Annotated in this window: 90 protein-coding genes (1 of these 90 running past the window's edge); 35 read left to right on the plus strand and 55 right to left on the minus strand. The window is 50.6% G+C overall.

Annotation, left to right across the window (positions count from 1 at the left end; all coding sequences use genetic code 11):
- The 3 genes from ACO0LC_RS09025 to ACO0LC_RS09035 all read left to right on the plus strand — a co-directional run.
- On the plus strand, positions 1 to 1,084 hold the end of the coding sequence (locus ACO0LC_RS09025) for a DUF6603 domain-containing protein (RefSeq protein WP_423002323.1). 3,476 nt of this gene lie to the left of the window's left edge; the window shows 1,084 of its 4,560 coding nt (coding positions 3,477-4,560); the start codon falls outside the window, past its left edge; its stop codon occupies positions 1,082 to 1,084.
- Positions 1,081 to 2,949 (plus strand): hypothetical protein, encoded by a 1,869-nt coding sequence (locus ACO0LC_RS09030; RefSeq protein ID WP_423002324.1) that lies wholly within the window; start codon positions 1,081 to 1,083, stop codon positions 2,947 to 2,949. The genes ACO0LC_RS09025 and ACO0LC_RS09030 overlap by 4 nt, the downstream gene beginning before the upstream one ends.
- Before the next feature lie 244 nt (positions 2,950 to 3,193).
- A complete protein-coding gene (locus ACO0LC_RS09035) occupies positions 3,194 to 3,721 on the plus strand; it encodes a GNAT family N-acetyltransferase (RefSeq protein WP_423002325.1) in 528 nt (175 codons plus the stop codon).
- Positions 3,722 to 3,736: 15 nt separating this feature from the next.
- Here the strand turns inward: ACO0LC_RS09035 and ACO0LC_RS09040 are convergent, their stop codons facing one another.
- The 4 genes from ACO0LC_RS09040 to ACO0LC_RS09055 all read right to left on the minus strand — a co-directional run bounded on the left by ACO0LC_RS09040 (position 3,737) and on the right by ACO0LC_RS09055 (position 8,377).
- Positions 3,737 to 5,509 carry a sensor domain-containing diguanylate cyclase gene (locus ACO0LC_RS09040; RefSeq protein ID WP_423002326.1) on the minus strand — a complete coding sequence of 591 codons (1,773 nt, stop codon included), beginning with the start codon at positions 5,507 to 5,509 and terminating at the stop codon, positions 3,737 to 3,739.
- 221 nt (positions 5,510 to 5,730) lie between these two features.
- Positions 5,731 to 6,744, minus strand: a complete 1,014-nt coding sequence (locus ACO0LC_RS09045; protein WP_423002327.1) for a hypothetical protein — start codon at positions 6,742 to 6,744, stop codon at positions 5,731 to 5,733.
- Positions 6,745 to 6,769: 25 nt separating this feature from the next.
- Positions 6,770 to 7,621 (minus strand): polysaccharide deacetylase family protein, encoded by an 852-nt coding sequence (locus ACO0LC_RS09050; RefSeq protein ID WP_423002328.1) that lies wholly within the window; start codon positions 7,619 to 7,621, stop codon positions 6,770 to 6,772.
- 114 nt (positions 7,622 to 7,735) lie between these two features.
- Positions 7,736 to 8,377: a hypothetical protein gene (locus tag ACO0LC_RS09055; RefSeq protein ID WP_423002329.1), complete on the minus strand. Its 642-nt coding sequence runs from the start codon at positions 8,375 to 8,377 to the stop codon at positions 7,736 to 7,738.
- A gap of 256 nt (positions 8,378 to 8,633) precedes the next feature.
- Between ACO0LC_RS09055 and ACO0LC_RS09060 the strand changes: the two genes are divergently transcribed.
- Positions 8,634 to 9,407, plus strand: coding sequence for a VOC family protein (locus tag ACO0LC_RS09060; RefSeq protein WP_423002330.1), 774 nt, complete (start codon positions 8,634 to 8,636; stop codon positions 9,405 to 9,407).
- Between the two features lie 45 nt (positions 9,408 to 9,452).
- Here the strand turns inward: ACO0LC_RS09060 and ACO0LC_RS09065 are convergent, their stop codons facing one another.
- The 6 genes from ACO0LC_RS09065 to ACO0LC_RS09090 all read right to left on the minus strand — a co-directional run bounded on the left by ACO0LC_RS09065 (position 9,453) and on the right by ACO0LC_RS09090 (position 13,793).
- Positions 9,453 to 10,124 carry an aspartate/glutamate racemase family protein gene (locus ACO0LC_RS09065; protein ID WP_423002331.1) on the minus strand — a complete coding sequence of 224 codons (672 nt, stop codon included), beginning with the start codon at positions 10,122 to 10,124 and terminating at the stop codon, positions 9,453 to 9,455.
- Between the two features lie 19 nt (positions 10,125 to 10,143).
- A complete protein-coding gene (locus ACO0LC_RS09070; RefSeq protein WP_423002332.1) occupies positions 10,144 to 10,623 on the minus strand; it encodes an SRPBCC family protein in 480 nt (159 codons plus the stop codon).
- The gene (locus tag ACO0LC_RS09075) at positions 10,616 to 10,927 is read right to left on the minus strand and encodes an ArsR/SmtB family transcription factor (protein WP_423002333.1); all 312 of its coding nucleotides are present in this window, start codon (positions 10,925 to 10,927) and stop codon (positions 10,616 to 10,618) included. The genes ACO0LC_RS09070 and ACO0LC_RS09075 overlap by 8 nt, the downstream gene beginning before the upstream one ends.
- Before the next feature lie 83 nt (positions 10,928 to 11,010).
- Positions 11,011 to 11,697, minus strand: a complete 687-nt coding sequence (locus ACO0LC_RS09080) for a hypothetical protein (protein WP_423002334.1) — start codon at positions 11,695 to 11,697, stop codon at positions 11,011 to 11,013.
- A 267-nt stretch (positions 11,698 to 11,964) separates the two neighbouring features.
- Positions 11,965 to 12,393 carry a hypothetical protein gene (locus ACO0LC_RS09085; protein WP_423002335.1) on the minus strand — a complete coding sequence of 143 codons (429 nt, stop codon included), beginning with the start codon at positions 12,391 to 12,393 and terminating at the stop codon, positions 11,965 to 11,967.
- A gap of 14 nt (positions 12,394 to 12,407) precedes the next feature.
- Positions 12,408 to 13,793 carry a dicarboxylate/amino acid:cation symporter gene (locus ACO0LC_RS09090; RefSeq protein WP_423002336.1) on the minus strand — a complete coding sequence of 462 codons (1,386 nt, stop codon included), beginning with the start codon at positions 13,791 to 13,793 and terminating at the stop codon, positions 12,408 to 12,410.
- A gap of 565 nt (positions 13,794 to 14,358) precedes the next feature.
- Between ACO0LC_RS09090 and ACO0LC_RS09095 the strand changes: the two genes are divergently transcribed.
- From ACO0LC_RS09095 to ACO0LC_RS09110, 4 genes are all read left to right on the plus strand, one after another.
- Positions 14,359 to 15,291: an SEL1-like repeat protein gene (locus ACO0LC_RS09095; RefSeq protein ID WP_423002337.1), complete on the plus strand. Its 933-nt coding sequence runs from the start codon at positions 14,359 to 14,361 to the stop codon at positions 15,289 to 15,291.
- Between the two features lie 6 nt (positions 15,292 to 15,297).
- A complete protein-coding gene (locus ACO0LC_RS09100) occupies positions 15,298 to 15,420 on the plus strand; it encodes a hypothetical protein (RefSeq protein ID WP_423002338.1) in 123 nt (40 codons plus the stop codon).
- Positions 15,421 to 15,501: 81 nt separating this feature from the next.
- Entirely contained in the window at positions 15,502 to 17,358 is a 1,857-nt protein-coding gene (locus ACO0LC_RS09105) for a tetratricopeptide repeat protein (RefSeq protein WP_423002339.1), read from the plus strand.
- A gap of 596 nt (positions 17,359 to 17,954) precedes the next feature.
- Positions 17,955 to 18,719, plus strand: coding sequence for a hypothetical protein (locus tag ACO0LC_RS09110; RefSeq protein ID WP_423002340.1), 765 nt, complete (start codon positions 17,955 to 17,957; stop codon positions 18,717 to 18,719).
- Positions 18,720 to 18,853: 134 nt separating this feature from the next.
- Here ACO0LC_RS09110 and ACO0LC_RS09115 read toward each other — a convergent pair whose 3' ends face one another.
- The 4 genes from ACO0LC_RS09115 to ACO0LC_RS09130 all read right to left on the minus strand — a co-directional run bounded on the left by ACO0LC_RS09115 (position 18,854) and on the right by ACO0LC_RS09130 (position 24,554).
- A complete protein-coding gene (locus ACO0LC_RS09115) occupies positions 18,854 to 21,895 on the minus strand; it encodes a prolyl oligopeptidase family serine peptidase (protein WP_423002341.1) in 3,042 nt (1,013 codons plus the stop codon).
- Positions 21,896 to 22,095: 200 nt separating this feature from the next.
- Complete coding sequence (locus ACO0LC_RS09120) at positions 22,096 to 22,869, minus strand: hypothetical protein (protein ID WP_423002342.1); 774 nt, start codon at positions 22,867 to 22,869, stop codon at positions 22,096 to 22,098.
- A 57-nt stretch (positions 22,870 to 22,926) separates the two neighbouring features.
- Entirely contained in the window at positions 22,927 to 23,508 is a 582-nt protein-coding gene (locus tag ACO0LC_RS09125; protein WP_423002343.1) for a 3'-5' exonuclease, read from the minus strand.
- 134 nt (positions 23,509 to 23,642) lie between these two features.
- Positions 23,643 to 24,554 carry a LysR family transcriptional regulator gene (locus tag ACO0LC_RS09130; RefSeq protein ID WP_423002344.1) on the minus strand — a complete coding sequence of 304 codons (912 nt, stop codon included), beginning with the start codon at positions 24,552 to 24,554 and terminating at the stop codon, positions 23,643 to 23,645.
- Positions 24,555 to 24,691: 137 nt separating this feature from the next.
- Here ACO0LC_RS09130 and ACO0LC_RS09135 point away from each other — a divergent pair, with 137 nt between their 5' ends.
- Positions 24,692 to 25,714 (plus strand): aldo/keto reductase, encoded by a 1,023-nt coding sequence (locus ACO0LC_RS09135; RefSeq protein WP_423002345.1) that lies wholly within the window; start codon positions 24,692 to 24,694, stop codon positions 25,712 to 25,714.
- Between the two features lie 5 nt (positions 25,715 to 25,719).
- Here ACO0LC_RS09135 and ACO0LC_RS09140 read toward each other — a convergent pair whose 3' ends face one another.
- Positions 25,720 to 25,986 (minus strand): hypothetical protein, encoded by a 267-nt coding sequence (locus ACO0LC_RS09140; RefSeq protein WP_423002346.1) that lies wholly within the window; start codon positions 25,984 to 25,986, stop codon positions 25,720 to 25,722.
- A 16-nt stretch (positions 25,987 to 26,002) separates the two neighbouring features.
- Complete coding sequence (locus ACO0LC_RS09145) at positions 26,003 to 28,486, minus strand: EAL domain-containing protein (protein ID WP_423002347.1); 2,484 nt, start codon at positions 28,484 to 28,486, stop codon at positions 26,003 to 26,005.
- A gap of 363 nt (positions 28,487 to 28,849) precedes the next feature.
- Here ACO0LC_RS09145 and glyQ point away from each other — a divergent pair, with 363 nt between their 5' ends.
- From glyQ to ACO0LC_RS09165, 4 genes are all read left to right on the plus strand, one after another.
- A complete protein-coding gene (glyQ, locus tag ACO0LC_RS09150; RefSeq protein ID WP_423002348.1) occupies positions 28,850 to 29,797 on the plus strand; it encodes a glycine--tRNA ligase subunit alpha in 948 nt (315 codons plus the stop codon).
- Between the two features lie 82 nt (positions 29,798 to 29,879).
- Complete coding sequence (glyS, locus tag ACO0LC_RS09155) at positions 29,880 to 31,964, plus strand: glycine--tRNA ligase subunit beta (protein ID WP_423002349.1); 2,085 nt, start codon at positions 29,880 to 29,882, stop codon at positions 31,962 to 31,964.
- 41 nt (positions 31,965 to 32,005) lie between these two features.
- Entirely contained in the window at positions 32,006 to 32,569 is a 564-nt protein-coding gene (gene gmhB, locus ACO0LC_RS09160; protein WP_162040216.1) for a D-glycero-beta-D-manno-heptose 1,7-bisphosphate 7-phosphatase, read from the plus strand.
- Between the two features lie 53 nt (positions 32,570 to 32,622).
- Entirely contained in the window at positions 32,623 to 33,369 is a 747-nt protein-coding gene (locus ACO0LC_RS09165) for a lysophospholipid acyltransferase family protein (protein WP_423002350.1), read from the plus strand.
- Between the two features lie 6 nt (positions 33,370 to 33,375).
- Here the strand turns inward: ACO0LC_RS09165 and ACO0LC_RS09170 are convergent, their stop codons facing one another.
- Positions 33,376 to 34,965: a MutS-related protein gene (locus ACO0LC_RS09170; RefSeq protein ID WP_423002351.1), complete on the minus strand. Its 1,590-nt coding sequence runs from the start codon at positions 34,963 to 34,965 to the stop codon at positions 33,376 to 33,378.
- Positions 34,966 to 35,281: 316 nt separating this feature from the next.
- Here ACO0LC_RS09170 and ACO0LC_RS09175 point away from each other — a divergent pair, with 316 nt between their 5' ends.
- Complete coding sequence (locus ACO0LC_RS09175; protein ID WP_423002352.1) at positions 35,282 to 36,202, plus strand: M48 family metallopeptidase; 921 nt, start codon at positions 35,282 to 35,284, stop codon at positions 36,200 to 36,202.
- Positions 36,203 to 36,269: 67 nt separating this feature from the next.
- On the opposite strand, the gene ACO0LC_RS09180 is transcribed toward ACO0LC_RS09175, so the two are convergent.
- The 4 genes from ACO0LC_RS09180 to ACO0LC_RS09195 form a co-directional block, all read right to left on the minus strand.
- On the minus strand, positions 36,270 to 37,136 hold the full coding sequence (locus ACO0LC_RS09180; RefSeq protein WP_423002353.1) for a FecR family protein: 867 nt from the start codon (positions 37,134 to 37,136) through the stop codon (positions 36,270 to 36,272).
- Entirely contained in the window at positions 37,105 to 43,290 is a 6,186-nt protein-coding gene (locus ACO0LC_RS09185; protein WP_423002354.1) for a filamentous hemagglutinin N-terminal domain-containing protein, read from the minus strand. The genes ACO0LC_RS09180 and ACO0LC_RS09185 overlap by 32 nt, the downstream gene beginning before the upstream one ends.
- Before the next feature lie 18 nt (positions 43,291 to 43,308).
- Positions 43,309 to 44,922, minus strand: a complete 1,614-nt coding sequence (locus ACO0LC_RS09190) for a ShlB/FhaC/HecB family hemolysin secretion/activation protein (protein ID WP_423002355.1) — start codon at positions 44,920 to 44,922, stop codon at positions 43,309 to 43,311.
- A gap of 310 nt (positions 44,923 to 45,232) precedes the next feature.
- The gene (locus ACO0LC_RS09195; protein ID WP_423002356.1) at positions 45,233 to 45,820 is read right to left on the minus strand and encodes a hypothetical protein; all 588 of its coding nucleotides are present in this window, start codon (positions 45,818 to 45,820) and stop codon (positions 45,233 to 45,235) included.
- 380 nt (positions 45,821 to 46,200) lie between these two features.
- Here ACO0LC_RS09195 and ACO0LC_RS09200 point away from each other — a divergent pair, with 380 nt between their 5' ends.
- The gene (locus ACO0LC_RS09200) at positions 46,201 to 47,829 is read left to right on the plus strand and encodes a glycoside hydrolase family 10 protein (protein WP_423002357.1); all 1,629 of its coding nucleotides are present in this window, start codon (positions 46,201 to 46,203) and stop codon (positions 47,827 to 47,829) included.
- A 252-nt stretch (positions 47,830 to 48,081) separates the two neighbouring features.
- Positions 48,082 to 50,922 carry a TonB-dependent receptor domain-containing protein gene (locus tag ACO0LC_RS09205; RefSeq protein ID WP_423002358.1) on the plus strand — a complete coding sequence of 947 codons (2,841 nt, stop codon included), beginning with the start codon at positions 48,082 to 48,084 and terminating at the stop codon, positions 50,920 to 50,922.
- Between the two features lie 78 nt (positions 50,923 to 51,000).
- Here the strand turns inward: ACO0LC_RS09205 and ACO0LC_RS09210 are convergent, their stop codons facing one another.
- A complete protein-coding gene (locus tag ACO0LC_RS09210; RefSeq protein WP_423002359.1) occupies positions 51,001 to 52,323 on the minus strand; it encodes a serpin family protein in 1,323 nt (440 codons plus the stop codon).
- A 357-nt stretch (positions 52,324 to 52,680) separates the two neighbouring features.
- Between ACO0LC_RS09210 and ACO0LC_RS09215 the strand changes: the two genes are divergently transcribed.
- Both ACO0LC_RS09215 and ACO0LC_RS09220 read left to right on the plus strand, forming a co-directional pair.
- The gene (locus tag ACO0LC_RS09215; protein WP_423002360.1) at positions 52,681 to 53,568 is read left to right on the plus strand and encodes an N-acetylmuramic acid 6-phosphate etherase; all 888 of its coding nucleotides are present in this window, start codon (positions 52,681 to 52,683) and stop codon (positions 53,566 to 53,568) included.
- A gap of 98 nt (positions 53,569 to 53,666) precedes the next feature.
- Complete coding sequence (locus ACO0LC_RS09220) at positions 53,667 to 54,569, plus strand: LysR family transcriptional regulator (RefSeq protein WP_423002361.1); 903 nt, start codon at positions 53,667 to 53,669, stop codon at positions 54,567 to 54,569.
- A 4-nt stretch (positions 54,570 to 54,573) separates the two neighbouring features.
- Here ACO0LC_RS09220 and ACO0LC_RS09225 read toward each other — a convergent pair whose 3' ends face one another.
- The 4 genes from ACO0LC_RS09225 to ACO0LC_RS09240 form a co-directional block, all read right to left on the minus strand.
- Positions 54,574 to 55,173 carry a M15 family metallopeptidase gene (locus ACO0LC_RS09225; RefSeq protein ID WP_423002362.1) on the minus strand — a complete coding sequence of 200 codons (600 nt, stop codon included), beginning with the start codon at positions 55,171 to 55,173 and terminating at the stop codon, positions 54,574 to 54,576.
- A 136-nt stretch (positions 55,174 to 55,309) separates the two neighbouring features.
- Positions 55,310 to 57,118 (minus strand): ABC transporter substrate-binding protein, encoded by a 1,809-nt coding sequence (locus ACO0LC_RS09230; RefSeq protein WP_423002363.1) that lies wholly within the window; start codon positions 57,116 to 57,118, stop codon positions 55,310 to 55,312.
- On the minus strand, positions 57,115 to 58,116 hold the full coding sequence (locus ACO0LC_RS09235; RefSeq protein ID WP_423002364.1) for a succinylglutamate desuccinylase: 1,002 nt from the start codon (positions 58,114 to 58,116) through the stop codon (positions 57,115 to 57,117). Before ACO0LC_RS09235 ends, ACO0LC_RS09230 begins: the two co-directional genes overlap by 4 nt.
- Before the next feature lie 3 nt (positions 58,117 to 58,119).
- A complete protein-coding gene (locus tag ACO0LC_RS09240) occupies positions 58,120 to 59,421 on the minus strand; it encodes an MFS transporter (protein WP_423002365.1) in 1,302 nt (433 codons plus the stop codon).
- Positions 59,422 to 59,654: 233 nt separating this feature from the next.
- Between ACO0LC_RS09240 and ACO0LC_RS09245 the strand changes: the two genes are divergently transcribed.
- Genes ACO0LC_RS09245 through ACO0LC_RS09255 form a run of 3 tightly spaced genes read left to right on the plus strand, consistent with a single transcriptional unit; the run spans position 59,655 to position 61,914 of the window.
- Positions 59,655 to 60,599 (plus strand): N-acetylglucosamine kinase, encoded by a 945-nt coding sequence (locus ACO0LC_RS09245; RefSeq protein WP_423002366.1) that lies wholly within the window; start codon positions 59,655 to 59,657, stop codon positions 60,597 to 60,599.
- Entirely contained in the window at positions 60,596 to 61,405 is an 810-nt protein-coding gene (locus ACO0LC_RS09250) for an N-acetylmuramoyl-L-alanine amidase (RefSeq protein ID WP_423002367.1), read from the plus strand. The genes ACO0LC_RS09245 and ACO0LC_RS09250 overlap by 4 nt, the downstream gene beginning before the upstream one ends.
- A gap of 2 nt (positions 61,406 to 61,407) precedes the next feature.
- Positions 61,408 to 61,914, plus strand: coding sequence for a M15 family metallopeptidase (locus tag ACO0LC_RS09255; RefSeq protein ID WP_423002368.1), 507 nt, complete (start codon positions 61,408 to 61,410; stop codon positions 61,912 to 61,914).
- On the opposite strand, the gene ACO0LC_RS09260 is transcribed toward ACO0LC_RS09255, so the two are convergent.
- From ACO0LC_RS09260 to ACO0LC_RS09275, 4 genes are read right to left on the minus strand one after another with little or no spacing between them, the layout of a single operon-like run.
- Positions 61,911 to 63,044, minus strand: coding sequence for an ABC transporter permease (locus ACO0LC_RS09260; protein ID WP_423002369.1), 1,134 nt, complete (start codon positions 63,042 to 63,044; stop codon positions 61,911 to 61,913). The two genes, ACO0LC_RS09255 and ACO0LC_RS09260, sit on opposite strands and share 4 nt — an antisense overlap.
- Positions 63,041 to 64,003 carry an ABC transporter ATP-binding protein gene (locus ACO0LC_RS09265; protein WP_423002446.1) on the minus strand — a complete coding sequence of 321 codons (963 nt, stop codon included), beginning with the start codon at positions 64,001 to 64,003 and terminating at the stop codon, positions 63,041 to 63,043. Before ACO0LC_RS09265 ends, ACO0LC_RS09260 begins: the two co-directional genes overlap by 4 nt.
- A gap of 26 nt (positions 64,004 to 64,029) precedes the next feature.
- A complete protein-coding gene (locus tag ACO0LC_RS09270) occupies positions 64,030 to 65,025 on the minus strand; it encodes an HlyD family secretion protein (protein ID WP_423002370.1) in 996 nt (331 codons plus the stop codon).
- Complete coding sequence (locus ACO0LC_RS09275; RefSeq protein ID WP_423002371.1) at positions 65,018 to 65,662, minus strand: TetR/AcrR family transcriptional regulator; 645 nt, start codon at positions 65,660 to 65,662, stop codon at positions 65,018 to 65,020. The genes ACO0LC_RS09270 and ACO0LC_RS09275 overlap by 8 nt, the downstream gene beginning before the upstream one ends.
- Before the next feature lie 384 nt (positions 65,663 to 66,046).
- On the opposite strand from ACO0LC_RS09275, the gene ACO0LC_RS09280 reads away from it, so the two are divergent.
- Positions 66,047 to 66,241, plus strand: a complete 195-nt coding sequence (locus tag ACO0LC_RS09280) for a hypothetical protein (RefSeq protein WP_423002372.1) — start codon at positions 66,047 to 66,049, stop codon at positions 66,239 to 66,241.
- 45 nt (positions 66,242 to 66,286) lie between these two features.
- Here the strand turns inward: ACO0LC_RS09280 and ACO0LC_RS09285 are convergent, their stop codons facing one another.
- From ACO0LC_RS09285 to ACO0LC_RS09295, 3 genes are all read right to left on the minus strand, one after another.
- Positions 66,287 to 67,153: an HDOD domain-containing protein gene (locus ACO0LC_RS09285; RefSeq protein ID WP_423002373.1), complete on the minus strand. Its 867-nt coding sequence runs from the start codon at positions 67,151 to 67,153 to the stop codon at positions 66,287 to 66,289.
- A gap of 101 nt (positions 67,154 to 67,254) precedes the next feature.
- On the minus strand, positions 67,255 to 67,737 hold the full coding sequence (locus ACO0LC_RS09290; RefSeq protein WP_423002374.1) for a CreA family protein: 483 nt from the start codon (positions 67,735 to 67,737) through the stop codon (positions 67,255 to 67,257).
- 55 nt (positions 67,738 to 67,792) lie between these two features.
- Positions 67,793 to 69,262 (minus strand): APC family permease, encoded by a 1,470-nt coding sequence (locus ACO0LC_RS09295; protein ID WP_423002375.1) that lies wholly within the window; start codon positions 69,260 to 69,262, stop codon positions 67,793 to 67,795.
- A 235-nt stretch (positions 69,263 to 69,497) separates the two neighbouring features.
- Between ACO0LC_RS09295 and ACO0LC_RS09300 the strand changes: the two genes are divergently transcribed.
- Complete coding sequence (locus ACO0LC_RS09300; protein WP_423002376.1) at positions 69,498 to 69,878, plus strand: DUF2946 family protein; 381 nt, start codon at positions 69,498 to 69,500, stop codon at positions 69,876 to 69,878.
- A gap of 99 nt (positions 69,879 to 69,977) precedes the next feature.
- The gene (locus tag ACO0LC_RS09305) at positions 69,978 to 72,281 is read left to right on the plus strand and encodes a TonB-dependent receptor (RefSeq protein WP_423002377.1); all 2,304 of its coding nucleotides are present in this window, start codon (positions 69,978 to 69,980) and stop codon (positions 72,279 to 72,281) included.
- A 45-nt stretch (positions 72,282 to 72,326) separates the two neighbouring features.
- On the opposite strand, the gene ACO0LC_RS09310 is transcribed toward ACO0LC_RS09305, so the two are convergent.
- The 4 genes from ACO0LC_RS09310 to ACO0LC_RS09325 all read right to left on the minus strand — a co-directional run bounded on the left by ACO0LC_RS09310 (position 72,327) and on the right by ACO0LC_RS09325 (position 74,234).
- Entirely contained in the window at positions 72,327 to 72,686 is a 360-nt protein-coding gene (locus tag ACO0LC_RS09310; protein ID WP_423002378.1) for a 5-carboxymethyl-2-hydroxymuconate Delta-isomerase, read from the minus strand.
- Between the two features lie 140 nt (positions 72,687 to 72,826).
- Entirely contained in the window at positions 72,827 to 72,991 is a 165-nt protein-coding gene (locus ACO0LC_RS09315; RefSeq protein ID WP_423002379.1) for a hypothetical protein, read from the minus strand.
- A 237-nt stretch (positions 72,992 to 73,228) separates the two neighbouring features.
- The gene (locus tag ACO0LC_RS09320) at positions 73,229 to 73,786 is read right to left on the minus strand and encodes a hypothetical protein (protein ID WP_423002380.1); all 558 of its coding nucleotides are present in this window, start codon (positions 73,784 to 73,786) and stop codon (positions 73,229 to 73,231) included.
- Between the two features lie 31 nt (positions 73,787 to 73,817).
- Entirely contained in the window at positions 73,818 to 74,234 is a 417-nt protein-coding gene (locus ACO0LC_RS09325; RefSeq protein WP_423002381.1) for a hypothetical protein, read from the minus strand.
- A gap of 185 nt (positions 74,235 to 74,419) precedes the next feature.
- Between ACO0LC_RS09325 and ACO0LC_RS09330 the strand changes: the two genes are divergently transcribed.
- On the plus strand, positions 74,420 to 75,103 hold the full coding sequence (locus tag ACO0LC_RS09330) for a MarC family protein (protein ID WP_423002382.1): 684 nt from the start codon (positions 74,420 to 74,422) through the stop codon (positions 75,101 to 75,103).
- A 10-nt stretch (positions 75,104 to 75,113) separates the two neighbouring features.
- Here ACO0LC_RS09330 and cadR read toward each other — a convergent pair whose 3' ends face one another.
- The gene (gene cadR, locus ACO0LC_RS09335; RefSeq protein WP_423002383.1) at positions 75,114 to 75,545 is read right to left on the minus strand and encodes a Cd(II)/Pb(II)-responsive transcriptional regulator; all 432 of its coding nucleotides are present in this window, start codon (positions 75,543 to 75,545) and stop codon (positions 75,114 to 75,116) included.
- A gap of 136 nt (positions 75,546 to 75,681) precedes the next feature.
- Here cadR and ACO0LC_RS09340 point away from each other — a divergent pair, with 136 nt between their 5' ends.
- Complete coding sequence (locus tag ACO0LC_RS09340) at positions 75,682 to 77,913, plus strand: heavy metal translocating P-type ATPase (RefSeq protein ID WP_423002384.1); 2,232 nt, start codon at positions 75,682 to 75,684, stop codon at positions 77,911 to 77,913.
- An 88-nt stretch (positions 77,914 to 78,001) separates the two neighbouring features.
- Here the strand turns inward: ACO0LC_RS09340 and ACO0LC_RS09345 are convergent, their stop codons facing one another.
- The 9 genes from ACO0LC_RS09345 to ACO0LC_RS09385 all read right to left on the minus strand — a co-directional run bounded on the left by ACO0LC_RS09345 (position 78,002) and on the right by ACO0LC_RS09385 (position 90,234).
- Positions 78,002 to 78,307 (minus strand): hypothetical protein, encoded by a 306-nt coding sequence (locus ACO0LC_RS09345; RefSeq protein ID WP_423002385.1) that lies wholly within the window; start codon positions 78,305 to 78,307, stop codon positions 78,002 to 78,004.
- A 99-nt stretch (positions 78,308 to 78,406) separates the two neighbouring features.
- Positions 78,407 to 79,948, minus strand: a complete 1,542-nt coding sequence (locus ACO0LC_RS09350) for a SpoVR family protein (protein WP_423002386.1) — start codon at positions 79,946 to 79,948, stop codon at positions 78,407 to 78,409.
- 8 nt (positions 79,949 to 79,956) lie between these two features.
- Complete coding sequence (locus ACO0LC_RS09355) at positions 79,957 to 81,228, minus strand: YeaH/YhbH family protein (RefSeq protein ID WP_423002387.1); 1,272 nt, start codon at positions 81,226 to 81,228, stop codon at positions 79,957 to 79,959.
- Positions 81,229 to 81,284: 56 nt separating this feature from the next.
- On the minus strand, positions 81,285 to 83,207 hold the full coding sequence (locus tag ACO0LC_RS09360; protein ID WP_423002388.1) for a PrkA family serine protein kinase: 1,923 nt from the start codon (positions 83,205 to 83,207) through the stop codon (positions 81,285 to 81,287).
- A 349-nt stretch (positions 83,208 to 83,556) separates the two neighbouring features.
- A complete protein-coding gene (locus ACO0LC_RS09365) occupies positions 83,557 to 85,857 on the minus strand; it encodes a putative bifunctional diguanylate cyclase/phosphodiesterase (RefSeq protein WP_423002389.1) in 2,301 nt (766 codons plus the stop codon).
- A gap of 410 nt (positions 85,858 to 86,267) precedes the next feature.
- Entirely contained in the window at positions 86,268 to 87,080 is an 813-nt protein-coding gene (locus ACO0LC_RS09370) for an ABC transporter ATP-binding protein (protein WP_423002390.1), read from the minus strand.
- Positions 87,081 to 87,082: 2 nt separating this feature from the next.
- Entirely contained in the window at positions 87,083 to 87,982 is a 900-nt protein-coding gene (gene ntrB, locus ACO0LC_RS09375) for a nitrate ABC transporter permease (protein WP_423002391.1), read from the minus strand.
- A 9-nt stretch (positions 87,983 to 87,991) separates the two neighbouring features.
- Positions 87,992 to 89,161: a CmpA/NrtA family ABC transporter substrate-binding protein gene (locus tag ACO0LC_RS09380; RefSeq protein WP_423002447.1), complete on the minus strand. Its 1,170-nt coding sequence runs from the start codon at positions 89,159 to 89,161 to the stop codon at positions 87,992 to 87,994.
- A 404-nt stretch (positions 89,162 to 89,565) separates the two neighbouring features.
- A complete protein-coding gene (locus ACO0LC_RS09385) occupies positions 89,566 to 90,234 on the minus strand; it encodes an ANTAR domain-containing response regulator (RefSeq protein ID WP_423002392.1) in 669 nt (222 codons plus the stop codon).
- Between the two features lie 144 nt (positions 90,235 to 90,378).
- Here ACO0LC_RS09385 and tsaD point away from each other — a divergent pair, with 144 nt between their 5' ends.
- Positions 90,379 to 91,407, plus strand: a complete 1,029-nt coding sequence (gene tsaD, locus ACO0LC_RS09390) for a tRNA (adenosine(37)-N6)-threonylcarbamoyltransferase complex transferase subunit TsaD (RefSeq protein ID WP_423002393.1) — start codon at positions 90,379 to 90,381, stop codon at positions 91,405 to 91,407.
- A 20-nt stretch (positions 91,408 to 91,427) separates the two neighbouring features.
- On the opposite strand, the gene ACO0LC_RS09395 is transcribed toward tsaD, so the two are convergent.
- The 3 genes from ACO0LC_RS09395 to ybaK form a co-directional block, all read right to left on the minus strand.
- Positions 91,428 to 91,889: a cache domain-containing protein gene (locus tag ACO0LC_RS09395; RefSeq protein ID WP_423002394.1), complete on the minus strand. Its 462-nt coding sequence runs from the start codon at positions 91,887 to 91,889 to the stop codon at positions 91,428 to 91,430.
- Positions 91,890 to 91,978: 89 nt separating this feature from the next.
- Positions 91,979 to 92,614, minus strand: coding sequence for a glycerol-3-phosphate 1-O-acyltransferase PlsY (gene plsY, locus ACO0LC_RS09400; RefSeq protein ID WP_423002395.1), 636 nt, complete (start codon positions 92,612 to 92,614; stop codon positions 91,979 to 91,981).
- Positions 92,615 to 92,703: 89 nt separating this feature from the next.
- Positions 92,704 to 93,195 (minus strand): Cys-tRNA(Pro) deacylase, encoded by a 492-nt coding sequence (ybaK, locus tag ACO0LC_RS09405; protein WP_423002396.1) that lies wholly within the window; start codon positions 93,193 to 93,195, stop codon positions 92,704 to 92,706.
- A 799-nt stretch (positions 93,196 to 93,994) separates the two neighbouring features.
- Here ybaK and ACO0LC_RS09410 point away from each other — a divergent pair.
- Both ACO0LC_RS09410 and ACO0LC_RS09415 read left to right on the plus strand, forming a co-directional pair.
- A complete protein-coding gene (locus tag ACO0LC_RS09410; RefSeq protein WP_423002397.1) occupies positions 93,995 to 96,529 on the plus strand; it encodes a TonB-dependent receptor plug domain-containing protein in 2,535 nt (844 codons plus the stop codon).
- A gap of 98 nt (positions 96,530 to 96,627) precedes the next feature.
- Positions 96,628 to 98,685, plus strand: a complete 2,058-nt coding sequence (locus ACO0LC_RS09415) for a prolyl oligopeptidase family serine peptidase (protein ID WP_423002398.1) — start codon at positions 96,628 to 96,630, stop codon at positions 98,683 to 98,685.
- Between the two features lie 164 nt (positions 98,686 to 98,849).
- Here the strand turns inward: ACO0LC_RS09415 and ACO0LC_RS09420 are convergent, their stop codons facing one another.
- Together ACO0LC_RS09420 and ACO0LC_RS09425 are read right to left on the minus strand one after the other, a co-directional pair.
- Entirely contained in the window at positions 98,850 to 99,041 is a 192-nt protein-coding gene (locus ACO0LC_RS09420) for a hypothetical protein (protein ID WP_423002399.1), read from the minus strand.
- Positions 99,042 to 99,557: 516 nt separating this feature from the next.
- On the minus strand, positions 99,558 to 102,221 hold the full coding sequence (locus ACO0LC_RS09425) for a zinc-dependent metalloprotease (RefSeq protein WP_423002400.1): 2,664 nt from the start codon (positions 102,219 to 102,221) through the stop codon (positions 99,558 to 99,560).
- 603 nt (positions 102,222 to 102,824) lie between these two features.
- Between ACO0LC_RS09425 and ACO0LC_RS09430 the strand changes: the two genes are divergently transcribed.
- Positions 102,825 to 105,713 (plus strand): TonB-dependent receptor domain-containing protein, encoded by a 2,889-nt coding sequence (locus ACO0LC_RS09430; protein WP_423002401.1) that lies wholly within the window; start codon positions 102,825 to 102,827, stop codon positions 105,711 to 105,713.
- A 77-nt stretch (positions 105,714 to 105,790) separates the two neighbouring features.
- Here the strand turns inward: ACO0LC_RS09430 and xerD are convergent, their stop codons facing one another.
- From xerD to ACO0LC_RS09445, 3 genes are all read right to left on the minus strand, one after another.
- Positions 105,791 to 106,717, minus strand: coding sequence for a site-specific tyrosine recombinase XerD (xerD, locus tag ACO0LC_RS09435; protein ID WP_423002402.1), 927 nt, complete (start codon positions 106,715 to 106,717; stop codon positions 105,791 to 105,793).
- A complete protein-coding gene (locus ACO0LC_RS09440) occupies positions 106,708 to 107,232 on the minus strand; it encodes a methylated-DNA--[protein]-cysteine S-methyltransferase (protein ID WP_423002403.1) in 525 nt (174 codons plus the stop codon). Before ACO0LC_RS09440 ends, xerD begins: the two co-directional genes overlap by 10 nt.
- Before the next feature lie 702 nt (positions 107,233 to 107,934).
- Complete coding sequence (locus ACO0LC_RS09445; RefSeq protein WP_423002404.1) at positions 107,935 to 108,939, minus strand: TRAP transporter substrate-binding protein; 1,005 nt, start codon at positions 108,937 to 108,939, stop codon at positions 107,935 to 107,937.
- Positions 108,940 to 109,467: 528 nt separating this feature from the next.
- On the opposite strand from ACO0LC_RS09445, the gene ACO0LC_RS09450 reads away from it, so the two are divergent.
- The 5 genes from ACO0LC_RS09450 (at position 109,468) to ACO0LC_RS09470 (ending at position 115,165) form a co-directional block, all read left to right on the plus strand.
- On the plus strand, positions 109,468 to 110,106 hold the full coding sequence (locus ACO0LC_RS09450) for a TRAP transporter small permease (protein WP_423002405.1): 639 nt from the start codon (positions 109,468 to 109,470) through the stop codon (positions 110,104 to 110,106).
- 98 nt (positions 110,107 to 110,204) lie between these two features.
- Positions 110,205 to 111,494: a TRAP transporter large permease gene (locus tag ACO0LC_RS09455; protein ID WP_423002448.1), complete on the plus strand. Its 1,290-nt coding sequence runs from the start codon at positions 110,205 to 110,207 to the stop codon at positions 111,492 to 111,494.
- Between the two features lie 172 nt (positions 111,495 to 111,666).
- Positions 111,667 to 113,637, plus strand: a complete 1,971-nt coding sequence (locus tag ACO0LC_RS09460; RefSeq protein ID WP_423002406.1) for a sensor histidine kinase — start codon at positions 111,667 to 111,669, stop codon at positions 113,635 to 113,637.
- 40 nt (positions 113,638 to 113,677) lie between these two features.
- The gene (locus ACO0LC_RS09465; protein WP_423002407.1) at positions 113,678 to 114,268 is read left to right on the plus strand and encodes a response regulator transcription factor; all 591 of its coding nucleotides are present in this window, start codon (positions 113,678 to 113,680) and stop codon (positions 114,266 to 114,268) included.
- A 6-nt stretch (positions 114,269 to 114,274) separates the two neighbouring features.
- Positions 114,275 to 115,165 carry an AEC family transporter gene (locus ACO0LC_RS09470; protein ID WP_423002408.1) on the plus strand — a complete coding sequence of 297 codons (891 nt, stop codon included), beginning with the start codon at positions 114,275 to 114,277 and terminating at the stop codon, positions 115,163 to 115,165.
- The last annotated feature ends 178 nt before the right edge of the window (positions 115,166 to 115,343 follow it).

Here is a 115,343-nt window from a genome sequence, read left to right on the forward strand (position 1 = left end):
CTCTTGGCAGCTCCAGGAATTTGGCCTGTCACTGCAAGGCGACGCCTATTTTGCACTTACGCCATCGGCCATCATGGCTGGTGGACATTTGCAGGTCATTTGGAAAAGCGGTGCTGTCATGGCCTGGCTCAAAGCCGGGATAGACTTTTTGATTGCCTGGATGCCCTACCATTATGATGCGCAAGCCTATGTTGATATTGGTATCCAGCTCACCTTCGAATTCTTTGGCACACAAAGGCTGTCGCTCGAAGTCGGTGCGGACCTGCATATCTGGGGCCCCGAATTCGCGGGTGACGCCAAGGTACATTTGTGGATCATTTCATTTACCATCCATTTTGGCAAAACAGCTGCCAGCCAGGCCAAGGCGATAGGGTGGGACGAATTTAAAAAAGTATTCCTGCCAGAGCAAGTGTGCAGCATTGTGGTAGCCGATGGCCTGGTACGCAAAGGCGATGGCAAGGATGAGCTTGGCATCATCAACGGCAAACATTTCCGGCTGGTGAGCGATTCGCTGATTCCATCAACCTCCTACGATGTTCCCAAGCTCGATTCCAGGGAGGGGGCCGCAATAGCGCAGCATTTTGGCGTGGCGCCGATGGGGCTGTCGTTAGTCACGTCTTCCAGGCATAGCATTAAGCTCACCCCGAAGTCTAAGACCAATGAGACTAGCTCAAAGGAACCGGTATCCCAGTTTTCCTGCAAGGCGATAACGAAAAATGTTCCCTTCTCGCTTTGGGGCTCATCGCTCACGCCACAGCTGCATGGTCCCCAATTTGTCGACAATGCGCTCTGTGGTTTTGAGATCAAGGCGAATGAGCCAAAGCCTGCCTATAAGACCGCGGCCATAAAACGCCAGGATTTGCTGGTCAGCGACAACAACGGAAAAAATACCCGTTCATGCACCTGGGGGCCGATGGGGAAAGCTTTTACCCGCAGCACCCAGGGTATCGAAGTCACAACAGCAGTGGACACGAGCAAACGTAACGAGTTGCTTAAAAAGTTAGGCGTCAGTATCTCCCAACTCGATAATGACTTTACTTTCGATTATCTCGTAGAACTACCACAAGTCGAGGCAACGCCATGAGCCAGCCAGGAAATAATTCCCTGCAAAACCAGGATGACGTGATTTGCTTCATCGATTCACACGACCCTGGCGTCGACGCAGGCGATTATGAAATTGAAGTCACGCAAGTAATCGCCGGGACAGGTATCCCGGAAACCACGTTTACAAAGAAGGCGAGCTTTTCGATTCAGGGCGAGCGTTTTACTTTGCCGCCAAGCGAAATTCTTGCCGTGTTCCCGCCCAACGGCAGCATGGGTGACCACGCAAATGTGCTACCGCATGTAGTTTTACAGCGCAGTACATTGCCCTGGGAGCGCAGGGCAGAAGCCAGTTCCGATGCACCATGGCTGGCGCTGCTGGTCTTTCACGAAGGAGAAATAGGCGAGCCGCAGACCATGGCCCTGAAAGAGACAAAACTCAACTATCAACCGGAAAGGGGACAATCCCTTGAAGATCAAGTCACCATCATTGAAGTTGACAAGTCACTCCTGGATTCCCTGCTTCCGAGTATAAACGAACTCAAATTACTGGCGCATGTTCGTCAACGCTCATCCGCCACTGCCACCCCGCTTGCCGAAGTCGCCGCCATCATTGCAAAGCGACTACCCAAGGCCAAGGGCTTGAGCACAGCGCACCTGGTATCGCTTGAGCATCGGTATACAGATGAGAATAATGCATTTGATTTCAAGAACAAAGAAGGTAAGGAAGAACAAAAGATTCAACTCATCAGCTTGGCCAGCTTCAGGTTTGGCTGCACCCAGCCAGAACAGCAATTTACCGAGTTGCTGTTGAATCTCAAAGGAAGCACACCGGCTACTGGCCCCATCAGCTTGCGTTTGCCGGAGAGCGATTTTCCCGGGGAAAGCGATGACATAGCCAAAGCGCAATTGGCATCAGGTGCGGTGCCTATGCTGCATGCCTTGCGCAATGGTAAAAAAACCGTGTCCTGGTATCACGGGCCGCTTGCGTCCACAAAGAATCCCATGGATCCCCAAAGCACGGCACTTCTTTCCTGGCCTGTCAAGGTCGCAGACCAGCTCTTGCGCTATAACCAGGCGTCAGGGATGTTCGACGCGTCCTACGCGGCAGCATGGGAAATTGGGCGACTGATCGCTTTGCAAAACAAGAAATTTTCACTCGAGCTGCTGCACTGGAAGCAGGAACAAGCCAAATTGCAGCTGACCCGGACTTTCCATCCGCTGGCCATTCCATCGTCGAACCCGGTGACAGACATTGATGCGGCATTACCCCCAGCCCTGCAAGACTGGATTGTTGGTCTGAGACTGCTCGAAGGCCTGCCGTTTTCTTACCTCGTGCCGGACGAACGTATGCTGCCGGTGGAATCCATACGTTTTTTTGCGCTGGACTGGTTTTGGATCGCCTGCCTGCTCGACGGTGCATTCAGCGTCGGGAGTGTGACACCAGCCGACAAAGAACGGGACCGCGCTTACTTGCAACACAGGACGAATCCTCAGGGATTGGTGACGGGCGTGATTCTTCGCTCTGAAGTCATATCGGGCTGGCCCGGCTTGCAGGTAGATGGATATATGGCAGGCGAAAAAGAACCCAGGCCGCCCCTGCGTACAGACAAGCTGGCGCCTGGCATGCTTTTTTGCCTATTCGATGGTGAGCTCAGTGAAATCAAGATTCACAAAAAAATAGAAACCTTGCACTTCGGCTTGAGCGGCGAAAACGATGCAATCACAAAAAAACCACGATCTCAGGAAAATGAGATCAGTGTTATTTGGAAGGACAAGAGCAAACGTATCATAGACATCCAGGCATTCAGCACTGCCATGTCTGCCGAGGCACCGGCCGATTTCGCATCTGCAATGATTGAAGGCGTCGAGGAAGTGACCTTCGCTATGAGCAACCTGTCACAGTAAAGAGCAAATTATTTCGGACACAGAGATAGCTGATTTACTGTCGCTCTCAAGTTAAAGTCTGCCCCCATGCAAGCTGTCATCACCGTTTTGTCAGCAACATGATGTAACAGGTCAGGTCATGTAGCAAACAATGGCCTGACCGTGTTCATCATGGATGTCTGCTGGCTGGAGCTGTTCTATCGCTTGAAACTCTCAGGCTTCAAGCTTACACTCACATGCTTACTTATCAACATCTTGCCTGATCATGAGCATATTGACTACTGCACGCCTGCGCCTGGAGCCAATGAACGATAGTCATTTTGATGGCCTGTTTCACATGAACAGCCAGGCTGAAGTCATGCGATACATTAGCGGCAAGCCAGATACACCTGAGGATACTTTGGCTGCAATAGAGCGCATCAAGGCACGCTGGATAGAGTATGGATTTTCCTGGTGGAGTTTCATAGAACTCGAGAGTAATGAAATCATCGGTGCGGGTTGCATACAATACCTGGGGCACGACCCGGCAAATCCCCTGGAAACCGGCTGGCGACTGCGCAAGGAAAGCTGGAACCGGGGTTATGCCTCAGAAGCCGCACGTGCCATGGCGGCATTTGCTTTTGATAATCTCAAGGCAGTATCCTTGTGCGCAATCTGTCATCAGGATAATCAGGCCTCAGCCCATGTCATGAAAAAACTGGGCATGCGATATCGCGGCATAGAACGCTGGAATGACATGGATAACGCTGTTTATTCCATGGATAAGACAGAGTGGCTGGCAAACAAGACATAGCGAAGAAATAGCGTTTTAATCTGCCGCAACGACAATACGATTCCGACCACTCTCTTTTGCGCGATACAAGGCCATGTCACTGGATGATAGCGAGACATCGGCATCAATATCGCTGGCCTGCATTATCGCTATCCCTATACTGACCGTGACAGGAATGATATAGGTATGCGCATTGACCGGTGTATCCAGCAATTGCTTTTGCACGCGTTCAGCAAAGATCGTGGCGTCAGCTATGCTTGTGCCCGCCAATACTACGGCAAACTCTTCACCGCCCACCCGGCCCGCATAATCACTTTTGCGTAATTCATCATGCAGGATATGGGCAAAATGCCTGAGCACCAGGTCACCTACGGCATGTCCATGGGTGTCATTGATGAGCTTGAAATTGTCCAGGTCACACATCAGCACTGCCGCGGCTTTGCTGGCACCGCGCTGTATGCGGGCCAACTCCTCTTCCATGCGGCCCATGAAGCTGCGGCGGTTGGGGATTTGCGTTAAAAAATCTATGGTCGCCAACTCTTGCAATTCCTGCTCTATGCGTTTATGTTCGGTGACATCAGTAATAAAGCCATGCCACAGGGTAGAGCCATCAGGCAAGCGACGTGGTTTGGCATCCTTTTGACGCCAGCGCATGCCTTGCTGTGGCAAGTTGACGCGGTACTCCAGATGCAAATGCTCCAGTCTGCTGGCTGACTTGAGGACAGCGTTGCGATAGGCAGGAAAATCATCAGGGTGTATACGCGCATGTACCAGTGTCACGGCGTCCGGCATTTGTGCCGGGCTTAATTCATAAATATCCCGTATGCCCTCACTAAGATAAGTAAAGCGCTCCTCACCATTGGCATGCATGCAGTATTGATATGCCAGGCCTGGCACCTCATTGGTCAGGCAGGTCACCAGGTCGGCACTTTCTTGCAAACGCTGCGACAAGGTACGCATGGCAGTGATATCGGTGGTGGTACCTATCATGCGCAAGGGGCTGCCATCTTCTGCCCGGCTGACCACCTTGCCCCGGCTGGATATCCATTTATAACTGCCATCCTTGCAACGTACCCTGTGCTCTACCACATATTGCTCAGTCCGGCCTTCGAAATGCGCCTTGATGGTGGCTTGCACATAGGCCAAATCCTCAGGATGCAACCTGGTATAACTGTCCTCTATGCGATTTGAAATTTCTGCATCTGCATAACCTAAGATGGCTTTCCAGCCAGGCGAGTAATGAATTTGACCAGACTGTATATCCCTGTCCCAAATGCCAGTAGCGCTACCCTCTATCGCCAGTGCCATGCGCAACATGCTGGCCTGGCTTTGCTCGGCCAAGGCATTAGCACGCTGGTTTTGCTGCTGATGATGCGCATGTTGCAGCAGATTGGCAATCAGGCTGGCAAGCTCTTCAAATACTTGCGCATTGGGCTGGCTGGATGGAAGTTGTGGTTTATTCAACAGGAAGAGAGCGCCAAGCAAAGTCCGCCTGGCATCGAAGAACGGTATGCTTTCTATCAAGGTCAAACCATGTTTTTGCACGACTCCTCGCCAGGCAGCACGCAAGTCCGCCTCTGTCTCTGGTAGGAGAAAGTCTTCTGCTACCAAAGAAAGATCGCGCATGTTTTTCAGACAAGAATCAGCAGAAGCTGCAGACAAGTCTGAAGTGATCAACAAACTACCCTCACCCGTGGCTTCACTACTCACCACTACTATGGTCTGTAAAGCAGGATAGTGGGCCTCCAGGCTAGCCATAATTTGTCGCAGGCTGACATCGAGTGATGTATTGCCTGCGATAGCGCTCATGCATAGTTTATACAAGCTCAATAGATATTGAGTCTCATCATTACTTTTATGCAAAGTATCCGAACTCATATCAGCCCAATCACCCTTTTGGGAACTTGCTTGCACATGCCAGAACTCATTTCCTCGCTATAGATCATCATATACTAAAGCGACTATGCCTGAGTATGAGCGAGATTTTTTCATGTCAGCGCGTTTTACAACAAGCAGCATGAGTTGGCTGATTACAAGCCCTCCAGATAAAAAGCTTCAGGCTGCCCTTTCCGGTGCATGAATGCAGAAACTTCGTCTTGCCAAATTTGTGGCTGCAAACTGGCAGTGCTGCGCGTGATAAAACGACGCATGGGCCTGCGATCAAAAGCCTGGGCCAGCAATTTTTGCATGCTGACAAAACTGTCCGGGTTGATATGCGTGCCTTGAGAAATGCGTTCAGCAACCAGATTCACTTGATGCAAGATAGCCTGTTCACGCCTGGGGTCACTCTGCACTGCCACCTCATAAAAAGAAGTGAGTACCGCAAATGCAGGGCGCACACCTTCCAGCAAGCAGGCTTGCAATCTGTCATGTCCATCCAGTATCAAATAGGCATTCAGGCCATGTATATACCAGGCCAGTATCGGTGGCAATTGTCCGGCGCGAACCAGCTTGCGCCACCATTTGACGCGTCCACTATCCTTACGTTGTGGAGCAAATACATTCAACACCTGTCCATTACCGGACATACACCAGTCCAGATAGACTACAGGTGCATGTAATAACCGAAAGTCTTCGTCGCCACCGCCAAGATTCCAGTCACGCAAGCGGTATTTGCCACGCCAATGGGGATGGCATATCTGGCTACCATCACAGTATTCAAGCGACCACAGGCCATCGGACAAACAACTGATATCCACATTACGCAATGCCTGCACAAAATGTTTCAGCCACAATCTCTTTTGCTGCTCAACAGAAGCAGACGCTGAAGCAATTTGCTGGACGTCAGCCGAGCTAATAGTTGGCAACCAGTCCTGATGCTGCGGCAAATGTCGATATATGCTTACACCATAATAAGCTTCATCAATTTCTGCCCACAACAAAGGCAGATCGCCCACATCCAGCCGCATGCGCTTGCCTGCTGCCGTACGCAAACGCAGGGCTGGCTTTGGTGCATTGCTGACGGTCAGAAGCAGTCCCCGCCATTGCTCATAGTCACGCTCGTGGTCGCCAGTATCGTCCTGATAATGGATATGAATAGCCATCTTGCTGTTATTTATTTCATAGACTTTACAGCCCTTGCTTTTTCAAGGCCTCAATCTCAAAATCACCATCATCTACCAGACGCTCGCCACCGGCAAACTTGCCCAGGCCCAGTATCCTGCCCATGGACAGCAGCAGACTTTGTCCTGCCGCCAGACGCTCTGGCACCAATTGATAAACCGGGTCATTAAAGGCTGCTGCTGGCGTAGTGAACTTCCAGCCCATGTCCTTGAACTGAGTGATCACATCGTCGAGCCACAAGGCATTGATCAGATTATGATGCATGAGCAAGACTTGCGGTATATCGCGCCCCTGCAATTGCCAGGACAAGGCACGATAAGCTTCGGCACGCTGACGCACGTGGGCAAGGTAAGCCAATTTGATAGGCGTCACATCTGCCTCAGGATTTTTTGTGAGTACCTCGACCAGTTTTTCATTCAAGCGCCAGTCGCTGGTATCGAGGCTAACATAGGCATTGCGGTAGTTATGCTGTTTCAAAAAGAGACGCATGCCATCCCGCTTTTCTGGGGTATTACCTTCACGCAAATAAGTATAGCGATACCATTTCTGGTAACCGGGCAAAGTGCTGATGATGGCGTCGCAATCGAGGATCTCTTGCTGGTATTGCGCCAGGCTGACTTTGTCGCTATGCAAATCAGGATGACTCATGCTGTGGTTGCCTATGGCGTGACCAGCATCGCCCCAGGCTTTGGCAAGTGCATAACCAGCAGGCTGTTTGGCAGCATAGTTTGCTGTAACAAACAAGGCCGCAGACACACCATGTTTAGCCAACGCCTTCAGCATGGCTTGATTGCGCTGCTCTGGGCTTAGCTTTGGTGTTTGCTCCAGGTTAGGTGCATCATCAATTGTCAACGCCACAGTTTGAGCAAAAACATTCGCAGACAAGAGCGCACATGCAAGTAAACATGCCGAGGCAGTAGCATTAGTTAAGTGTGTAAAAATTCTCAATTTCTTATCACCTTCAAAATAAATTTAATCGACCGCATAATCATTATTTTTTGTAAGCTGATCAACAGCGTCAATCAGCATGAACTGTTGACCATTCCATTGATAGCGGCTGGCTGTTACACTGGCGTTTGACCCGGAGTCTACACTCAGGGCAAGTAAATATTTTTTATTTCCATCTGCTTCATAAGTCCACTCAAATGCCGCAGCCACGATAGTTTGTACTAGCTTGTACTCGCCTCCCACCATGCCGTAGACCAGCATTTGTTCATAGGCCGCCCCTTGCTGCATCTTGAGTACGACGACAGGCTTGTCTGCCAGGGTAAATTCAGTATGGACTTGCAGGCGTGGATTGTAACTATCGACAAACTGCTGTTGCAACACCAGCCGCCAGGCCTGCTTATCTTTTTTGTATACGCTAAATGTACTGGCAATGCCGGCCATATTTTTCTTGTTGACCGAGATACCTGGCTTACTTGACCAGGCTAGTAGTTTCCAGTCATCCGTTGCGCTGAGCACACTGTAATTTTCGACCTCGGCCAGATTCGCTTTGCTGAATGCTGGGAAAGCGTCTTGCAGGGCTTGGGTTTCCGCAGATTTTTGACCAGGCTGGCATGCTGCGAGTGTGAACAGGATGAAGAGAGTGAACAGCGATTTTTGATATGGCATGAAGATTGATTTCAGAAGAGTATTTCTTGGAGCGCTCAAAAAATGCCTTATAGCAAGTAAATCCAGCGATAGCATAACACTAAGTTTTATTGAGCGTGCAAACCTCAAATATTTGTCACTATCGGCATGTCAATTACCGGGCAAGCACCTATAATTCTGATGGCAATATCGTCACAGCTTGATGGCATTGTTTGCCAAAATTGTTCTATGCGCTCCCCTTGCTTCCAACAACTATCAACATGAAGGAGATATCTGCATGAGTATCGTAACCTCGCACGAACCTGGCGCATTTTGCTGGGTGGAACTTGGCACCAATGATCAAAAAGCGGCCAAAGCATTTTATGGTGAACTGTTTGGCTGGAACGCCCAGGACAATGAGATGGGGCCAGGAAGTTACTACACCATTTTCCAACTCAAGGGACAGGATGCTGCGGCAGCCTATACACTGGACCCTGAGCAGCAAGCTGGCATACCGCCACACTGGGCTATTTATGTATCAACAGCAAATGCAGAAGCCACAGCCAAGCGTAGTGCAGAATTAGGTGGGGAAGTCGTGGTCCCGGCATTTGATGTCTACGATCTGGGCCGCATGGCTGTCTTGAAAGACCCCACCGGGGCTTTCCACAATATCTGGCAGCCAGGTAAAAATATTGGGATAGGCATACACAATGAGCCTGGTGCCTTTTGCTGGGGGCAGCTCAATACCAGTGACACCGCAAAAGCAGAAGCCTATTACACGGCATTGTTTGGATGGTCTGCCAACACAGGCAGTGACGGTGGCATGACTTATACAGAATGGCAGCAACATGGTACGGCCATAGGTGGCATGATGACTTTGCCAGATGGTGTCATGGCACCGTCACACTGGCTGGCCTATTTCAGCGTGGAAGATTGCAATGCCAGCGCGGCCAAAGCCCAAGCCTTGGGGGCGGCTACCTATGTACCACCGACCGACATACCGCATACTGGTCGCTTCGCCGTCTTGGCAGACCCACAGGGTGCTGTCTTTGCGATTTTTCAGCAAAGTTAATTAAGCCCGCAAATGCCCGGCCCAGGCCGGGCATTTGCGCAGTGTTTAATTTACCTGCAACAAGCTGAGTACATGTGCTACGCCTAGCCTGGGGCTGGACAAGACTTCCTTGCCCAGCTCAGCCAGATCAGGCGCAGCAGCAGCCATGGATGCCTGGGCCAGGACTATGACGTCAATTTCAGCTGCCTCATCCTGCACTCTCTGCCTGACTGCATGCACGATCGCCAGTCGATACGCATCGCTATTCCCCTGCAGGAAATGTGCCCAGGCATCTGCAACCAGCAAATTACTGATTACCAAAGGCTGATTCAAGGCAGTAGCAGATTCCTGCAATAATTCTGCCGTGGGTAACAAGGTAGTTTCCAGCGCTGCTACCAACAAGACGCGCGGCCCCTGTGTGACAGCCCGGTCTGCCATGGCACGATCTATCCTGGCCGTCTGCAAGCCTGATGCACCGCACATGCGTTCGGCCACACCACCTATACTGGAACAGGTGCATACCACCATGTCAGCGCCGCTTGCTGCGGCCTCTTGCATGGCTGACTGTATACGCTGGATGACATGCGGATCTGCGACGCCAGACTGCTGGGCGGCAATGAGTAAGCCAGCATCCACATGATGATGCAAATTGAGCCCGGGAGCCATATCCCGCACCAGTGCATCGAAAGTAGCTATGTGCACTGGTGAGGTATGTAAAAAAGCGAGTGTCTTTTGCATGTAGTTCCGGTCTTTCAGCTCAATTGAGTTTTTTCATATGATCCACCAATTGCTCCAGCGCGGCCCCCCATCCTTGATGGAATCCCATTTCCATATGTTTTTGCATGTCTTCTGCATTTTTATGTAAAACCACTGCCTTGTATTTGGTACCAGTCTCATGGGCTTCAAAGGTGACGATGGCCGTCATGAAGGAGTTGCCGGTAGGACGAAAGCCTGGCCCCAGAGCATCTGTGAAAACCAGCCTTTGACCAGGTATCACTTCCAGATAGCAACCAACATTATTATGATCGACACCTTCTGGTGAACGCATCACGGTGCGAAAAATGCCACCTGGTCGCAAATCGATTTCACAGTCTACGGTTTTCCAGGGGGCGGGTGTAAACCACTCGAGCAAATGCGCAGGCGTAGTCCAGGCCGCCCACACCAGTGCTGGCGGGATGTCGACGATGCGTTCCAGCACCAGATCAAACTTACCCACTTCTTGCGCTACCTCAGTCATCATGAGTCTCCTTCATTTTTTTTAAGTGTAAATCGAGCTGATTAAAACGGCTTTCCCAATCGCTACGCTGTTTGCTCAACCAAAGTTCAACTTCCTTTAATGCCTCTGGTGCCAGGCGATAAGTCCTTATTCTGCCTTTTTTTTCTGACATGACCAGACCGGAATGCTCAAGTACCTTTAGATGCTGGGTAAATGAAGGCAGGGCCATGTCAACATCCTGCGCCAATTGGCTGACCGCCGCAGGTCCCTGTGACAGGCGTGCCAATACTGCACGCCTGGTGGTATCACCGAGGGCTGAAAACATGAGGTCGAGTTGGGTTTGATGAACAGGCATACAGGACAATATAGCGCAATTAAATACTTAGGTAAACACCTTTATATAGAACTTTATTGCGCGATTCTTTCATCTGGTCGCCAATGTTTCAGGCTTTGATCAAAGATATCTTGCAGGTACTTGTAGCGGGGTGATAGGTAAAGATAAACAGGCTTGAAAAATAAATCCTGCAAAAGATAAGTGTCTGGAGCATGTTCACTGCCTGCCAGTATTTTCATGGCCAGGCTCTTGGTCATGATGCAGGCGTCGCCGTGATTTCTCAATACCATGTAAGCACAATCATGTTCAGAGTTGACAGCGATCAATTGCTCTAGTTCTTTGTGTGCTGCAATGGCAGCATTGCCACGCACATAAAATACTTTTTTCTTGCTCAGATCGGCCAGGGATTTGATGATGAGATTTTTGTCGTGCGTGAGCACACTGAAGCTGAGCTGCCCTATTGCGGTGGGCACGCGTGTCGCCGTTGGCGCCATTTGCAGGAACTCTTCAAAGCGCGGCAACTCACCAGCGGTTTCACTCTCCTGCAACATCTTCAAGGCACGTCCAGGAGGATAAGCCGTCAGCTTGCAGATCAGGCCATTTTGTTGGCACAGTTTTTCCAGCAAGTTTTTGCTTTCCGCAAAAGCTTCGCCCGCATCCGTCAGGGAAGAAGAAAAATACAATACTTCGCGCTGCACTACTTGTTCACCTAAGCATGTAGTGCAAACAGCAAAACAAACCAGCGATAAAAGTAAGCGCACGTGTGCTCGCTTTCAAAATCGGAGCTGGCACTTTGTCAGACTTTATGTTGTTAACATAAAATTAAAACACAAAGATTGCGGGACCAGTACTGTGAAAGTATTTAACAAGACCGAGCTACTGACAAGCAAGACTTGGGATAGTGTTGCAGAGAAGGTGCAGCTTGCCGCTTTTTGCCGACAAACTTATTGATCTGACATATCAAACCCATCATTCTTTCTGGAAGAATAGGAAGTACCGGCTTTGAGCATCCCTATTGCAACAGCTTCTTAACAATCATAACCCTCATCAATCAGTGTCAAATTCAGACCAAAAAAATCTTCAAAAAACGCTGTCCTGGCTTGCAGCCATGCCAGGGATTTTTCATCATAGTCACGCGCTTCCAGCAAAGTGATTGCCCTGTCCTGCTGTTTGATATTTGCTTCCAGCACGATCCAGCCAGTACCTTTCGCGCGCCGCATAAAAGCCAGATACACAGCACTGATCTGGGCCTTATCCAGCACTATCACTTTATGGTCCTGATAAAAACCTAATTTGCCTGAGACTTCATCCTGCCAGGCGTATAGATGCCCGGCATACTCTGTCCGGGAAAAGCATGCAGCAAGTGCTGGCAATGCAGACGCCTCCAGCGCACTTGCCCCCAGTTGTATGGGCAAGTTTGAAACGGCGTAAGGCAAGGACAAATCTATCGTCTTCATGGCTCTTGCAATACTCAATGTGCTGCTGGTTCAGTCTCAAGCGCCGCGGCAGTACGCGGGGCATTGTAAAGATCAAGATTCAACAAGCCCAGGCGCTTGGCAACGATAGTTGGCACCAGCGCCTGGCCCGCTACATTGACCGCAGTACGCCCCATGTCGATAATGGGTTCCACTGCCAGCAACAAGCCCACACCTTCGAGTGGTAAGCCCACGGTAGACAAGGTAAGGGTCAGCATGACGGTGGCACCAGTCGTGCCTGCCGTTGCGGTGGAGCCCAGTACAGAAACCAGGGCAATCAAAGCCAGTTGAGTGGCGTCGAGATGCAAACCATAAAACTGCGCAATAAAAATCGCCGAGATGGCCGGATAAATAGAGGCACAGCCATCCATCTTGGTAGTAGCACCCAGAGGTACGGCAAAGGCAGCATATTCGCGCGGCACACCGAGATAGCGCTCAGTGACACGCTCAGTCAATGGCATGGTACCCATGGAGGAGCGTGATACGAAACCCAGTTGCACAGCAGGCCAGACGCCACTGAAATACTGACGCACCGACAAGCCATGCAATTTCACCAGCAAGGGATAAACCACGAACAATACCAGCAGCAAACCTACATACACTGAAGCGCTGAAACTGGCGAGTGAACCCAGGGCATCCCAGCCATAACTGGCAACAGCATCACCCAGCAAGGCCAGCGTACCTAGCGGTGCCAGGCGTATGATCCACCACAATATTTTTTGCACTACTGCACCAACAGCATCAGTAAAGCGCAGCAACGGCTCAGCACGATCACCAACCTTGAGCGCAGCCACACCAACAGCAATCGAAATCACCAGCAATTGAAGGACATTAAAACCAAGCTGGGTAGTAGCCACTGCTTTTTCACCTAGCAGCTTGACTGAGCTGCTGGCCGTCATGCCCAGGATATTTCCCGGCAATAGTTGATTCAAGAAAGCCCACCATGAACCCGTCCTGGACGGCGCACTTGCCTTGGCAGCATCGACTACCGCCCCAGCACTGGGATTGGCCAGCAAACCTATACCCAAGCCTATGGCGACTGCGATGAAAGCAGTAATGGCAAACCAGATCAGAGTCTGGGTCGCCAGTTGCGCCGCATTTTGTAATCGGCGAAGATTGGCGATACTGCTCACCACGGCTGTCAGGATCAAGGGCGGTATCATCAGTTTTAACAAACCCACATAGGCATTGCCGATCGCCCCCAGACTCACTTGAAGCCAGTTCGCGTCTGTGCCTTGTGTCCCCATATTGCGCGCCACCAGCCCAACCAGCACACCGGCCACCAGCCCAATGACGATCTGCGGCCCAAAAGACTTCCACCAGCGTGCGCCGTGGCTGCCTGGCAAAGCTGCTGCACTTGCCTTGTTTGCTGAAGTTTGCATACCAGTTCTCACCCTGCTCTAATGATTGATCACGCCCGCAATCCTGCACCAAGCCAGTGCTCAAGGCAAGTAATTAGAATGCATTAGGTAATTTGCTGGAGTAGGATCTGATGCCTGCTTCATATCTTCAGCTAAACAGAGCTACCAGCACCTCTGTCATCAAGCCCTGGAATTTCCCCCAAAAATTTTCTTGTTTATTTTTCCATCGCCAGTTTTATTCATTTTCAGCGACATTTCAATGGCAGAAAATAGTGCGTACAGAATGTTCGAGCTGCTCTTTTTTTGTTCATAAAAATAGGGTAAGGTATCCGGAAAATTAGCCCAAATCAGCGCGAATCAGCACGAATAGCACAATCAACCTGGATTAAGCCGCCTGCATAATTATTCGATCTTCATCTGTTACTCGCTGTGAGGTTGCAGGTGATGGACAAATCCGCATGTCATTTCAAACCGGCATAGTTAATTTGCCAACCATCAGGCGAATGCAATTATTTTACTCATTCAAATATTCAAACTGACGGCAAGATAGTGCCGGTTTGATCATTCGTTAAAGAAAGCATCACCCATGAACAATCTGATCAAGACATCTTTGTCTGCCATGGCATATGCCATATTGGCTGCGTTTTGCGTTTGCCCTGGTGACGAGGCACTGGCACAGGCACCTGCAAATCCCGCCCACAGTAAACAGGATGATAGTCTGGACCACGTAAGGATACTGGCCGATGAGATGAGAGTGCCGGCGCTGATGGCGGCGGCTAAAGGCGGCATTGCCGATGCCCAGTATAAACTGGGCTGGATATACCAGACTGGAGATGGCGTCCCCAAGGATATGCAGCAAGCCGCCCACTGGTACCGCAAAGCGGCGGAACAGGGTAATGCGCAGGCCCAGATTAATCTGGGTATGTTTTACGAAAATGGCCTGGGAGTAGGCAAGGATGGGCAGCAGGCAGCCATGTGGTATCGCAAGGCGGCGGAGCAAGGGAATGCGCTCGGCCAGGATAAAATTGGATGGGCCTTTGCGAATGGTATAGGCGTAGCCGTGGATGTGAAACAAGCAGCAAGCTGGTACCGCAAAGCGGCGGAGCAAGGCAACACCAGTGGCCAAACTCACCTGGGATCGGCCTATGCTGATGGTGCAGGTGTTGCCAGGGATATGTCACAAGCCGTAGCCTGGTTCCACAAAGCTGCAGAGCAAGGCTTGCCTGCTGCCCAGTACAATCTGGGGGCGGCCTATTTCCAGGGACTAGGTGTTGTCAAGGATATGCAACAAGCCGCCAACTGGTTCCGTAAAGCGGCCGAGCAAGGCCATGTCCTTGCCCAGTACAACATGGGATCGATTTACGCTGATGGAACAGGTGTGGCCAGGGATGTGCAGCAATCGGCAAGCTGGCTACTCAGGGCCGCGCAGCATGGCGTCGCCGAAGCTCAATTTCAACTGGGCCGTGCATTTCTTGATAATACAGATGGAGCGAAGAGTGAGCAGGCCACCTATTTTTAGCTAAGCTTGTCCGCCGCACAGGGCTTTCAGGCGGCACGGGATGCCCTGCCTGCGCTGGAGGCGCGCCTGACAACTGAGCAAAAAAACAAAGTCAAGGCTGACGTGGCGGCCTGGAAGCCAGTTCAATAACACCATTTCACACTACTTCACACTACTACTCATGCAAACCGGCCGTGCGGGTTTGCTTTCTCATTACAGGAACCATCAGCGATGACCCATCTGATCAAAACATCATTCTCTGCCGCTGCATTGATGGCCTTGGCTGTGTTATGTGCATGGCCTGGTGGCGATGTGCAGGCGCAAACGCCCGCCACAGCAGGGGCAAACCCCGCTTATGGTAAGCGGGGTGAAGGGGCAGACTTGGCAAAAATCATGGCGCTCGCCAAAGAAGGTAATGCCGATGCCCAATACAGGCTGGGCATGTTGTATGAAAATGGTGATGGGGTGGCGAAGGATGCGCAGCAAGCCGTAAGCTGGTTTCGCAAGGCAGCAGAGCAATACCATGCACTAGCCCAATTTGAATTGGGTCTGGCCTATACCATGGGTTCAGGTGTTTCCATGGATGCGCAACAAGCGGAAGACTGGTTCATTAGAGCGGGTGGGCAAGGAGATTTATTAACCCATTTCCGTCAAGCGGCTGAGCAAGGAAATGCGTCTGCCCAGTTCCGCATGGGATTTGCCTATTTTGAAGGAGTCGGTGTGGACAGGGATGGGCAGCAGAGCCTGGCCTGGCTCCACAAGGCGGCTACGCAAGAGCATGTGCTAGCCCAGTACTTCCTTGGTTTGATATATGACAAAGGAGCAATGGCAACCAGGGATGAGCAGCAAGCGATAGCCTGGTACCGCAAAGCGGCCACGCAAGGCAGTGCGCGTGCACAGAACAGTTTAGGGATGGCATATGTTTATGGAACCGGCGTAGCCAAGGATGATCAGCAAGCCTTTGGCTGGTACCGCAAGGCTGCGGAACAGGGGAATGTCCGTGCACAATTCAATCTGGGCTTGTTATACGCCAGGGGAAGCGGCGTTGCCAAAGATACCCAGCAAGCCTATTTTTGGATGAAGCTGGCTGCGGAGCAGGGTTTCCAGCGTGCACGCGATACTCTCACTGACCTGGAAGAACGCCTGGCAATAGAGCAAAAAAACAAAATCAAGCCCGGTGCGCAGTCTGGTGGTGATGCGCAGGCTTACCTGTCGGTCAGCCCTGTCTACGGCAAACCAGGCGATGCAAGCGATCTGCCGGAAGTCATGGCGCTCGCTAAAACAGGTAATGCCCAAGCGCAATACAAGCTTGGCGTGCTGTATGACAATGGCGTAGGTGTGGCCAGGGATGCGCGGCAAGCAGTAAGCTGGTTCCGCAAAGCGGCGGAGCAGTCGCATGGGCTTGCGCAGGTGGAATTGGGGCTGGCCTACATCGCAGGATCAGGTGTGACCCCGGATCCAAAACAGAGTGAAAACTGGTTCCGTAAAGCCAGTGAGCAAGGGTATATCTCTGCGCAATTCCGTCCAGCGGCAGAGCAAGGAGAGGCATCTGCCCAGTTCCGTCTGGGCATTGCCTACATTGCAGAATTAGACTTGGTCATTGACAATCAGCAGGGCTTGAGCTGGCTCTATAAAGCGGCCGGACAGGGGCATACGTTTGCTCAGGCCTTCCTCGGCATGATGACTGTCATGGGAGTTACAGATGTGGCGCACGATAAGCAGCAAGTGATTGCCATGCTACGGCAGGCAGCAGAGAATGACAATGCGATGGGACAGGTGACGCTGGGTATGGCTTACTCCATGGGGGCAGGCGTTGAGTACGATACTCAACAAGCCGTCAGTTGGTACCGTAAAGCAGCGGAGCAAGGGCATGCAGATGGTCAGGCCAAACTGGCCTGGAGCTATGCCAATGGGGTAGGTGTCACCAAGGATGAGCAACTAGCTTATTTTTGGCTGAGCCTGTCTGCAGCACAAGGTATGCCGACTACACAGGAGCCTCTTGCTGATCTGGAAACACGTCTGACAGTCGAACAAAAAAACAAAATCAAGGCCGATGTTGATGCCTGGAAGCCGCTACACTTGCCTTGATAGCTGAAGTTTGCATATCAGTTTCCCTCTGCTCTAATGATTGATCACGCCCGCAATCCTGCACCAAGCCAGTGCTCAAGGCAAGTAATTAGAATGCATTAGGTAATTTGCTGGAGTAGGATCTTATGTGCCATCCTGCCTGAAGGGAACCCTGGAACAGCATCTCAAATCGACTTGTCCACACTTTCCCTTATTGATGAAGTGAGTTCGTTTTGCATGGCATAAAGCGACAGCATTGTGGCATATTCAGATAGACTCACCAAAAATTTGTATAATAGTCAAGTACACCTAAACAAAGATAGTGCTCTATCTCCATTCCTTAGCAAACATCTATGCGCACGATTTTAAAGTTAATATTTTCTCTCACTCTCAGCTTTTCATACTTTGCTACTGCACATGCTATGGAAGACAACAACAAATCCAAGCTTTCAACACCAGCAAAACAAGGAGTAACGCCAGGAGTAACCCAAAGGGTCAGTTTCGACTATCACAGCGCGTTCTTAATGAACTTGCACCATTTTCTGCTGGACGTTTCAATACGAAAGAAAGCATTAAATGACTTACCCTGGGATCAGATTCCCAGCGACTCCGAATTGATGGAATTAAAAGAAGCCGTCAACTTTTATCAAGCCGATTATGCCAAACGTGATGTCATGTTTGATGAAACCATGCAAAGCATTAAGCGTGGCTTGAGTGTAGACGATCAGCGCCGCGATGCCAGGGGCCTGGCAATTCCCGCCGCGCTCATTGCGGTACTGAACCGGGTTGCTCCTGTGTATGCCCGGTGCATATGGCCTTCCCAGGATAAAAGCAACCAGAACTGGATTAGTGAGCTTAAACAGCTGGATGCAAAATATGGAAAGGAAATACAGGCAGGTATAGAGAAGTACATGGCCCACGCTTTTCCATCCAAGCCCATACGTAATGATATAGTTGTGTTGACGGGCATACGGCAGGGTGCCTATACCGACGAGCAAATCGTCATGCCCAGTGGCCGGTCAGACTATCAGGGTTTGGCTGCGCTCGAAATGTTGTATCACGAAGCATCACACACAACAGTCACGGATACTATCGTCGCTGCCATCAATGACAGGATGAAAGCGACACATCGTGCAGGCGAATCTGATTTATGGCATGTACTGCAATTTTATACAGTTGGTAAAGTTACCCAGGATGTGCTCAAACAAAGTGGCAAGCTTGAATACCAGCCTTATGCATTGAAGAATGGTTTGTATCAACAAGCATGGCCAGAATTTCTCGACTTGATTGACCAGGTCTGGATACCCTATCTGGACGGCGAGTCAAGCTTCCAAAAAGCGATTGAGCAAGCCGTCAATCAAATGCCCGGCGAGAAAAAATAAGCCACCGCCCCCATCCAGTGTTATAGGAAACCTGATCACGCTGGACTTATTACCTGGCGCCGCATCCATCAGTTGAAGACATCAGATGGATGCGGACCAGATCAGGCTGCCGGGAAAACAGCGCAGCACACAAGTTATTCGGCAGCTTGCTTTTCTTTTACGGGGACAAACTGTCCCATCACATCCCGCTTGCCCCGCTCCAGGTAAGGCACAGGCTTGTCCATCCATTCGGGACGCGGGCTACCCAGCAGGTAATGATCAAAGAACTCGGCCATGTGCACAGTGAAATACTTCATGTTGTCGCGTTCTTTGAGGCCATGTTTTTCACCATTGAAATTGAACCAGTAAGCTTCCTTGCCCAGTTGGCGCAAGGCGGTGAAAAATTCTATAGCCTGGTACCATGGCACGGCATCATCATCATCGTTATGGATGGTCAGGTAAGGCGTCTGCACTTTGTCGATATGGAATATCGGTGAATTCTCTATATATTCAGCCGTCTTATTCCAGGGTGCACCGCCTATGCGGCTTTGCTGTTTTTCATACTGGAAAGCGCGGCTCATACCTGTACCCCAACGTATGCCACCGTAACCGCTGATCATGTTTGCCATGGAAGCACCGGCTTCCACTGCACGGAACATATTGGTTTGCGTGATCAGGTAATTGACCTGGTAAGCACCCCAGCTATGACCTTGTATGCCTACGCGCTTGGGATCGACATACCCTTGTGCCAGTACTTTTTGTACAGCTGGCACAACAGCGTTGTAGGCACTCTTGCCCGGGTGCCCGGTTTTGTACGCAATGTCCGGACGCAGCACGATATAGCCATTGCTAAGGTAGCGTGTTACATTGATATTATGGGTGGGCGCAGGCGGGACATAGCGATGCAGGTTGTCTGACATGTTTTCATAGATGTAGACCATCATCGGATATTTTTTTGCTGGATCAAAATTCTCGGGCTTGGCCAGCAAGGCTTTGAGCTTCTTGCCGTCGAGGCTGGTGTATTCAATCATCTCTTGCTTGCCCCAGTTGTATTGGGCTTGCTGAGGATTGGCATTGCTGATTTTTTGCGGGTTTTGCAAAGCCAGGTTACTGCTCCACAAGTCAGGGAATTCTGTAAAGCTTTGTTGGGTGAACAAGACCGTATCTGCCTTCTTGGCCTTGACCAGGCCGGCAAACATTTTATCGCCATGAATGAGTTTAACCGGCTCGCCAGATTTTGGATTTTGCTGGTAATAGCCGGTAGAGCGATTGCCTTCATTGGTGGCTGCCAGTATCCATAAATCAGCTGGTAAAGCCTTGGCTTCGGCCACTGGCGAAGGTTCTTCCGCTGGCGGCTTTTTCTCCATATCAACAGCAACATAACGTAATTCCAGATTATGCTTGCGGCCATAGCCAGCTGTAAGATTGCGACTAAGCTGAGTCTGCGGATTGACTTCCCACAGATCAAATTGATCGTACAAGATTACACTGGCATCGTCTTCAGTCCAGCCAGCGAAACCATAGGCATCTTTGACTTCTGGCGTATCGCGCTTGGCATCTTCAAAGTGCGCCTTGATTTTCCCTGTCAGATTGATCTTGCTGCCGTCAGCAGTGGACCAGCAATACCAGGTACTGCTATTGGCATCAAAGGCCAGCACATATTTACCACCCGCCGACAGGCTGGGCACATAGCGCAGTTTTTGCGCCAGCAGGCGTGCCTGGCCGGTTTGCAAATCTACCGCATAAGCATCGTGATACAGCGCATCCCATGACTGCTGCATTTTGTAGGGGACATCACTGGCGCCCATAGCAAAACGCGGATTATCATTGATCAACACGTTCGGTATATTTTTGTTGGCGAGCTGGACAAAGCGTTGTTCAGCAATATGGAAAACCGCTTTATAGCTGCGCTGTTTTTCTTTTTCTGCCTTGACCTTTTGCATGGATTGCAGCTCCGGGTCTTTCCAGTGCCAGAGATCCACCTTGAAAGGTTCCGGTGCATCCTTGGGATCAGCCTTGGCCAGCTCTGCCGTGCCAAAGAACAGGCGCTGGCCATCTTTGCTAAAACTCAGGCTACCGTATTCACTGGGCAACCAGCCTGCTGGCATGCCTTTAGTGTCGGCAGTGACAAGCGCTTTGGCTTCGCTGTCACCAGCGCGCCAGTAATACAGATTGAATGCGGTAATTTCTTTTTCAGCTTTGTCGGCTTTGTCTGCTTTTTCAGCCTTATCAGATTTGTCAGCTTTATCGGCATCAGCATTTTTCTTGCCGGACTTTTCTGCTTCGGCGCGTTTCTTCGCCAGGTCATCACGGTTACTGAAGAAAGCCAACTGACGGCCTGCTTCATCAAAATTCATGTGCTTGTAGCTGCCTGCGCCTGCCATGATGGTGCGGGGTGCCTGGTCTTGCGGACTGATAAGGTAAACACCTTCGCGCGCAGTATCTTTTTGTGCGTCTTTTTTTGCTTCTTTGGCGATGACATTGAAGGCCAGCAATTCACCATTTTTTGCCCAGGTAAAATCAGCGACCTCCTTGAAGCTGCTGCGTTTGGCGTTGGTCACATCGATCAACAGAAATTCTGTGCCCACGTCTTTTTTCCTGGCTGCAGCCGAGGCCGCAGCAGTTGCCTGATCTTCTTCATCCTTGGCGGCAGGTTCAGCTTCTTTCCTGACGTCTTTCTTTGCGTCCTCTGGTGCATCGAACAAGACTGCCAGGAAATTACCGCCCTCTTCCGGCCAGGCAAAACGTTTTACCCTGTCCAGGTTTTCAACTTTACCAGTAGCCAGATTCATGATGCCCATGCCTGACTTGGGCATGTCATCCCCCTTCTTCTTTTCTTTCTTTGCCTTGTCCAGCTCCAGCCTGGTTGGCGCGATCGCAAAAGCCAGGTAATGGCCATCCGCACTGAAGGCTGGCATAGTGCCACGGGGTGCGCGTAATTCGCGGCCATCTTTCAAATTCCTGATAACGACTTCACCATCCGACTCTTGCCCTACCAGAGCATAAGCTGCCCAGTTACCGTCGCGGCTCAGGACACTACCCTGTATGCTACGCCAGTTTGCATAGACATCATGGCTGATGACTTTTTTTGCATGCACTGCGACAGTTGCCGGGCTTTCTGCCAGCACCGGGGCGGCATGAATAGCAGGGGCAAATGCACCATAAGCCAGACATACCAGCAGAGCAGTAGCAGCCAAGTTATGCAGTTTATGCAACTTAGGCAGCTTGTAGTGACTGGGGGATGAAACAGAGGAAGGAGAGGAATAATACGTGCTCAACACTGGAATTACCTTTCTGGAAGACTTGCTTTACATCACCACATTGTAATGTCAAATCATTTTTAATCGACAAAACAATCATGTATTATCGGTGTTGCATTGCAGCAATACCAAAGATATCAAGATTGCACTTGCAGTGTTTTGACGATGCGCATCTCTCCTTTTTCGCCAGCACCTGAACCACTGTTCTTGCTTTCTTTTTTTGTGATGACGAGACGGTCACCACTCAATCCATAGACCAGCTCTTCCTCGTATTTGCTTTCAAAGCTGATGACTACAAAAGCACGTCCTGAAATAGTCTGATGAAAACGACTGGCCATGGGAGTGCCATCAGCAGAGATCCAGATTTCCAGGCTTCCTTCGAATTTCTTGACGTATTTGCGTTCTTTTTCCGATAGTTTTTCGACTGGAATCTCGAAACTGAGCAAGCGTGCAGGTTTACTGTTGTAGCTGGCATCGGTTTTCTCGCTTTTGAAGATGGCTTTTTCCAGGGCACGCGACAGATTGCCAACAGCAGAAACCATGGGGCGCAATTCGGAAGAATTAACTTCCTTAATGGCGGCGATGGTGGGGGTTTTGGCTTTGGGATCTTTCTCTTTGGCACGCTCTTCTGTTTCCAGGCGCATCAATAAATCTTTGCTGTACAAAAGCTGCAAGCCACGGGGACTGTCTTCCAGACTAATGCTGGCCTGACCATTTTGCTCTTCAAGCTCTTTGCCTTCGCCCTGCCGACTCCAGGTTTTTGCATCCACCAGGGCTTTCACCGGTGTCTGTCCAGGTAAGCGCGCCAGAGCGGCTTTCAAATCTGCCAGGCCATCGGCTTGCACAGCCTGGTTAAACAGGCTGAAGCAAACCCCTGCAAAGAGTAACAGCGCGTTCTTTTTGGCCAGCATACATCGCCTATCAGCTTAGCTATCGTGAGCGATCTGACCCTGGAAGCAGCGTAAAGTTCAGCCCTGTTTCAGTGATAGCCACTTCCTGTAGACCAGCAATGCCACTTGCGCATCATTGGCGGCATACATGATTTGCCTGTCATTCAATGCTGGCACGGCCCAGTTGGAGGTAGAGGTTTTCTTGGATTTTTGCAGCTGCATGCCAAAATACTTGGCGACCGCCGCTTTTGCTCCCATGTCACGCTGCTTGCTTTCACGCATGGCGCGGGCCAAATCAAGTACATGCTGTGGCGAGATGCTTAGTTTGATTTTCAGGCGCTTCATGTCATCACTAAGTCCAAAACCAACCTTGAGTATGTCTTTCGATTCCAGCAAGGCTTTCACGGCATCGGTATTTTGCACCTTGACTGTAGGAAACAGATAAGCCTTGTTGTCGGTTGCGAGCTGGATAAGATGCGGGCCATCGGATTGCTGGCCTTTGAAGAATACTGGCTTGGATTCTGTATCAAAACCCAAAATATCGGCTGCCTGCATCTCTGCATAGGCTTGCTCTGCGTCTGCTGGCGTCTGTACCAGCAGTATGTCTTTTTCCTGGATACCAGGATAAGGGGGGAGGAGAACTTCCTGATCTTCTGTCATGACAGCATGATAAGGGAAACAGGGTGGATATGTCAGGTGTTGACTTGCTAGCTTAGCTTGTGTGAGGTCAAAAACAGTGAAAATAAGCCACAAACTGCAAGCCAGCCTGATAAACGATATATTTTTAATATTATTTAGGCCTTGAATTTGTCTGCATGCGTTTCCATGAGCTCAGTCAGCCATTCTACAAATACCCTGACCCTGGGCGATAACTGCCGATGATGGGGGTAGAGTATTGATACCGGCATAGGCGGCGGCCGCATCTCCGATAAAACCTCCTGCATGCTACCTGCCGCCAGTTGGGCAGCGACATGGAAGCGCGGCAGTTGTATCAGGCCATAACCCGCTTCAGCGCCTGCGACGTAGGCATCAACGTCATTGACCGCCAGTTGCCCCTTTAATGGCAATGTCTGGGTTTTTCCATCCATGACAAATTCAAAGTCCATATTCCGCCCTGTCTGTGATGAGAAATAATTCACGGCCAGATGGGCAGGCAAATCGTCCAGCGTACTGGGCACGCCATGTTTTTGCAGGTAAGCGCTGCTGGCACAGGTAATTTGCGTCATCGATGCTACCCGTCTGGCGATCATGCTGGAATCGCGCAACTCACCACCACGCAAGACGCAATCAACACCTTCCCGCACCAGATCAACCAGGCGGTCACTCATACCAACTTCGAGTTCTATCAAAGGGTATTTGGCACTAAAGCCTGGCAGGGCCGGAACCACGAAAGATTTGCCCAGTGAGCCTTGCAAATTAATCCTGAGCTTGCCACGCGGATTGAGCAAGCTATGGCTGAATGCTGATTCAGTTTCTTCCAGATCAGCCAACAGGCGCACGCAGCGCTGGTAATAGGCATCGCCATCAGCAGTGGTGTTGACCTGGCGTGTAGTTCTTTGCAAGAGACGCGTGCCCAGATGGGTTTCCAGTTGCTTGATACTCAAGGTCACGCTGGCTCTGGGCATTTGCAATTGCTCAGCAGCACGAGTGAAGCTGCTTTGCTCAACCACGGCAATAAAGACTTGCATAGCCTGGAATTTGTCCATAGTCTAAGTCCACCTCATTGTTTAGATTTTTTGCATAGTTAAAGCAATTTTAGCGTATTTATCTATAAATTCTAACTAACTACAATAGCCACATCTTCAGCAAACCCGCTGAGGCAACAATGAAAAGGAGTTTCAGCATGGCACAGAACAAAATCGCAATACGTCAATTGGGCAAGCAAGGCCCGGCAGTTTCAGCACTGGGTTTGGGTTGCATGGGCATGTCGGATTTATATGGTCCGGCTGACCATGGTGAAAGCATCGCCACTATCCACGCGGCACTGGATGCCGGGATAGACTTGCTCGACACGGGTGATTTTTATGGCATGGGCCATAATGAATTACTGATACAGGAAGCCCTGCAAAACCTGCCGCGTGAAAAGGTCAAGATCAGCGTCAAATTCGGCGCTTTGCGCGACCCGGCAGGCAACTGGATAGGCATGGATGGCAGACCGGCAGCCGTCAAGAACGCCCTGGCTTATAGCCTGAAACGCCTGGGTACTGATCACATTGATGTCTATCGCCTGGCGCGCATAGACCCGCAAGTACCGGTAGAAGACACCATAGGTGCGATTGCCGACATGGTGAAAGCCGGTTATGTACGCCACATCGGTATGTCAGAAGCTGGTGCGACCAGCTTGCGCCGTGCGGCGGCAGTGCATGCCATCAGTGATTTGCAGATAGAGTATTCGCTGTTTTCACGCGGCATAGAAGCTGAGATTTTGCCAGTCTGCCGCGAACTGGGCATAGGCATCACAGCCTACGGGGTATTGTCACGTGGTTTGCTTAGCGGCCACTGGAGTACTGAACGCAATGCAGGCACCAAAGACTTCCGCAGCATCAGCCCACGCTTCCAGGATGGCAATCTGGAACGCAACCTGGCTCTGGTAGAAGCCTTGCGCGGCATCGCCAGCAGCAAGGGCATCAGCGTGGCGCAGGCGGCAATAGCCTGGGTACTGGCGCAAGGTGAGGATATCATTCCTTTGGTAGGCGCGCGCCGTCGTGACCGCTTGACAGAAGCCCTGGGTGCACTTGATGTGAAGCTGGATGCCACAGATTTGCAGGCAATAGCTGCTGCGGTGCCCAGCGATGCAGTAGCGGGGAACCGCTACAATGATCACGCCATGGCTTTACTCGATAGCGAACATGCACCAAATCATTAATCCGTTCAGCTCTTATCGGTGACATCTGCAAGCTGACCCGTTTGCTCAGTTTTCAGTGGGTCAACCCGGCGGCGGCGCGGTCTGCCACTGGGCGGCGGCTCTATGATAATGGCTTGACCATCGGGCAGGGAAATCGCCAGCTTTTCCTGTCCATCATGTTTGAAATGATAGACAGTCGCCGCACCAACGGCGGCTGATTTTTCCAGCGTTGCTGCCATCAGCAATTCCGGGATTTCGCTGACCTTGCCGGTGCGCCAGAGCAGCTTGTTCATGGTTTTACTCATCGCCTTATTCATTGATGTGCTCACGATAGCGGGTAGCAAAGCCTGCTGCATCCATGGGACGTCCAAAATAATAACCCTGTACTTGGCTACAACCCATTTTGCGCAAGAGATCAGCCTGCTCTTTCTTTTCCACCCCTTCTGCAACCACACTCAGACTCAGGCTCAAAGCCATGGCGATGATGGCGCTGGCTATTGCTGCATCATCAGGGTTTTCATGGATGTCATTGATGAAGGATTTATCTATCTTGAGTTCATCAATGGGGAAGCGCCGCAAGTAAGAGAGGCTGGAATAACCCGTACCAAAATCATCCAGCGATATCGATACCCCCAATTTTTTCAAGGCCCGCAATGCCACCAGGGTGCTGTTGACGTCCTGCATGACCATGCTCTCAGTCAGCTCCAGGGTGACATGGGATGGGTCAGCACCCGTCTCGGCAAAAATGGCGGCGACACGGTCAGACAAATCCTCTTGCCGGAACTGGCGGGGCGACATATTGATGGCGATTTTCAAATCACCCATGCCAGAATTTTTCCAGCTGACTTGCTGGCGACAGGCCTCAGCCAGCACCCATTCACCCAGAGGCAGGATGAGCCCGGTTTCTTCTGCCAGCGGGATGAACTCTATGGGGTGTATCAAGCCTATCTGTGGATGATGCCAGCGCACCAGTGCTTCTGCGCCGACTATATGGCCAGTAGCGAGTTCTATCTTGGGTTGGTAGTGCAGGGTCAACTCGTGCCGCTCCAGCGCACGGCGCAATGCACCTTCCATATTCAGGCGGCTGATGGCAGTGACGCCCATCTCGGGAATAAACTGGCGCACGCTATTGCGACCATGCTCCTTGACGCGGTACATAGCGATGTCGGCATAGCGCAGCAAAATCTCGCCATGATCACCATCACGCGGGTAAAGCGAAATACCTATACTGGCCGTGACAAACACATCATGACCATTGATTTCAAACGGGCGCGCCAGGGCTGACAGGATTTTTTCAGCGACGATATCAACATCGCCCGTCTCGGGCAAATCAGTCAGGATGATGACGAACTCATCACCACCCAGACGCGCCACCGTATCGGTTTCCCTTACACAATGACTGAGCCGATTGGCTACCTGCTTCAGCATTTCATCGCCAGCACCATGGCCAGAGGCATCATTGATGAGCTTGAAATGATCGAGATCGAGCAACATTAAACCCACCGACAAATCCTGGCGCTTGGCCCAGGCAATGGCCTGGGTGATGCGGTCATTCAGTAAATTGCGATTGGCCAGACCGGTCAGGCTGTCATGGGTGGCCTGGTATTCCAGCTCTTTCTGGTAATTGACACGCTCACTGACATCGTTGATGACGCTGACAAAATGCGTAGTGGCAGCGCCCGTCGCATCCTTGACGGGTGAGATATGCAATTCATTCCAGAATTGCGTGCCATCCTTGCGATAATTGCGGAGTAGCGCGCAGCCTGCTCTTTTTTCCCGCAGGGCCGTGCGTATTTCTTGCAAATCTGGCTGCGCCAGGTCTTCCCTGACCAGGAAACGCCCTTCCCTGCCTATGACTTCCTGTGCAGTGTAACCGGTGATGCGCTCAAATGCCGGGTTCACATAGACGATGGAATGATCGCTGTCATCACTACGGGTAATCATGATGCCATTGCTGCTTGAGACCAAAGCCTGCTCACGCAAGAGCAAGGCTTGTTCGACTTCTTTTAACTGGAATTTGCTGTCGGTAATATCTTGTTTGACCGCCATCAGATGAGTGATGTGCCCATCTGCATTACACAGCGGGCTGACCATCTGTCTTTCCCAGTAGGCCGTGCCGTCTTTGCGATGGCTGAGTACATCACCCTGCCAGTGTTCTCCAAGCTTGAGCGCCTTGATGATGCGCATGACTTTTTCATCAGCGGGATCACCAGAATTCCAGAACACATGCTTGCCCAGCACCTCGTTCAGTGTATAGCCAGAAATACGACAAAAGCTGTCATTGCCATATTCGAGTTCACCATCCGCATTGGTGATGACTACTGCAAACGGGCTTTGCTGTACCGACAGTGCCAGCATTTCCATATTATCTTGCAGATCACGCTGCTCATGGCTGCTGCTCATGGCATGGATGGCTTGCGCCAGTTCATTCGCAAAACGGCTCAGTATGTTGTATGCATCACTACTTTCACTGAGATCAAAGTCAGCACCAACCCGTAATTGCGCCAGCGCATAGCCATAACGTTGCAAGGGAAAAACCAGGTATTTTGTCTCTTTTCCAGCCTGTTTATCGGCACGAAAGCGATAAATTTCTGACTTGTCCCCCAAGTCCAGCTCCACCTCGGCACACAAATAGCCAGCACGCTGCACCAGGACACGACAAAAGCCACGCAACATTTCAGGCAATTCTGGCGTGTAGCACAAACAATGGGAAAGCTCCCCCAGCAAGAGATACCACTCTTCCAGCCGATGTGACTCGGCATCCAAAGTCAGGGTCTGGTCAACTATAGCCATTGCTCCGAGGTCTCCCATTCAGCATGCTGTTTTTATTGGCAGGTGGATTTTTATACCGTGTAGCCAAACGAATTGCAACAAAAACCGCCAGAGGCAAGCTGCCTATTTATGCTGCAATTGCGTCACTCAATACAAAACAAATACTTGCAAAAACAATAAGCAACCTCTTGCTTCCCTTCTGATTTTCTCTGTGTCTCGGTGTCTCTGTGTTGAGAGGTCTTAAGCTTTTCCTCATTTCAAACCTCAAAATTAACAAAACAACATCAAGCAAATTAGCCTATCCAGCGCAAAAGCCGTTAAAATCTAAGGTTTGGCAAACTTTATTCATCGCTTCTTCAAGAAGTGACAAAGGCAGATAGCACGATGCTCACATTTCAACAAATTATCCTGACATTACAAGATTACTGGGACAAGCAAGGCTGCGCCCTGCTGCAACCTTACGATATGGAAGTGGGCGCGGGTACTTCGCATACCGGCACTTTCTTGCGCGCCATCGGGCCAGAACCTTGGCGTGCGGCTTATGTACAACCATCACGCCGCCCCAAGGATGGCCGTTATGGTGAAAACCCTAACCGTCTGCAACACTATTATCAATATCAGGTGGTGTTAAAGCCTGCACCGGAAAATATCCTTGACCTTTACCTGGGCTCCTTGAAAGCCCTGGGCCTGGATTTGCAGCAAAACGACATACGCTTTGTTGAAGATGACTGGGAAAACCCTACCCTGGGCGCCTGGGGCCTGGGCTGGGAAGTCTGGCTGAATGGTATGGAAGTCACACAATTCACTTACTTCCAGCAAGTTGGTGGTCTGGATTGCAAACCTATCCTCGGTGAAATCACCTATGGCCTCGAACGTCTGGCCATGTATCTGCAAGGTGTAGATAATATCTATGACCTGGTCTGGACTGAGCGTGAAGAAAACGGCAAGACCGTGCGTCTGTCCTATGGCGATGTATTCCATCAAAATGAAGTTGAGCAATCGACTTTCAGTTTTGAATATTCAAACACCGATTTCCTGTTCTCTTTGTTCAGCAATTACGAAGCAGAAGCCAAGCGCCTGCTGGAAGTGACAGAAAAATCCCTGGCACTGCCTGCTTATGAAATGATCTTGAAGGCTGCGCATACTTTTAACTTGCTGGATGCGCGTGGCGCGATTTCTGTGACTGAGCGTGCTGCCTACATAGGCCGCATACGCAATCTTTCGCGTGCTGTGGCTGCGGCTTACTATGCATCGCGTGAGGCATTGGGCTTCCCCATGTGCGCTGCGGATGACAAGCATAAGCCTGCTCCCGCTGCTGTTACTGCTGCATAAGCTTTGCACAGGCTTTACGCATAGCCCACAAGAACATCATTAAACAGATTCTGGCACAGCGCCGGAACGTAGGATAAGAAACATGAGCCAAACACTGTTAGTAGAATTATTTACCGAAGAGCTGCCACCCAAGGCCCTGGCCAAACTGGGTGAAGCATTTAGCGCCGGTATCGTCGCTGGTCTGAAGTCACGCGATTTTCTCGAAGCCGAGTCCGTAGCGACCAGCTACGCCTCACCACGCCGCCTGGCTGTCAGCATCACCGGTGTACGCTCCACCTCCCCGGACAAGCTGATGCGTGAAAAAGTATTGCCGGTATCCGTGGCACTGGATGCGGCTGGCAATGCGACAGCACCGCTGGGCAAGAAACTGGCTGCACTAGGCTTCCCTGACTTGCAGGTCAGTGACCTGGAACGTGCGCCGGATGGCAAGGCTGAGAGCTTCTTCTACAGCTATACAGCAGCAGGCACTGCCCTGGCACCGGCAGTACAAACTGCGCTGGAAGAAACCATAGGCAAGCTGCCTATTCCTAAAGTCATGAGCTACCAGCGTCCTGATGGCGAAACCGTGCATTTTGTACGCCCGGTACATAAGATCATTGCCCTGCATGGCGCTGACATAGTGCCACTGTCCTTGCTGGGTTTGAACAGTGATCGCATTACCAAGGGCCATCGTTTCCTGTCCGCTGGTGAAGTCAGCATTGCCAAGGCTGAAGACTATGCCGCCAGCCTGAAAACCGAAGGCAAGGTGATTGCCAGCTTCAATGAGCGTAAAGAACAGATACGTGCCGCCCTGTTAGGCAAAGCGGGTGCAGATCAGGTGTTGATGCCTGAATCCCTGCTGGATGAGGTCACTGCCCTGGTCGAATGGCCAGTAGTATATGAATGCAATTTCGAGCAAGAATTCTTGGCTGTGCCGCAAGAATGCCTGATTTTGACCATGCAAACGAATCAGAAATATTTTGCACTGACCGATACATCTGGCAAATTGCGTTCACGCTTTTTGATCGTCTCTAACCTGGAAACCAGCGACCCGCAATACATCATCCAGGGTAATGAGCGCGTTGTGCGCCCGCGCCTCTCGGATGCAAAATTCTTCTTTGAGCAAGACAAGAAAAAGACACTGGAGTCCCGCCTGCCTTTGCTGGCAAATGTGGTGTATCACAATAAACTGGGTAGCCAGGCAGAACGTACGCAACGCGTTAAAACCCTCGCAGGCCAGATTGCTGCCAGCCTGAAAGGTGACGTTGCCCTGGCCGAACGTGCCGCCCTGCTGGCCAAGACCGACTTGCTGACTGACATGGTCGGTGAATTTCCTGAGCTGCAAGGCATCATGGGTACTTACTATGCCCAGCACGATGGCGAACACGCTGATGTGGCCGCCGCCGCGTCTGAACATTATCAGCCACGTTTCGCTGGCGATGCACTGCCTGCGACACTGACAGGTACTGCAGTAGCACTGGCTGACAAGCTGGAAACCCTGGTCGGCATCTGGGGCATAGGCTTGCAACCTACCGGTGACCGCGACCCGTTTGCGCTGCGCCGCCATGCCCTGGGCATCTTGCGCATGCTGGTAGAAAAACGCTTGCCATTGTCACTGAACACCCTGCTGGCACAAGCAGTAGCACTGTTCGCTGGTAATGCCAATTTCGCAGACCCGACAGCCGATGTATTGAACTTCCTGTTTGACCGTCTGCGCGGCCAGTTGCGTGACAAAGGTTTTTCTCAAAATGAAGTTGAAGCTGTGGTTGCCCAGCAACCAGACACACTCGATAGCATCGTTGAACGCCTGCAAGCTGTACAAGCCTTTGCTGCCCTGCCAGAATCAGAAGCACTGGCTGCTGCCAACAAGCGTATTACCAATATCCTCAAAAAAGCCGAGGGTACGCCAGGTGCAGTCCAGCCAGCGCTATTGCAGGAAGCTGCCGAGCAGGCACTGGCCAAGGCAATGGCCGATGTCAAACCTGAAGTGGATGCAGCATTTGCCAAAGGTGACTTCGCCAGCGCATTGAAAACCCTGGCAGCCCTGCGTGCAGCGGTGGACAGCTTCTTTAATGATGTCATGGTGAATGCAGAAGACCTTGCCCTGCGTAATAACCGCCTGGCCTTGCTGGCCAGCCTGCATGGCATGATGAATCAGGTTGCCGACATTTCCAAGCTGGCAGCTTGAGGCAAATTAAAACGAGAGTGCACCACTAACCAGGATTGCAGATGAAACTCATCATCCTTGACCGCGATGGCGTTATCAACCAGGATTCGGACGACTTTATCAAGTCACCCGAAGAATGGAAGCCTATACCAGGTTCGCTGCAAGCCATAGCCCGGCTTAACCAGGCGGGCTATAGGGTAGTGGTGGCGACCAATCAGTCGGGCATAGGCCGCAAGCTGTTTGATATGGCGACGTTAAATGCCATCCATCAAAAGATGCATACAAGTGCTCAACAAGTCGGTGCCACTATCGATGCGATTTTCTTTTGCCCACACATGGCAGATGATAATTGTGACTGCCGCAAACCCAAGCCTGGCATGCTGCAAGAAATTGCCCGTCGCTATGAAGTAAATCTCAAAGGTGTGCATTGTGTCGGGGATTCTTTGCGTGACTTGCAGTCCGGCTTCGTACTGGGTTGCAAACCCCATCTGGTATTGACGGGTAAAGGTACTAAAACCCAGGAAAAAGGTGGCCTGCCACCTGGCACACAAGTTTATGACGATCTGGCAGCTATGGTCGACAAACTGGTGGAAAACTCGCCATCTGAATTTAATATCGCGATCTGAGTCATTGAGCAACATAAAACAAACTCAACCAGCATCGCTGCAATGGAGACTACATGCTTAGCTTTACCCGTTTTGTTCGTTCGCTGATTTTCATACTGGTGATGGCGGTAGTCACTATCGTCTGGGCACCTATCAGCATGCTGTTTGCTTTCTTGCCGTATAACCAGCGCTATTACATTACTGCCCGCTGGAATGTCACCATCATCTGGGCAGCAAAAGTGATATGTGGCATACGTTACCAGACCAGGGGATTTGAAAACTTCCCTGATGGCCCGGCCATCCTGCTGTGCAAACATCAGTCCGCCTGGGAAACCATCTTCCTGCTGATGGCAACACCGCGCCCACTGGTTTTTGTGTTCAAAAAAGAAATTACTTATATCCCCTTCTTTGGCTGGGCCATCTCCATGCTGCGCATGATCCCTATCGACCGCAGCAAGGGCAAGGATGCTTTTGCCCACGTCGTGACACAAGGCCGCAAGCGTCTGGCTGATGGACAATGGATCATCATGTTCCCTGAAGGTACGCGTATCGCCGTTGGAAAAAAAGGCCAGTACAAAGGCGGCGGTGCCCGTCTGGCAGTAGAAACCAATACCCCGGTCGTGCCTATCGCGTTGAACTCTGGTGAATGCTGGCCAAAAAATTCTTTTACCAAATTGCCTGGCACAGTCACTGTCTCCGTCGGCAAGCCTATCCCACCCAACGGCATGAATGCGGTTGAACTCATGCAGGAAGTGGAAAAGTGGATAGAGGCAGAAATGCGTGTGATTTCACCACAGGTTTATCAATCTGAATCCAAGTAAACTCAGTCAAGACAGGGCGCGATTCTCCAGTATTTGTTCGCACTTGTCGGGATGCTTAAGATAGTCACTAAGGTAGTCACTAAGCCAGTCGAAAACCCGACTGGCTTTGTTTTTTATATCGTCGCCAAAACCGTAAATACCCAGCAGACGTATACCATTCGGGTCAGCCAGGACACCTTCATTCAATTGCAATCTGGATAGCTCACCCTGCTCTGCTGTGACACATAATGGTGTCAGATAGGCTACCAGGATAGCTGCCAACACCAAATTATGGGATGAGACGATCACCATGTTTGCACCGGCCAGGCTTTGTAGCACTGCAGCGGCTGCCGAGATGGATTCCTGATGGTTCGTGCCACGGAAAATTTCATCAATGATGAACACAGCCTGCATATCACTTTTCGCGATATCCAATAATTCTTTGGCACGCCTGAGTTCTGCCTGGTACAGACTTTCATTTGAGATCAGAGAGTCTTCACTTTGCATGCTGGAATACACCGCTGCCATTGGGACGCTGGCAGTAACCGCATAACAAAAACCGAAAGCGCGGGCGACGATGAGGTTCAAACCCAGGGTACGCAACAAGGTGCTCTTGCCTATGCCATTTTGCCCGGAAATAAAAGCACCCTTGCCTTCCAGCCTTATATCCAGGGCAGTAGCCTGCGCCAACAAGGGATGCACAACTTGTTGCATGCGCAGTTGCTTCTTGTCTGCCGCAGAGGACCAGCAATATTGTGTAAGCGATTGCAAGTGCCTGGCCAGCGTCAGATCAGCCTCCAGGTTTGCCACGTGCGTGTACACACTGCGTAGGAAGTCCTGATTTTTACGTACAAGAATGCAAGTCTTGAAAAAATGCCTGACATTATCCAGCAAGAGCCAGTCAGTGTATTCCCGCATGCCTGGCATTAGCACCAATTTATGTCTGCGTAATTCAGCAATCATTTTATTTGCTGTTTGACGATCTGCAGCAGGTGCTTGAGCATCCTTTTGAGAATCAAGCAGCAACTCAAAGCTCGTCAACAAGGCTTGCAGCGCTTGCACTTTCTTTGCCCATTGAGTCACCGCATCATGGTAACGCGTCTGCACGGCCAGCAAGATCATCCATATCAGCAAGACAGCTATCCAGGCAGGTGCCAGCGATGTCAGCGCAAGGACGAGCAAGATGCTCATGCTGGCAGGTAACAGCCACATGAATTTATGCCATGCTGCCGGAACCGGGATTGCGTCGGTGAAAATCTGTTCGCTAACTTCTGTTTCCACTCCACGCAAGGGCAGGCAGTGCTGCTGCAAGGTATCCAGCAAGGCCGGGGCAGCCATCAAGTTCTGCAAGCGCTGTTTGCCTTGCTTGTCCTGAGCACCTTCACGCAGCCGTTTATGCAAGATCTGCTGAGCAAAAATACTGCTCGCTGCTGTCAGTTTATCAGCATAGGCATCAAGCAGCATGTCTTTGGCTGTATGCTCATCAATGTGCTTGGCAGCATCCCCTTTGGCAATGCGATACAACATGGCGATATCGCTGCGAGCAAAAGGAAAATCAAGCGGCTGTTCGTACTCAAGACCAGGAATCTTGAAGAACAAGCCTATCTTTTTAGTCATGCTGTTCCATAGCTTTTGCAGCGATATCAGCTTATTCATCAGAGCCTGTTGAGTAGGTGGCGATATATGTTATTGATGTGGGCGATCTCTTGCTCAGGCAAGTTGAGCTAGTTAAAGAAAATTCAAGTGAGCTGCAGTGAATAAAGAAATGGCAATATCGAAAAAACCAGTTTTTGAAGGTAAAAACACGAATTGGCAAAAATAGGTCAAACTAGTGTCATTGCAGCTTGTAAAACCAGACTTTCATACTTTTAATGTCTGGTACAGACTGTGCACAAATCCCACTTGCTATTGAATCAGGATTCCCCAAGCTTAGATGAAGCCCCGCATTCCCTCGATTGGCAAAGCCATACAAATGGCTTTGCAACTGGATTTATTCAGTGATTTTCTGGTGCCGGACAAACTGCGCCCTGCGCCTGTAAAAACACCACTATCAAGCACGCTTAAAGAGACAGTTCAACAAGATGAATTGCGCCCCGCCGCGCCGCCACCGTCTACCTTTGTCAACACCAGCAACAAGCGCCGCATCCTGATACAGGACTATTTGCTCGAATATGATTTGCAGCGCTCGAAACGCCGCAGCATAGGTTTCTTGATCAATGAAGATGGCTTGCGTATCACAGCACCACGCTGGGTGACGATAGCTGATATAGAAACCGCCATACAGGAAAAACAAGCCTGGATCTTGCGCAAACTGACCGAGAGGCGTGAACGTACCCAGCGCAAGCTGGAACCCAAAATGCACTGGCAGGATGGTGCAAAGCTGCCTTATCTGGGTGGTGAAATTACTTTAAGGATTGCGCCTGCCTCTGTCAGCGGTACGCACTTCCAGCATGAACAGTCAGAATTGATTATCAATCTGCCTGCAGATGCTGGCGAACAGCAGTTGAAAGACCGGGTACAAGCCTGGCTGCAGCAGGAAGCCAAACGAATATTCAATGAAAGATTGCCGGTATTCGCTGAAAAACTCAATGTACGTTATCAGAGTATGGCCTTGTCAGCTGCAGCGACACGCTGGGGATCATGCACTTCACAAGGCAAGATCAGGCTGAATTGGCGGCTGATTCATTTCTCGCCCATGATTATTGATTATGTGATTGCGCATGAACTTGCGCATTTGCGTGAGATGAACCACAGCCCGCGGTTTTGGGCGACGGTGCAATCCGTCTTCCCTGACTTTGAAGTGGCACGCCATAGTTTGCGTCAGCATGCCAGTGCAGATTTGCCTGTATTCTGAATCAGTATCAAGGCCGGATTTTTCAAGCTGATAATCCGGCCTCTGCATGTCAACTATCTCCCCTTAACTATCTCACTTCGCAAATCAGGCTGCCTGACTTGCTTTCGTTATTGGCATTTTCCTGGCTTTGATTGGCAGGGAAACTACCGGGTGGCGAGAATTGCATGCCAGGATTATTTGGCAAAATGATAGGTGGCTTGGTAAAGCTGATGGCAAAGCCAAATTGACCGGCAGTGACATCCAGACTGCCTGTGCTATTTTTCAGGAAGATAGTGCCATCGAGGACTTGCACATACAGCCCTGGTGCGCGTCCGGCACCATTGCCCGGCATTTCGTTTGCAGCAAGTTGCAAGGGCAGGATGGCGGCGACGGGGGCATCAGCGTCGCTAAGTATTGTCCTGCCTTTTGTTCCTGCGCGTGCCTGCAATGCCGCCGTCGTTGCCATATTGTAGGCTGCCAGGCTGCTTTCAGGCGGGACGTATTCGGCGATGAAGGTCGTGCCACGTATGCCTATCGATGCAGTCGGTGTATTCAGGCCAAATCTCTCTTTATTGCGCTTGCCCAATAAGCCGGTAACGGCCCGCAAGCCTCCCTTGATGAGGGTCATGGTGAAACCGTCATTATTGGGCTTGTCTTCTTCAAAAGAAAACTGGTCTATCTTGATCTGGGTATTCGGACGCAAGACGATTTCGCTATTGTCAGCAAACTTGATGCGGGCATAGGTATCTTTCTCAGCAATCAGAGTGTCCCCCTGCTCTATGGCAGATTGCAGGGACAAGACCTTGACGGTGCCATCCGCTTTCTTGGCGATCAAGGGGCCGCTCAAATGGGTCACCGTGCCGGCGATTTGTGCAGCGAAACCCAGCGCACAACTCAGGCACAGTGCCGCAATAAAGAAAAATTTAATTGCAGTAGAGTTTTTTATCTGTAGCATTTTTTAACACTCCATTGTCCCTCGTGCCAACAATACTGCTTCTTTGTTCTAACCTGGTTTCCCTGCCGGAATCACTGCTGCCACTCTCAAAAAAATTGGAAGAATTATTGATGGAATTGGTGATGGCCAGGGTGGAACTGATAAAGCTGTTCAAGGCAAAATTGATTGAATTATTGAGGGTATTACCAGTCCTCAGATCGCCTATAGGCAAGACCAGGGTGCAACCCAGCAAACCAGGATTAGCAGCGCATTGCGCCTGAGTAGGCAATACTGCGGCACAGCCATTCAAGGCAGGGTTGGCAGCGCAACTCGCCAAAGCTGGCAAGACGGCACTGCAACCTGGTGTAGATGGATTGGCGACGCAAGCCGCCAAACTAGGCAGGACCGCACTGCAGCCAGATACAAAAGGCGTGGCAGTGCAAGTGGCCAGAGTGGGCAACACCGCACTACATCCAGGCAAACCAGGATTGGCAATACAGGTACTCAAGCCAGGCAAAACAGCAGCGCAACCAGGGCTGGCAGGATTGGCGGTACAGGCTGCCAGACTAGGCAAGACTGCGCCACAACCCGCCAAGGCTGGGTTGGCTGTACATGCTGCCAGACTGGGCAAGACTGCCGAGCAACCTGGTGTACTTGGTGCAGCAGTACAGGTAGCCAGGCCAGGCAATATCGTGCTGCAACCTGGCAAACCAGGTGTGGCTATGCAAGCGGCGAGGCTGGGCAAGACGGCACTGCATCCTGGTAAACTGGGGCTGGCGCTGCAGGTTGCAAGACTAGGCAAAACTGCCGAGCAACCAGCTAGCGTCGGTGTGGCAGTGCAGGCAGTCAGGCTAGGCAGGACGGCACTGCAACCTGGCAGACCAGGGCTGGTGCTACAGGCTGCCAATGTAGGTAAGACTGCCGAACAACCCGATAAACCAGGATTGGCGACGCAGGCATTCAGGCTAGGTAAGACCGCCGAGCAGCCAGACAGACTGGGGCTGGCGACACAGGCTGCCAGCGTCGGCAAGACAGATGCGCAAGCGGGCAAGGCTGGATTGGCAATGCAGGCACTCAAACTAGGCAAGACTGCGGCACAACCCGGCAAGCTGGGGCTGGCCTGGCAGGCTGCCAGGGTGGGTAATACAGCAGAGCAACCAGAAAGTGCAGGATTGGCAGTACAGGCCGCCAGGCTAGGCAAGACTGCACTACAACCCGGCAGGGAAGGATTGCTCAGACAAGCCGTCAGTGTAGGCAAGACATTATTGCAACCGGACAGGCTGGGGTTCGCTACGCAGGCACTCAGGCTGGGCAGGACTGCGCTACAACCTGGCAGGCTGGGACTGGCAGTACATGCAGCAACAGATGGCAAAACTGCCGAGCAACCAGCGATATTGGGTGACACCAGACAAGCCGCCAAGGCTGGCAAGACCACGCTGCATCCTGCCGTCGATGGGCTGCTAATACATTGTGACAGACTAGGCAAGACCACGCTGCAACCTGTCTGGCTGGCATTGCTGATGCAGGAATTCAAGCTGGGCAAGACTGAGCTGCAACCGGCAGTCGACGGATTGACCAGGCAAGATGCGAGCGTAGGCAAAACCGCGCTGCAACCTGGCAGATTAGGATTGGCCTGGCAGGCGGATGCACTGGGCAAGACATTTGAGCAACCGAACATGGAAGGGTTGGCGAGGCAGGCACTCAAGCTAGGCAAGACCACGCTGCAACCAGCCAATGTGGGACTGGCCTGGCAAGCAGCAACACTGGGCAATACGACACTGCAGCCCGCCAGATTGGGATTACTGATACAGGCAGACAGACTAGGCAAGACTGAACTGCAGCCTGCCGTAGTCGGGCTGGAAAGGCATTGATCCAGGGTCGGCAGGGGCACATTCTGGAAAGCCTGCTGCGTCACCGTACCACCACTGACTATGCCTGAGATCAGGATGGCATCACCCGCTTTGAGTACGATATTACCCGAGGTCGTGACCGAACCGGTGCTACCCACCGTCAGCTTGTCAGCCGTGCTGCCACTGGCACCAGCTTCCAGGGTGATATTGCCGCCATTCGCACTGGCGACCGTACCATTCACAGTCAGAGGGCTATGCGCGACCAGGCTGATACTGCCCGCCTTACTACGCACCGCGTCACCGTTATTGAGCATAATGGCACCGATATTATCGATCAGGATATTGCCAGTACTGCCTGCACTGCTTTGCTGCACATTTTGCAGGTTCAGAGCACCGGTATTATTGATCTTGATATCAGTGTTTGCGCCCGTGTTATTAGCCAGCAGTAAAGGTACCTGGGTTTTCAAGCCACCACTATTGCCTATGCCGCCATTGGCAGTCGCATCCAGTGCTGCGCCAGTAATTGAATTACCTGAGGTCTGGCTGATCGCGCCACTGGGTGCTGACAAAGTGACTGCACCCGTTCCCGCCATTAAATTCGAGGTCAACAGAATATTGCCGGAACTGGCAGTCAGGTACATATTACCTGTTGTATTGATACCGCCCAGGCTATAACTGCTGGAGCCATTGCTGCCACTCAGGCTTGTTACATTGATGCCCTGAGCATTTACCAGGCTAAAGCTGCCAGCACTCTTGCCTGCCAGGTTACTAATCACATTCGAACTGTTGAGCGTTACACTTGTACTTGAGACCACGCCCAAATCCTGCACAGTGATGGGATTGACCTGGGATATAGCCCCACCACTGATCAAGCCTATGCGTGTCGTCGTAAGATGTTTGATATCGGTAATAGCGCTGGTATTGGTGTCAGTAATGCCCACCACTGAGATGACACCTGAAGCATTGCTGACATCATCCGTGCCTATGGCAATATTGGCGGCACTGACCTTGTACAAATTGGTAAGGGCCAGGCAAGGCGATACGGTACATGTTGCAGAACCAATAGTAATGGCACGACCAGCAGTAAAGGGGCGTATGCCAAAGTCACCTGCCGTCACACCGCCAGGGCCGCCAAGTGTCAATTGATTGGCAATGAAACCCACTTTACCTGTACCTGCATTGACATTATCAGAAACAGTCAGTGTCCCCGTGCCTGAGCTCACAGTAACGCCCTGGTTATTCGTGGTGATACCAGTAATGGAAGCGATGTTGCTGATACTTAAATTACCAGAATTAAATATATTCAAACTGCCAGTACCCACCCCCCCGGGATTAAGGTCTGCAGCCAGAGAGCTGAAACTATTGCTGGTATTGCCGAGGTTGACTGATCCCTTGGTTTGCAAGGCCAGCCCGCTACCAGTAATGGCATTGCCTGCTGCCTGGCTGATGCCAGAAGTGGAGTCGGAAATCAGCTTGATGGTGGATGGGCTGCTAATACCGCTATAGCCGTCTACAGTAGAAAGACTGATGGGGTTGCTGGAACGGTACAAGAAGCTGCCTGTGCTGGCTGAGCCAGAAACTACTCCAATAAAATTTGCCTCGGTCAGGTTGACGCTATAGCCACGCGCCTGTACAGAACTGGCGCCATCTATCGTGGCTCCTGCTTGCTGAGAAATCGTATTGCCAGAATTCAAGGTGAGTGATGTATTCACATTTTGCAAAGCACCACCTGCGCCTGAACCCATGGCACCTTTGATGTCTATGCTGGCACCACTCATATTGCCGATTTTAAGGCGGCTGGCGGTGACATTATTCAATTCACTGGTCGACAACTCCAGGGTACTGCTCAGGGCATTAGTCGCGCCCGTTGCCAAGTGAATTGTACCGGCAGCATTGGCATCCAGCGTCACGGCACCACTACCCGCATTGACTGTGCCCTGCAAATCCATCTTGTCGGATTTAATGGAAATGCCAGCACCAGCACTATTGATCTGCGTACCCGCAGCAGTACTGGTAAAGACATCCGGGTCGGTCGCTTGCAGGCTAATCACGCCGCCTGCACTATTGATATTCCCCCCCGCATTCAGGTTGATACCACCCAGACCATTAATATTCAGCAAGCCATTATTGGTGATGACAGGTGAATTGATATTGGTGGTAAAACCAGTGGGAGAGCTAAGGTAAATAGCTGCACCAGAAGTTTGTTGTTTGACGCCGTAGCCAGTTCCACCCACATCATTGATGATCAGGTTGGCTCCTATACTGGCGATACGGATATCACCACTACCCGTATTGAGAGCATTGAGCTTGGCCGCCTGCACACCCATATTGTCAGTGGATATATTCCCATGAAGGCCACTCACGGCACTCAGCTTTAAGTCTTTGGCATAGATAGTAGTGGCATTTTGCTGTGTGATATCCGCGCCTGTTGTAAGCGTGACATTGCCATTCGCCAAAGAATTCCCACGTGCATCCACACCACCTGAACCGACATTGATATAGCCGGTGCTGTTAACCAGTATATCGCCACCCACGCCTACCGCGCCCGGGGTCGTTAAAAGGGATTTGAAGGTGGTGTTGCCACTGGCACTGGTACTGATCTGGCTGCTATTGGTAGTCAGCTTGGCGACTACGATATCTGCAGTTTGGGGCGATGTACCCGTGCCAGTTTGCAGTGTGATAGTGCCGGAACCACTAGCATTGATTTCCAGATTGGGATCTGCCGCAGTCAGATTAATGCCGCGGGTAGCACTGATATCGGTAGAAGCATTGCGGGTTCTCAAAGTAAGACTGGAATTGATGGGCAGAGATATCAGGCTACTGAAAAAAATACCGCTGGTGTTAATAAAATTTGTCGCCTCCAGCACGATATTCGTACCGGGAGTCAGCCCCTGGAGTTCAGACTGATAGACAGTGGTTGGGCTACCATCAGAAAAATTGATGGTACCTATTGCCGAACCTTGAAATGTACCTGTGCCATCAGATGCGCCATCACCAGTTCCCCCGGCAATTGTAATAGAGGCAGGGTCGAGTAATAAAGTACCACCCTTGCCTTTTGCTGAACTGACATCGACTTTCGCATGAAAATCCAGGTTTTGCTTACCCGAGGTTTCTACAAAACCACCATTCCCGCTTTGCAAACCACCCCGCGCTGAAATACTGCCGTTCACCCGCGTGACTTCATCAGACCAGACGATGACCTTACCGCCGTCCCCTGTCTTGACAGCATCGGCACTGATTTTGGCATCGCTGGAGACAAAGGCGCGTTTGGCATTCATGATGGCGGGATTGTCGCCGTGATAATCACCACCCACGAGGACCTGGCCACCACCAATATCGCCACTGGCATCCACCTGGGCATTTCCAGCCAGCGCTACGCGCTGTCCGAGCACTTGTATATCACCGCCCTTGCCTTTTCCTGTCGCCGTGGTGGTGCTGCCGGTATCGAGTATCGTATCCTGGCTGGCCTTGAAATAAATTTTACCGTTTTCACCAACGACTGCACTATTGGCACTGACCAGGCCTCGCTGACTGATCAGGCCGCCATAGATACCTACCTTGCCGCCCTGGGCAACGATTTGTCCCAGATTGAGTGCCTGATTATTGTCAGCACTGACAACCACATGAACGTCAGGGTTGGCAGAATCCACCAATTTCACTGAACGCCCGGCTGCCAGCAAGACCTCGCCCTTGGGTGAAGTAATGATGCCGCTGTTTTCTATATCCGGTGCGATCAGATAAACTTGCCCGCCTGCTGGTGTGGTAATGGCACCCTGATTGCTGACTTTGCCCGCCAGCGCGCCAGCATTGAAGCTCAGCTTGCCTGCCTTGAAATCAGCATCCGTCATACCCAGGCTCGATACTGTCAACCCATTGACATCAACTTGTGCACCTTTGCCAAACAATACCCCATTTGGGTTGATCAAAAACACCCGGCCATTCGATTGCAAGGCACCCAGGATCTGTGTGGGGTTTTGACCTATCACACGATTCAAGATGGTACTGTTGGCACTCTCCTGGATAAAACGGGTAGTCTCGCCACCGTTGATGAAGAAATCCTGCCAATTAATAATTGCACCTGGCGTATTGGTAATCGTGAATACCTTGCCATCCTGGCTGAAGATGACCCGGCCATTGATGACCTGCGGTCCCACCGGATTGGCATGGGCCAGGCTGACAACAAGGCCGCTACTAAAACAGGCCGCCAATAACACAGGCGTGAGCCGGGGTAACAGCTTAGGCAACAAATCAGACCACTGGTTTTTCCTGGTGTTCGACCGCAATACTGATACAGATTGAGCGAACATATCGATTTCTTTTCTCATGCTCTTCCTCATCCATCATTAATAGTTGATGCCCAGCCTGACATGCAAACGCCTGTCATCTTTGCTCAATTCATCCGGGGTATGCAGGGCCTTGCCATAGTCCATCTGCAGCGACATCATGCGTGACATGGCCAGCCTGATACCTATACCTATGCTGGAGATGGAAGCCGAACTTTGTTCGCCCGGCAAAGCCCGGTTACGCGAGACATGGGCCGCATCATAAAAACCAAGTAACTGACATTGTGTCAAACTGGCAGTAAAACCGGTACACAGATTAGGGGTATAAATCTCGGCACTGAAGAGAGTGCCGTAGTCATTGGCCAGCGCCCGTTCTGTAAAGCCGCGCACACTACTGGCACCACCTGCACCGAATTGCTCGCCGGGCACCAAACTGTCCCGGGTGTATTGACCACTGAGCATGAGTTTCAATTGCCAGGCTGCTGGCAGTACCTTGCTATAGCCCAGGCCATAGCGCAATATGCTATAACCTGAAGTGGCACCACTGCGGACTTTTTGAAAATCTTCGGTCTTGCCTTTTTCTCCACCAGGCAAATTATGAACCGCTGACAAATAGGCATTAGCTTCACCGGCTGTCGAACTCAGGTTGGCAGAATAGCTGAGGCTAAGTGGGTGAACGGTGACATCGCTCCCCAGTTGTATGCCCTGCAGGGCGACATTATTCTTGAAAGCCTTATAGTCCCAACCAAGGCTGAGACGCGAATCAAAATCCTCGTTGCGACCAAGATTGTAGTTATAGCGCCCGCCAAATACCGAGCCGCGCCCGCTGACATTCAAATCAAATATGCCAGCTGCGACAGAACCGGAATCGACATTCGAATAACTCGCATACACGTCCACACTGTCGCCCAGGGTGTACAGCGGCAGGTGATAACCCAGACCAAAGACGGCATAATTACTGGGCTTTTGCAGGGTGGTTGTATATTGCAGGCTGAGTACATCATCACGCCCGCTGAGGTTGGCATGCTGGAACAACAGACCAAGATGAGATTTGCCGGTATTACTATCGCCCGCATTGTCGAGATTGGCACCTATGGTCCAGGGCTTGTTGTCGACGACGTTCAGGACAGCATTGACTTCACCCTCTTTGCTGGCAGTTTCAAACTGCAAATTGGTTTTCTTGGCGGGGTTTTCATTGGCTGTCTTCAGGCTTTCGGAGAGTTTCTTGATGTTCGGTGTATCACCCTCGCGCAATTGCGGCAGGCTACCTCTGATATTGTCGTTGTCAAAATGCCGATTACCCTTGACACTGACACTGGCGATGCGTGCCTGTACCACAACGAACTTGACGACGCCCTGATTCAATTCTTGCTCAGGCAAGACCACCTGCACCAGGCTATAGCCTTTTTGGTGATAGGCCTTTTCCAGGGCTTCCAGGGCTTTTTGCACATCGGCAAAACTGCGGCTCTTGCCCGTATAGGGTGCCAGCAAGCTGTCAAGGGCTGCCGCCGTCAATAAATCATTGCCCTTGACCTCATAGCGACTGATGTCAAAACGTCCGATGACGCTATCAGTATCCTGGGCCAGCAAAGGCTGGCTGAGCCCGATTGCCATGGCAAAGATCAGGCTGAGGCTAAAACGAGATTTGACTTGCTTGTTCTTCAACGGTCTCATACTAAGATTTCCCAGTTGCTGAGTCGTGCAATACCAAGTTCTTTTGTGTGCAGAGCCTTGCCAGCCTCCACCGATCGTATCGATAATGCTTATCGACCTGTATTTGTTACGTATTCTTTGCTGAAGAGATGCGTGCGCAATCGTATTGCGACTGAGAAGCTTGAAACCCATTTCCATCACTATCATGGGCTTCAGGTACAAGTATCCTGCAATCCAATTCCGACTACAAGCACTATGTTGTTAATTCTGACATGAGCGTCAAGATTTGTAATTTTGGAAATTTGATAGTGTTGTTTAGTTAGCCTCAACTCTACTTGGCAGCCTTGCTGGGTTTGCCTGCAATGGCCTGTGTTTCTATCATGTGATCAAACTCATCAATGCGCAAGCTGCGGCTGATTGCGACAGAAGGACAGCAATTGGCGTCTTTAGGCCCCATTTGCATGCCATCGAGAATCAACATTCCATTTCGGATACGCGCGCTATCAAAATCAAAAGTTCGCCAGCCACGCTGCGCCAGCTTGCCGACAGCTACCAGGCGATATGGGCGCGCTTTTCTTACGGCAGCATCGTACTGCTGCTGTTCGGCAAAGAAGGCCACAAATTCTGCATGAAGATTGCCACCACCAAAGCCTTCCAGGCTAAATAGCACGACTGCATCATTTTTATGCTCTTCAAATAGCTGCCCATACAGTATCCTGGCTGGCTTTCCACTATAGGTTTCTGCAACGCCATCGCCAAACTGCTCTATCAGCCTGGCAAGTTCTGCCTGTAGCATCGCCTGCTGTTCTGGCCGGGGATGCGTTGCAACTTGAGTGGCTGTATGTGCCTGCTGCGCTTGCGCAGGGCTAAGGGCAAGTAGCGCCAGGCTACAAAGTAAGCTGAGGTATAGCGGTTTCATAGGTAAAAAATAAAAATATATGAAGAACTGAATGTCCTGAACGTCACGAAAGAAATCAATATTTCCATTTGGCAATGCTAGCCCTCAGAAATGAAAGTATTTATCACCATCTGCAGGGATAACCCAGGCTTATATCCCATGAATAAAATTCAATCGCCACAAACTGGTATTACTGCCTATCATAATAGCAATCTCTCGATTGAGGGATGAATCTCATGACTCCCCCAAGACGAAAGAGATTTTCAAGGGCGCGCAAGCGCCCTTTTTTTTGTACTGATAACTAAGCAAAAACCCAGCAAAAATGGAAGAAACGCTGGTGAGTCAAAGTGTAATGCAGTAGCATCTCAGCTCTTTCGCCTTTATTCAGTCCCGGCTTACGCATGTTTTCGCATCAACACTCGTCACGTCCTGCTTTTACTTTGAAAACTTTCCTGCAACATGTCAAATTGCCTGTGCTGGCAGCCACCGTCTGTGCGCTCTTGCTGGCCTGTTCCACACCCCTGGAAAAAAAACCTGTCAGCAAACCCGTCAAAACAGATTTGACTATTATTCCGCAAAATGCTCCAGTCAATTATCCTGTGCAAGTCCATGAGGCACCGCCTTTACCGCGTGAATTCCGGGCAGTCTGGGTTTCTACCGTGGCCAATATAGACTGGCCATCGCGGCGTGACCTGAGCACGGAAAAACAAAAAAATGAAATCATCGCCATCCTCGACAATGCCGTACAGTTAAAACTGAATGCCATCGTCTTGCAGGTGCGCCCAGCTGCCGATGCGATCTACCCTTCAACGATAGAACCCTGGTCAGAGTTTTTGACTGGTGAGCAAGGCCGCCCACCCTCACCGTATTATGATCCCCTGCAATTCTGGATAGACCAGGCCCATGCGCGTGGCCTGGAATTGCATGCCTGGTTCAACCCCTTCCGTGCCCGTACTGCGCAAGCCAAAACAGTCGTTGCCGCAAACCATATCAGCAAGCTGGCACCACAAGTGGTAAAAACCTATGGCGACCTGCAATGGATGGACCCAGGTGAACCCGTCGCCATGCAGCAAACCCTGAATGTCATCGGCGACGTCGTGCGTCGCTATGAGGTGGATGGCATCCACATCGATGACTATTTCTACCCTTATCCGATCAAGTCCGGCAATGGCAGTGAAGTCGATTTCCCGGATGACCCGGCCTGGATCACTTACCTGCAGTCAGGCGGCAAACTGGCGCGCTTTGACTGGCGCAGGGAAAATGTCAACCGCCTGGTGGAAGCCATCAACCAGCGTGTGCATCTGGAAAAACCCTGGGTCAAATTTGGTATCAGCCCCTTTGGCATAGGCCGGCCAGACCGCTTACCACCCGGCATCACCGGTTTCAGTCAATATGACAAGCTGTATGCTGACGTAGAACTGTGGCTGGCCAGAGGCTGGCTGGATTATCTCGCTCCCCAGTTGTACTGGCCCATCAATCAGGGTCCACAAGCCTTCAAGGTCTTGCATGATTACTGGCTGGCGCAAAACACCACGGGCAAGCATGTCTGGCCTGGCCTGTACACCAGTCGCATAGACAATAGCGATAAATCCTGGTCCGCCGATGAAATCCTCAACCAGGTCGATGCCATGCGCGAAAAGGCAGGCAATGGCCATGTGCATTTCAGCATGGTGGCGCTGAACCAGAATCGCAAGGGCATACGTCAGCGTCTGGCGGCAGAGAAATACACTTCACAAGCCCTGATCCCGGCCAGCCCCTGGCTGGACAATACCTTGCCAGCCAGCCCCTTGCTGGAAGCCAGTGCCGACAAGAAGTCGGTGCACCTGCAACTGGCTAGCACCGTCAACACCCGCTTGCTGGCGATCTGGAAACGTACTGAACAGCAATGGCTATTCTCGGTAGTGCCAGCTCAGGATATGCTCATCGATTTATCCGATGATCCGCAATATGGGCCAGTCAGACAACTCACCGTTTCGGCTATCAGTCGTACAGGTATCGAAGGTGTGCGGGCAAGTTACAGCCTGCCTTGAAACTGACATAGCAGGAAGTGTGGTTTTTAAAGGCGTATGGACAACTGTTCATGCGCCTTTTTTATGTGCCTTAGTTTTATTGATGCGCGAAAACCCATGCCGCTCAGGGCGAAGACTGGAGTAACTCATATCTTTTAGTTATCGCTTGTCATAAAATTTTCATTTGTCACAATAGCTGCCCTACCCCTAGTCTTTAGCATACATAAAATTTACAAGATTGACACTCATATAGTCAGACTCCAGGAGAGACCAGTGAAGTTAAAGACCATCGCCAGATGCATTGCCCTGACAGGTATTTCTGCCGTTAGCAGCTCAGCAGTACAGGCACAGGAGCAGACTACCCAAGCACCGCAAAGAGTAGAAATTACCGGCAGCAGTATCAAACGCATCGCCAGCGAAGCGGCCCTGCCTATAGAGATCATCACCCGTAAACAGCTGGAGGCCGCAGGCATAGTCACAGCAGAACAATTCATTGCCAACCTGAATATCAATGGCAATGGCTCAGATAACCTGGCCAGCAATGCCGATGTCACCTCCGGCGCTCAGCGTGGCAACAATGGCGCTTCTTCCGCCAATCTGCGCGGCCAGGGTGCAGACAATACCCTGGTGCTATTGAATGGCCGCCGTATTGCCACCCATGGCATGAAGGGTTCAGCCGTCGATTTGAATTCCATCCCCATGGCAGCGGTGGAAAGGATAGAAGTATTGAAGGATGGCGCATCAGCCATCTATGGCACGGATGCCATAGGTGGTGTCATCAACTTCATCTTGCGCAAGAATTATAAAGGCCTGGAAGCCCAGGCCTTTACTGACATCACCCAGCAAGGTGGCGGCAATATCAAGCGTTTTTCAGTAGTCGGGGGCTTTGGTGATCTGGAGCAGGACAATTACAATGTGCTCATCACCGCGACGCATAGTGAAAATGATGCATTACGCGGCGAGCAACGCAACTTCGTCAATACCTTCCAGCCCAATCGTGGCCTTTCGGTGGATACCCGCGGCACGCCCTTTGCCACGGTAGTAGCGACCTCACTGGCCAATACCATACTCAGCAACAAGAGCAATAATGGCCCGGTCTTTCCTGGTACGAGTCAAGTCATGAGTTCCATCAATGTGTTGAACCTGCCTGGTGCTGCGGGTTGCAATAGCATAGATGGCATGGCTGCTTATGACGCCAAACTCTGGGACGTGGCCGCTTCAAAATATGCCTGCGCCTGGGATACCGGGCGGGCTGCCGTCTTGCAACAGCCCGTCAAGAACGATAATTTTGTTTCGCGTGCCAGTTTTAAAGTTGGTAATCACCAGCTATTTGCCGAAATAGTAGGCTCTCAGGTGGAAGTCGCCAAGCGTTTTTCACCCAACCAGGTTTCCCCCGGCACTGCCTTCCCTGCCAGCTCATTTTATCCCAGCACCGGGGCGGCCTATAACGAGGTCTTCAATTCCATCGTAGCGGTTTTCCCTAGTATAGAAGCCTATCGCGGCGCGCCGATTGCCTATCGCTGGCGCTGCATGGAATGCGGTGATCGCGAAATCACCACCAAGACCGAGGCAGGCCGCCTGCAACTCGGCGCTGACGGCCAGATCGGCAATTGGGATTACCGTGTAGGCCTGTCCCGCGCCTATAGTGAATCCGAGTCCAAGCTCGGCACTGGATATAATTATACCGTGGCACTGGCCAATGCCCTGAGCACAGGCATCATCAACCCCTTCCTCAAGCCAGGTGAAAAACAGACGCAAGCGGCAATCGACTTGCTCAACAGTACCTCGGCCACAGGGGTCACTTTGTATGGTGGAAAAACCACGCTGACACAGGTGGATGCCGCCTTGTCCGGAGAAGTCTGGAAATTGCCAGCCGGCCCTGTCATGGCAGCAATAGGCATGGATGTACGCAAGGAAGAATATAACTTCAATGGCGACGCCCGCGCTGCCAATCTGCGTTACGCCATACTGAATGCGCCCTTTGATGATACCAATGCACTGTCCCAGGTCAGCCGTGACATCCGTGCCGTCTATGCAGAAGTCCTGGTGCCGGTGTTGAAATCACTGGAGTTCACACTGGCTGGCCGTCAGGATCATTATTCCGGGTTTGGGAATACCTTCAATCCCAAAGTCACTTTCCGCTACACACCAACGGATACCCTGTTGTTCCGCGGTTCGTATAACACGGGTTTCCGTGCACCTTCGTTTAATCAATTATTCAATGGCATCACTGAATCTCCGTACCTGGGCAAAGACCTGGCTGACCCCGCTACCTGCCCCGGCCTGAAAGTCGATAGCAGCAAACCAGGATGTGCATCCATCACACCAAATATCCTGACTGGTGGCAAATCCACGCTAGGCCCGGAAACTGCCAAACAAGCTACGGTAGGGGTAGTCTGGGCACCCAGCAGCAATTTCAGTGCGAACGCTGATATCTGGGAAATCCGCAAGGAAAACTCCATCACGTCGATAGACCTGACAACCATGCTGGCAAACTATGAATTGTTCAAAGCACAGTTCTTGCGCGACAGCAACGGTGCTCTGGCTTTTGTAGACCAGCGCTGGGTCAATGCTGGCTCCAGTATTACCCGTGGCGTCGAAGTCGGGGCCAAGGCGAATGGAGAAATATGGAATGGCAAATGGACAGCCAGTCTGGATGGCTCTTATTTGCTGGAGAAAAAATCCCGCCCCATGGCAAACGCCCCTTATGGAGCCAGTGAAGTCGGCAGATTCACCTTCACCGGCGACCTCGGCCTGAAATGGAAGCATACTGCCTATGTCACCTACACCCAGGGTGACTGGACTGGTACTTTCATGCAAATTTATCGTGACGGTTATCAAGACCAGGTGCTGCCTGGCGTGCAAAGCGGCCTGGTGACACCGAGTGATTACAACCCTACGGTAAAAGCCTATGCCATCTACAATATCAGTGCGACCTATAGCGGGATTAAAAACTTGACGCTGACTGCGGGCATCAAGAATCTCTTCAATACCGACCCGCCCTTTGCCATCACCTATGACAGCAATACCGGCGCAGGCAGTTCCTGGGAACCCCGTGTCGCAGATCCCCGCGGCCGTTCCTTTACCTTGCTGGCGAACTATAAGTTCAAATAAGCGGGTAAGGCACACTCCAAAAAAATTCCCCGGCATTCAAGCCGGGGAATTTTTTAAGCTCTAAAAAACTACAGGCATTTAGCTGGCAGCTGGATTCATGAGCTTGCCCATGAAGAGGATGAGGCCAGTCTGCCTGTCCCTGATCATGAACAGGAAAGGCTTGTCCAGGTTCAGCCTCAAGGGCTGGTTGATATTGATGCTGGTGACACCTATCACCACAGCAGTCGCCGCGGCTGCTTCTGTACCCTTTTCATCAACAGTGATGTAAGCCTTGTGCAAGACGCCTGAAATCACCAGGTCACGGTTACCCGTCATGCCAGAAAAATCAGCCTTGCCCGCATCAAATGCAGCGCCCATGCCCAGGCTGTTGAGGCTGCCCGTCATCTCCGGGTTGGCACTGAAGTTAAACTTGGGCATGCCCAGAGCGATGTAATTGTCCTTTAAACCTGCAGCAATGTCGCTGATGGTATTACTGCTCAAGCCCTGCACAAAGCTGTCAAACTTGCCCGTATCTGGCATGACTACCAGCATAGCCAGTTTGTTGTCCATGTAAGGCAACTCTATCGCCTGATAGTCTTTACCCTGCAGGTAAGGGAAATTTGCTGTCTGGTTCATGAAAGGAACATTTTTCACACTGCCCTTGCGGTCGGTGAAATCCTGGTTCCTGGTTGCTTCCTTGGTAAATTGCCGGGCCCAGTCTGACTTGAACCAGACGGCATTGGTCAGCACCACCCGCGTGGATGCAGACACAGAATTGGCAGGTAGCAAATCCTTGATTTTTTGCTGGGTTTGGTCTGCCACCCAGTTATTGATCGTCAAACGGGAAGGCTCGGCGGCTTTGGCAAAATCCAGCAAATTCACCGCAGCACCAAAGTTCAGGCTGAGAGCATCGAGGTAAGTGCTTTGCAAGTTGTAGCCCTGCTGTGCCCACAGGGCATTGGCGATGTTCAAGTTGGGCAACTGGGCATTGGGTTTTGCCGTAGTCGAAGTCTTATCTGCCAGCAATAAGTCGAGGCGGTTCAAGGCGGGTTGCAAACGGCTTTGCTGCAACTGGAAAGCCAGGGCTTTTTCCATGCCACTAAGAGTGTCACCCTTGGCACCGGCGGCTGCCATTTCCAGTGCCAGTGTCAGGCTATAGGGTGAATACACCAGATTGCTATCCCCCTGGGCGCCCAGCAGGGGCAAAACCTTGAGAGCAAACTCAGTATTGCCAGCAACGGCGGCCGCCAGGTCAGCATCGCTGGCTTGTGGGGCCACATTGCGCGCCAGCATGGATTTGGCCGTGCCTATGGCCTGCGGTGCGTCACCACCGGTAATGGTAGAAGTAGCTGTGGTACTAGCTCCGCCACAGGCAGAAACCAGGGCTAGCAGCAAGCAAGAACAAATGATTTTTGGGCGCATTTTTGAGCTTTCTATTGAGCTGTCAGGGAAACAATGTCTGGAAATGATACGCCAGAGAGGTTTCCGAATCAGTTTGAAAATGTACTCAAATTGTCATCAAATTGTACAAACTGAAAGATCACCATATTCAAAACGGTAAGCACTCCTGAATCCATGCGCATACAAAAGTAGCTGTGAGCAGAGAATTTGCATTTGTTTAATTGTGTTTAGCCTGGCACCACATAAGCTGATCCATGCGTATCCACAAATACTGCCTGCACTTTTATGCATTACCTGAAGTTATGGACAGACCACGAGCTTTCATTGGCGCTCTGCCTGCACTGGGAATAACTTAGCGGTGAAGGGGACAAAAACCATATGTTGAACACCGAGGCACCAAGCACACTGCATACTGAGCTGGATTTGTATTCAACCGAGCGGCTGCTCAATGTACTGATTGATGACCAGTTGAATGCCATACGTGCTGTCAGCCTGGCAGCACCCGGCATTGCTGCCGCTGTTGATGCTGCGGCACCGCGTATTCTGGCGGGTGGCCGTCTGGTGTATGTGGGAGCCGGTACGTCTGGCCGCCTGGGTGTGCTTGATGGGATTGAGTTGCTACCCACTTTCTCTTGGCCCAATGAGCGCGCCTTGTCCTTGCTGGCAGGCGGCAAGCAAGCCATGTTTATTGCTGTTGAAGGGGCAGAAGACGATGCAGCACAAGGTGCACAAGAAATTCTGGAGCTGGCTTTGACATCCAATGATGTGGTGCTACTCATCGCTGCTTCCGGTGCCACCCCCTATGTATTGGGTGCCATGCAGGCTGCCCGTGCCACGGGTGCATTGACGATAGGCTTTGCCAATAATCCCGGTGCACCCCTGACTTTATCGGCAGAACTGGGGATCACCCTGGATACCGGTAGTGAAGTGATCTCGGGCAGCACACGCTTGAAGGCAGGCACTGCACAAAAGGTCGCGTTGAATAGTTTTTCCAGCGCCTTGATGGTCAGGTTACACAAGGTTTACGGCAACCTCATGGTGGATGTCAAACCCACCAATATCAAGCTGCTCAGGCGCACTGTCAGCCTGACCATGCATGCAACCGGGCGCGATGAAGCATACTGCCGCCGCATACTGGAAGAATGCAATTTCCATGTCAAGATCGCGATACTCGCCATCCTCGATAAGATCAGCGTCACCGCCGCCAGCAAAAAACTGCAGGTCTGTGGTGACGACTTGCGCCTGGCGCTGCGCACCGCGTCATAAGTCTGGTGCAAGCGAGCCGGTCTGTCACACCAAATCCCCTCAGGCGTTACAATCAAGTTCGTGTTTCAAGTTTGTATTCTTGCTGAAAGTATTTATCCATGCGTTTGCGTCATATAGAAGTTTTCCATGCCATCATGCAGGCAGGCACGATCAGTGGTGCTGCACAATTGCTGAACATTTCACAACCGGCTGCCACCAAGGTTTTGCAGCATTGCGAAATTCAATTAGGCTTAAAACTGTTTGAACGTATCAAGGGCAAACTGCATCCCACGCCCGAGGCTCACAAATTATTTATCGAAGTCGATAAACTCAATCGTGATTTGCAATCGGTGCGCAGGCTGGCCAGCAATTTAAAGCATCATCCTGACGAAGCGGTCAGACTGGCTTCGACACCGACCTTGTCTATCACTGTTATACCAACAGCATTGGCGGCCTGGCGCAAAAAATTTGCCAATGTGCATTGCACGCTGGCGACCCACCATACCAGCGAGATCGTCAATGCACTATTATTAGGTGACGTGGACTTTGCCTTTTCCCTGTACGACCCCTGCCATCCGAATATCGCCTCGGAGGCTTTGACACGCGGCAGCATGACGGCCATCGCCCCTGTCGGTAGCTGGGTAAAAACACTGGACAATACCGCCTTGCCAGTGGCCGACCTGCCCAAGAATCTGATCGCCCTGGACCTGGATGACCACCTCGTCAGCCGCGTCATGGATGCCTGTGAAGAACAGGGTTTGAGTTTTACTTCCTGCACGGTAGTGCAAACTTATTTGCTGGCCAGGACTCTGGTTGAGCTGGGTGCTGGTGCCGCCGTTATAGACCCCTTCACGGCTGCCACAGCTGACCATGACAAGGTGCAATGTCGACCACTATCGCCCAATGTACCAGTGGACTTATTTTTGTTGACGGTAAAGTCCACGCCATTGTCACGCTCAGCTCGCGCCTTTGTGGAATGCATCAGGGAGGCGGGTGCAGAATTCATTGCCCGCACCAGCTAAAATCTCACTCTATACGCAAATAAGTTTCACGCACGACTTGCGGATCACCGCAATTGAAATGCCACCATTCACTATTGATGCCGCGAAAACCACCGTGCGACATGGCTGCCCGCAAAATCCCTCGTTGATCAAGCTGGTGTTGGGTGAGATGCCCTTCGGCCAGCATGCGCTGTTCCAGCGCTGGATGGGATTTTTCTTCGAGGGCATCAAAGCCGCTGCCCATATCCAATTCCTGACCAGCCGCATCTATCAGCGTCACATCCACTGCCATGCCAAAGGAATGGATGGAACCACGCGCTGGATCAGCCACATACATGCGCAGGGGCGTGCCATCCAGGTGCTGCCACAGCATTTCCTGCACCCGGTGCGGGCGCAAGGCATCCAGCACCAGGATGCGCAAACCGGGGTGATGTTCCTGTAACCAGGCTACCGCTGCCTGCAATGCCTGTGCCGCGTCCCTGTGTAACCAGCGACAGTCGAGATCGCCATATAACTCCCTGCCTACAAAGTTGTCAGCACCGACATAACGTAAATCGATCACTATGCCGCTGACAGTGTCCAACTGGCAAAAATCAGGATGATCCGCAATCAATTCACAACGCACAAAGGCTCCACACAATAGAGTTTTTCATCAGTGCAGCATAGGGGGAGTCATTGCTGCTTGCCAATGAATATTTACCAATGACATATAACCAGATGGCATGCTCAGACATGAACTTCCATGATGCCATCAACAACACTTATTTTAATACCTTGTTACGGGCAGCAGTATCTACATCTACATAACGCCAGGCCGTGAAATCCACAGGATGGCGATAGTAATTTTGCAGCCAGGGCTGTGATAAATCCGCCGTCACCGGATGCCAGCGTGGTACCCAGGGCGTATAGCCATGCATAAGTTGTGCCATTTGCCGGTAAATCGCAGTGCGCTCAGGGCTGTCACTGAGCCGCATGGCTTCTTCATATAGCTTGTTAAAGGCAGGCAGGTTGAAGCGCGAATAATTGGCGCGACCAGCATTGGGACCGTATAGGAGCTGGTAAAAATTCTCGGCATCGGGGAAGTCGGCTATCCAGTTTGCTTCCGTCATCTGCACTTTGCCCAGGCGGGCTGCACGCAAGACTTCAGAATGTTTATCGGTCTTGAAGCTGACATGGATACCAATAGCATCCAGATTCTTGCGCCAGACTTCATCGCGCAGGCGACCTGTCGTACTAGCTAGAGTATGCATTTGCAGGTGCAGAGGCTGACCATCGGGCAGGTTGCGATAGCCATCCGCAGCACGCTTATAGTCAAACTTGTCCAGCAAGGCATTCGCCAGTTTCAGGTCATATTGCACCGGCGTTTTATAGCTAGCATCGTAGCCCAGCACATTCGGTGGCAAAGGCGATTGCGCCTGTATCGCCAGGCCTTTTTCCATCAGGGCAATATCTTCCTTGCTGTCATAACTGAGGGCAATGGCACGGCGCAAAGCGATTTTCTCCGGGGTATAGCCGCCTATCACCGGATCTTCCATATTCATCCACATGTAATAGGTTTGCAGTGGCGTGAACAGGGACAGACGTATCCCCCGCTGCTGCAGGGCAGGCTTCAACTTGCTATTATCGAGCACCATGTTCGACAAGGGTGCCGGCACTTGTTCCAGGTAATCAAATTCATTATTCAGCAAACCCAGCACCCGTGACTGCTGCTCTTCCATGACCTTGATTTCTACTTTGCTGACACGCGGCAAAGTCTGCCCTGCCAGGCTGTTGGCAATTTTTTTTGTGGCCTCATCAATGCCCTGGTCATCGAACAGTACTTTGCGATACTGGGGATTGGCCAATAATTCTATACGGAAGCTGCGTTGCCACTGGCCAAGGATGAAAGGGCCTGTTCCTATGGGGTGATTGCCCACCTGGTTGCCATAGGCCTCCACCACTTCTCTGGCCATCGCACCTGTGGCAGTGGTCGCCAGGATGAACAAGAAGTTACTGTCTGGTGCATTCAAGCGTATGCGCAGTGTGTATTTATCTATGGCTTGCAAACCAGGAATGCTGGTTTGCAGATTGAAGTCCTGGCTTTTGCCATCTTTGGATGAATTTGCAGCGGGTCTAAGCTTTTCATCCCCCAGTATCTTGCCTTCAAACATGAATAGCCAGGGCGACTTGACCGCAGGATCATAGATTCGCTTGATACTGTAGATATAGTCGTCTGCCGTCAACTCCCTGGGCTTGCCCTTGAATGCAGGATCAGGTGTAAACAGGATGCCAGACTGCAGATGCAAGACATAGGTCTTACCCTGTTCCAGGATTTCCGGCATGCTTGTCAAGGTATTGGGCTTGAGTTTGACAGGCCGCGCCAGATAATCATAACGCAGCATGGGCTCAAAAATATTTTCATTGATGCTGACCGAAGGCACGTCCGACGCCACTGCCGGGTCCAGGCTACTTTCTGGTGTCGTCACCAATACCCGCAAGATTTTTTCATTGCTGCTTGCTGCTTGCGCAGGCAACACTTCTATCAGGGAAGACAGGCCCAGCAATGCCGCAAATATAAAACGTAAGCTCATGCTCCGGCCTTCGCAAGATCAGTCAGGCGCGGGTTAGGCATAGTCAGATAAAACCATTCTTCACCAGCCCTGGCCCCGACATCGGGGAAAATAATGCGACCATCCTGGCCTGCCCTGACTTCGCTACCATCAGCCCGTATGCCTATCAATTCTCCCTGCGCCAATACATCAAAGCTACGCCATTCGCGGACAAAGCTATCGTCTTCATGCAATTTATCGATGACGTCGTAAATACGCAGGGCTTCCATCTCAGCCACAGCTTCCGGTGCAGCCCCGGCGATCACGCCCAGATGTCGCAGGCTGTTGACAATGGCAGTGTAAGCAACCTCAGGCGCTTGCGGGTCCAGGTGCTGGCCGCACTCCAGTGTCATGGCATAGCCACCGGTGGAGCGCATATATTCTGTCGTGCCTACACCGAACTGTGTATTGGCATTAGCAACGCTCTTGGCATCCGCGTTATGAGCCAGACGCTCCTGGCGGCGCTGCACACCACGTGCATAAGTACCTAGCCAGCCATCGACCAATCTGTGCACACCCAGGCGCATGGCCATGGCCAGCTCATGTTTTTCATGGCTGAATGATTCTATGGGGCCGCGATTATTTTCCGGGCCTATCAGAACAAAAGGCTCACCCTCACCGCGGAAAGAATGCAAGTCCAGCAAGACATCATGCTGAGCTAGCAAGGGGCATAGCCAGTTGGCTACATGGTCTTCAAATTCCTGCACATCGTTAGTCGGTATCAGACGGCGGTTCAGGTTGCGCTCTCCTTCCCTTTGTCCCAGTTGATAGGCCAGAGGATTACATACCGGCACCAGCGTCAGACGGCCAGCCAGCAATTGCAGGCTGCCCTCTTCCAGCTCGGCAATCACGCGGCGTATTGCCAGCGTGCCGCAAGTTTCATTGCCGTGCACCGCACCCGTGATGATGACACTGCTGCCAGACTGTGGTGAACTATAGCTATTGCTTTGAAAATGATGGGGATAGATCTTTTTATTCATGCTTCATCCAGCCTTTTTACCGAAGGCCGGGTCCACTTTAATGAGGGCCGTGACAATAAAAGTCGGTACCGCAGCGATGCATATCCAGACAAAGAAATGGGCGTAACCCAGATACTCTTGCAGATATCCACTGAACATGCCAGGCAACATCATGCTCATCGCCATGAAACCGGTACAAATCGCATAATGCGCAGTCTTGTGTTCACCGTCAGCAATCATGATCATATACAGTACATAGGCAGTAAAACCAAAGCCATAACCCATTTGCTCTATAGCAACTGCTGCACCTACGAGATAGATATTTTGTGGCTGTACAAAGGCCAGATAGACATACACCAGATGCGGCACATTGATGGCCAGCGCCATGGGCCAGAGCATACGTTTCAAGCCAAAACGTGATATCAGTGCCCCCCCTGCCAGGCCGCCTATCGTCAGCGCGATCATGCCCATGGTGCCATATACAATACCAACTGCCTGCGTGGACAAACCCAAACCGCCTTTGTCCACACTATCGAGCAAGAAGGGTGGTGCCATCTTGACCAATTGCGCTTCACCAAAGCGATATAGCAAAAGGAAGGCGATAGTCAGCAAGATGTTTTTCTTCCCAAGGAATTTGGCAAATATGGTGAAAAAAGTCAACGCTACCTGATTGGGGTTACCATGCGCGCAATCGCTGGCCGGGCGCGGCAAGGCCCATTGATGATAGGCAGACAGGCTGATAAACATCACTGTCAGCACACAAAAAACCACGATCCAGCCTAACTTTGCATCCCCTGTCATATCCCGCAAGGTGCCTGCGAGGTAAACCAGGCCTCCCTGCCCGGCCAACAGGGAAAACCGGAAAAACATACTGCGCACACCGACGAAGGCAGCTTGCTGGTGCTGTTCCAGTGCCAGCATGTAAAAGCCATCCGCGCTGATATCATGGGTAGCTGCACCGAATGCCAATAACCAGAAAACCAGCAAGGTCGCTTGTAAAAACGCCGACATGGGGATAGTCAGGGCAACCAGCCCAAACATGGCACCGATGACCAGCTCCAGCGTAATGATCCAGAAACGCTTGGTCTTGAACATGTCAACAAATGGTGACCAGAAAGGCTTGATGACAAAGGGCAGGTATAACCAGCTTGTATATAATGCAATATCTGAATTGGAAATATCCAGATTTTTGTACATAATGACGGAAAGCGTCGTTACGACGATATAAGGAATCCCCTGACTGAAATACAATGAGGGTATCCAGCGCCACATGCCGCTGGCTGGCACTTCGGGATTATGGACTGCAGTAGCTGTCTCGCTTGTCATCTTGATCTTTGTTTTAAGAGCTAAGGCCTGGGCATCTTCCCAGTAAAATACCGGGTTGGCGATTGAAATTTTGCCCTTGCTTCATAGTAAAAAGTTATAAGCCGGATGCATCTTTTCATTCGCTGCCAATACCAGAAGCGCCCTATGATAAACGAACAACAGCCAGTTATTGCGATTCAGTTTCAAGATGTATTATCAATCCCCTTCAGAAATCTGCACAAAAACATCCATCTATGCTATCTGACCAGCCTATTTCCTTGCCGCCGCAAAGCACCGCCATTGCGCTGGGGATAGATGCGGGTGGCACGCAAACCCGCTGGGCGCTGGCAAGCAGGGATGAACAAATACTCGCCAGCGGCACTGCCGCCGGGCTGACTGCACTGCAAACCGATACTCAGGAAGGCCTGCAAGCCCTGCACCAGATATTTGCCAGCCTGGCTGCTGCGACCAGCAGCCATGGCCAGGTTCACAGCATACGTGCCGGCATTACCGGCTTTGGTGGTGATGCCCACACCCTGCCAGACATGCTGGCCGACTGTTTTGGTCTCTACCAGGGGCAAATCTCTGTCAGCAATGATATAGAAATTGCCTATCTCGATATTTTCAAACCGGGCGCGGGTTATCTGATCTATGCTGGCACAGGCTCGATCGCGGCCTACATAGATGCTAATGGGGAATTCCACCGTGCCGGTGGCCGCGGCTATTTGCTGGATGACGCCGGCGGTGGTTTCTGGATAGCCCGCGAAGCCATGCGCCAGCTATGGCGTGCTGAAGATGAGCATCCCGATCACTGGAAAGAATCAGAAATGGCCAAGCGCCTGTTCAAACTCATAGGCGGCAATGACTGGAATATCTCGCGCGATTTCATCTACCACCGCAGCCGTGGCGACATAGGCAAACTGGCGCTGGCCGTGGCAGCATCGGCCAACAGTGACCCGGTTGCCATGTCCATACTCAAAAACGCCGGCAAGGAACTGGCACGCCTGGGCACGGCCATGTGCACTCGTTTTGGCAATAAACCCATCGCACTCAGTGGCCGCGTGCAAGAATTGCATCCCGCCATAGTAGAATCGCTGCGCCTGCATTTGCCGCCAGAGATCAGCCTGCGCCAAAGCACTTGTGAAGCCCATTTTTCTGCCGCCAGGCTGGCAGCCCGACAACTCAAAAAGCAATCATGAACAAACTCAGTCTCTATAGTTTATTTACCGCCCTCAGCATCATCCTCAGTGGCTGTGCCACCGTTGGCCCCATGGGCAAACTCGATACCAGCATCTCAGCCAAGAGCCAGGAAGAGCGCGTGCAATTCATCATCCTGCATTACACGGCACTGGATCAGCCGACTTCGCTGCGGGTGCTCAGCCAGCAGGCCGTCAGTGCCAATTACCTGGTCGGTGATGAAGCCCCCATCAAGGTCTGGCAACTAGTGCCTGAGAATCACCTGGCTTATCATGCCGGGCTCAGCGAATGGAAGGGCTATAGCCGTATGAATGCCAGTTCCATAGGTATAGAGATCGTCAATCTCGGTTTCAAGGATACCCCGGAAGGACGGATTTATTTCCCCTTCCCGCAAGCCCAGATAGACCGCGTGATTGCCCTGGTCAAGGATATCTCTGCACGTTACCAGATACGCCCGGAATACATACTCGGCCATTCTGACATCGCCCCCTTGCGCAAGTCCGACCCTGGCCCGCTCTTCCCCTGGAAGCAGCTGGCCGATGCTGGTCTCATCACCTGGCCCAAGGCAGATGAAGTCGCCCTGCGCAAGCCCATCTATGAACAGCAATTACCCGAGATCAAATGGTTCCAGCAAAAACTCGCGCTATATGGTTATAGCATCCCGCAAACCGGCTTGCTCGATGAAGCTACCCGCAGTGTATTGATCGCTTTCCAGACCAAGTACAGGCCAGCAAAATTTGATGGCATGCCAGATGCAGAAACCGCCGCCATGCTCGACAGCCTGCTCGCCAGCCTGAAAGTAAAATAAGCATGGCTATCAGCCAAGCTGCAAGTTTCAGCATACCGCCGCAACTGCTGGAACAGCGTGGCCTGCAACTGCAGCAGGAAGCCACAGAACTGGTGCTGGCAGAAACTGGCGCAGACGGCTGGCAATATTTGCTGACCCCCGCCGCCAGGCTCGCCTGGCAAGCGATGAAGCAGGCTGCCAGCCAGGATGGCATAGCACTACTCATGATCTCGGCATTTCGCAGCATCGCCAGACAAACCGGGATCATCAGCGACAAGCTAGCTCAGGGACAGCAACTGCAAGACATACTAAGAGTCTGCGCCCCACCCGGCTACAGCGAACACCACACCGGCCGCGCCATCGATATCGCCACACCAGAAGACCCGGAACTGGAAATTTCCTTCGACACCACGGCAGCCTTTGCCTGGCTGCAAAATAATGCCGGACGCTTTGGCTTTCAGATGTCCTACCCACCGGGGAATAGCAGCGGGTTTCAGTATGAGCCTTGGCATTGGTGTTTTCAATCTTAATCCAAAGTCTGCCTGTATCTCTTCAAAGCCAAAAACCCCGCCAGCAGTAAAAATATCAACATAGGCCACAGCTCTGGTGTGAGCTGGCCTGTGGTATTTCCCTTCAATAAAATACCGCGCACGATGCGCAAAAAGTGCGTCAAGGGTAAGGCTTCGCCTATGGCTTGTGCCCATTCCGGCATGGCGCGAAAAGGGAACATGAAGCCGGACAAGAGCATCGATGGCAGGAAGAAAAAGAAAGTCATCTGCATCGCTTGCAACTGGTTTTTTGCGATCGTGGAAAAGGTGAAGCCGACTGCCAGATTGGCCAGGATGAAGACGCCTATCATGCTCATGAGCAGGCTAAAGCTGCCCATCATGGGCACTTCAAATAGCAGGAAGGCGGCACTGATGATGACGCCGAGTTGCACATAACCTATCAACACATAGGGCAGGATTTTACCGACCATGACTTCTGCCGGGCGCACCGGGGTTGCCAGCAGGTTTTCCATGGTGCCGCGCTCACGCTCCCTGGTCATGGCCAGTGAAGTCAGCATGACCATGGTCATGGTGAGTATGGTGCCTATCAGACCAGGGACGATGTTATAGCGTGACAAGCCCTCGGGGTTATAGCGGCGGTGCACACGCACTTCATAAGCAGGCGTAGCGGTTTGCAGATATTGCAAAGGGCCTTTGAGGTCGTGATGTAAGGCCTGGGTGGCAATCGCATTCAACGCAGCAATGGCATTGCCGGAAGCAGAAGGATCAGTCGCATCGACAGAAATCAGTAAAGCCGGTTTTTCACCGCGCACCAGTTGCTGGTTGAACTGTGGCGGTATCACCAGCATGAATTGTATTTTGCCATTTTCCAGCAAGCTCTCTGCCTCTTGCTCGCTCTGGCCCATAGAGTCGATGCGAAAGTAGCCGGTGTTTTGCATGGCAACGACAAAGCTGCGCGCCATGGGGCTGTTGTCTGTGCTGACCACGGCGGTTGGCAAACCCTTGGGGTCGGTATTGATGGCATAGCCAAACAGGATGAGTTGCAGGATGGGGATGCCGACCGCCATGGCAAAGGTCAGGCGGTCACGCATCATTTGCTGGAATTCTTTGATGAAGATGGCGAACATACGTGCCATTGAAAATTTTTTCATGCCGCTGCCTTTTGCTGTTTTTGCCGCAGGTCGTCTTTGGAAAAATTATCAGGTGCACTGGCGATGAGGCTGATGAAGACATCTTCCAGGTTCGCTGCACTGGGCGTGATGTGTATATTGGCTTGATGCCTTATGCCATCGAGTGCCTGCAAGACCAGCGCCTCATCCAGTCCGGCGACATGGACGGCATTGCCGAATGCAGCCACACTTAATACCCCTGGCGCAGACTTCAAGGGTTCAAGTACAGAACCCAGTTGCTCACCCTGCAGCGTCCAGACCTTGAGTTTGGAGTCGCGTATGATTTCTGCCTCGGTACCACGCGCCAGTATTTTGCCGTAGGCGATATAGCAGAGTTCATGGCAGCGCTCTGCTTCGTCCATGTAATGGGTAGAGACGAGAACGGTAATGCCCTGGTCAGCCAACAAATGGATCTGGTCCCAAAAGTCACGACGCGCCTTGGGGTCGACGCCAGCTGTCGGTTCATCCAGTAAGAGCAGGCGCGGTTCATGAATGAGACAGGCAGCCAGTGCCAGCCTTTGCTTCCAGCCGCCCGACAATGAGCCTGCCAGTTGCTGCTGGCGGGCTGTCAGACCCAATCTTTCCAGAGACTGGTCAACGGCATTTTTTCTGTTGGACAGTTCAAACAGACGTGCTACGAAATCCAGGTTCTGGCGTATTGAGAGATCATCATACAGGCCGAATTTTTGCGTCATATAACCGACCTGACGCTTGATCTGCTCTGCCTGTTTGATGATATCCAGACCCAGACAGGAGCCGGTGCCAGCATCGGGCGTCAGCAAACCGCATAGCATGCGTATGGTGGTGGTCTTGCCGCTGCCATTAGGGCCAAGGAAACCGCAGATACGGCCTTTGGCAACTTGCAGTTCTACCTTATCAACCACGGCACGGCCACCATAGGATTTGCTCAGACCATGGACATTGATGGCGAGATTATCCATATTGACGCTGGTATTCGTTGTGCTATTCACTGTGCTTTCCCTGAACTTGCCGCAGACAACAGTGATACATCCAGAGGTTGGCCGGGATGCAGCAAGAGTTTATCGGCTTGATCAGGTTTGGCTTCGACCATGAACACCAGTTTAGCTCTTTGCGCATTTGAGTAAATCACAGGCGGTGTATATTCAGCCTGACTGGCGATGCGGGATATGTGGGCAGGTATGGCTGTTGCGCAGCCATCGCAATGCAGGCTGACTGCCTGGCCGACAGCGATCTTGCCTAGCTCACCTTCAGGCACAAAGAACCTGGCTTTGCGGTTTTCTGGCGGTAGCAGGGACAATACGGGCTGGCCCGCTTGCACATATTCACCCTGACGGAAAAACACTTCTGCCACCAGCGCATTCGCAGGTGCGTTTTGTGATTTTTGCCCTGAACGCCAGGTGGTCTGGCGCAATGCTTCTTTTGCGGCATCAGCACTGGCCTGGGCGGCAGCGCGCTCATCTACCCGGGCTGGCAGCTTGGCAACACTCAGTGCCGCGCTCAATTCTGCTACGCGTGCTTCAGCCAGTTTGACATTGGTTTGCGCATCATCCATGCGAGATTTGGATACAAAGCCCTGCCCCACCAATTGCTGCTGACGTGCCAGTTCCTGTCTTGCCAGGGCGGCTTGTACCTGGGCACTGCTCAGTTGTGCCTGAGTGACTGCGATCTCTTCTGCGCGCCTGCCTTTTTCTGTATTGCTGGCCTGTGCCTTTGCGTTTACAAGACGGGCATTGGCTTCGTCGTGAGCAGCATTCTCTGCTTCTGCATCAAGTGCAAACAACAAGCTATCCTTGGTGACTTGCTGGCCTGCCTGCACCTTGATGCTGTCGAGCTTACCACCCAGCGGCGCAGAGATATAGACGTATTCCCCTTCTGCATAGCCTGACCAGTTTTCCGGGGCCTTTTCATTGCAGGCTGCCAACATGGCAGACATGGCGAGAGACACTGGCAATGCTGCCAAGAGTTTAAATTTTTTATCCACGGTGTAACTCCTCATTTGTTGCAGCCAGGGCATACAGTGCACGGTTGACGCGGTCGGCAATGGCGGCATCGCTCAATACCAGGCTCAGGGGTTCTTGCAGCATGGGGGGTACAAAGCCCATGTCCAGTGCGCGTGGCACGATGACCATGGGGGCAGCGACACTGCCCATCAGAAATGAGAGTGCATAGGTAGGCGGGGCCATGGCTATCTCGCCAGCCTGCATGGCTTGCATCAGCAAGCTGGTGATCAGCATTACATGACGTGCGCCGTTTTTTTCCAGGAACTGCCTGGCGACTTGCTCACCTTGAGCAGCATCAGCCCAGACCCGCCCTATCCAGCTGCCATGCTCACGCAGCAAACGTCCCAGCAGGCACAGTGCTTCACGCAAACGCTGTACGGGCGAGCCTTCATGATTCACCTCGGCCTGCAATTGCACGAACACCTCGTCATACATGGTTTGCAACAATTGGGTCAGGAAATTATCTTTATTTTTAAAGTGATAATGGAACATGCCTACATTCACACCTGCATGTTCAGCCAGCATGCGCAGGGACAAGCCACCACAGCCATGCTGCGCAAACAGGGCGCGCCCACTTTGCAATAAGACTTCATCGAGTTGTTGGGATGGACGTGCCATTTTCTTTACTTAACAATTATTATGCAGTTGACTAATAATTGAAGTTTGCAGGCGTATGAACACCAAGTCAAGCGCTTTTTGAAGTCTTATTAAATGTTTATTTTTAAAATAAAATGAAAGATGACATCAAAGCAGCATCTTCTGCGACGGCAATTTCGTCCCTCAGTTCGTCCGCTGCAAACGCATTCCGATACTAAAAAATTGCACTTCGTCGCCTGCTACTGGCGGCCAATATTGCGACGGCCTAAAGTGCAATCACTCCCACCCGAATTGAAAGGAAATATCATGAACATCACAGCAAACATGGACGGCGTAGTCATTGCAACTATCGCCCTGGTTATCCTGAGCAGTTTGTTGCGCGTCATCATCGCTTAAGGAAAAAGGATGTTAGGCTTTTTGATCTGGATTATCTTGTTTGTACTCTGCTGGCCTTTAGCCATACTGGCCCTGGTGATTTACCCACTGGTGTGGCTGGTGCTGCTACCCTTCCGCGTACTGGGCATTGCAGTGAATGGCGTGTTTGAATTATTGCGGGCGATCTTCATGTTGCCCGCCAATTTGTTAAAAAGCCGCCCATAAAATGGACGGCTTTTAGCTGGAGAAGCTGTCTGTCACGAATACAGGCTAATGCGCATGATTGAATAATTCATGTAATTCTTCAAACCTGTCTTCGACTTCATCGGCAGACAAGCCCAAAAATTCACAAGCGGCAGCACCACCTTTTTCCCATTCACAAGAAGATTCTTGTCCATGGTATTTTTGTATTCCATATTCAGCCAGCAAGGCCAATGCGATCAGGCTTTTGACTGCGTCTTCAGTACTGGCATCATGCAAGACACTATAGTCGTGATGCAAGAGTATGGCCAAAGATACACTCTCAGGCAAACCCCAGGTACGCGCCATCAGGGAACCTATCGCCGTGTGCGAGGTAGTATGACGCTGTTCTTCTATGGTAGTGAAAGTTTCATGCGCTTCCTGGCTGGCAAGATCCAGGGTTTCATTGTAATCAGGGAAACGCTCCAGCAGCAAGGGTATGCCTATATCGCAAAACAGGCCAAAAGTATGGGCCTGGTCAGGTGGACATACGCGCATGCGTCTGGCCAGTTGTGTCATGGCCTGGGCGCGCTTGGTAGAAAAATCCCAGAATTTGACCAGGGAGACTTTCTCAACTTGTATGCTTTGACGGGCGATGATGCCTGTCATCAAATTACCGCATTGGGTAATACCCAATAAATTAACCGCATGCTCAACCGACTTGGCTTTCAGGCGCAAACCAAAGAAAGAAGAGTTGGCCAGCTTTAACAAAGATGCCGACATGGCCACGTCATTGGCAATGATATTGGTCAGCTTGCGAGGGTCGGGGTCATCTACCGCCAGTTCAGACTGAACATCTGCCAGCAAGCTGGGGCGTGGCGGGATACGTATCGTCTTGATAAGCGCATCAACGGATTGTTCAGTGGTCAGCTTGGGAGCTGCGGCGGAGCTTATCATAATAGTACACTAGGGGAAATTACGCTTACAGGCTACATTGTAAGCGTAATTGCTTGCTACATAGAAAAACCCGCGCATTTTTTCCATGTCAGTTTGCCACTTTATTTGACAGGGATGGGGGTACTGCGATCAACGGCTACAGCGGTCACACTGTTCTTGGGAGAGCCATCTATCAATTTGTCAGAGTATGTTAAATAGATCAGTGCGTTGCGTTTTTGATCCACCATGCGGACTATGCGCAGCTTTTTAAACAAGATGGACAGGCTCTGGTTAAACACTTCGTCTTGTTGCTTGAGCGAGCCAGGGAAACTGATAGGACCAACCTGACGACAGGCTATCGACGCTTCTGACTTGTCTTCTGCCAAACCCAGGCCACCAGAAATACCACCTGTCTTGGCACGTGATATATAACAGGTAATGCCATTCACCTTAGGGTCATCATAGGCTTCCACTACGACTTTATGGTCAGGGCCTATGAGCTTGAAGGCGGTATCCACACTACCTATATTCTCAGCATGTGCCACCAGACTGAAGCTGGCGATCAATGCCGTTGTGGCAGCTAAACTCAAAAATGACAGTTTCATAATCTCGCTCTTTTCCTGGATGCGCCGCAAACCGGGCGCATCAGGAATATCAGGCTTATTGTTGTTTATTCAAGTGTGAATGGGCTTTGCTATACAGGAAATAAATTGCGATAGCGACTGCCATCCAGATAAAGAACACATGGTAAGTGGTGGCCGACAAGTCCTTCAGGATATACAGGCAAGCCAGAATGCTCAAGCCCGGGATCAGATAAGGGCCAAAAGGCACGCGGAAACCACCCGCTTCTTCACCCAGTTTTTGCCTGCGTATGACAGGTACGGCAACCGATACCACCATGAAGGCGACCAGGGTCCCCATACTGACCATGTCCCACAAGAAAGTGGAGTCAACCAAGCCAGCCACGATACCCACCAGCAGGCAAACAATGATGGTATTGCTGACAGGGGTACGGGTACGCGCATGCACGCGCTGGAATGAACTGGGGATCAGGCCATCTTTACTGATGGCAAACAAGATCCGGCTTTGACCATAGATGGTCACCAGGGTCACACTGAACACCGAGATCACGGCACCAGCAGACAAAATCAGCGCAGGCCAGGTCTTGCCTGTGACGTTTTGCAGGATCACGGCCAAGCCAGCTTCCTGCCCCTCAAACATCCTGGCAGGCTGGGCCCCCACTGCCGCCACAGCAACCAGTAAATAAAATACTGTCACGACTATGAGTGCCGCCATGATGCCCAAAGGCACATTGCGCTTCGGATCTTTCACCTCAGCCCCCGCCGTGGCTACGGTATCGAGGCCGATGAAGGAAAAGAATACTGTGCCGGCAGCCGCAGTCACGCCTGCCATGCCAGCCAGGCCTTTGCTGTTATCTGTATTAAAGAAAGGGGTGAAATGCTCGGCATTAAAACCGGAGAATGCCACGATGGCAAAAAAAGTCAGGATGACCAGCTTGATCATGACCATGACGGCATTCACGGTGGCCGACTCCTTGGCACCGCGCAACAAAAGTAAGCAGCAAATCGCTACCAGCACCATGGGTGGCAGATTAAATTGCCCGGCATGGAATTCCACGCCATTCGCCCCTGCCACGATCATAGGGGAACGCAACATTTCGGGTATTTGCCAGCCCAGAGCATTGTTCAGGAAATTATTCAGGTAAGCTGACCAGCCTATCGCAGTGGCACTGGCCGCCAGGCCATATTCCAGCAACAGACAAGCCGCAACGATGAAGGCACCAAATTCACCCACCGTGGCATAGGCATAGGAATAAGAAGAACCTGATGCCGGGATGCGCGAAGACAGCTCGGAATAGCACAAGGCAGTCAAGCCCGCAGTAATCGCAGCGATGATGAAAGACAGGATGACCGAAGGCCCGGCCTTGGGTACGGCTTCCACCATGGTGAAGAAAATACCAGTACCGATAGTAGAACCTACCCCTATCATGGTCAGGGCAAACAAACCCAGCGAGCGGTGCAGGGCATGGCCCTGGTCATCGGTCACTTGTTCGCTATGGTCTATGGGCTTGGTGCGGGTCAGTTGTTGACCCAGGCTAACTTGTCTCAAGATCTATCCTTCTACTTATGCCAAATACCTGTTGTGTAAAGGAGCTGATGCCTGACTCTCATCTGGACTACTTGCCCAGGTTTAGCTGTCTGCCATTGTGTGGTCGAGGTCAGGCTCGCCCCGAAAATCGCCATGATAGCCTCAAATTTGCCAGCTTTGATGTCAGTTCGCTTATTTTTCCAGACTTCCAACAGCGAATTTGTAGCTGCGCCGAAGGGTGATACAATGCCGTCCCATGTCCGTCCCCCGTATTTCCCTGTCGTGTTTTCGCCATCTGGTGCGCGCAGTACTGCTCATGTATGTACTGACGCTGGGTGTTGCCATGGCATCTACAGTCGTGAAATCCGGCGAGAAGGGTATGAACCTCATCTGTACCAGTACTGGCTATAAATTCGTCAAGCTTGGTGGCGATGGCGTGAAAGAAGAAGGCAAGAGCATGACGCACCTGCTGGATTGCTCCCTCTGTCTTGCCGTCAGTCTGCCTGCCAGCTTCCCGCAAAGCACGGTGCTGGCAGCCCCGCACGCCTTATCTTATGCCACCCGCTCTATCCCGGCAGCACGCCTGGCGGCGATTGTTGCAGCGCCCTTACCTGCGCGCGGGCCACCCACTCTCTAAAAAATAGTTTCAGTACAAACCTGCCATGCTCATACCCATCGCATGGCCAGGTTTGTTTTGCGCATCTGCTTGCGCCTCCCATTTTTTAGATTTATCTTTATGTCGAATTCTTCACGCACTATGCGCTTGCGCGCATTGACGGCTGCATTGGCTGCTGCCGCCCCTTTCTTGCCTGCTTCAGTACAGGCCACTGAAACCGCAGAAAATACCAGCACAGCAGAACGCGTCATCATCAATGGTGACCGTCCATCTTCCCTGCCCAAAGAAATACCCACCACCATAGAAGGCATCAATGCCAAGACCATGGAGCAGACCATCAATGCCATCGACGCTGAAGATGCCCTTAAATACCTGCCCAGCCTGCTGGTGCGCAAACGCTATGTGGGTGACTATAACCACGCGGTCCTGGCAACACGCGCCTCCGGCACTGGCAATAGCGCACGCTCCCTGGTTTATGCCGATGGGATACTGCTCTCCAATCTGCTGGGCAATGGTGCCAGTTTCACACCGCGCTGGGGTCTGGTGACGCCAGAGGAAATCGAGAGAGTGGATGTACTGTACGGCCCGTTCTCGGCGGCCTATGCAGGTAACTCTGTCGGTGCCGTGGTCGACTATGTGACACGCATGCCCAGGCAATTTGAAGCCCATGCCAAGCTGGTTGGCTTTAGTGAAAACTTCCAGCAATATGGCACCGACAAGACGTATAGCGGCAAGCAGCTCAGCGCCAGCCTGGGTAATAAGCAAGGTGCATTCTCCTGGTGGTTGACTGTGAACCAGCTTGATAGCGATGGTCACCCTATCGTCTTCGCCAATAAGCTGATGTCCACAGGCGTCAGCAGTACGGCAGGTAAAGCTGTCACGGGTGCCATTGCCGACAAAAATCCCCAGGGTCTGGACTGGTGGGTGGTAGGTGCGACCGGTCAGTACCACACTACCCAGGACCATGCGAAAATCAAGCTGGCGTATGACTTTAGCCCGACCTTGCGCGCCAGCTATACCTTAGGCTACTGGCGCAATAATATGGATAGTGGCGTCGAAAGCTATTTGCGTGATGCAGCGGGCAATGCCGTGTATAGCGGCGACATCAATATCGCTGGCAAGAAATATACGCTAGCGCCTACCGATATGGCTAACAGCAAAAACCAGCTCGAACATATCACCCATGGCCTGAACCTGAAGAGCAATACCAAAGGTGAGTTCGACTGGGAAGTAGCGGCCAGCCTGTATGATTACAACAAGGATATCGCCCGCGCCCCTACTGTGGCAATTCCACAGGCAGATAGTGGCGGCGCAGGACGTATTACGGATGGTGCAGGTACAGGCTGGAACACCATGGCATTGAAAGGTATCTGGCGTCCTGTGTCAGAGCATACTGCCGAATTTGGTTACCAGCGCGAAGCATACAAAATGCGCACCCTGGTGTCGGATACCGATGACTGGATCAATGGCGGGGCACTCAAGCGCTTCTCAGGCTTCCAGGGTAATACCCAATTGCAAAGCCTGTATGCGCAAGATGCCTGGCGTATCAATCCAGAATGGAAAGCCATCCTCGGTGCTCGCCTGGAACAATGGCAGGCAGATCATGGTGCCATCTCATCTGCGGGCAGCACCCTGCCCTTTGCTGAACGCAAGGAAAATCATTTCTCGCCCAAGGCAGCCATAGCCTACAAGGCCAATGAAGACTGGACCCTGAAAGCCTCGACCGGTCGTGCCGTGCGCATGCCTACCGTATCTGAACTCTATCAGGGTAGCATTTCGACGACGGCCATCGTTAATAATGACCCCAACCTGAAGCCTGAAAAATCCTGGACCATGGAATGGACAGCCGAACGGGTACTGAATGAAGGCAAGGGCTTTTTACGGACTACCTTGTTCCATGAAAGAACCAGGGATGCCCTGTATTCGCAAGTCAACACGCTGGTTACGCCAAATGTCACAAATATCCAGAATGTCGATGAAATTCATACCACGGGCCTGGAACTCGCTTATCAGGCCAGTGATGTCTACACCCGCGGCCTGGACCTGGCCGCCAGCCTGACTTATGCTAATTCCGAGATTACCCGCAATGACAAATTTCCAGCCAGTGTAGGCAAATGGCAGCCTCGCGTACCGGCCTGGCGCGCCAATCTTGTCGTCAGCTATCGCCCGGATGACAAGCTCAGCACCACGCTAGGCCTGCGCTATAGTGGCAAGCAATATGGCTCACTAGACAATAGCGATAGCAATGCCTTTACTTACCAGGGTTTTTCCAGCTTTGTGGTGGCCGATGTACGCGTGCGCTACCAGTTAGCCAGACAATGGGTCGCTTCTATCGGCATAGACAATCTGAACAATAAAAAATACTGGGCCTTCCACCCGTATACACAACGCACTGTGGTCGGCGAATTGAAATTTGATTTTTAAACTGATGTAAATAAACAAGAAGGCAAGAAGGCGCGTTTTGATTTATCAATTACTCAAATGCGCCTTCGCATATGTTTCCTTGTCGATTTCCAGCACCTCAACACAGAGCTGTACATCCAGCCCTGCGGGCCAGGTCTGGGTAGCCTGTATGACCGCCAGCACACGCTCGGATAACTCTCTCCTCACTTCTGGACTACGGCCTTTCAGGATAGCCAGTTTGGCATGCAAGAACGCCCTATCTGCAGACTGAGTACCTATCAACACATCATCCAGGCGTATCGCCCGGCTCTTGATATCAATTTCTTCGAAATGATGTGTATCGACTAAAGCCCGATTGATTTTCAACAATAAATCCTGCGACTTGATGGGCAGGTTGTCGGAATATTCCAAAGTAAAATGAGGCATGCAATTCTTTCTGATACTGATAATTTTTATAGTCTTGCTTTTATAGTGCTACCTGCATGAGCAGATAGGAATTTCTGACATCGCTTATCAAAAACCACAAGATGCATGCATGGCACCAGCATGGTTGTCTGGATGCACAGTCAGCGACACTGTTGCATGCCATGTTCAGGTGCCATATCCAGATCAGCCAGCATCATGGATTTGCCATGGCTCTGGTGCCGATAAGCGGGTAATAAGGCAATGTGCAAGAAATTCCAGAGTAAATCCTGATGCCGGTGAAGCAAGGGAGAAAAGCTTAAACTCATTAAGGCATTAAAAAGTGTGAATTCAATTGCTCTATTCTAAGCAAATATCGAAACTATTGCTTGACGTCACTACCTGTGAGTAAAAACGGCCGATGAGCAGAGTAGCTGCAATCTGGTTCAACATCCAATTCAAGCAAGCCACATAGCACACAAAAAAGCGCGAAGTAAATGTTTTCAAGGCACATCCCCCATTACGATCAATGGAAACATAAAAACTCAAAGTTTGAGCAATGTCGATTAATTCTCTTGATCGGTGACATTTCCAGCAGGACATTCATTTGCAATTCCTTTTACCCATGTCGGGACGGTGCCTGTGGCTTGAAAACCTTCTATGGCTTCGTTAGCTTCATTGTATTTAGGGTGGCAAGTAAAAGTTGCCAGTAGCTTGCCATCTGAAATACGCCTTAATTTATAGAATATCGGGCTAACGCCATGTGGGTAGCTTTGTCTGTACGCGACTGCTGTATCTCCCCGGGCAAAACTCCAGCCCCAGATAGGTGGAGCTTCTTGAAATCGCCTGATTACCTTGCCCTTGCGAAAAATGACTAAAGCCGTTGGCAAGGGATAAGAGGTGCAGCAATTTTTTGTCGCAGCGAGCCAAGCGACGGTCAGCCCGGAACCCGATATACGAGGCTGTTCAAATGCCTGTTGCTCATCTTCCGTCAGAGGAGCCCTGAACTTGCCCGACTTGCTGACAATTGTAAGTTGACTGAGATCTTCACTGATGCTTGCCGCTTGATAGAAAGCACTATCACCCTGTCCGGCCATGAGGAAGAATGCAATAATAAAAGTCATGGTCATCAGGAAAAATTACGTAAAGTGAGTATCATTTTCCTGCTGCCTGGCCATATACTTTTTTCATTTCATCCTCAGAATTGCAGCCTCCCACATACTCACTATCAAAGATCATGGGTTCCCACTTACTCTCCATGATGGATGCTTTATTGGCGACTATATAATAACGAGTACACGCCTGCACATCGAGCAGCATGGCTTTTTGTGTGGGAATATGCGAACCTGAATGGGCCAGTTCAACGACGACCCTGTGCATGCCTGGTTCCAGTTGCACTGGCCCGCGAAAATACAGGGTTTGATCGACAGAAACTATGCGTACAGGATACAGGTGATTCGGCAAGTGGCGGTCTGGATGCCCACTCAGGAAAGACAAGGGGGCGCTCTGGCAGGCAGTGAGCAAAATCGCGCCCAGGGTAGTGGCGGCTAATAATTTAATGCTGGATAACATACGCTGGCTTGTCCGCAGAATAAGGTCTACGCCTGATTGTACAATAGTCACTCATCTGCTCCCTCGCAATTATTTGTATCGTGTGTTTGTATTGTTTAGTAGTACCAGATTTGGATACTGGCAGTATATAGTCGCAGTTCCTGCTTTTCTCATGCATAATCGAAACAAATCTTTATGGAGCAAGCATGAGCATCACGATGATCATTTTTTTCAAGGCCCTGATCGTAGTACCGATCACCTTGTTACCTATCCTGAACCCTATCGCCATTGCCCCGATATTTCTATCCATGACGGGCCCCATAGAACCGCCACTGGCCAACCGGCTGGCAAAGCGCATCGCCCTGAATTGCTTTTTTTTGCTCATGGGTGCCATCTTCGTTGGTTCTTATGTGCTGGATTTTTTTGGCATTTCCCTGCCCATCGTCAGGGTGGCGGGTGGTATCGTGGTGGCCATGGCAGGCTGGAAATTGCTGAACGACCAGGGGCAGGATAATTTGCGCACTTCGGTGGCGGCATCCCATGGCGGCAGCTGGTCACGCGAGGAATTGCGTCGCCGCAGTTTTTACCCTTTCAGCTTTCCCCTGACAGTCGGGCCAGGCACGATTGCGGCCTCCATCACCCTCGGTACGCAAATGCCACATAAGCCTGTGGACTGGATCATTACCAGCATCGCCTCTCTGCTGGGTGTCTTGCTCACCAGTCTGGTGATCTATCTGTGTTATCGCTTCGCCCGTAATATGGAAAGAGTGCTGGGTGATGTCGGTGCCATCGTCTTGCTGCGCTTGTCTGCCTTCATTTTATTATGCATAGGCATAGAAATTGGCTGGGCTGGCGTCTCTGATTTGTTGGGTGATTTAAAACTCCACTAAGCAATTTGCGTCATTTACCCGGCGCATGGCAGGCACAAGCTTCGCCATGCGCTGCGGCCACCAGTTCATGCAAGATCCCACATTCCTGCCCCTGATGCGTTTCATCACAACGGGCGCGTAGTTGTGTCAATTGCTTTTCCAGGGCGCGCATGCTTTTCAACCTGGCTTTGACGCGGCTGATTTGCTGGTCAATAAGCTGGTTGATATCCCCACAATCCTCCAGCGGACTGCTGATAAAGGCGACCAGGCGTCTGACATCGGCCAAAGGAATATCCAGCGCACGGCAGTGGCGTATAAAAGACAGGCGTTCCAGATGGGCCGGAGTATAGCTGCGATAACCATTCTCTTCGCGTGCCGGTTCTGGCAGCAGGCCCTGCTTTTCATAAAAGCGTATGGTTTCTATATCAACACCGGTAGCGTTCGCCAGTTCACTGATGCGCATGGGGACTCCCTGTAAGATGTGGGCGTGATCATTTTTCAAGCAGAATCAAAGCTGTAAAGTTTCGCTTGACCCTGTAGCGACTCCACAGTTTACACTCATTGTAAACTATCGCTGAGAGATGCAAGAAAAAATGCAAATGCCTGAAAAAACCACCTGCTGCGGCCATCACCATCATCACGAGGCACCTGCCACGGACAGTAAGCCAGATACTGCCCTGCCAGCGCACGCCAGCAAACTCAGGCTGAAAATCGAGCAAATGGATTGCCCCACCGAAGAAGCCCTGATACGCAAGGCCTTGTCCTCACTGCAGGGTGTGCTGGCACTCGAATTTGACTTGCTCAACAGGATATTGACAGTACACCATGAAGCAGCCGATCTTGCTGCGCTCCAGCAACGCCTGGCTGGCACCGGTATGCAGGGTGCCATTGTCCAGGACGGTCAGGCTGCAATAGCTCAGGATAAATTGCCTCGCCGCTCCTGGCTGGATTACTGGCCCGTAGCCTTGGGTGGTATGGCTGCCATCGTCGCAGAATTGCTGGGCTGGTATGGTGGTAATGAAAACTCGCTCGTCATCGCCCTGCTGGCGCTGTGCACCATCATCAGTTGCGGCATTCCCACCTTGAAAAAAGGCTGGATAGCCTTGCGCCACTTCACGCTGAACATACATTTATTGATGACAGCAGCAGTCCTGGGGGCAACGGCCCTAGGCCAATGGCCAGAAGCGGCCATGGTGATCTGGCTGTTTGCCATTGCCGAGCTGATAGAAGCTGCCAGCCTGAGCCGGGCACGCGACATTATCCAGGGCTTACGCTCGCAGGCGCCAGAAACTACCCTGTTGCAGCAACCAGACGGCAGCTGGCTCAGCGTAGCGACGGATGCAGTCGCGCTGGGGCAAGTCATACAAATACGCCCCGGCGACAGGGTTGCCCTGGATGGCATCATAGAAACTGGCCTGTCCAGCATCAATGAGGCAGCGATCACGGGTGAAAGCATGCCAGTAGAAAAAACCCCCGGAGATCAAGTGTATGCAGGCAGCCTGAACCAGAACGGCTTGCTGCAAGTCAGGGTCACGGCTGTAAAGGCATCCACCATGCTGGCCAGGATTGCCCTGTCTGTGCAAGAGGCACAGGGCCAGCGTGCGCCTACCCAGTGCTTTGTTGACCGCTTTGCGGCAATTTATACTCCTGTGGTATTTGCCGTCGCCATACTGGTAGCAATATTGCCACCACTGTTGTTGCAACATGGCTGGCATGACAGCCTGTATCGTGCCCTGGTCTTGCTGGTGATAGCCTGCCCATGTGCCCTGGTCATTTCTACCCCAGTCACTGTGGTCAGTGGCCTGGCACTGGCAGCCCGCCGTGGCATCGTCATCAAGGGCGGCGTCTACCTGGAACAAGCCAGACATTTAAAAACCATCGCTTTTGATAAAACCGGCACCCTGACTGCGGGTCGGCCGCAATTGATAGAAACCATCAGTCAGGGCAAGCAAACTGCAGAGGAATTGCTGATCCTGGCCGCCAGCCTGGATGCCCACTCCAGCCATCCATTGGCCATCGCATTGCTGAATACCTGCCAAAAGCCCCTAATGACGGCTACAGATAGCAAACTGTTTGAAGAGGGACGCGGACGTGGTGTAAGTGGCCTCATTAATGGACAGGAATATTACCTGGGCAACCAAGCCATGTGGCAAGTTCTGCAAGCAGGTAAACATGATGTTCTGGCAGATACGGCGCTGGCAGCACAATTGGATAAACTGGAAGCGGCAGCATATACCGTCCTGTTCCTGTGTCAGGGTAGCAAGCTGCTGGGCTTGCTGGCGCTGGCCGATCAGATACGCGAACATAGTCGCCCTGCCGTGGAGGAATTGCAAGCCATGGGCATCAAGACTGTGATGTTGACTGGTGACAATGAAAAAACGGCAGCAGCCATCGCCGCGCAGGCGGGCATCAGCGAATTCCAAAGCCAAATGCTGCCCGGAGAAAAACTGCTGGCCATACAAAAATACAGCAAAGACGGCTTGATAGCCATGTGTGGCGACGGCATTAATGATGCTCCTGCTTTGGCCAGGGCCGATATAGGCTTTGCCATGGCAGCAGGCAGTGATACTGCACTGGAAACTGCCGATGTCGCCTTCATGCAGGATGATTTGCGCAAGCTGCCAGAAATGATCAACATCTCACAGCGCACGGCCAGTATCTTGCAGCAAAACATCAGCTTTGCCTTGCTCGTCAAATTTGTGTTTTTTGGATTGGCTTTGAGCAATCATGCCAGCCTGTGGATGGCTGTGTTTGCCGATGCGGGCACCAGTGTGCTGGTGGTATTGAATGGCTTGCGCCTGTTGGCGCATAAAAATCAGAACGAGGCCTAGAATAAAGTCAGGGCAAAAACCAGTCTGAAAAAACACCAAAGCGGCTATGGGAATGAGTCGTGCTCATTCCCCAGCCCTTGGGTCTCATTTATTCGGCATGAGAAATCGCTTCATTGAGCATAAGTGCATGTTCGACGATTTCTGTTTCATCACCGATACGGCTATTCCAGGCACGCGCGAAATAACTTTTCTCTGCTGGGGTCGGTGCTTCATACCAGATCACCATCAGCGTCCCCTTGTGGTCATGTATCTTGGCCAGCTTGGTGATGCATTCTGTATTACCATCAATATCTGCCAAGCCCATAGCGTAACCATAGACACGGCTCAGACGTTCTATGCGGTCTGGTTCAGTTTCGCTATTGGTAGCAGAAATTTTTGGGTGGTCCAGATACATGGTGCGTCTCCGTCTTCTGATGAGTGTTTTTCATTCTAACTGATAGACTGCGCTGTCGCTATCGGGATTTGGGGGCTTGGCCCCGGCAGCTTGAAAAACTCAGGGTCTGTTGCGTTTTTCCCATTTACATTCCTGCCTGGCCAGGACTTTTGACTCAGGGTCCACCGTTTCCAGATACACATCAAACCCCCATAATCTGGCCACATGTTTGAGCATTTCACCGGTTTGCGGATTCAGAGGGCGCCGTAAATACTGGGTATGGCGCAGGGTCAGCGCCCTGTCGCCTTGCATGTCTACCGCCCATACCTGGATATTTGGCTCACGGTTACCAAGATTATATTGCCCTGCCAATTGCTCGCGCAGATAGCGATAACCATGTTCATCATGAATGGCCGAGATTAATAGCTTGTCCTTACTGTCATCATCCAAAATAGAAAAGAAATGAAAATCGCGCATCAGCTTGGGTGACAGATACTGGGCTATAAAGCTTTCATCCTTGAAATTGCGCATGGCAAACTGCAAGGTTTTTTGCCAGTCAGCCCCGGCGAAATCCGGGAACCATTCACGGTCTTCTGGCGTTGGATCTTCACAAATACGACGGATATCACGCATCATGGCAAAACCCAGTGCATAAGGGTTAATACCATTAAAGTAACGGCTACCTACCGGCGGCTGATAAACCACATTGGTATGGCTTTGCAAAAATTCCATCATGAAACCATCACCGACTACACCTTCTTCATAGAGTTGTTGCAATATGGTGTAATGCCAAAAGGTGGCCCAACCTTCATTCATGACCTGGGTCTGGCGCTGTGGATAAAAATACTGTGACACCTTGCGTATGATACGCACGACCTCACGCTGCCAGGGTTCCAGCAAGGGGGAATATTTCTCGATGAAGTACAAGAGGTTTTCTTGCGGCTCTGGTGGAAAGCGTTGTTTAACCATGCTCTCCGGCGCTTCATTGCGTCGTGGTATGGTGCGCCACAAGTCATTGACTTGTGATTGCATGTATTTTTCCCGGTCCTCCTGCCGCTCTCTTTCTTCGGCCAGGGAAATCCGCGCGGGGCGCTTATATCGGTCTACCCCATAATTTTGCAAGGCGTGACAAGAATCGATAATCAGTTCCACCGCTTCCATGCCATAACGCTGTTCGCAATCTGCAATATAATTTTTGGCAAACAACATGTAATCGATGATGGCCTCGGCATCAGTCCAGGTACGGAACAGGTAATTCCCTTTGAAAAAAGAATTATGCCCATACGCTGCGTGCGCTATCACCAGTGCCTGCATGGTCAGGCTATTTTCTTCCATGAGATAAGAAATACAGGGATTGGAATTGATCACGATCTCATAGGCCAGTCCCATCTGGCCGCGCTTGTAGCTTTTTTCAGTCGACAGGAAATGCTTGCCGAAAGACCAGTGGTTATACGATACCGGCATGCCCACCGAGGCATAGGCGTCCATCATCTGCTCAGCGGTAATAATTTCCAGCTGATTTGGATAAGTATCGAGGCCAAATTGTTCGGCGACCCGACGTATTTCTTCATGGGCCTGTTCTATGAGCTCGAACGTCCATTCTGATTGTTCGGGCAAGGCGCGTAGGTGTTTTTTCCTGGGGCTGACATGGTCGTTTTCCATGGATTACCTCATTTCGGCTGCTTCTTGAACAGTTCCCGAAAGACCGGATAAATATCCGCCGGTGTCTCTATTTTTTGCATCGCAAAGTGGGCTTGGTGCTCTGCGACTTTTTCATATTCCAGCCATAGGTTTTGCGGCTGGCCATCAGTAATTTCTACATAGGCATAATACTGCACCAGGGGCATGATGCTATTGATGAGCAATTGCTTGCACGTGACAGAATCATTGTCCCAGTTATCACCATCCGATGCCTGCGCCACATACACATTCCAGTCAGATGCTGCATAACGTTCACGGACAATTTGCGCCAACAGATTCAGGGCAGAAGAGACGATAGTGCCACCCGATTCGCGCGAATGGAAAAACGCTTCTTCATCGACTTCCAATGCCGTCGTATGATGGCGTATGAAGACAACTTCTATCTTTTCATACGCACGTGTCAAGAACAGATACAGCAAGATAAAGAAGCGTTTTGCTGTATCTTTTTTTTGCTCATCCATGGAGCCAGATACATCGAGCAGGCAAAACATGACGCATTGACTGGCTGGCTTGGGTATTTTGACGCGATTGCTATAACGCAGATCAAAAGGATCAAGGAAGGGAATCGCCAGCAAGCGTGTGCGCAGATGATGTATCTCTTGCTTCAGGGCCACAAAGTGAGGATCTTTAGCATCAACCCCTGATTCCAGCAAGGCTGTCATTTCTGCTTCTGCATCTTTCAATCTGCGTGCAGATTTACCACCTACCGCTATCCGTCTGCCCATGGCACCGCGCAAAGACCGTAATACATGCAGGCTTGATGCCGTACCAGAAGTTTTATAACCGGCACGCTGACTCTTGAAATCTGTCGTCGAAGTCAATTGTGTCTTGACCATATTGGGCAATTCCAGGTCTTCGAAGAAATAATTCATGAATTCTTCGCGCGATAACTGAAATACGAAGTCGTCCTCACTGGGGTCTTCGCTATTGCCGCCCTGCCCTTTCCCCGAACCACCGCCACCACCTTTGGGGCGGGCAACCTGGTCGCCACGCTGGTATTGCTCATTACCTGGCTGCACGCCTTCCCAGACGCCGCCGTGGGCGTGGCCGAAGGTCGGCTCGCTGACATCCTTGACGGGGATGGAAATGCGCTCACCGCTTTCTATATCGGTAATTGAGCGTCCTTTGACTGCCCTGGCAACAGCATCTTTGATCTGCCCCTTGTAGCGACGTAAAAAACGTTCGCGATTAGGGGCAGATTTATTTTTACCCTGGACACGCCGGTCAATCAAATGAACCAAAATGCTCTCCCGTTTGCCCTGAAATTTCTAGCATTACTCTGCTATCCACGCTTCAATTATGAAGATTTTCTGACTCGTAAATACCATTCGCAAAGCAGACGTACCTGTTTCGCTGTATAACCTTTGGCCACCATGCGCTCGACAAATTCCTGATGTTTATTGGAATCGTCTGCACTGGCTTTGGCATTGAAGGAAATGACAGGCAACAACTCTTCCGTATTCGAGAACATTTTTTTCTCGATGACAGTGCGCAGTTTTTCATAACTGGTCCAGGCGGGATTTTTGCCTGCATTCTGCGCCCTAGCCCTCAGCACAAAATTGACAATCTCGTTGCGGAAGTCTTTAGGATTGGAAATACCTGCCGGTTTTTCTATTTTTTCCAACTCATTATTCAATGCATCGCGATCAAAGCTTTCACCGGTATCTGGATCGCGGAATTCCTGATCCTGTATCCAGAAATCAGCAAATGTCACATAGCGATCAAAGATATTCTGACCATATTCTGAATAGCTTTCCAGATAAGCAGTCTGAATCTCTTTGCCTATGAATTCGGCATAGCGTTGCGCCATGTATTCCTTGATGAAGGACACATATTTTTGCTCAACTTCAGGTGCGAATTGCTCGCGTTCTATCTGCTGTTCCAGTACATACAGCAAATGCACGGGATTGGCAGCGACTTCAGTATTATCAAAGTTAAATACCTTGGACAAAATCTTGAAGGCAAAGCGAGTGGACAAGCCATTCATACCTTCATCAACACCAGCATAGTCAGAATATTCCTGACGCGATTTGGCCTTGGGATCAGTATCCTTGAGGTTTTCGCCGTCATACACTTGCATCTTGCTGAAGATGCTGGAATTTTCTGGTTCTTTCAGGCGTGATAGTACGGCAAATTGCGCCATCATTTTCAAGGTGCCAGGTGCGCAAGGGGCGGCAGCCAGCGAAGAAGTGCGTACCAGTTTGTCATAAATCTTGATCTCATCACTGACACGCAGGCAATAAGGCACTTTGACGATATAGATACGATCGAGAAAAGCTTCATTGTTTTTATTGTTTTTAAAGGCTTTCCATTCCGACTCATTCGAGTGAGCCAGGACTATACCTTCAAACGGTATGGCACCAAAGCCTTCCGTGCCTTTGAAATTGCCTTCCTGGGTTGCCGTCAACAGAGGGTGCAAGACCTTGATCGGTGCCTTGAACATTTCGACGAATTCCATCAAGCCCTGATTGGCCAGGCAGAGGCCACCAGAATAACTGTAGGCATCAGGATCATCCTGCGCATACTCTTCGAGTTTGCGGATATCAACTTTACCAACCAGGGAAGAAATATCCTGATTGTTTTCGTCACCAGGCTCAGTCTTGGAAACAGCGATTTGTTTCAATACAGAGGGATAACGCCTGACCACACGGAATTGGTTGATATCACCATTAAATTCATGCAGGCGTTTCACAGCCCAGGGACTGGGTATGCTTTTCAGGTAACGGCGTGGTATGCCAAAATCTTCTTCCAGCAAAACTCCGTCTTCATCCTCATTGAACAACCCCAGGGGTGATTCATTTACGGGTGAACCCTTAATGCAATAAAAGGGTATCTTTTCCATCAAGGCTTTCAGCCTTTCCGCGATGGAAGATTTACCACCACCAACAGGTCCCAGCAAATACAGAATTTGCTTGCGTTCTTCCAGACCTTGAGCAGCATGACGGAAGTAGGCAACGACTTGTTCTATCACTTCCTCCATGCCATAGAATTCACGGAAGGCAGGATAGATCTTTATGACTTTGTTGGAGAAGATGCGTGATAGCCGCGAGTCATGCCGGGTATCTACCAGCTCAGGCTCGCCGATGGCAGCCAGCATGCGCTCAGATGCGCTGGCATATACCAGCCTGTCCTTTTTGCAAAGATCCAGGTATTCCTGCATGGAATACTCTTCTTCACGCGTACGTTCATATCGCGCGGTGTAGTTGTCAAAGATATTCATCCCGACCTCCATGGATAAGCAGTCAAATGCAAATGCCGAACTGGTCTGGTGGCCGCATAATCGTCATTCCAATTAATTGCCAGCCAGCACACTACGACTTTAGTGTAGTTGAAATTATCAAAACGTGCAGGCGAAATTGTTACTCTGTGCAAAATGTTGGGCTTATGCAAAACTTGTTCACAAATAAGCTGCATGCGTCTAAGCTATCCAACGCAACGCGGGACGCGCCGTTGACAAGCTCTGCAAATATGCAATGAAGACGATGATTGAATCCAGCCCATGACGCAGATGCACAATTTTTTGCACATACCATTTATGTATATGTAAAAAAATGTGAAGAAGAGAATATTCAGGCGAGCTTGAACTGGTAGGCAGGCGGTGTTTCTTTGGCAGGTATTTCAGTCAATAATAATTCCAGCGCAGAGACTTCCAATGGCCGGTAATAAAAGTATCCCTGAAAATAATCACATCCTATCTCTTTCAGGAAATTCTCCTGTGCCTCGTTCTCCACACCTTCAGCAACTGTGTGGCACGACAAGATATTGGCCAGTGAGATGATGGCCTTGATGATCATTTCGCTTTTCTTGTTGTAGCCTATCTGCGCCACAAAGGAACGATCTATTTTGACACTCTGCGCCGGGAAATGACTGAGCTTGGAAAGGGAGGAATAACCAGTACCAAAATCATCAATCGCAATATTGAACCCACGCGCCTTGAGCTCATCGAGATGATGTATGGTCAGGGCTTCGTTGGCGATCAAGCCTGTCTCGGTAATTTCAAATTCGATATACGATGGTGCAATATCATAGCGGTTGCAACATCCATCTATCAGTTGCAACAAGTCATTGCGGGCAATATCGGTGGCCGACAAATTCAGTGCGATGACAGGGCAATCGGCATAACGGTCCAACCAGTCCCTGACCTGAAAGCAAACCTGGTTCATGACATAGTTGCTGATCAGCCGTATCAGGCCGGCACGTTCAGCAATTGGAATAAACTCTGCTGGCGCGACATTACCCAGGGTGGGAGACTCCCAGCGCAGCAAAGCTTCGAGGCCGGCAATATTGCCTTCACGGTCTACCTTGGGTTGATAAACCAGGCGGAATTCATTTTGTTTCAGACCGTTGACGATACCGACTTCAATTTCTACGCTACGGCGTATTTGCAGGGCATCCTCTTCATCGAACAAGGTGACGCTTTGATCACTGGACCGGCGCGCCGTATCGAGTGCCACTTCACTGCGGCGTATCAAGTCATCAGCCTCCTGATCCTCAGGTCTGACCAGGGCGATACCGGCAGAGAATTGTATCAATAGATTTTCACCATTGATTTCCAGTTCTTTTGGTAAATTATTTCTGACTTTTTCCACCAGTTTGATGATTTCACCTGGGGTACGGGAATTCTCTACAACAAAGGAAAAGACTATGCTGCGCAAGCGGGCGCAGAAACAATTCTTGGGTAAGGTACGTGACAATTCTTCAGCAAAGCGGCGCAATAAAATGTCACCAGTATGCGCCCCAAACTGTTGATTTGCGTGGCGTATGCTATTCAGACGGAAAGACACCAGGGCCGTTACCTTGTTCTCGTCATTCTTCACCAGCACGTCTTGCAAATGGCTGCGCAACATATCACGGTTGGGCAAGTTGGTCAGGGCATCATGGCGACTCAGATAGTCTTCACGTTGCAGGCTGAGTTGCAATGCATGATGCATGGAATGCAAGCCGGACACATCCCGCAAGGCGACGATGTAATGATCGGTGGAAGTCTGGGAGATATTTTCCAATGCAACCAACTTGCCGTCGCGAGTGCGATACGCCGACATGCGCATATTTTCTGACTCATCACTATTCGGGCTTTTCAAGCGCACGCTATTGTCCAGTGACAGCCAGGCAAACAAGGCCGGCTCTTCCTTGTCATCTGCTGGGCGTCCCAGCAAATTATTGGCCAACTGATTCGCCTGCAAAATTTGCCCGCTGGCATCCGTCAGCAACAAGGCAGTTCCGGCATTCTGGAAAACTTCTTCATACTGGGCGTGGCTGACTGCCAGGGCAACACTGGCTTGGCGATAACGCAGTGCCGACACATCCAGTTCGTGCAGGACGCGGAACACCGCCAGCGGCACGCAAGCATTAAAGAACAGGAATAACAGGGATTGTATATAAGTGTTGCTGGCAGGAAGAGTGATGTCGAAGCCGGGTATATTGAGCAGGGGCCGGTTCAGTAACAGCAAGAGGAAAGGCAAGACATTAAAGGCCATCAATCCTATTGCCAGCCGCGTACCAAAGAAAAGCCGGGCAATAATAGGCGTTGTATAGATGAAGATATAGCCAAACTTGGCAATCTCGAATTTATTGATCAGGCAAACAATGGCAAATGCAGACGCATAAACCGTACCGATAAGTATGGCGGCACCAGCACGTAAATGACGGGATGAATAATACAAACCCAATGCCAGCACAACATAGAAAAAGCCTACTACCCACAGCACCTGATAAGCACCAACTGCGATTGCGTCCAGAGAACTGTGAATCGCTACTGCCGCCTCCAGCACAAAGCCAGACATCAAAATGATACGTAGTGCACTTAATTTCCATGCGGCGTGCTCGGCAGGCGTTAATGCACTTTCATTTAGAAAAAGCCAGCGAAACATGTCATGTAATCAAAAGAAGAAGCCAGAGCCTGTTGTTACAAAAACGGGTGAATACATGAACAAGGGCGCAACGATATTAATCAGAAGCAACAAAATTACTTTCAGGTATTTCCTCCCAATTCCACATCAACAGAGATCATTAAATCTGTAAAAAAATGTTTCCAAAAGGATTGTTCATTCTCTCACAGATTCCAGCGAATTCAGCAGATATTGTCACAATTAGCCGCATTAAAAATGAAAAATAATTTTCATTTGGTAAAGTTAATCGATATTAATATTTCATACTGCCGGAATTGTCTGAACAACAAACTTTGCTTAGGTTCATGCATGAAAATATTGCAATAGCTTGAGATGCTAAAGTGAAACCTCGTCTTACCTGCAAAAAAGCAAGACGGTTTCCAAGCTGCAACTCACGCCGCTTCATGCACCGGGTGTGATTGTCGATGATATAAAAATTCCAGCACTTCTGTCCGGTATCGTGCATATAGCGGGTTCTGTGCCAAGGCCACGCGGTCACGCGGCCTGTCCAGATCCACTTTCAAGATTTCACCTATAGTCGCTGCCTGGCCATTGGTCAGCATGACGATACGGTCAGACAGCAATACCGCCTCATCCACATCATGCGTGACCATGACCACAGTGGATTGCGTTTTGGTGACGATCTTCAGCAATTCATCTTGCAGATGCGCACGTGTCAGGGCATCAAGAGCGCCGAAGGGCTCGTCCATGAGCAAGACTTTGGGTTCTATCGCCAGTGCACGGGCGATACCCACACGTTGTTTCATGCCACCAGAAATTTCGTTCGGGCGTTTTTTCTCGGCATGCGTCAGGCCCACCAGTGACAGAGCTTGCATGGTGCGCTTTTGCAATTTCGTCCCATTCTCGGTAGCACCAAACACACGCTCTACTGCCAGGAAGACATTTTCATAGCAAGTCAGCCAGGGCAACAAGGAATGATTCTGGAACACCACGCCGCGCTCTGGAGAAGGGCCGGAAATTTCCCTGTGTGCGCACAGCAAGGTACCGGAACTGGCATTAGTCAGGCCAGCGATCAGATTCAACAGCGTCGATTTGCCGCAACCAGAATGACCTATCAGTGTGATGAACTCTCCCTTTTTGACATTCAGGTTAATATCGCGCAATGCATGGAAACTGCCTTTCTTGGTATTGAAGACCATCTCTACCTGATTGATCTCTATGTACTTTTTGTCGATTTCATTCATGATCATGTCCCCACATCTTCATAAGTAAAGGCGCGTGCTATCGCCACCAGGATTTGCTCAAGTATCAACCCCACCATGCCGATGACGACGATGGCAATGATGATGTGTGGTACGTTCAGGTTATTCCATTCGTCCCACACCCAGAAGCCTATGCCTACGCCACCGGTCATCATTTCTGCCGCAACGATGACCAGCCAGGCCGTGCCTATCGCCAGCCTGACGCCCGTCAGCATATAGGGCAGAACCGAGGGCAGGAGAATACGGGTAATGATTTTCCATTCAGACAAATTGAGCACGCGGGCGACATTCATATAATCTTGCGGAACGCGCTGCACGCCTATCGCGGTATTGATAATCATGGGCCAGATAGAGCAGATAAAGATAGACCAGATCGCCGCCGGATGGGCAGACTTGAACACCAGCAAACCTATAGGCAGCCAGGCCAGTGGCGAGACAGGCTTCAACAGACTGATAATGGGGTTAAACATACCAGATAAAAATTTGAAGCGACCTATCAAAAACCCCAACGGTATACCCACTGCTGCAGCCAGACCAAAACCGACTGCCACACGTTTCAGGGACGCATAAATATTCCAGCCGATGCCCTGGTCATTTGGCCCTTTTTGATAAAAGGGATCAGAGAATACTTTGATGGCTTCCTGCAAAGTCAGCCAGGGTGAAGGAAAAGTCGTGTTCTTGATTGCGATGATTTCCCATATCAGTATCAGCATGCCAACACCAAACAAAGGCGGCAACACACTCAGGAAAAAAGGCCGGAACGAACGTAGTTTTTTTTCTTTTTTGGGTTTGATTTGCTTAACCACGTTTACTTCCTTCGTTGTCGTCGCAGCGCCGGCGGTATCGTCTGTTGCGGGCATTACACCATGTACCAGGGTATTCATCACAACTCCTTAGGCCTTGATTTTGAAAGAAGCTGCGTAGGCAACTGGGTTCTTGCCATCCCAGACCGTGCCGTCCATGAACTTGCTGCTACGCATGGGGTCTTTTGGTACAGATACCTTGACCATGGTCGCAGCGTCCTTGTAGATGTCAATGCGGTTAACCGCTTTTGCCACTGCCAGATAATCAGGATCGGCTTTCAGCAAACCCCAGCGTTTGTGCTGGGTCAGGAACCACATGCCATCCGAGAGATAAGGGAAATTCACCGCGCCATCATTAAAGAATTTCATGCAGTTAGGGTCGTCCCAGGTTTTGCCCAGACCATTTTGATAACGTCCCAGAATGCGCTGATTGATGACATCGACCGAGGTGTTTACATAGGATTTATCGGCTATGGTTTCTGCCATCCTGGTCTTGTTGGACAGCGATGCATCTATCCAGCGGCTGGCATCGAGGATAGCGGCCACAACTGCGCGTGCGGTGTTTGGATATTTCTGTACGAATTCAGAAGTCGTACCCAAAACTTTTTCCGGATGATCTTTCCAGATGTCCTGTGTCGTTGCTGCCGTAATACCTATGCCGTCTGCAATTGCCCTGTGGTTCCAGGGCTCGCCTACGCAATAACCATCCATATTACCGACCCGCATATTCGCCACCATTTGTGGTGGTGGCACGGTAATGACCTTGGCATCTTTCATGGGGTTGATGCCATGTGCAGCCAGCCAGTAATACAACCACATCGCATGGGTGCCGGTAGGGAAAGTCTGGGCAAAAGTATATTCGCGCTTATCGCTTTGCATGAGCTTGGCCAGACCGGCACCATCTACTGCGCCCTTCTCTGCCAGCTTCTTCGACAAGGTAATAGCCTGGCCGTTATTATTCAGCGTCATCAGCACGGCCATGTCTTTTTTATTACCGCCTACACCCAGTTGCACACCATAGATCAGGCCATACAGCACATGCGCAGCATCCAGCTCGCCATTGACCAGTTTGTCGCGCACGCTGGCCCAGGAAGATTCTTTGCTCGGGATAATCTTGATGCCGTATTTTTTATCAAAGCCAAGCACCGATGCCATAATCACAGAAGCACAATCAGTCAGGGGAATAAAACCTATGTGCACTTCTTCTTTTTCTGGTTTGTCTGATCCCGCTGCCCACACCCCACCAGTACTCAAGCCCATGATGCCTGCCCCGCTTGCCAGTGCAGCAGTTTGCAAGAAACTGCGACGTTTGAAATTAGGTTCATTTTCTTCCCGCGTCTTGATGAGATTATTAGAAATTTCCTGATTCGACATGTCCGCACTCCAGCTAAATTGATTTCTATAATGAAAAAAGGTGTCGTCCCACCACGGATAAACCGGATGGAAAGACACCTTTGTCTGGTGAGGTGACCGCCGTTAGTCAGACTCACATTTTTTCTTAAGCACCAGCGTTGGCACTTTCTTTAGCTTCAGCAATTGTCGTGCCAGCTCAAATTAAAGGACTCTTACCCTCAGGCCAGCATGGTGAAATAAAAATCCCTGAAAAACACCAACTGACGCGCACTTAAATGACGCAACGCACCATTTCCATGCGCAAAGCAGGTTCAGCCACCGAGCAAATCCGCCACATCCAACATGCGCTGCGCCAGATCCACCAGCTTCAGGTTCTTTTCCATGGCTTGCTTGCGCATTTTTTGATACGCCTCGTTTTCTGAAAAATGATGACGCTCCATCAGCAAACCCTTGGCACGTTCTATGGTTTTTCGCTCTTGCAGCTTGGCCTTGGTATCAGATAATTCACTACGCAGCTTTTGATCGGCATTGAAGCGCGCCATGGCAACGTCGAGCACAGGCTTGATGCGCTCAGACTGCAAGCCGGCAACCACGTAGGCCGAGACACCGGCTTCCATGGCCACTGCCATATTCGACTGGTTGCCATCTTCCGTGAACAAGACGATGGGGCGTGGCGCATCACGGGTCAGCATGACCATATGTTCTAATACATCACGCGAGTCAGATTCAGCATCAATAATGATCATGTCAGGCTGCAGTTGGGCGATGCGCTCGCTCATATAGATATCGCCAGGAATAACAGCGATGATGTTATAACCCGCTTGCAGCAAGCCTATACGCAAGGCGCGTGAGCGGGCCAGTTGCGCCTGGGCGTGCTCCTGCAACTCATCTTCGCGCTGGATGACCGTGTTCACCACCACTATCCGCAGACTGGGGGACACTGGTGTTGTCGCTTCGTCAGTATTTGCTTTGTCGCGCATTGATGGCCCATGCCAGATATAATTATGTTTACCAGTCATAGCAAGAATCACACCAATTCCCGGCCTGGGCTGCAAGCCACCAGTAGCTTGCATTCTTGCCATGCGTATGTAATCGGCTGGCCTTTCCCTTATTTAGAAACAGATATGATAGTTCTCGGCGTTGAATCCTCTTGTGACGAAACCGGTCTTGCCCTGTATGACACAGAGCGCGGCCTGCTTGCTCATGCCCTGCATTCGCAAATCACCATGCACCAGGAATATGGCGGTGTCGTGCCCGAACTGGCTTCACGCGACCATATACGCCGCGCCCTGCCCCTGCTGACCGAAGTATTGAGCAAGTCCAATCTGGACAAACAAGCCATAGATGCAATTGCCTATACCCAGGGACCAGGCTTGGCCGGTGCCTTGCTGGTGGGTGCCTCGGTTGCCTGTGGCCTGGGTATGGCACTGGATAAGCCTGTATTGGGTGTCCATCATCTGGAAGGCCATTTGCTATCACCCTTGCTGGCCAGCCAGCCACCTGAATTCCCCTTCATCGCCCTGCTGGTCTCTGGCGGCCATACCCAGTTAATGCGGGTGGATGGCGTCGGTCGTTACCAGCTACTGGGTGAAACCCTGGACGATGCTGCGGGTGAGGCTTTTGACAAGTCCGCCAAATTGCTGGGCCTGTCTTATCCAGGTGGCCCTGCGATTTCGCGCATGGCAGAATTTGGTGACCCGGCTGCTTACCAGTTCCCGCGCCCCATGCTGCATTCCAAGGACTTGAACTTCAGCTTCTCGGGCTTGAAGACAGCGGTACTGACGGTGGTCAAAAACCACCCTGCAAATATCTGCGAACAGGATAAAGCCAATATTGCCCGTGGCTTTGTCGATGCCATCGTCGCCGTGCTGACGGCCAAGTGCATCACAGCAATGAAGGAAAGTGGACTGAAACGTCTGGTGATTGCCGGTGGTGTCGGTGCCAACCTGCAATTGCGCGCCTCCTTAAATGCAGCGGCAGCAAAGAAGCGTTTTCAGGTATATTACCCAGAGTTGGAATTCTGTACCGATAATGGCGCGATGATTGCTTTTGCCGGTGCCATGCGCCTGAAAAACAATCCCAGCCTGGCGACCAGGGATTATGGCTTCAATGTCAGGCCGCGCTGGCCCCTCCAAGAGTTGGTTGCCGCCTGATCAGGATTCAGGCTGCGTGTCTATTGATAGATACCGCAACCAACAATGACATTCTCAAATTTTTCCACATACATGGACTTGGGCTCTATCTGCTTGGTAGTAGGATTAACGAATTTATAGTCCTGCCAGGCACGGCCCTTAGCTTTGACTAATTCTATACGCTCACGTATAAAAAATTTACCATCGACATCGGTCAGGTCCAGCATCTCCTTGCCTACCATCTTGGGATTGAGGTGGGCGAGATTTTTGCCATTCATATCGTACACAACCACATACAAGTCACGGTCCTGATACTGTCCATCCCGTTTATTGATGTCAGCTACGGTCGCATCAACACCATGCTTTTTCATTGCGTCGACGGCTTTTTGCACCATGGCCTTGGCTTCATTGGCACTACCATACTCTGCAGCCGAGGCTGGCATGCTCAAAAAACCTAACGCGAGAAAACTTGCCAACCATAGTTTTTGGAATCGCGTCAGCATAAGCAAACCCCTCATCATGATTAAAAAAGCATGTTTCTTTTTCAAGCATAAATGAGGGGTAGAGATTATTCTAGATTTATTTGCAATATTTAAGATTTAATTTTCTTTTCAGCTTTTGTCGCATCCTTTTTGCTTCCCAGGCGGCTTTCTTTACCTGCGATCAGATTCGCAATATTCTGGCTATGACGATACACCAGCAAGGCACTCATGATGGAGACAGCCAGCATTTTGACATCTGGACCGAATAGCAAACCATAATAGAAAGGCGCGAAAATCGCCGCGACCAGGGCCGCCAGGGAAGAATAGCGAAACGCAAATGCCACCATCATCCAGCTCACCAATGTGGCCACCCCCAGCCAGATATCTATGCCTATCAGAACACCCGCAGCTGTGGCCACGCCCTTGCCACCGACAAACTTGAAAAACACTGGCCACAGATGGCCTATGAACACAGCCAGAGCCACGATGGCAATACTGCTATCATCGAATTGAAATTGATTTTGAAACCGCATCGCCAGCCACACCGCCAACCAGCCTTTGAACGCGTCTCCCAATAAAGTCAACACTGCCGCAGCTTTATTCCCACTCCGCAAAACATTGGTGGCACCAGGATTTTTTGAGCCATAGGTGCGTGGATCCGCCAATCCAAATAATTTACTGACCACGACGGCGAAAGACAGTGAGCCCAGCAGATAAGCTGCCACTGCAGCCAAAATTGTATTCATCTTGTTCCTTAGTATTCATGGGGAAATGCCTGGCAAGTATAAGCCAGGCAAATAGCAAAGCAAGTATTCAGGGATTTCAAATCCTGGGACTATTCATCCAGGGCGCAATCCACGGGGCGTGCCTGCAACAGGCTGGGCAGCAAATCTGGTGCAATGCCGATCAGGTAACCGCGTTGACCGCCATTGATATAGATTTTCGACAGCGCCAGAATAGTGCGCTCCACATAAATGGGCATCGCCTTCTTAGTCCCAAAAGGGGAGGTCCCCCCGACCAGATAACCTGAATGCTTTTGCGCATTTTCTGGTTTACAGGGCTCTACCGATTTACAGCCAATTTGTCTCGCCAGGTTTTTGGTCGACACTTTTTTGTCACCATGCATGAGCACGATAAGAGGTTTGGCAGCTTCATCTTGCATTACCAGGGTTTTGACCACGCTATGTTCATCTACACCCAATTCCCGCGCCGACACCGCGGTTCCTCCATGCTCTTCATATGCATAGGGGTGCTCTGTAAATTCTGCTTTGTGCTTGCGCAGAAATTGTGTTGCCTGGGTTACCGATACATGTTCTTTCTTTGCCAAGTTACGCTCTCAAAAACAGGATGTTCTTCAAATTAAGTACGAATTATATCTTCTTATATCTTCTGAACATGCCAGGCTGTCATGCAAATCCAAGCTAAGTATGATTTTTCTTTTTACAGACAGAATCGAATTAAAGATAAGCAACCGTCTTATCACCCATCTTGATACTGACAGTACTTTAATGCTGTATTTTTCATTGAAGGGGCACTACAGCTGTAAATTCACTTGGCGAGAACTTCTGAGTTTGCGCAACATGACTCTTTCCCCAAGAGATTGTGGCACATCCATTACTGTCTACTCATGCATTCACGCAGTAAGTTATTATATTGCCAATATATAACCAAATTGAACAACATAAATCCAATTTCTTCAAGATACAAGATTGAAAATTAAAAACACACAAAACAATGTGAGGTAAATAGCAAAAATTTCGAATTCTCAAGCCTCAAATAATCATTTACAAAATTAAATATTTATTAAATACCCAATATTTTATTTCGTCGCAAGCCAGCAACAATCTTTAACATTCGAGTTACATTTCATTACATAATACCGCGCAAACCAGACGGTCTCTCTGGCGGTCTCTCTGGTTTTGCCTGAATGGTTTACACAAAATCTATAGGACCATTCAGTTAGCTCTATCGAGGGAAGGTCAGCTCGACGACATAAAAGCATAACGGGCTGATTTGACACCGATAAAATTAATAACAACTTAAGGTGGAAGTGAAAATATATGTACCTGAAAGAAAAGAAAGCTTCTCAATTGGTGCGTACGGCTCTGTGCATAATGGCAGGCTCCATGCTCACAATGAACGGTTATGCGCAAACCGTTTCGGAAGAACCAGCAAAACTGCAAAAGATTGAAATTACAGGTTCGAATATCAAACGTGTTCAAGCTGAAGGTGCCTCCCCAGTCCAGATCATTACCAGAGCTGAATTGGAAAAAACCGGTGCTACCAGCCTGTCTTCTGTCATACAAAATCTCTCATCAAACAATGTCGGTGCCTTGACAGGCGTCGAGTACAACGGCTTCTCCCCAGGTGCAACGACAGCGTCTTTGCGCGGTCTGGGTAGCGGTGCTACCCTGGTATTGGTCAATGGCCGCCGTGTTGCACAATACGGTATCACTGGCTTCCAGTCTCAATTTGCCAATCTGGATGCGATACCTGTTGGTGCAGTCGACCATATCGATATTTTGCTGGATGGTGCCTCCGCAATATACGGCTCAGAAGCGATCGCTGGCGTGATCAATATCTGGCTCAGGAAAGATTACACTTCTGGTGAAGTCAAAGTCAGCGGTGGCACTACCTCCAAGAGCAAAGCACAATCCAAAGACTTCAATATCTCCTACGGTATGGGCGATATCGCTGCTGACAAATTCAATGTGATGGGCTTTTTCGAACATCATGACTCTGATGCCTTGTCCATGCGTGACATCAATGCCTACAATAGCCAGGACTATCGTGGCTTTGGCATTACCAAAGGCGACCGCCGCACTCCCTATTCCGTACCTGGCAATGTCCTGGTCGGTAACGTGATTACTGCTTTACCAGGTTGTGATCCTGCCAACCTGGCACCGAATGGTCGCTGCCTTCTGGACCGTTTTGACTGGACAGACGCAGTTCCAAAGCGTGCCAATGATTCCATTTTCGTGCGCGGCGAATACCAGTTCAGCGCCAATCATAGCTTCTTCCTTGAAGCTGGCGTCACACAAATCAAAACCAATTTGCGTTTCGATCCACAGTTTTACGCTAATGATGACGCAGGCACTTTCACTGTAGCTGGCGGTAAAAACTACCTGCTGCGTACCGGTGACCTGGGTGGCCGCGCGGTAGATGTCAAAGACACAGAAACTCGCATCATTGGTGGCTTCAAAGGTACTGTAGGCAGCTGGGAGTACGACACAGCTGCAGGCTACTTGCTAAGTAAAGTGAATGTGGATCAACGTGGATTCATCATCACTGATCAAATGGAAGCTGCACTGGCAAATGGTACCTACGTGCCTGGTGCTGCCAACAACTCCGCTGCAGTGCGTGCAAAAATCTCTCCTACCTTAACCCGTAGTGGCGAAAACAAAACTTTGTTTGCAGACCTGAAAGTCAGCAACTCAGAATTATTTGAATTGCCAGGTGGTTATGCCGGTACTGCAGCAGGTATTGAATATCGCCGCGAATCCACCAGCGACGTAGATGACCAATACCTGCTGGATCAACGTGTCTACTCCATCGGCGGCTTGCCAAAATTACCATTCTCCAGCCGCAATGTTGCTTCTGCTTATGGTGAATTGAATCTGCCAGTCTTAAAATCACTGGAATTGTCTACCGCCCTGCGTGCAGATAATTACAGCGTAGGCGGTAATTCATTGACACCAAAATTTGGCGCAAAATGGAGCGTGCTCCCTACCGTGGTTTTGCGTGGCACGATTGCCAAAGGCTTCCGCGCACCAAACTTCCGTGAAATTTCGCCATCTGTCTCCGTTGGTTTCTACAATGGTCAGCAAGATCCGGTATTGTGCCAAACTGGCAATGAGCCAGATTGCAATATCTCTCTGAAAGCCAATATTTCTGGTAATACTGCACTGAAGGCAGAAAAATCTACCAGCAACACCGTCGGCATCGTCTGGGAACCGGTCAAAGACTATAGCGTCACTCTGGACTATTACAAAATAGAACGCCGTGATGAAATCAACTCTTTGGACATCACTTATCTGCTGTCAAATCAAAAAGACCCTAACTTCGCGAAATTCATCACCCGTGATAAAGGTGGTCATATCACTGAAGTAAGTCTGCCATACATCAATATCGGTAAAACGCAAGTCAGCGGTTTTGATCTGGATTTCAAGGGTAAACAAAATCTGGGCGAAAACGGCAAATTGAACTTCCGTTCAAAAATGTCACTGACCAGAGAATATCTGACAACACCATTCCCAGATAGCCCGACTGTAGATTACAACAAGACCTATAGCCAGCCTGAATTCCGTGGATCCCTGGCAGTAGGCTGGGAAAAAGGCCCATGGTCACACGAAATATCAGGTAACTATATCTCTGGCTATGATTACGTAGGTACACCAGCAGATAGCTGCAAGATCGACATCATTTATGGCGCTCCTGCTTCCTACTGCCGCGTAGCTGCAACAACTACCTGGGGTTGGTTCACAGGCTACAAAGGCTTCAAAAACGTGGAACTGGCATTGAACATCTCCAATCTGTTCGATACAAAACCACCATTTGATGCACGTAGCGCGCTGAATAATGGTTCATTCCCATACAACGCTAGCTATAACAGTCCATTTGGTCGTCGCTTCCAATTCTCTGTTAAATACGCATTCAAATAATCGTCAAGATTATTGAAAAAACAAGCAATATTGCATCCTTATAGCAAATATAGGATCAAATCTTTGGGGGCCTAGCGCCCCCATTTTCAGGAGTAAACATGAAATTTCGCTCAACGTTGCAACAACTGATCGTTGCCACTTTTGCCGCATTACCTATGTATGCAGTGCATACTGACGTCATGGCAGAAACAGCTGCCGTCACTTATAAAAGTGCCGCTGAAATACCGGTAGAAGTCTTCTTTAAACTGGCTGATTACCGTGACTTGTCGATGTCACCAGACGGTAAGACCATCGCCGCTATTGTGCCTCTGAATGGCCGCGGCAACCTGGTGCTGATAGACACTGCCACACGCAAGGCAAAAGTCATTACATCCTCGTCCCGCTTCGACATTGCAGAAAGCCGCTGGGTAGGCAATAAGTACTTATTCTATCGCACAGCTGACGGCCGGGAAGCACGGGGCCGCTTTGTCTACAAGGGTTCTTACTATTACGATATAGACAGCGATAAAAGCTGGGAACTGGAAAATACGAATGAACGCAAAAAAGGCGACATTCATATTGACGACATTATTATGACCGAAGGCAAAGATTCGCCTGAAGCCTATGTTTCTATGAAAGGTAGAAGCAAGGAGTATGCTGATGTTTATAAGTTCAATTTCAAAACCAGGCGCTCACAATTATTGACCTTTGAATCACCAGGCCGCACTGAAGGCTGGGAACTCGATACTCACAAGCGTCCGCGTATTGCACAAAGAGGTGAAATTCGTCCTGGCGCAGGTCAGCCACAAATGACCGCTTACTATCACCGTCCTATTGACAACGACAAATGGGAAAAGATATTTGAGCAATCGAGCTACAACAATGGCACGATGTATGATGTACTGGGCTTTGACGACGATGACCGTACATTGTATGTCTCCACCAACAAAGATGGTCTGGATAAAATGGCGGTCTTTAAATATGATACCGTCACCAAGAAATTTGGTGAACTGGTGCATGCGGATCCTATATTTGATATCAATGGCCAGAATTCCAGTGCACGCTTGATACGCGAAGGCGATGATGAGACAGGCAAGGTCGTGGGTCTGGCTTATGATGCGGCTAAACCTGTACGCATCTGGTTTGGTAATAGCGCAAGAAAATCCCTGACTGAGCAAATAGATGCATCCCTGCCCACAACCCACAATGCGTTCAGGCTGTCCTCTGATGGAAGTAAAGCATTAGTACACGCCACTTCAGATATTCAATCTGGCATTTACTATTTGTTTGACACACAAAAGAAAACCCTGGAACCCATCGTTCAGGACCGCGAATGGGCAAATCCCGAGTTGATGGCGGAGCGCAAATACATAGGCTTTAAAGCGCGCGATGGACTGCCTATCTATGGCTACCTGACCTTGCCAAAAAATTCGGATAGCAAAAACCTGCCATTGATCGTGAATATTCACGGTGGGCCTATGGTACGTGGCTTCCACTTCTCTTCCTGGGGACGTTGGCCTGAAGCGCAATTCTTTGCCTCACGCGGTTATGCAGTTCTGGAACTGGAACCGCGTGGATCTGAAGGTTATGGTCGCAACCATTATGTCAAAGCATGGAAACAATGGGGTGGCACCATGCAGGATGATATCAATGATGGCGCCATGTTCCTGGTGCAAGAAGGCATAGTCGATAAAAACCGCATGGGTCTGTTAGGTGGTAGTTATGGCGGCTATGCATCCCTTCAAGGTATGACCAGGGATCCAGATTTGTGGCGTTGTGCCGATTCAGTCGTGGCGGTGAGTGATCTTGGCCTTTTGCAAAACGTCTCATGGTCAGATACATCTGAAAATGCGGACGCTGCAACCGGCGGCTACCTGAACAATGAATTCAAACTCTGGGTAGGCGACTCCAAAGCCGATGCCGCTCTGTTTGAACTGCGTTCACCAGCCCGCAATGCTGCTAATGTCAAAGGCCCTATCATGCTGTCCATGGGTTCTGACGACAAACGCGTGCCTATGATACACGGCGAAAAAATGCGTGACGCATTGCTCAAAGCTGGCAAAACCCTGGACTACAAGGTTTATCCAGAAGAAGGCCATGGCTTCAATAAAGACGTCAACGTATTTGACTTATACAATCGTAGCGAAAAATTCTTTGCTCAGTGTTTGAAGAAATAATCTTCTTCCTTTAAGCAAGAGAATTGACGCAGATTGCGTATGACTAAACTATCCCCTGCAATTGCAGGGGATAGTTTTTTCATTATTTAAAAATGGATTTCCAAAATTCCAAGACGATAAAAAAGCGCCACAAATTTGGCGCTTTTCAAGGTTCTAGCTAACGCTCACTCTATCTTGGTAATAGGCGGCTGATAAGGGCTAGGCACCGGATTTCTGGGGTTACTTGGAGTCTCAGGCCCAAGACCTGGCTCATAAGGTACATGGCCAACTATCACCACCGTGCCGGCATCAACTGGCTCACCTTCGCCGTCACCGCCAGCAACCAAGATCAATTCTTCATTTGAAATCAAACGCATTTGACACTACTCCATTGTAGGTAAATAAATCATGTCGATCAGGACATGCGCATTTGCACCATTCACGGCTTTTTGTGCCGCAAACAGTATCCTGACATAGGATGCGATACATTTTCTTGCAGTCGATCCCATGTCTGAATTCTCTTCCCTTGCCTTCGTATGCTGACCATCTTTAACCGCTCAGTAAAAAAGCGGTTTTAACTTATCCAGCAATAGAACTATCCAATTGAGAACCGATAATAAAGGGCAAGCAAGTTATCAAATTGTATTCCATAAACAATATCATGAATACTATATCAATGATAAATAAAATAATATTTTTTGCTTATGCAAGCTTTAAATAATACTTACTCCGTTTGCCAGGAAAAATCAAAACAACTGGATTTAAAAGTGTGGATTTTTACAGTTCATTAGTCATAAAAAAACCCCGTGTTTTGCACGGGGTTTTCTGTCTTGCGAGCAATCAGATGATGTGTGTTGAGGCTGGCATCACCTATTCTGCAAATGAGAATTGCATCAAACGCCTGTTCTGACCAGGGAAGCCTTTAACACCTCGTTCAAGGTTGCCAGGCTCTCAGACAAATGTGCACGCGCTTCGGCACTCATAGGCTTGCCTACTGCACCGCGAATTGCCACCAGCAATTGATTGGCCTGTTCCCTTTGCAAACTGCGTGCATCTGCAGGAGTGGATGCAGAAGGCCTCAGCAAGGCATTGGACAAACGTTTCAAATGTTCGCGCTGCAGATTACGCCTTGCAGAAATGATGTCAGCACCGCTGGACAACTCGCTCCAGATACTGGTTTGCAGGCTGCCATATAACTCATGCAAAGACAGTACCTTCTTTTGGTCACGCAGCTTTTCTGCGTTATTGAGCATGCGCAGTGCCACCAGATCCGACATCAATTGATCCAGTGCTGCCGTCTGCAAACTCAGCAAACGGGCGGAAATGGAAATGTCATTGCGATTACCACGCTGGAAGTGATCAACCCCAAGACGGCTCAGCAATTCCGGGGAAAAAACAAAGCTCTTCGCCGTAAACAAGCTGTCTGACACCAGCTTCAAAGCCTGACGCTGACGCTCGGCCGCGATAGGTGTGTAAGTAGCACGACCAGTACCTGCATGGTCCCTGAGGAAAGTAGTACCACCGACAAACTTGGTTGCCAGCGGCACTGTACGTGCAAACTGGCCAAAACCATATTCAAAACTGCGACGCAAGGTTTCGTAGCTGTCGCCAGTCTTCAATTGACGTGTTTGCAGCTTGTCCCACAATTCACGCGACATCGCCAGGCGTTTTTGTATGTAAGCAAGTGGGTCAGACCCCAGATCGAAGACGTTAACATCCGGGTCTGACACCATGCTTCCCATCGCATCTTCATCCGTACCATAGGCCAGTAAGGGTTCAGTAGAACGTGAGGCAATACGGGCCAGCTCATCTTTTTCCTTGTCAGCCTCGATTGGTTTATAGGCATACTCTATCGCCCAGTAATCATAAGGGCCAAGGGAAGACATCACATATTCGCCCTGAGGCTCACCCTTGGTCGCCAGATTGAAAGGTACATAGTCCATGATGGAACCAGCCAGTCCATTGACCTTGGTAAACGCCGGATCCTGCAATTGCTTCAAGGTATAGATGGTTGAAGAGCGGAAGTTATGGCGCAAACCCAGGGTATGGCCTATCTCATGCATGATGACGTCTTTTACATAGGCTTGCGCCAGTGCTTCTGCCTTGGGGCTGTCCATATCCACTTCACCACGGGCATCCAGCAAGTCCAGGGCAAAGCCCATTTCCATCGTTGCCTCATGGGCAAAATCGCAGTCCCTATGGGCTGATTGAGCCATTGCCTGGCTTTGCGTATCCTCACCTATCATGCGACGCGCACCGCGGGCAAAGACATCTGACATGCCTATATCAGCATCCAGGATTTCACCACTACGTTCGTCGACGCGGGAAGGGCCAATAGCAAAACCTACGTCAGCACCAACGAACCAGCGTATCGAGGCATGGCGTGCATCCATAGTATCAAAGGTATCACTCTCCACTTGCTGCTTGACCACCACGGCATTTTTGAAACCTATTTTTTCAAACGCCTTATTCCATTCCAGCACGCCTTCGGTAATTGATTTACGGTATTTTTCTGGCACATTCTTGTCCAGCCAATACACAATAGGTTGCTTAGGCTCAGACAAGGCTGCCGTCGGATCCTGCTTTTCCAGGCGCCAGCGATTGACGAAGTGACGTGAGGTCTTGGGTTTGATATCGTCAGTGAAGTCGTAACTGGTGGTGACAAAATGCCCTATCCTGTCATCCGCCAGACGGGGGCGCATGACTTCCGCAGGCAAGGCAGAAAAATTGAAGTAAAAGCCGACAAAGAAACTGCGTGGATCAGGTGTGGTTTGCGGTGGCGTAGGAATAGCTACTGGTGGTGGCACCAGTGGCAGAGCAGCGATACGTGGAGTGGCGAAATGGGCATTGACGAAAAGACCGGCCAGGGACTCGTCGGTATTCAATTTTCCAAAACTGCTATTCGCCTTATCCAGCACATACATGGTGCGGTAGGCATACTCCAGACGTGTTGAATACGAGGGTATGTCATTGAACAGCAAGGCACTGGCATCCACCAAAATACCTTTTGACTCTCCATGCGGAGAACTCAGCACTGGTGCACTCGCCAGCAAACTGTCTGAAAAAGCCTGAGAAACAGCTATCGCCTGGGGCGTACCCGGTGTGGCAAAAAATTCTGTGTTCTTGGCCAGCAATTGAACTTGGTTACCTACTTTTTTAAAGACCGCATGGTAGCCCTGGCCCATCTGGCTGCCATACAAGCCACGCTCACCTATGCTATTGGGGATATTGTAAGTAAACAAAAAAGGTTTATCAAATTGTTCAGGGCGAATTTCTATCCAGACCTTCTCGTCCTTTTGATACAGGTTAAAAAAGCCTTTAAGCTCTTTGGCATCCTTGACGATTTCTTTAAATGGACGCAAACCAGGTGCAGGAGCCGGTGCAGCCGCAGGCGCAACTGCCGCAACAGCAGGTACAGCAGGAGCTGTCGCGGTCGTGCCATTCGGTGCAGGTGCAGGGACAGGAGGTGGTGTCTGGGCAAGCCCGACTTCACTCAAAGCGCATAACAAAAGGAGTAGGCTCTTTTTCTTGAAATGTACTTCTTTTGGCAATTTCATATTTTTTCCCGGTTAATTTAAATAGCAACAAAACACTGTCGCAGGACATTTGCACTGTGTTCGTAGACGCATTTTTTTGTTACAAGTTCTTACAAGTAGCAGGAACTTATTCGCAATTCGGATTTTTACAGAAATCCTGCAATTTGAAAATTTTTTCGCATTTTTTGATTTCAAAAAGAAAATGAGAATGCGTGTGTTTTGATAGTATTTACTTTCAAATAGTTCATTTTTTAAGGATTTATAAGCTTATTACTTGAATTTATATGAAATTAAATACATTTCCAAAAAAATCACAAAATCACATTTACATGAAAATTTAGAAATTAAATTTTCATTTCTTGTCGTCGCCGAACAACAGACACTCAAAAAAAGGTAACAAAAGCTTTCCCGAAAGGTATTTTATTTACATAATAAAGTTCTGTTTGATTCATCGCCTTTCATTTTCCCCGGGGTAATTATAGAGAGGAAAAATTTGGCGACACTTCATCGGACAGCAGCACAGGAATGTTTAAAAATTTACAAAATTTTTGAAGTTACACCCTAACTGCCAAAACGGATCCGGCACCCGGTTGCATCTGGTCTATCAACAAAGAGGGAACAATAATGATATTTAAAGAAAAAAAAGGCGTGCAATCAGTACGTCTGGCGCTAAGCGTAATTGCTGGTTCCATGTTGATCGCGGGCGTTGCCCACGCTCAAACAGAATCTGCAGCACCACAACGTATTGAAATTACCGGCTCTAACATCAAGCGCACGGACAAAGAAGGTACTGCAGCAATTCAAACCATCAGCACGCAAGAGATCAAGAATAGTGGCGCATCCACCGTTCTTGAATTGATGAAGGCATTGGTACCAGGTATGGGTACTGGTGGTTACAACAATACTGCCAATCAAAATGGCTTTTCCAAATCTGTCGCAGTTGCAGACTTGCGCAGCCTTGGCGCAACTTCTACCCTGATTTTGTTGAATGGTCGCCGCATGGCACCAGCGCCTTATGCAAACCCGAATAATGGTAAATCAACACTGTACGATCTGAACAATATTCCAGTTTCCGCATTGGAAAAAGTTGAAGTATTGAAAGATGGCGCTTCCGCGATTTACGGTTCTGACGCCATCGGCGGTGTTATCAACTTCATTACACGTCACGATTATCAAGGCGGTGAAATCAATGCGACCATAGGCGCAAACGACGACAACCGTTTTGGCAAAAAAGATGTCAATGCCTTCTATGGCCAAGGTGACTTGAACAAAGATGGCTATAACTTCTTTGTGACAGGCGACTTTAGCCGCCGTGACCCAGTCTGGAAACGTGATGGCGTCAAGGACATAGAACAAAACCTGTACGGTGTATTGAATAACCGCCTGACGCTGTGGGATGGTTCTGCCCTTGCCAATGCTCTCTCTAATACTGCCATTTCCAACCAGCCTACGCTTTATCGCGAGTCTGCTCCTGGCAACAAAAATTTCCCGCTGGCCAGTTCTTCTTTCCAGACCAATTGTGCTGACTCCTTGAAAGTAACAGGTACAGCTGCAAATCACGCCAATGCTGCTTTCTTGGGCAAGACTTTCTGCGTCTACGACACAGATGGCGTTACTCAAGTACAGAATCGCTCAGAAGAAGCGAATTTCATGGGCCGTGGCGAATTCAAAATCAATGAAAATTTGAGTGCGTTCTTTGAAGCCGCAGCAACCAGAAATACCAATTACTATACTGGTGCAGCTAGCGCGATGAATGGTCGTTCGCCGACCACCAATTTTACAGCGACTGGATTGGCAGACTCCTTCCAGGCCATCTTGCCGGTTGGTCATCCTGATAATCCATATAATGTCCGTACTGCACTCGCCTATCGCTTTGAAAACCTGAAAGGTGGCAGTGAAGAACAAGCAGACAGTGCCCGCCTGCTGGGCGGTTTAAAAGGCACTATCGGCACTATCGATTGGGAAACTGGCGTATTGTGGAGCAGGTCCAAAGTCAAAACGACTAATTTCGGCCTTCTGTATCTGCCAACCCTGCGCAAACTGATTACAGACAATCGCTCGATCGCCTCCATCGCAAATGACCCTACCCTCAACAGAAATACTGTTGATACCGGTACATCTGAAATCGCCCAATGGGATGGCAGGGCCAGTACAGAATTCGGTAGCCTGGGTGGTGGTGCGATAGGCGTCGCTGCAGGTTTTGAAATCCGTCAGGAAAAAATCAAACTTGATCCAGATGCAGATAAAGCCGTTGGTAACATTTTTGGTTTTGCCAATACCATTATCGATGGTAAGCGCAAAGTAGGCTCTGCTTTTGTAGAAGTACGCGCTCCATTTGCCAAAACCTTTGAAATGGATTTTGCCGGTCGTCTGGATAAATATGATGGCTTGAAATCCAATTTTGCTCCTAAAGCTGGCGCAAAATGGACACCAAATGACACCGTCGCCGTCCGTGGTACTTATTCTGAAGGCTTCCGCGCCCCAGCTTTGACCCAGGTTACTCCTGGTGGTGCGCAGTTCTTCCTGAGCAGCTTGCAAGATCGTGTACGTTGCCCGGATGGTACTAACCCGGCTGCCGGTGCAGATCCTACCGATTGCGCAAAGAGTGCTTCTGGTACAGGTGGTTCAAATCCTAACCTGAAACCAGAAACTGCCAAGGCATACACTCTGGGCCTGGTATTGTCACCAACCCGCAATTTTGACGTGGCTCTGGACTGGTACAAAGTGCGTAAAGAAGGTGAAGTTATCCTGACAAATGCACAGACCTTGCTGGATCATGAAACTGCAGCTACTGTTGGCATCACCCGCGATCCAAATCAGGCTAACTGGTTGAAAGATGCCAAGGGCAACCCTATCCCTGGCACAGGCCCTTTGTTGTCTATTGCTGAACCTTGGATCAACCAGGGCGCAACAGAAACATCCGGTATTGACATTGATGCACGTTTCCGTACTACGCTGGCTGGTGGCAAATTGGAAACCAGCCTGAGCGGTACTTACATTCTGTCCTATCGCAGGGCAGAAAATATTGGCGACAATGAAGCCAATGTTGTAGGTGGAGCTGGTGGTACGTCTGACTGGAACACTTCTGGTGGCGATATCCCACGTGTAAAAGCACGTTTGGGTGCCAACTGGACAAAGGACGTGCACAATGTCTTTGGTGCAGTGAACTACACTAGCGGTATTTCCCTGTTGCGTCGTTCAGATAATCAAACGATTTATCCAGTAGCCTATTGCCAGTATGGTACAGGCCAACCATCCACAGCTTACTCGCTGGGCGGTGTGCCGCTGTTCAATCAATACATTGCTGATTGCAGCGTTGCAGCCTGGACTACAGTTGATATTGGTTACAAATACACAGGTATCAAGAATTTGACACTGGGTGTGACTGTTGCCAACGTATTTGATGCGAAAGCACCTTACGATCCACGTAACTATGCCAATGGTTATAACGACCAATTGCATAACAACACAGGTCGTTATTTCACATTCTCAGCTAACTATAAGTTCAAATAAAGCAGGATAAGGAATCAGGCTATTCGTAGTCAGATTCCTGCCACCTTGAAAGCGTCCGGAATTTCCGGGCGCTTTTTTTATTCTCCGCGCGGATGATGCATGGCATGCAGCTTCTTCAAGCGCTCACGTGCCACATGGGTATAGATTTGTGTCGTTGAAATGTCTGCATGACCCAGCAATAGCTGCACCACGCGCAAATCAGCGCCGTGATTAAGCAAGTGCGTGGCAAAAGCATGGCGCAAGGTATGGGGTGACAAATGGGTGTTGATGTTGGCCTGGGTTGCGTACTTCTTGATGAGTATCCAAAACATTTGCCTGGTCATGGCGGCACCACGCGCCGTGACGAACAAGGCATCATCGATCTGGCCTTGCAGGATAGCCGAACGGCCTTCCCGCAGGTAACGCTCCAGCCAGACCCGCGCCACTTCACCAAACGGCACCAGCCGGGTTTTATCGCCCTTGCCGGTAATGCGCAAAACCCCTTCATTGAGCCCGACTTCTATGGAACGCAAACCCACCAGTTCGCTAACGCGCAAGCCACAGGCATACAATAATTCGAGCATGGTTTTATCGCGCAAACCATGTGGATTGCTGTGGTCTGGAGCTTGCAATAAAGCCACTACTTGCGCTTCACTCAGGGTCTTGGGCAAACGCTGCGTTTGTTTGGCTGAACGCAATTTGCTGCAGGGATTCTGGCTAACCAGATTCTGGCGAAAAGCCAATAAGTAGAAACGCTTGAGCACGCTCATGCGCCGGTTGGCTGAGCTGGCCTTGGAAGTCTCGTGTTTTGCCGCAATATAGTTATTGATATCAGCGTTACTGACTTCATACAAATGCTTGCCCTGCTCTTGGTGCAGATATTCAGCAAACAATCGCATGTCGCGGCGATAGGCTTCTATGGTATTTTTTGCCAGACCATCTTCCAGCCACAAGGCATCGCAAAACTGGTCTATCTGCTCCGTCAACTTTTCTGGCAGCACGACTGGCAGAGGCTTTACTTCCACAATGCTTCCTGGGTATAGCCCGCCGCACCCTCGTGCGTCAGCAACCAGCGTTTCACACCCAGGTGGAAGCCGGTTTCATCATCATTGTGGGCAAAACCACCAAGGCCACCTGCCGCGGTTACTCTATGACAGGGAATCACCAGCGGATACCAGTTGGCACCGCAAGCCTGGCCAACGGCACGTGGAGCCGACCGTATATGCTTGGCAATTTGCCCATACGTCAGCACCTGCCCACGCGGGATCGAAGCAATTGCTTGCCAGACCCGGGTTTGAAACGCCGTGCCCGCCTCTTTCAATGGCAGCTTGAATTGAAAGTCCGGGTCGCGCAAATAACTAGCCACTTGCCTGGCAGCCTTTTCAGCCACCTTGTCTACCGGTGCCTTCTCCTGGAAGCGTGGTGGCAAGTACACCAGCTCACTGACCTGTTGGTCTTCACAACGTATGCCAACAGCGCCGAAAGGTGCCTCGACGATGGCAGAGAAGAAGCCTGATTCTTTAGATTCTTTATCCAGCATGATTTTCCTTTTTGACAAAAGAAAAAAGGCGCATCATCCGATGCGCCTTTAAAACGTCTTTCGCGTTTTCGGCTGTTTAGTGTATGCGATTTTTTAATTCTTCACAGCCACTCAGCTTGTAGTAAAAACGCGCGTCTCCTCAGTGTGTACGGTATAGGTACCGTTATTTTGCACTACCGCCTTATAAACCCGTGTGCTTCTTAATTATTGCTTTTGTCTTGCAGAAATCTGAACTGCCGTGAATATAGCATGACAAGTTTTGGCTTTCAAAATAAAAATGAGACAAAATAGTGCACTGTTGCAGATATGTGAAAATTAATCATAAACCCAAAAAATGTGCTAGGCAAGACCAATTTTAATTCTGCCAAAATAAAATTTGCCGTATTTCCTTGCGAGAAACACGGCAAATTCTTGTAAACTTTGGCTAGTTTGCTTTGTTTAACTTATTTGACAATCCAATTTGAGCAATGCGTGCTGATACACCACCCTTAACCAGGCAATGATAAATTAACCACTTCAGTAGCATTCAAGCAAAAAGGCAAGAGAACTGTCTTTCTACTATCCCCATTTTGGTGATATCTGAGCTTGGTCACCCTGTTTTCCTGGGGGCCTTTAATAATGTGATGTAAGCAGACACCTATATAAAAATAGCCAGCACGGCAAAGCCGTGATGGCTATTCAAGAAAGAATGCTCAGTGATAATTACTTGAAGCCCAGCTTGGCCCCTTCTTTATTCACATTGGCGATAAGGTCTTTACCAATACGGCCTTCCATCTCTTTTTGCACAGGTAACAGTGCTTTGCGCCATTCTGCTTTTTCTTTATCGCTCAATACATACACCGTGGTTTTACCGGATTTCTTGACGCCTTCCAATGCACTATCGTTCTCTTGCTGGGCAATGGCATTGGCATACTTGGTTGCCGATTTCATGGCCTCATCCAATTGAGCGCGGATATCAGCAGGCAGGCCATCCCAGAATTTTTTATTGACGATGACAGCATAGCCAAGGTAGCCGTGATTAGTCACAGCTACATGCTTTTGCACTTCATGCATTTTTTGAGTGTACAGATTGGATGGCGGATTTTCCGTGCCATCGACCACGCCGGTCTGCAAGGCTTGATAAACTTCAGAGAAAGCCAGCACCTGGGGATTGGCACCAAGGGCTCGCATTTGTGCATCCAGCACCTTGGAGGATTGTATGCGCAGTTTTTGCCCCTTCATATCTGTGGGCAGATGCATGGGCTTATTGGAGGACATGACCTTGAAACCATTGTCCCAGAAACCCAGACCTATGATGCCTTTGGGTTCCAGTTTTTTCATGAGCTCCTTGCCTATTGGCCCCTCGGTCACTGCATACAGCACATCCTTGGATGGGAAAATATACGGCAAATCAAACACTTCAAATTCTTTAACACCCAGAGGGCCGAACTTGGCCAGTGACGGTGCCAGCATTTGCACGGCACCTAATTGCAGGGCTTCCAGTTCTTCCTTATCTTTGTACAGTGTGCTGTTGGCATAGACTTCAACCTTGACCCGTCCCTTGGTGGCTTTTTCAGCCAGCTCCTTGAAACGCTCGGCAGCTTTGCCCTTAGGCGTATCGTTGGAAACTACATGACTGAATTTGATGACGATGGGTGCCTGAGCAAAAGCAGCGCCACTCACCAGAGTAGCTGCCAACAGAGAAAACAACACTGACTTCAGTTTCATATTTGTCTCCAGACGTTTTTATGGATTGTATATATTGTTGCACGGATTATTGCAATGCCAGCATTATCTGCCAACTGTGGAAAACCACAAGCATAAAGGCACTCATACTGCAGCTCTCAAAAAAACATCCCCTCAATTCCAGCGTCACTACCATGTTTATACATAAGCATCACTATCTCATGTAAACTTTGCCACGCTATGCGGTAACATTCTGCGTAAAATAATGTGGAAAGCCACAGTTGCCGCGCTTATACCGCTGACTGAAAATAGAAGAAAATAAAAAATGAAATTCTTACAATATGGGGACCTTATGAAGCAAGAACTCTGTTTGCCTGGCTAAAGCCGCCAGCCCGACTGGCTTGCGACACCGCTATGGCATGTCTATGGTATGCCTTTAGCAGGCAGGCGAAACGAACCACCACATGAGTGCAAACATCCTGCCAGATAGCCAGCCCTATACCTGCTTGTCCGTGTGACATACAAGCAGCTTTTTTCACCATCGCCTTATTTTTCCAAAGGGATCCTGTCATGAAATTTCTTGATCATCTTGAGGAGTGGATTATTGCTGCCCTCATGGGTGGAGCAACACTCATCATCTTCGTCTCCGTGCTCCATCGTTATGGGACAGGCTTCAACATCCCGGTAGTACAGGACTGGTTACTTTCCCTGCATTTCAGCTGGGCACAAGAATTGTGCATCATCATGTTCGTCTGGATGGCCAAGTTTGGTGCAGCTTATGGCGTGAGGGCCGGTGTACACGTAGGTGTCGATGTTCTGGTGACCCGTCTGCCAAAAGAATGGCGCAATGCCACTGTGTACACCGCCCTGGTGTGCGGCATGATCTTTACCGGCATCATAGGCACCCTGGGCCTGACCTTTGTCTGGGAAAACGGTATGCACTACGCGATTTTCCATACCCTGGGCCTCGCTGTTGGCGAGTTGACCGAAGGCCCCACCACTCCGGATCTGGAATGGCCAACCTGGATAGTCTATTCCGCCGTCTGGATGGGCTCTTACCTGATGTGTTTCCGCTTCATCCAGGTTGCGCTCACCTTCTACCGCACGGGTGAATTACCGGTACATGACCATGCCCACGTTGAAGGTCTGAGCGACGAAGAAAATGCCATTCAATTGCAACCGGCCACAGCAGCTAAAGGAGGTGTGTAATGAGTGCCGCCATGGATACACTGGGCATCAAACAGATGTCGAAACAACGTGCCACCATCGTCTTGTGTGGCATAGTCCTGGCCCTTGGTGCCTTGTGCATGGTCGGCAAGATCGGTATTGTCTTTGCCTTGTTGATTGCGCTGATGCTGACGGGTATCCCGGTCTCGATAGCACTGGGCCTGACAGTATTGATGTTCATGTACCTGCTCACTCAGGTGCCGATTGAGGCCGTGGCCCTGAAGCTGTTCACAGGGATAGAAAAGTTTGAGATCATGGCGATCCCTTTCTTCATCCTGGCTGGTAACTTCCTGACACATGGCGGTGTCGCCAAGCGCATGATCAATTTTGCCACCAGCATGGTGGGCCACTGGCATGGCGGCCTGGCATTGGCAGGCATTATTTCCTGCGCCATGTTTGCGCTGGTATGTGGCTCCAGCGTAGCGACTGTGGTGGCAATCGGTTCGATTATCTTGCCAGCGATGGTCAAGCAGGGTTACCCAAAACAGTTTGGTGCTGGCGTCATCATCACGGCGGGCTCTCTGGGTATTTTGATGTTGCCATCAATACCCAAGGTGATTTATGCGATTTCTACCAATACCTCGATTGGCGCCTTGTTCGTCGCAGGTTTGTTCCCGGGTATGCTGTTGACGGCAATGCTATGTGCGACCACCTGGTTCCTGGCCAGGAAGAATGGCTACCCGCGCATGAAACGCGCTACCTGGGCCGAACGCTGGAAGGCATTCCGCGAAAGTATCTGGGGTCTGCTACTGGTCGTCATCATCATCGGCGGTATCTATAGCGGTATCTTCACTGCGACAGAGGCCGCCGCCATGAGTGCTGTCTACGCCTTCTTTATTTCTGTCTTTGTCTACAAGGACATGAAAATATCGAACACGCCCAAGGTGCTGGTCAATTCCGCAGCCTTGTCGGCCATGCTGCTGTACATCATCACCAATGCCGTGCTGTTTTCCTTCCTGATGGCGCATGAGAATATCCCGCAGCTCATGGCTGACTGGATACTGGGTAAAGAACTAGGTCGGGCTGGCTTTTTATTCTTTACCAATATCTTGCTGCTGCTGGCGGGTAATGTCATGGAACCGTCTTCGATCATCCTGGTGATGGCACCTATCCTGCATCCTGCAGCCATACGCCTGGGTATAGATTCAGTTCATTTTGGTATTTTGATTGATGCCAATATGGAAGTCGGTCTCTGTCATCCACCGGTAGGTTTGAACCTGTATGTGGCCAGCGGCATTTCAAAAATGAGCATTACCGAGCTGACGGTTGCCGTCATGCCCTGGTTATGCACCATGCTGGTTTTCCTGGTCATCGTCACTTATTGGCCCGGACTCTCGCTCTGGCTGCCCAGGGCCATGGGAATGATGTAGGCATGATATCAATAGAAAAGGGCCGGGAAAATATCAATATTCCCGGTCTTTTCTGTTTCGCTACTAATTTTGGTCGGGTTACACTGAGTCGATCAGGGATACCGTTCACTATTCAAGAGCAGCACAGCAAAATATTCTGCCAGCAATTCAGGCCCTGCGATAAACTGGTTTTATGAAAAGCTTACACCGCTCCCAATCCTGGCCTAACCAAAAATGGCGCTGGATTATCCCCATCCTGTTGCTGCTTTTATTTCTGTCCACCCTGATCTGGTTGCCGTGGCAGGCACAGCGCATGGAAGCCAATGAGCGCCAGGAGCAACTGATCGCCGATTCACTGTGGGTAGAACAAGCCATACAATTCCAGCTGACACGCAATGATGAAGTCTTGCGCCAGATCGGTGGTGAAATCAAGTCAGCCAAGTTGCAAAAAGAGACAGTACTAGAACGTTTCCGCACCATCCTCAAGAACAACCGCGAAGTGCAGCGTATTGCCTGGTATGACGCCAATAATAAAGTGCTGGTCGATACCCGCGAATCGCTGCAAGCCAGTGCCGAACGCCTGCCCCTGCCCCATTTTGAATTTGGTGCGCTGGATGTCAGTGAAGAAACCATCTGCCTCAAGCCTGTGCTGGAGATCAATGCCAAGAATGCCTATCTCATGCATTGCCAGATTCCCCTGATCCGCGATGAACGCAGGATAGGCAGCATGATGATCAGCTACCGCATGAATGCCATCCTGGAAGAACTGGTGCCCTGGTGGTTTGCCCAGGACAACCAGATCACCATCACCGATATCGATGACCGCATACTGGCAGAACGCAGCGCTGGCGGCAGTGGCAAAAGCGTCTACACCCACAGCCGGGCACTGGAGTTCCCCAGCCTGACTCTGGTATTGCGTACCAATAGCATCAAGACTGAACCCAAGCTCTTGTCGAACTTGCTGGTGCTGTCCGTCATCCTGCTATCGATAGGCTTGATCTGGAGCTTACTGGCACTGTGGCGCGATATCAACCGTCGCCTGGCGGCTGAAGGTGCTTTGCGCCAGCAAGTCACTTTTCGCACGGCGATGGAAAACTCCCTGGTTACCGGCTTGCGGGCACGCGACATGACGGGCCGGCTGACCTATGTCAATCCGGCGTTTTGCCGCATGGTAGGTTTTCCGGCAGAAGAAATCATAGGACGCATTCCCCCCATGCCCTACTGGGCACCAGAAGCCATAGAAGAATACCAGCAGCGTTTTACCCAGTTACTGGCAGGCTCAGTGCCGTCTGAAGGCTTTGAAACCATTTACCAGCATGCCAGTGGCGAACGTATTCCTGTGCTGATTTATGAATCAGCCCTGATTGATGAACAGGGCAAGCAGACGGGCTGGATGAGCTCCATCCTCGATATCTCGGAACTCAGGCGCGCGCAGGAGCTAACCCGACAACAGGAAGAAAAACTGCATACCAGCGCAAAGCTGGCCACCATGGGTGAAATTGCCTCCATGCTGGCGCATGAGCTGAACCAGCCACTGGCCGCCATTTCCAGCTATACCACCGGCGCGATCAACCTCTTGCAAGCCGGTGTCATAGACCGCAGCCTGTTCCAGAGTGCGCTCGAGAAAGTCAATGCCCAGGCCCAGCGCGCTGGCCAGATCATACGCAGCGTGCATGAATTCGTGAAGAAACGCGAGGCCGCCCGCGAACCCCTGCAAATTGCCGACCTCATACAAAGTGCCATGCCGCTGGTGGAATTGCAGGCGCAGGCCAGCCATGTCGCCCTGCAATGGAAAATCGCTCCCGAATTGCCCCTGGTGCTGGCAGACCGCGTCTTGCTGGAACAAGTCCTATTGAACCTGACCAGGAATGGCATAGAAGCCATGCAAAACACCACGCCAGAAAAACGTATACTGCGGGTAGAAGCTGTGCTGGATGAGAGCAAACAACATATCATCGTCAGCGTGACGGATAGAGGTCATGGAATACCCGTGGAAGTGGCAGAAAAGCTGTTTTCACCATTTTTCACCACCAAATCTGCAGGCATGGGCATGGGTTTGAACATATGCCGTACCGCCATAGAATTTCATGGTGGCAAGCTCTCGCATCGCGACAATCCAGCCGGTGGTACTATTTTCCAATTCGCTTTGCCAATACAAGACTAGCGCAGCAGCCTGAGTGCGCCAAACAAAAACGGGAGAACAAATGTTACACATCATCGACGATGAAGAAGTCATACGTGATTCTTTATCCTGGCTGGCCAGGTCCAGACAAATTGCCGCACATAGCTATGAAAGCGCCGAAAGATTCCTGATCGCTCTCGACAAACCCCTGATTTTTGATAGCCTGGGCGATTGTATCTTGCTCGATGTGCGCATGCCTGGCCTGACTGGTATCAACCTGTTCGAAATGCTGGCAGCCCGGCAATTGACCAAGCGCCTGCCAGTGATCTTCCTTACAGGTCATGGTGATGTACCAATGGCGGTGGACACGCTCAAACGCGGCGCCTTTGATTTTTTTGAAAAACCGTTCAACGACAACAAGCTCATGGACAGAGTGCAGGAAGCCCTGGCCATTTCGCGCCAGGCAAGTTCCGCGGCACTGGTACACGACCGCCTGGCCAGCCTGTCTGCCCGCGAAAAAGAAGTGTTGGATCTGATCTTGCTGGGCAAAATGAACAAAGTCATTGCCGACCAGCTCGGTATCAGCATGCGCACGGTAGAAGTACACCGCGCCCATATCTTTGACAAGATGCAGGTCAAGACTGCGGTAGAGCTGGCGGGGCTGCTGAAATAAAGAACGATGTCGATTTTCACCCTGCTCTTTCCCGACTTCAGCCTGATATTGATCGGCTTTCTGCTGGCACGCCATGCTCACTGGGGTGGACATTTCTGGGCCGGGGTGGAAAAGATCGTCTATTTCATCATGTTTCCGGCCCTGCTGTTTTATACCACCTCGCGCACCCGTTTTGATTTTCACTCGACCGGGCATTTGCTACAGGTTGCAGTCATCACTACCGCCTGTGGCATGCTGCTGGGCTGGCTGGCCAAATTCATGTTCAAGGCTGGGCCCAGGATATTTGAATCGGGTGTGCAAACCGCATTTCGTTTCAATTCCTATATCGCCCTGGCGATAGCCTCACGCCTGGCAGGTGAGCAGGGCACAGCCCTGATGGCCTTGCTGATAGGTTTTCTCGTCCCTCTTTGTAATATGGCTGCAGTGTATGCACTGGCACACAATAGCGGCAGGCTGATGAAAGAAATCGCCAGCAATCCGCTGGTCGTTGGTACCGCCAGCGGCGTCTTGTTCAGCGTGCTGGAGATACCCATGCCTGAAGGCATAGCCGCCACCTTGTCACGCCTGGGCAATGCATCCATCGCACTGGGCTTGCTGGCCGTCGGCGCTGGCATGCGTCTGTCTGGCCTGCACGAAGCCAAGGGCATTGCCGCCTATTTTTTATCAGTGAAGCTGCTGGCCCTGCCCCTGATCGCCCTGTTCCTCGGTCGCTGGCTGGAACTGCCGCCGCTGCAATTGCAGATCGCCGTAGTCTTCTGCGCCCTGCCTACCGCGTCGAGTGCTTATGTACTGGCAGCACGCATGGGTGGTAACGGGCCTTTTGTGGCATTCCTGATTTCGGCGAGTACGGTATTGTCTGTGTTGACTTTGCCGGTGTGGTTGAGTTTGGTGCGGTGATCGTCAAGGATAAATGAAAACAACAATATAGCGAGCGGTCGCCTTTCTTTGAGTACTTTCTTTGGCGACGCAAAGAAAGTATTTCGGCCGCCGGCCGAGACCCGGCTTGGTTCTACGAAGGGCAATAGTTTTAATCAAAGTAAGGCAATGCGACCAACGCCACTAGGCTCCAGCCTGC

The organism is Undibacterium sp. JH2W (genome assembly GCF_049340425.1).
Taxonomy (GTDB): Bacteria; Pseudomonadota; Gammaproteobacteria; order Burkholderiales; family Burkholderiaceae_D; genus Undibacterium.

What these genes read in the sequence shown, in the direction of transcription:
- ACO0LC_RS09030 (WP_423002324.1), top strand. Translation starts at nt 1,081, where the DNA reads ATGAGCCAGCCAGGAAATAATTCCCTGCAAAACCAGGATGACGTGATT.
- ACO0LC_RS09035 (WP_423002325.1), top strand. Translation starts at nt 3,194, where the DNA reads ATGAGCATATTGACTACTGCACGCCTGCGCCTGGAGCCAATGAACGAT.
- ACO0LC_RS09040 (WP_423002326.1), bottom strand. Translation starts at nt 5,509, where the DNA reads ATGAGCGCTATCGCAGGCAATACATCACTCGATGTCAGCCTGCGACAA.
- ACO0LC_RS09045 (WP_423002327.1), bottom strand. Translation starts at nt 6,744, where the DNA reads ATGGCTATTCATATCCATTATCAGGACGATACTGGCGACCACGAGCGT.
- ACO0LC_RS09055 (WP_423002329.1), bottom strand. Translation starts at nt 8,377, where the DNA reads ATGCCATATCAAAAATCGCTGTTCACTCTCTTCATCCTGTTCACACTC.
- ACO0LC_RS09060 (WP_423002330.1), top strand. Translation starts at nt 8,634, where the DNA reads ATGAGTATCGTAACCTCGCACGAACCTGGCGCATTTTGCTGGGTGGAA.
- ACO0LC_RS09065 (WP_423002331.1), bottom strand. Translation starts at nt 10,124, where the DNA reads ATGCAAAAGACACTCGCTTTTTTACATACCTCACCAGTGCACATAGCT.
- ACO0LC_RS09070 (WP_423002332.1), bottom strand. Translation starts at nt 10,623, where the DNA reads ATGACTGAGGTAGCGCAAGAAGTGGGTAAGTTTGATCTGGTGCTGGAA.
- ACO0LC_RS09075 (WP_423002333.1), bottom strand. Translation starts at nt 10,927, where the DNA reads ATGTTTTCAGCCCTCGGTGATACCACCAGGCGTGCAGTATTGGCACGC.
- ACO0LC_RS09085 (WP_423002335.1), bottom strand. Translation starts at nt 12,393, where the DNA reads ATGAAGACGATAGATTTGTCCTTGCCTTACGCCGTTTCAAACTTGCCC.
- ACO0LC_RS09090 (WP_423002336.1), bottom strand. Translation starts at nt 13,793, where the DNA reads ATGCAAACTTCAGCAAACAAGGCAAGTGCAGCAGCTTTGCCAGGCAGC.
- ACO0LC_RS09095 (WP_423002337.1), top strand. Translation starts at nt 14,359, where the DNA reads ATGAACAATCTGATCAAGACATCTTTGTCTGCCATGGCATATGCCATA.
- ACO0LC_RS09105 (WP_423002339.1), top strand. Translation starts at nt 15,502, where the DNA reads ATGACCCATCTGATCAAAACATCATTCTCTGCCGCTGCATTGATGGCC.
- ACO0LC_RS09110 (WP_423002340.1), top strand. Translation starts at nt 17,955, where the DNA reads ATGGAATTAAAAGAAGCCGTCAACTTTTATCAAGCCGATTATGCCAAA.
- ACO0LC_RS09120 (WP_423002342.1), bottom strand. Translation starts at nt 22,869, where the DNA reads ATGCTGGCCAAAAAGAACGCGCTGTTACTCTTTGCAGGGGTTTGCTTC.
- ACO0LC_RS09125 (WP_423002343.1), bottom strand. Translation starts at nt 23,508, where the DNA reads ATGACAGAAGATCAGGAAGTTCTCCTCCCCCCTTATCCTGGTATCCAG.
- ACO0LC_RS09130 (WP_423002344.1), bottom strand. Translation starts at nt 24,554, where the DNA reads ATGGACAAATTCCAGGCTATGCAAGTCTTTATTGCCGTGGTTGAGCAA.
- ACO0LC_RS09135 (WP_423002345.1), top strand. Translation starts at nt 24,692, where the DNA reads ATGGCACAGAACAAAATCGCAATACGTCAATTGGGCAAGCAAGGCCCG.
- ACO0LC_RS09140 (WP_423002346.1), bottom strand. Translation starts at nt 25,986, where the DNA reads ATGAACAAGCTGCTCTGGCGCACCGGCAAGGTCAGCGAAATCCCGGAA.
- ACO0LC_RS09145 (WP_423002347.1), bottom strand. Translation starts at nt 28,486, where the DNA reads ATGGCTATAGTTGACCAGACCCTGACTTTGGATGCCGAGTCACATCGG.
- glyQ (WP_423002348.1), top strand. Translation starts at nt 28,850, where the DNA reads ATGCTCACATTTCAACAAATTATCCTGACATTACAAGATTACTGGGAC.
- glyS (WP_423002349.1), top strand. Translation starts at nt 29,880, where the DNA reads ATGAGCCAAACACTGTTAGTAGAATTATTTACCGAAGAGCTGCCACCC.
- gmhB (WP_162040216.1), top strand. Translation starts at nt 32,006, where the DNA reads ATGAAACTCATCATCCTTGACCGCGATGGCGTTATCAACCAGGATTCG.
- ACO0LC_RS09165 (WP_423002350.1), top strand. Translation starts at nt 32,623, where the DNA reads ATGCTTAGCTTTACCCGTTTTGTTCGTTCGCTGATTTTCATACTGGTG.
- ACO0LC_RS09170 (WP_423002351.1), bottom strand. Translation starts at nt 34,965, where the DNA reads ATGACTAAAAAGATAGGCTTGTTCTTCAAGATTCCTGGTCTTGAGTAC.
- ACO0LC_RS09175 (WP_423002352.1), top strand. Translation starts at nt 35,282, where the DNA reads ATGAAGCCCCGCATTCCCTCGATTGGCAAAGCCATACAAATGGCTTTG.
- ACO0LC_RS09180 (WP_423002353.1), bottom strand. Translation starts at nt 37,136, where the DNA reads ATGCTACAGATAAAAAACTCTACTGCAATTAAATTTTTCTTTATTGCG.
- ACO0LC_RS09185 (WP_423002354.1), bottom strand. Translation starts at nt 43,290, where the DNA reads ATGAGAAAAGAAATCGATATGTTCGCTCAATCTGTATCAGTATTGCGG.
- ACO0LC_RS09190 (WP_423002355.1), bottom strand. Translation starts at nt 44,922, where the DNA reads ATGAGACCGTTGAAGAACAAGCAAGTCAAATCTCGTTTTAGCCTCAGC.
- ACO0LC_RS09195 (WP_423002356.1), bottom strand. Translation starts at nt 45,820, where the DNA reads ATGAAACCGCTATACCTCAGCTTACTTTGTAGCCTGGCGCTACTTGCC.
- ACO0LC_RS09200 (WP_423002357.1), top strand. Translation starts at nt 46,201, where the DNA reads ATGTTTTCGCATCAACACTCGTCACGTCCTGCTTTTACTTTGAAAACT.
- ACO0LC_RS09210 (WP_423002359.1), bottom strand. Translation starts at nt 52,323, where the DNA reads ATGCGCCCAAAAATCATTTGTTCTTGCTTGCTGCTAGCCCTGGTTTCT.
- ACO0LC_RS09215 (WP_423002360.1), top strand. Translation starts at nt 52,681, where the DNA reads ATGTTGAACACCGAGGCACCAAGCACACTGCATACTGAGCTGGATTTG.
- ACO0LC_RS09220 (WP_423002361.1), top strand. Translation starts at nt 53,667, where the DNA reads ATGCGTTTGCGTCATATAGAAGTTTTCCATGCCATCATGCAGGCAGGC.
- ACO0LC_RS09230 (WP_423002363.1), bottom strand. Translation starts at nt 57,118, where the DNA reads ATGAGCTTACGTTTTATATTTGCGGCATTGCTGGGCCTGTCTTCCCTG.
- ACO0LC_RS09235 (WP_423002364.1), bottom strand. Translation starts at nt 58,116, where the DNA reads ATGAATAAAAAGATCTATCCCCATCATTTTCAAAGCAATAGCTATAGT.
- ACO0LC_RS09240 (WP_423002365.1), bottom strand. Translation starts at nt 59,421, where the DNA reads ATGACAAGCGAGACAGCTACTGCAGTCCATAATCCCGAAGTGCCAGCC.
- ACO0LC_RS09245 (WP_423002366.1), top strand. Translation starts at nt 59,655, where the DNA reads ATGCTATCTGACCAGCCTATTTCCTTGCCGCCGCAAAGCACCGCCATT.
- ACO0LC_RS09250 (WP_423002367.1), top strand. Translation starts at nt 60,596, where the DNA reads ATGAACAAACTCAGTCTCTATAGTTTATTTACCGCCCTCAGCATCATC.
- ACO0LC_RS09255 (WP_423002368.1), top strand. Translation starts at nt 61,408, where the DNA reads ATGGCTATCAGCCAAGCTGCAAGTTTCAGCATACCGCCGCAACTGCTG.
- ACO0LC_RS09260 (WP_423002369.1), bottom strand. Translation starts at nt 63,044, where the DNA reads ATGAAAAAATTTTCAATGGCACGTATGTTCGCCATCTTCATCAAAGAA.
- ACO0LC_RS09265 (WP_423002446.1), bottom strand. Translation starts at nt 64,003, where the DNA reads ATGGATAATCTCGCCATCAATGTCCATGGTCTGAGCAAATCCTATGGT.
- ACO0LC_RS09275 (WP_423002371.1), bottom strand. Translation starts at nt 65,662, where the DNA reads ATGGCACGTCCATCCCAACAACTCGATGAAGTCTTATTGCAAAGTGGG.
- ACO0LC_RS09280 (WP_423002372.1), top strand. Translation starts at nt 66,047, where the DNA reads ATGTTAGGCTTTTTGATCTGGATTATCTTGTTTGTACTCTGCTGGCCT.
- ACO0LC_RS09285 (WP_423002373.1), bottom strand. Translation starts at nt 67,153, where the DNA reads ATGATAAGCTCCGCCGCAGCTCCCAAGCTGACCACTGAACAATCCGTT.
- ACO0LC_RS09290 (WP_423002374.1), bottom strand. Translation starts at nt 67,737, where the DNA reads ATGAAACTGTCATTTTTGAGTTTAGCTGCCACAACGGCATTGATCGCC.
- ACO0LC_RS09300 (WP_423002376.1), top strand. Translation starts at nt 69,498, where the DNA reads ATGTCCGTCCCCCGTATTTCCCTGTCGTGTTTTCGCCATCTGGTGCGC.
- ACO0LC_RS09305 (WP_423002377.1), top strand. Translation starts at nt 69,978, where the DNA reads ATGTCGAATTCTTCACGCACTATGCGCTTGCGCGCATTGACGGCTGCA.
- ACO0LC_RS09310 (WP_423002378.1), bottom strand. Translation starts at nt 72,686, where the DNA reads ATGCCTCATTTTACTTTGGAATATTCCGACAACCTGCCCATCAAGTCG.
- ACO0LC_RS09315 (WP_423002379.1), bottom strand. Translation starts at nt 72,991, where the DNA reads ATGAGTTTAAGCTTTTCTCCCTTGCTTCACCGGCATCAGGATTTACTC.
- ACO0LC_RS09320 (WP_423002380.1), bottom strand. Translation starts at nt 73,786, where the DNA reads ATGACTTTTATTATTGCATTCTTCCTCATGGCCGGACAGGGTGATAGT.
- ACO0LC_RS09325 (WP_423002381.1), bottom strand. Translation starts at nt 74,234, where the DNA reads ATGTTATCCAGCATTAAATTATTAGCCGCCACTACCCTGGGCGCGATT.
- ACO0LC_RS09330 (WP_423002382.1), top strand. Translation starts at nt 74,420, where the DNA reads ATGAGCATCACGATGATCATTTTTTTCAAGGCCCTGATCGTAGTACCG.
- cadR (WP_423002383.1), bottom strand. Translation starts at nt 75,545, where the DNA reads ATGCGCATCAGTGAACTGGCGAACGCTACCGGTGTTGATATAGAAACC.
- ACO0LC_RS09340 (WP_423002384.1), top strand. Translation starts at nt 75,682, where the DNA reads ATGCCTGAAAAAACCACCTGCTGCGGCCATCACCATCATCACGAGGCA.
- ACO0LC_RS09345 (WP_423002385.1), bottom strand. Translation starts at nt 78,307, where the DNA reads ATGTATCTGGACCACCCAAAAATTTCTGCTACCAATAGCGAAACTGAA.
- ACO0LC_RS09350 (WP_423002386.1), bottom strand. Translation starts at nt 79,948, where the DNA reads ATGGAAAACGACCATGTCAGCCCCAGGAAAAAACACCTACGCGCCTTG.
- ACO0LC_RS09360 (WP_423002388.1), bottom strand. Translation starts at nt 83,207, where the DNA reads ATGAATATCTTTGACAACTACACCGCGCGATATGAACGTACGCGTGAA.
- ACO0LC_RS09365 (WP_423002389.1), bottom strand. Translation starts at nt 85,857, where the DNA reads ATGTTTCGCTGGCTTTTTCTAAATGAAAGTGCATTAACGCCTGCCGAG.
- ACO0LC_RS09370 (WP_423002390.1), bottom strand. Translation starts at nt 87,080, where the DNA reads ATGAATGAAATCGACAAAAAGTACATAGAGATCAATCAGGTAGAGATG.
- ntrB (WP_423002391.1), bottom strand. Translation starts at nt 87,982, where the DNA reads ATGAATACCCTGGTACATGGTGTAATGCCCGCAACAGACGATACCGCC.
- ACO0LC_RS09380 (WP_423002447.1), bottom strand. Translation starts at nt 89,161, where the DNA reads ATGGGCTTGAGTACTGGTGGGGTGTGGGCAGCGGGATCAGACAAACCA.
- ACO0LC_RS09385 (WP_423002392.1), bottom strand. Translation starts at nt 90,234, where the DNA reads ATGCGCGACAAAGCAAATACTGACGAAGCGACAACACCAGTGTCCCCC.
- tsaD (WP_423002393.1), top strand. Translation starts at nt 90,379, where the DNA reads ATGATAGTTCTCGGCGTTGAATCCTCTTGTGACGAAACCGGTCTTGCC.
- ACO0LC_RS09395 (WP_423002394.1), bottom strand. Translation starts at nt 91,889, where the DNA reads ATGCTGACGCGATTCCAAAAACTATGGTTGGCAAGTTTTCTCGCGTTA.
- plsY (WP_423002395.1), bottom strand. Translation starts at nt 92,614, where the DNA reads ATGAATACAATTTTGGCTGCAGTGGCAGCTTATCTGCTGGGCTCACTG.
- ACO0LC_RS09410 (WP_423002397.1), top strand. Translation starts at nt 93,995, where the DNA reads ATGCTCACAATGAACGGTTATGCGCAAACCGTTTCGGAAGAACCAGCA.
- ACO0LC_RS09415 (WP_423002398.1), top strand. Translation starts at nt 96,628, where the DNA reads ATGAAATTTCGCTCAACGTTGCAACAACTGATCGTTGCCACTTTTGCC.
- ACO0LC_RS09420 (WP_423002399.1), bottom strand. Translation starts at nt 99,041, where the DNA reads ATGCGTTTGATTTCAAATGAAGAATTGATCTTGGTTGCTGGCGGTGAC.
- ACO0LC_RS09425 (WP_423002400.1), bottom strand. Translation starts at nt 102,221, where the DNA reads ATGAAATTGCCAAAAGAAGTACATTTCAAGAAAAAGAGCCTACTCCTT.
- ACO0LC_RS09430 (WP_423002401.1), top strand. Translation starts at nt 102,825, where the DNA reads ATGATATTTAAAGAAAAAAAAGGCGTGCAATCAGTACGTCTGGCGCTA.
- ACO0LC_RS09440 (WP_423002403.1), bottom strand. Translation starts at nt 107,232, where the DNA reads ATGCTGGATAAAGAATCTAAAGAATCAGGCTTCTTCTCTGCCATCGTC.
- ACO0LC_RS09445 (WP_423002404.1), bottom strand. Translation starts at nt 108,939, where the DNA reads ATGAAACTGAAGTCAGTGTTGTTTTCTCTGTTGGCAGCTACTCTGGTG.
- ACO0LC_RS09450 (WP_423002405.1), top strand. Translation starts at nt 109,468, where the DNA reads ATGAAATTTCTTGATCATCTTGAGGAGTGGATTATTGCTGCCCTCATG.
- ACO0LC_RS09455 (WP_423002448.1), top strand. Translation starts at nt 110,205, where the DNA reads ATGGTCGGCAAGATCGGTATTGTCTTTGCCTTGTTGATTGCGCTGATG.
- ACO0LC_RS09460 (WP_423002406.1), top strand. Translation starts at nt 111,667, where the DNA reads ATGAAAAGCTTACACCGCTCCCAATCCTGGCCTAACCAAAAATGGCGC.
- ACO0LC_RS09465 (WP_423002407.1), top strand. Translation starts at nt 113,678, where the DNA reads ATGTTACACATCATCGACGATGAAGAAGTCATACGTGATTCTTTATCC.
- ACO0LC_RS09470 (WP_423002408.1), top strand. Translation starts at nt 114,275, where the DNA reads ATGTCGATTTTCACCCTGCTCTTTCCCGACTTCAGCCTGATATTGATC.